Source organism: Micromonospora sp. RTBAU3-60 (assembly GCF_054963695.1).
On record NZ_JBUEGB010000025.1, the window covers coordinates 1 to 105591 of the forward strand.

The following is a 105591-nucleotide window of genomic DNA, read 5'->3' on the forward strand; positions in this document are numbered from 1 at the left end:
ACCCCGCCCGCACCTACGCCCGGTGGGCCGCCGATCACCGGGCCGACTTCGGCGGCTGATCAACGAGGCAGGGGCGGCATCCGCCGCCCCTGCCGTGTGGACGGAAAGGACGGCACGGTGGCACAGGTGCTGGGACGACGGGAGTTGGGGCGAGCCCTGCTGGCCCGTCAGATGCTGCTGGAACGTGCCGACGCGACCGCCGAGGAGGCGGTCACCCGGCTGGTCGGCATGCAGGCGCAGACGCCGTACGCGCCCTACTTCGGGCTCTGGAGCAGACTGCGGAAGTTCGCCACCGCCGACCTGGCCGACGCGCTGACCGAGCGCCGCCTGGTGCGGTCGCAGTCTCCCGCTGGTACGTATGGACACACGCCCTGCCGACGCGCCGACGTCTCGGGTCGCCAAAGGTCACTGCTCCCGTGCAAGTCGAAGCGGACCGCACCGCTCCTGCCCCTGAACGCGCCGGTCAGCCAAGATCACGTGCGCACATCTGCCGCAGGGCGAGCGTTGTTTTCTCGGTGGGAGGCAGGCCGGCACTACTCGGCGTTGGACCACGAGCGGCTGGACAGGACGAGGCGATAACTGTCCGGATCTTCGATCGTGATACCCCACCGATCCCAGTACGCGCCCTGCGAGACGCGCTTGCCGCCAGCTTGTTCAAGGCGGGCGACGAGCGCGTCGTCGATCGGTTCGGACAGGTAGAGCACAAGGAGATCTTCAGTCGTCGGCGTCGGCTGCACGGAGAGGCTTGACCCCCCGACCAGTTCCAGATGCCACGACGCCTCGCGCCAGCCCAGCATCAGCAGGTCGTGCTTCCCGTGGTTGCCCGCAGCCCGGTAGAGCACCTCCAGTCCCAGCCCATGCACATAGAAACGTTCGGCCGCCGCAAGGTCCCGGGTGGGCCGGGCGAGGCGAATACTTGCCTTCGGGTCGATCATTCAGATAGCTCCGTCCACACGATTGACGATCAGCCTGCAAGCTGAACCTTGCTTGAAGTCAACGTGATTTAGCGAGGAATCCCGGTCCTTCAGGACTTTGGGAAATCCGTGAAGTGGGGTGTAAGGCCGTTTCAGGTGGCGAGTTCGAGTCGGGTGAGGTGGCTGGTTCTGGTCTGGCCGAGTGGTGTTCCGGTGAGCCAGGCGTCGATGCGGACGATGTTGACGGCGGCAGCGGCGAAGAGGTAACCGAGGTGGGTTTTGTCCATGCCGGTGTAGCGGGTGTGCCGGATGCCGGTGCGCCGCACCGTCTGGGAGATCGTGGCCTCGATCCCGGTATCGCTGCTGCCACGGTTCGGTGGCCTGTTCACGGCGCCTGGTTTCGAGGACCTGCTGCTGATCTGCGGGGAGCAGGGTGAGACTGCGGCCCCATTTGCCGTTGACGGCGGTCGTGCATTTGCTGCGGGCTGGGCAGGAGGCGCAGTCCCGCGGGGCGAAGTGGACGCGGGTCACGGGCGTCCCGTTGCTTTTGCGCTGGGCGGACCAGCTGGCGCTGGCCTTGCCGTGTGGGCAGATCGCGGTCTTGGCCTGCCAGTCGACGCGGAAGGCGTTTTGGGGGAAGTGTTCGCCCTGGTGGGTGTCCAACCCAGCGGGGTGCCGCTACCCGCCACCGATGAAGTGGAGCGGTCCACGCGGATTGCAGCCGAGTAGTGCGGCGCCGGGACGGTGCGACCGTCGGCCTCCAGCCCGCTTCCCCGTGCAGCGATAATACTGTACCGTTCGATACAGAAATGATGACCGATGGAGAGGAGGACTCAGGTGGCGCATCTGGCCGGCAAGGTCGCCCTGGTGACCGGAGGAAGCCGGGGCATCGGAGCAGCGATCGCCGCCCGCCTGGCACAGGACGGAGCCGACGTGGCGCTGACCTACCTGAGCGCCGGGGAGAAGGCCAAGGCTGTCGTCGCCGCGATCGAGGAGGACGGCCGCCGGGCACTCGCCGTCCAAGCCGACAGTGGGGACGGCGCGGCGGTCGTGGCGGCGGTCGAGCGCGTGGTCGCCGAGTTCGGCCGGCTCGACATCCTGGTCAACAACGCCGGCGTCTTCCCGTACGCGTCGATCGAGGAAGTGTCGACCGAGGAGGTCGACCGGACCCTGGCGGTGCATGTGCGCGGTGTCTACCTGGCCACCCAGGCGGCGGTGCGGCGGATGGGCGACGGCGGCCGGGTCATCAGCATCGGTAGCTGCTTCGCCGAGCGTGTCCCGTACGCGGGGGTCAGCCTGTACGCCATGAGCAAGAGTGCGCTGGTCGGCATGACCCGGGGCCTGGCCCGCGACCTCGGCCCGCGTGGCATCACCGTCAACGTGGTGCACCCGGGCTCGACCGACACGGACATGAACCCGGCCAGCGGCGACGGCGCCGACCACGAACGCAGCTTCATCGCCCTGGGGCACTACGCCGAGCCTGCGGACGTCGCGGCCACGGTGAGCCACCTCGCCGGCCCGGGCGGCCGGTACATCACGGGCGCGTCGATCGCCGTAGACGGCGGATTTGCCGCCTGAGTCCGTCGTTCACGGCCGCCGGCCACGGGGTGCCGAACCGGCACTCGTGCGCGGCGGCCTCCCACTCCGAAGGGAACACCCCGTGGCCTGGATCATTCTCATCGCCGCCGGCCTGCTCGAGGTGGTGTGGGCGACCGCGCTCAAACACACCGAGGGGTTCACCCGCTTCTGGCCTTCGGCGCTGGCCGTCTCCACCGCCGTGCTGAGTTTCGTGCTGCTGTCGTGGGCCATGAAGAACCTGCCCATCGGGACCGCGTACGCGGTGTGGGTGGGCATCGGTGCCGTCGGCGTGACCATCGCCGGAATCGTCGCCCTGGGCGAAAGCGCCTCACCGCAGCGGTTCGCTTTCCTCGCCCTGATCCTCGTCGGGATCATCGGACTCAAGGCCGTGGAGGGTTGACGCTCACGGGACCGGAGCCGATGCCTGCCGGCCTTGATCGGCAGAGTCCTCTGCAGCAGCCGAACAGGAACGACCCGCGGTTCGCCGGATCGGGAAATCCTGTCAGAGTGAAGCGAATACCCGGGTTCACCGGTGCACGGCCAAGTAATTCGGAGCCAGGAAAGGAACGCAAACAGTGGGAACGCGAGGACGGCCACGTACCTTCGACCGAACCGCTGCCCTCGACCGGGCCATGCAGGTTTTCTGGGAACGCGGATACGAAGGTACCTCCCTCACGGACCTGACCACGGCCATGGGCATCGCGTCCCCCAGCCTGTATGCCGCATTCGGAAACAAGGAGGCGCTGTTCCGGGAGGCAGTCGCCCACTACAACGCCACCCACGGCGCCGTGCCGCAACGCACGCTCGAGCAGGCACCGACCGCCCGTGCAGCAATCGAAGCGCTACTCCAGCACAACGCGTACGCCTACGTGGAGCCCGGGCATCCGACCGGCTGCCTCGTCTTGCTGGCGGCGACAACCGGGGCGGCGGAGAACGACCACATCCGGCAGTTCATGGCCGCATGCCGGACAGAGGACCTGGCCACCCTGCAGCAGCGCATCGAGCGCGGCGTGGCCGAGGGCGACGTACCACCCGATACGGATTCCGCCGCCCTGGCCCGTTTCATCACAGCGGTACTCCAAGGCATGTCCGCACAGGCCCGCGACGGGGCCGACCAAACCGCGCTGAGCGACGTCGTCACACACGCGATGGCCGCGTGGGACGCCGTGACAGGTAGACCGGTCTGCGCCGCCGACAGCTGAGCTACGCCGACACCGGGCACAGTCAGCGTGTAGAAGCCACGCCGCCCCCCGGCGCGGATTGCGCCGCAGGGTGACCGCGCGGGCGCATATGACCTGGTGAGCGGTTCGGTGTCGGTGTGGCTCCCTACACTCCCCGGCCATGGCGACGGTGAGTTTCGTGGATGAGACAACGGCAGGTGATCGCACCGAGGCGTGGCACCTGGAGATCTTCGAGGAGCGGCTGGCGTTGCGGGAGGTGATCCGCCGCCGCGTCTTTCAGGAGGTTGCCGAGCACAACGCCCGGCAGTCGGAGGTCTTCCGCGGGCTCGTGCAGCCGGGCGACACCGAGCGGACGCTGAACGGCTGGCGGATGTCGAAGCCGCGGCGGGTGGACGCCGAGGAACAGTTCCGCCGTGCCATCGAGGCGTTCGGCCGCAACGGGTTCGTGGTGCTTGTCGACGACGGTCAGGTCGAGGACCTCGACGCGCAGGTCGAGCTGCGTAACGGCACCGAGATCTCCTTCCTCAAGCTCGTGCCGCTGGTCGGTGGCTGATGCCCATCGCCTCCGGGGACACCCAGTACTTGGAGATCCTGGCGTCCCGACTCATGTCACGGCAGTCACCGGAGCAGCGGCGGGCTGCCGCTACCGACCTCCGCCGGTTCCTCGAACACATGGGCGGGTTGTGGACCTGCTGGGATTGCGAAGACTTCGCCGCCCTGCTGAAGTTCGCCCTGCAGTCAGGTGTCCCGGTGCCAGCGGCGACGGTGGCGACCGCCCGGCGCAGCGTCCTGACCGGGTACCACACCGGGGAACTGAACGCCGTGACGGTCCCGTTGGAGAGGCCGGTGCTGAATCCCGGCGAGGCGTGGGCCGACGCCGTGCTGGACGCGCTGCCCGCCGCCGGTGAGGGCTGGTCGGAGTTGCTGGCGCACGCGCTGACCGCCACCGCCGGCAAGCCGACCGCCCGCTGGACGACGCGGGGGCGCACCCTGCTCGCCGAGGTGGGCGCCGCAGCGTACCGGGCGAGGGTGCTCGGGTGGCTGGCGATGGTGGGCCGGCCGCGAACCCTACCGGTTGAGGGCGGTTACTGGGGGTACGACGTCGGGCAGGCGTATGACCCGTTCAACGCGACAGCGCTGCGCGGGCTGATCTGGCTGCTGCCCTCGGCCGCCGATGGAAACGACGCGGACGTGGCCCGGGCGCTCGCCGCGTTGGTGGAGACGTCGCTACGTAAGGTCGCCGGGCTCGGGCCACGCAACCCGAAGATCGCCAACGCGGCTGTACACGCGCTCGCCGAACTCGACGGGGAGCATGCGCTGGCTCAGCTCGCCCGACTGGCCAGCCGGGTCACATACAAGGGGACGCTCAACCAGCTCAACGCCGCCCTGGACCGGCGCGCGGCGGCGCTCGGGCTCTCCCGGGACGAGGTCGAGGAGCTGGCTGTGCCCACGTACGGGCTCAGCGAGGTAGGCCTGCGGGTGGAGCCCGTCGGCGAGGCGACCGCAGAGCTGACCGTCACCGGCCCCACCGTGCAGCTGGCCTGGCGGACGGCCGCCGGCCGGACGGTGAAAGCAGCGCCGGCCGCGACTCGACGGGACCACCCCGACGAGGTACGCGACCTGAAGACGACCGCCAAAGACGTGGAGAAGATGCTGGCCGCGCAGGCCGAGCGGCTCGACCGGCAGTTCCTCGCCCAACGCACCTGGTCCTACGGGTCCTGGCGGCTCCGGTACCTCGACCACCCGCTGGTCGGCACGTTGGCCCGCCGGCTCATCTGGCTGGTCGACGGGACAGCCTGCTGCTGGGCCGACGGCGCGCTACGCACCGTCGACGACACTCCCGTCTGCCCCGCCGACGACGCGGTGGTCACGCTGTGGCATCCGATCGGCCGGCAGGTCGACGAGGTGGTGGCCTGGCGGGTGTGGTTGGAGCGGCACGCGGTGGTGCAGCCGTTCAAGCAGGCACATCGGGAGGTTTACCTGCTCACGGCCGCCGAGGAGCAGACCGGGGTGTACTCCAACCGGTTCGCCGCGCACGTGCTGCGCCAACACCAGTTCCACGCCCTGGCGGCGGTCCGCGGCTGGCGGAACAAGCTGCGGCTGATGGTCGACGACAGCTACCCGCCCGCCACTCGGGAGCTGCCCGGATGGGGGCTGCGCGCCGAGTTCTGGGTGGAAGGCATCGGCGACGAGACCACCGGCACCGGCTCCTACCTGCGCCTGAGCACCGACCAGGTGCGCTTCTATCCCATCCAGGCACCGGAGAACAGCACCCAGGCCGGCGAGGGCCGCTACACGCAGTGGGTGCAGGTGGGTGAACGGCCCGTCGACCCGCTGCCGCTGGACCGGATACCGCCGCTGGTGTTCAGCGAGGTGATGCGCGACGTCGACCTGTTCGTCGGTGTGGCCAGCGTCGGCAACGACCCCACCTGGCAGGACGGCGGACCGGCCGGCAGGTACCGGGAATACTGGCAGTCCTACAGCTTCGGGGAGCTGTCCGCCACCGCCGAGACCCGCCGCGATCTGCTGGCCCGGCTGGTACCCCGCCTCGCCGTGGCCGACCGCTGCGCCCTCGACGGCCGCTTCCTGACCGTCCGAGGCGACCTGCGCACCTACAAGATCCACCTCGGTTCGGGGAACATCCTGATGACGCCGAACGACCAGTACCTGTGCATCGTCCCGACGCAGACCATCGACACCACCGGCGGGCAGGTATTCCTGCCGTTCGAAGGCGACCGGATGCTCGGGGTGATCCTCAGCAAAGCGCTGCTTTTGGCCAAGGACAGCGCGATTACCGATCCGACCATCGTCTCCCAGATCCGGCGTTGACCACCGGCACTCGAGGAATGGCGGACCCGCCCGGAAACCGCAGCCCGATGTGATCAGTCGGGCGGCGGCGGTCATCGCAGCTCAGCTCGCTCGTCGGCGGCGGGGCCGAGGTCGCCGGGGGTGGCGTCGGCGCAGGCGTGCCAGTCGATGTGGTGGTCGTGACCGCTAGCGCTCAGGCAGGTGGCGATGAGGCCCTCGGCGGTGTCGAAGCCGTCCTACCATCTGGTGGCGGTGACCTCGATCGTCAGGGCAGAGTGAGGCGGACGTGCAGCTGCATGGCAGTCCGGGCAGGTCGAGGGCGTGCAGGACCCGGTCGGCGGCGTCCGGGGGCGATGTTGTGGTCACCGGCCACGTCGCGCGGCGTCTGCCATACCTGCCGGCGCAGCCCCGCGTTCCCCTTTGCTGTCGAAGTCGGTCAGCCACACGCCCTACGCCCCACCCCTACGGTGGCCTGAGCTGGTCAGCTTGGCGCGCACAGCCGCGGCACCGGCGTACCCGAGCGCCTGAGCAGTCCGGAAGCACAAAAGCGCCAGGTGATGGAGCTGCGTCATCTCACGTCGGACTTGCCGACGCTCGCGGACGGGGTCGTCGCCGCCGGTTTGCCGCTCGGAGGCAAGCCAGGCACGGCTCTTGACGAGACCTACGGCAACCTTCGAGTCGCCGCAAAGGCTGACCAACTTGATTAGGAATCGTCGGTGATCATAGGTTAACCGTGTAGACCGTGGCGTTTGGCCTTTCGGGCTGGTTCGGGGGAGATTCCGGTGAGGTGGGCCGGTCGTGATCGCGGGTTCTCCTGGATCGATGTCGAGACGTTGAGCCGGTGAGCGGGAAGCTGCCGCTGGCTGAGGGCGAGGCCTCCCGTACCGCTTGCGCCCGCGCTTTGCTGCGATCAGGGGTGGACGAGGAGAGCGGTGAGGTCCTGTCGCAGGCGGTGCTGGCGCAACGGGTCGGCTGGTGTGCCGATCTGGTGGCGGGGATGGTCTCTGGGTTGTTGGCGGAGCGTTGGAACGCGGGCGATGTGGAGGTGCTCGCCTCCGGCGTGGACGCCGGTGGTCGGAAGCTTCCGTCGAACGCGTGGATGGCGCTGCGGCGTCTGGGCTGGATCGTCACCACACCGGAGGGTGTGAAGGTCAATGACCGGATCGTGCGGATGGCGCAGGAGCAGGCCGGGCGGGCACTTCGCTCGGCGTCCTGGCGTGCTGAATTGACCGCCGCAGTGCTGGCGACGTGGCCAGCCGATCCGCGTCAGCGCACCGCGCACGAGTGGGAGCAGATACGCCAGGCGGTTCCAGGCGGGGAGCATCTACCATCTGGCGTCATCAAGTCCCGCACCCGGCAGGCTGCCAGGTTCCTTGCCGTCAACGGCCGTCTGCCGGTGGATGTGTTCGAACTGGAGAGTGTCCCACGGGTCGCGCGGATGCTGCTGCTGGCCGCGTGTGACCGGCAGCAGGCCACCATCGAACGCAGCGACACCGACCCTCGGAGGGCATTGCTGCGGTTGCAGTTGCCCACCCGCCCGGACCCGCGATCGTATCGGGATTGGACGTGGGTGGCCTGTCCGATCATCCTGCCGCCCACGGTCCCCGCGGGCGCGGTGCTGCACCTGCCCACCCTCCGCGTGACCGGCGGGCAGGTGCGCGCCGATCTCGCGTACACGCACGCCGTGCCGAAGGCCCGGCGCACCGGTCACACGGTGGCGCTCGGGGTGGACTGGGGGCTGAACACTCTCCTCAGCGCCGGGGCCCTGCGACTGCACGAGGGCGGGCGGATCACGGCGTTGGGGGCGGGTGGCCAGTTCCGAGCCGCCGGGATTCTGGCCAAGCAGCACCGCCTGCGGCGCCTTTCAGAGCGGCTGCACGCCAAGGCCGACCGGTACGTGCGGCTGATCGGCGGCCGCTCCGACGCGCACCTGAGCGCGAAACATGAGGTGCTGGGCGCCGAGATCCGCCACGTGTCCCAGCGCCGCTCCAATCTGAACGCCGCCCTCGCGTGGGCCGCCGCCAGATGGGCCGTGGACCAGGCCATCGCCGCCCGGGCGACCGTCATCTACGTCGAAGACCTGCGGTCGTTGGAAGCACGGGGCATGGGCGCCACCCTCAACACGCGCCTGTCCCAGCAGGTGCGCGGGCAGATCGTCGACCGGATGCGGCACCTCGCCGCCGAGGCGGGTATCGCCGTGGTCACCGTCCCCGCCCGGAACACCTCCAAGCACTGCCCGCAATGCTTGACACCGCTGCGGCATCGCAAAGCCCCCGACCGCCCCACGGTGGTGGGCTGGAAGTGGGCCGTCTGCCCCCACCAGTCCTGCCGCTGGCAGGGCGACCGCGACCACGGGGCATGGCGGCGCATCGCCGCCCGCGGCCTGACCCATCAGGCCAAGACCGTCATCGACAAGACCAGCGGGCACATGGTCATCCGCGCCGTGGTCGACAAACTCGAAGCCGCAGCCGTCGTCACCCCGACCACGAAGACCAGCCGCGAGGACCGGTCGAAGACCGGCCCCACCCGGCACAAGCCACCACGTCCCGCGCCCAGGCGACGCAGGGCACCCTCCCCCACCCGACCTCACGGCCCGGCGGGAAAGCGTCCGGAGGGACACGCACCAACGGACCGGAGGCTGCCCCGCGCAGCCCACCGACACCAGGGCGTGAACACGACCAGCACACCCACCACCGGCCACCAGCCGCGAGGAGCCGCCCGGGGCGCAGGATTCCACTTCCACGCCCAGGCCTCCCCACCCCGGTGGGAAACGATCCCGGAAACTCAATCCGACTCAGGATCACTAAGCTGATCAGGGACGCTCAGCAACCGGTCATCCGGTAGCTCGGCAAGCGCATCCCGAGCGCGCTCGCTTAGTGTGCTGACCCACGGGCCTTCGTACTCTTCGTCCTCATCGGCACCATCGGGCCAGACGTGTCGTTCCCCGACGAGGTCGACGTCCCCGGCTGCCTCGAGGGCAAACCGCAGCACCTTACCGAGGACTACAGACGGGTCGATCCAGTTGGTGCCGACGACATCCGCCACTGGCGGATGCCCCTTTCGCAACAGCGGGCCGCCGCCCACATCGGCCATCAGCTTCGCAACAGCTTCCTCGTCTGGGGCGCGGAAGTAGTCGTAAAAATGAACCACAGATGCCTTCCGATCGGCTGCTACGCCCAAGGTCGCCCTGAGCAGCGAGGCCCATCATGACGCACAGTTGCGACGCAATCCTGAGCGAACATCGGCGTTCTGCGGGTCACGGTCCAGCCGCCGAAAGCCGCCCAGCACAGCTACCAGTACCGCGAGCGCCACCATCGTCCGTGGCGGCAACCCTGGCTCGGTTGCCCACAGCAGTCCGTTCGGCACATTCGCGCTACCAGCCCATCGCCTTGTGCCCGCCGCCCTACGCGTGGCCGCCGGTGGTGACTGTGCCGATGGTCAACCGTGGCTCGCCCTCCAGAATCGCCCCGACACGCTTCGCCTGGTCGTCGAGTTCCTGACGCTCGGCAGCGGTGAGCGCGGTGAACGGTTCGACCGTGATGTGCAGCGTGCGTCCGGAGCGGCGGTAGTGCCAGATCCCGGCGACGGTGCCGTCGATGAGCAGTACGGGAAAGTTGCCGGCCTGGCCGCCGGAGAGCGCGCGTTGCGCGGCAGGTCCGGGGAAGAGCCGCTCGCGGGGGTGGCAGCCGACGGTGTAGGCGTCGAAGTAGGGCAGTAGCCGCACCCCGTGCGGTGGCTCGGGTGCTGGCGCGGTGTCGCCGGCCGGGACCCAGGCGACGGTGCCGGCGACGTCGAGCTGCTGCAGTTCGGCGGTGAGGGAGTCGAACAGCTGGGTTGCCCAGCGGCGAGGTGTGGACAGCCACTGCGCGAACTGCTGCGGTGTGGCCGGCCCGTACGCGTGCAGGTAGCGTCGGACCAGGCCGGCGAGGGCGTCGGGTGCCGGGGTGGGCTGGAATCCTGGGAGCCACCGTTGCGGGCTGGTGTAGGTCGCTTTTCGTCCACGGTTCGGGCCGAAACAGAGTGCCCCGCGGTGTGCGGCAAGGTGCATCGCCTGCCGCCAGCGCGGCCACATGCCGCCGAACCCGGGCACGACCGGGTCGGCGGCCCAAGAGCCGGTGCGGGCGACAACCGCTTCGGTGAGCTCGTCGATGGTCAGTTCCGCGTCGGCCAGTGCTTCCGCGATCGCCGAGACGACCTCGTCGGTCTGGTCTCTGGTCAGCCGCGCGTTGGCGGGCAGGCTGTTCGAGGACGGTGGCAACGCGCCGAGCGCGCCGGTCCACAGCGGTAGATCACGCGTCGGCAGCAGGTGCACGGTGCCGCGCGGCCCGAACGTCTTGACCAGGCTCCGTTCCTTCCACAGCGCGTCTCGAACGTCGTTGCGGGTGATGCCGGCTACCCGCAACCCGATGGACACCTCGGCGGCGGAGAGCACTTGAGCGTGCGCGCCGCACATGGCCGCCACGGCGTCGGCTGGCCGGCCGCGTACCGGAGCGGACAGTCCGTGCCGGTCGAGCCGGCGGCCCCATACGTCGGGCCAGGACAGCCGCGGCAGCATCGTCGAAAGGTTGGTCATGAGCACGTCTCCCCGGCGTCGTGGTTCGGGTGGGCGTTCCCAGGCTCGGATGACCTCGGAACGTGGCGTCTCGCCGCCCGGATCGGGCGGTCCGGGCGACGAGACGGCCGGCCTGGCTGGGTGCGGTCAGCGGAGCTTACGGAAGAACTCGCGCACGTCGCCGACGAGGAGGTCGGGTGCTTCCAGGGCGGCGAAGTGCCCGCCGCGGTCGAACTCGGTCCAATGCACCACGTTGTGGTCGCGTTCGGCGAGGGGCCGGATGGTGATGTCGTTGGGGAACACCGCCACCCCGGTCGGTACCGTGGAGCGTGGCTTGGCCTGGCCCCAGGTGTGGGCGTCTTCGTAGTAGATGCGGGCGGCGGATCCGGCTGTGCCGGTCAGCCAGTAGACCGAGACGTCGGTGAGGATGAGGTCGCGGTCGACGGCGTCCTCGGGCAGGGCGGCGTTCGGATCGGTCCATTCCTTGAACTTCTCGACGATCCAGGCGAGCTGGCCGACGGGGGAGTCGGTGAGGGCGTAGGAGATGGTCTGTGGCCGGGTTGACTGGACGATGGCGTACCCGGCCATGTCGCGGCCCCAGGTCGTCATGAGTGCGAGGCGGGCCTGGTCGGCTTCGGTGAGGCCGGCCAGCTCGGCTGGATCACCGGAGGGGAAGGTGCCCAGGTTGTTGACGTGCACGCCGACCACATGGTCGGGGTCGGTGCGGCCGAGTTCGGGGGAGACGATTGCTCCGGTGTCGCCGCCTTGGGTGCCGTAGCGGTGGTAGCCGAGGCGGTTCATCAGTTCGGCCCAGGCGTGCGCTACCCGGTTGGTGTTCCAGCCCGGGGCGGCGAGCGGGTTGGAGAAGCCGAAGCCGGGCAGTGATGGGGCCACGACGTGGAAGGCGTCGGCGGGGTCGCCACCGTGCCGGGCGGGATCGGTCAGCGGGCCGATGATCTTCATGAACTCCACGACCGAGCCGGGCCAGCCGTGGGTGAGGATGAGCGGCAGCGCGTCCGGCTCGGGCGAACGCACGTGCAGGAAATGCACCGTCTGCTCGTCGATGGCGGTGGTGAACTGGGGAAATTCGTTTAGCCGTGTCTCGTGGGCGCGCCAGTCGTACTTGGTCTGCCAGTAGTCGGCCAGGTCTTTCAGGTAGTCCAGCGGCACCCCGGCCTCCCAGCCGGCGCCGGGCACCTCGCCCGGCCAACGGGTGTGGGCGAGCCGCTGACGCAGGTCGTCCAGGTCGTCCTGCGGGATGTTGATCTGGAACGGGGTGATCTCTTCGCTCATGGCAGTCACGCTACGGGGCAGCTAGGACAGCTTTCGCCCTAGGCGGGTGGCAAACTTCTGGGCATGTTGGAAACCTCCGCCCGACTGCTGCGGCTTCTCGGACTGCTGCAAACCCCGCGTGACTGGACTGGCGCAGAGCTTGGGCAGCGTCTTGAGGTCGACGTGCGGACCGTGCGGCGTGACATCCAGAAACTGCGCGACCTCGGCTACCCGGTGCACGCCACCCCCGGCGCGGCCGGCTACCGGCTCGGCGCCGGAACGAAGCTCCCGCCGCTGCTGCTCGACGACGAGGAGGCCGTCGCCGTCGCCATCGGGCTGCGTACCGCCGCCAGCGGCACGGTCACCGGCATCGAGGAAACGTCCCTACGCGCGCTGGCCAAGCTCGAGCAGGTACTGCCGTCGCGGGTACGGCACCGGGTCAACCTGTTGCAGTCGGTCACCGTCACGGTCCCCGCCGCCGGCCCCACCGTGGACCCTGACGTGCTGACCGTCCTCGCCGCCGTCTGCCGCGACCACCAGCGGCTCCGCTTCGACTACCGCAGCCACGACGGCACCACCTCGGTACGCGACACCGAACCTCACCGGCTGGTCCACACCGGCAGGCGCTGGTACCTGGTCGGCTGGGACACCGACCGGCGCGACTGGCGCACCTACCGGGTCGACCGGATCCGTCCCCGCATCCCGACCGGCCCTCGCTTCACACCCCGACAGGCACCCGACGTCGACATCGCCGGCTACCTCACGCACGGTGTCTCCACCGCCCCCTACCGCTACCAGGCCCGGATCACCCTGTACGTGCCTGCCGAGACGGCCGCCGAACGGATCCCGCCCACCGTCGGCGTCATCGAGGCCGTCGACCCGCACACCTGCCTCCTGCACACCGGGTCGAACTCGCTCGACGAGATCGCCGTCTACGTCGCATCGTTCGGCTTCCGCTTCCGGGTCGACCAGCCACCCGAACTCGTCACACACATCCGGCGCCTCACCGCCCGACTCACCGAGGCCGTGACCAACGACCCGGTACACGACGACGAGTTTCGCCCTGACGGCTCGACCGAGACGTCAACGGCGGCGCGAACCTCGACCACGTAGTCAGGCCGCCACAGCAGCTTCGCGGCGGCCGGAGGCGCGGATCGGGCCGGACAGGTCGCCGCGCGTGACGGCCGCGGCCACGACGCGTTCGGCGCGACGGCGGCGCATCCGCAGGACCGGCGCGGTCACGCCCTGCTCGGCGGCCAGGCGCTCGATCAACGCGTCGCCGAAGCGGGTCGCGCTGATCAGCTCGGCGGCTTCGACGGTGATCAGGCCGACGGCGGCCGCCCGGCCGAGCAGAAGGTCCGGGTGCCCGTAGGGCATCCTCGGCGAGCGTGAACCGCTGGACAGTTCCAGCGGCAGTTCCTCGCCATCGTCGGCCTTGATGACTGCGGTGCCGGCGCGCCATGCCGCCCAGCACGGCCGCAGCCACAGGCGGGGCGGGGCGAGGTCCGCCGTGCGCAGCGTCTGGAGGAACCCGGCCAGTACTTCGGAGTCCACGTCGTCGGCGTGCCGCGGGTGGCCGCGGCTGATCTTCGCCGCGAGGTGTGTCAGCGCGGGCAGAGCCACGCCGATCGCGCCGACGACCCAGGCGGGCCCCGTTCGCGGGCATGGTGAGCCAACTACGGCCCCAGCTCGTCGGTGGTGTCGCTGTCGTAGCGCTCGCACACCAGCAGCTTGCGCAGCTCGTCCAGCGGCATCGTCTTATCCGGCAGTCCCCGGCACCGTCCAGACCCACCATCGGGCCGCACGGCCAGGCCGTACCTCGCCAGCCACGCCCTGCCCCCGTGAACGCACACCTCATACTGCCACTTCCGGTCGGAGGGCCATGACCCGTCGCCGCCGCCCACGCGGCGCATGTCCACCTGCCGCGCCGCGTCCGCAATAGCCGGGCGTGCTGGACACGGCCGCTGGCCTCGGCGTAGTGAGCTTCGTCGCTGCCATGGACGATCGGTCAAGAGGCGCAGGGTTCGCGGCAGGTGAGTGGAAAGACGTGGGCGTCTGCAGCGTTACCCGCACAGCACGACTTCCCATAGCAGTACGGAGGCGACGATGGCGGTCGCTCCGGTCGCAGATACCTCCTCATGGTGAGGCCGCATAGCGGGAACAGGCCGGCCATCGACATCCCGCTCACTACGTAGCGCAGGGTTTGGAGATCCTCCTGGTCGCTTCCGTAAGGCCGGTCCCAAGTTGGCATGATCCGCGCTCTCAGCAGGGGCGGTCGTTGACATTGCGACTGCATTGCCAACCAGGTTACGGTAGTTCGCGATGCAGTCGTATTGCAAAGAAGGTGACCCCCGATGCGTGTAATCCCGCTGTCCGCGGCGTCCGCCGACATGGCCGATCTGGTGGGCGGCAAGGCGGCCGGCCTGGGCGAGTTGATCCGCGGGGGCGAGCGTGTGCCGCCGGGGTTCTGCGTCACCACCGAGGCGTACCGGTCGGGCGTCATCCCCAAGGCGGAGATCGTCGACGCGTACCAGCGGCTCGGTGCGGGCCCGGTGGCGGTGCGGTCCAGCGCGACGGCCGAGGACCTGCCGGACGCGAGCTTCGCCGGACAGCAGGACACCGTTCTCAACGTCACCGGCACCGCTGAACTGATCGCCGCGATCGAGAAGTGCTGGGACTCGCTGCACGGGGCCCGCGCGGTCGCCTACCGCGACGCCCACCACATCGATCACGATGCGGTCCGGATGGCCGTCGTCGTGCAACGGATGGTCGCTGCCGAGGTGTCGGGGGTGCTGTTCACCGCGAACCCACTGACCGGCTGCCGCACGGAGATGATGGTCGACGCCGCGCCGGGTCCTGGCACGGCGGTGGTGGACGGCGGCACTGTCGTGGACCATTACATCCTCGACGGGTCGGACCAGGATGGTGGCACCGGCTGTCTGGCAACGGCCCAGCTGGCCGAGCTGCGAGGCGTCGGCGAGCGCCTACAGCGGCACTTCGGCTGCCCGCAGGATGTGGAGTGGGCGATCGGCGAGGACGGGCAGCTGTGGCTGCTGCAGTCGCGGCCGATCACCACACTCTTCCCCCTCCCGCCGGGCACCGACAAGCCTCTTCCGCGCGTCTACCTGGAATTCGGCCACGTCCAGGGCATGCTCCAGCCCGTCACGCCGATGGGCATGTCAACGCTGAAGTCGCTGGTCGCGGCGATGCTCGCCGCGCTCGGCATCAGGGCCGAGATCGTCGACATCGGTGGGCGGCTCTACGGCGACCTGACCGATCTGGCGCGCAGCAGGTCCGCCCGCAAGCGGCTGGTCAAGCTCATGGCTGTCGACTTCGGACCTCGTGCCCAGGCGGTCATGCAGCAGGTCCTGGCGGACCCGCGGTTCGCCCCGAGTAAGGAGCGCCCGGAACGCCGGCGTAGATCCGACGCCGCATCGCTGGGGACGGCCGTGCGGCTGGTGGCCGGTGGCGTGCGGGCACTGGCCCGACCCGACGCGGCGCGGACGCGGATGTTCGACGCCATCGAGCAGCTGAAGCTCCGGTCAGCTGCGCCCGACGGCCTGCGTACCGCTGCGGAACGGCTGTGCTTCGTGCAGGCCCAGCAGTCGGCGAGCAGCCCGAATGACATCGTCTCACCCATCGTGGCCGGGATGCTCGCGGCCGCGCTGCCGGCTCACCTGCTCAAGGGCGTCGCCCGCGAGGACGAGATCCACGCCGTCCTGGGCGGGATGCCCTACAACGTCACCATCGAGATGGATCTCGCGCTGTGGCGGCTCGCCCAGCGGGCCGGCGACCACCGACAGTTGCTACTGCACATGCCGCCAGACGAGCTGGCCGCGCGGTACCGACAGGGGACGCTCCCGGACATCGGACTGGCGGCGTTCCTCGACACCTACGGCCACCGCGGTGTCGCCGAGGTCGACCTCGGAGTGCCGCGCTGGGACGAAGACCCTGCACCGGTCTTCACCATGATCGCCAACTACCTACGGGTCACCGATCCGGAGCAGGCACCCGACCGGCGTTTCGCACGCGCGGCCGCTACGGCGGAAGCCACCCTCCACGAGCTCCTCTTCCGGGCCCGCCGCCGCAGGCTGGTGCGGGGCCGCCTCGCTGGGTTCCTGCTGCGCCGCGCCCGGGCGTTGGGGGGCCTGCGGGAGGCGGGCAAGTTCGCCGGCCTGTACCGGCTGCGGGAGATGCGGCGGCAACTGCTCTCCGTGGGCGTCGACCTGACCAACACCGGACTGCTCGACCAGCCCGGCGACATTATGTTCCTGACCCTCGACGAGGTGCACAACGCCGTGCACCAGAACATCGACCACCGGCAGACAGTCGCCTCCCGCAAAGCCATCCACCAGCGGGAATTGCGCCGCCCGACCGTACCAGTGGCGCTGCTGTCGGACGGCACCGACCTGGAGGCGGTCCTGCCGGCACCGGCCGCCGCGGATGGCGCGCTGACGGGCGTAGGGGCCGCCGCGGGCCGGGCCACCGGCCCCGCCCGGGTCGTCCACGACCCGGCCACTGCCCACATCGAACCCGGCGACGTCCTGGTCACCGCCACCACGGACCCGGGATGGACCCCACTGTTCCTCACCGCCGCAGCGCTGGTCACCGAAACCGGTGCGGTCATGGCCCACGGCCCCACCGTGGCCCGCGAGTACGGCATCCCCGCGGTCATCTGCGTTCCCGACGCGACCCGGAAGATCTCCACCGGGCAGATCATCACCGTGGACGCTGCGGCCGGAACCGTGACGATCCACTGACCGACGCGGGTGCCGACGTAGTGGCTCGGCGGCCGGAGCGCGGTGACGCGACCGGCCACCCAGCCGCACGTCCGCCCGATCGATCTCCTCTGCCCACTTCTTCAGGTCATTCCGTGCCGAACCGATGGTGCGCCGTCCTTCTCAAGATCCTGTCGCTTCTTCGGTCGGTGGATTGCGTCGTCGGGTTGGTGTTGTGTCCGTTGGGAGTTGGTCCGGGCTGCTGATCCTTGTGCCGCTCGGAGGAATCGGGTTCCCCAGTCTTGGAGGTGGTCGGTGAATTCCGGTGGGCTGAGCACCTCGAATTCAGCGCCGATATTGCCCAGTGCTTGAGTGGGCCAGTCCAGGCTGGTGGATACCATGGTGAGACGGCAGTGTTGGCTGTCGATGGGTTCGATCGTGCCCCATTGCCCGGCGACCCGGCGGACGTGTTCGGCGGATGCGTGGACCAGGGCCTGCACGGTGTGTGCTGGAGGGACGCCGGTGGAGGTGCGCACGAACTGGGCGGCGTCGCCGGCGGGAAGGGGACGTGGCCGGAACCTCGTTCCGGTGCTACGTGGGTCGGTCAGTCGGTCGAGGCGGAAGCTGCGCCAGTCGTGTCGGGTCAGGTCGTAGGCGGCCAGGTACCAGCGGCCGCCGAGCGCGACCAGGCGGTGCGGTTCGACTTCTCGTTCGGTGTCGGGGCCGCCGCGTGCGGTGTAGCGGAATCGCAGCCGTTCCTCGTCCCGACAGGCTTGGGCGATCACCGTGAGCACTTCGGCGGGCACGACCGGTCTCGCGGCCGTGGGCGAGATGGTCATCGCGCGTAACGCGTTGACCTGGGCACGGAGGCGCGGCGGGAGAACCTGTACCACTTTGGTCAGCGCGCGCACCGCCGCGTCTTCGATTCCGGCGATTCCGCTCTGGGTGGCGTTGCCCATGCCGACCGCCAGCGCGACGCCTTCCTCGTCGTCGAGCAGCAGCGGCGGCAGGACCGCACCGGGCGCCAACTGGTAACCGCCGTCGGTGCCTCGGGAGGCGTGCACCGGGTAGCCGAGTTCCCGTAGCCGGTCAACATCGCGGCGCAGGGTGCGTTCCGAGATTCCCAGGCGGTCGGCCAGATCGGTGCCGGACCAGTGGCGGTGAGTCTGCAGCAACGACAGCAGCCGCAGCGTTCGGGAACTGGTGTTGGCCATGTCGCGATCCTCGCACGGCTTCCGGTCAAAAAGTGACCGGAAGCCGGTCTAGGGTCATTCACATGATCACTCGCGAGATACAGCTGACCACCCAGATCGCCGGCGCACCCCGCCGGGAGCACTTCACCGTCGTCGAGACCGAGATCGACGGCGAGGTCGTCGTCCGCACCGACTACCTGGGGCTTGCCGCCACATACCTCGAGCTCATGCGCTCCGACTGCCAGCTGCCAATCCCGGCCTGGCAGCCGGGCCAGCGCATCGGCGTCATGGCCATCGGCACGGTGCTGCGGTCGGCCAGCCCGGATCTGCGAGAGGGCGACCTGGTCCAGTCGATGAGCGGCTGGAGTACGCATTCCGCCGGGCCGGCCGCCTCGTATGTCAAGCTGGACCGCGACGCGTACCCGGATCCGAGCTACCACCTCGGCCAGGGACCGACCGCCTACTACGGCATGGCAGACGTGGCCAAGGTCGGCCCTGGCGATGTCGTGTTCGTCTCCGGCGCGGCCGGCGGCGTCGGCTCCCTGGCCGCCCAGATCGCCCGCAATCTGGGCGCCTCGAAGGTCATCGGCAGCGCGGGCAGCCAAGCCAAGGCGGATTACCTGGTCCGCGAGCTCGGTATCGACGCCGCATTCGACTACCACCAGGATCCGGTCGCAGCACTGAAGGAACTGGCACCCGAGGGAATCACGGTCTTCTTCGACACCGTCGGCGGCACGCTCTACGAGGCCGCGCTCGAGGTCGCCGTGCCGGAAGCGCGGTTCGCGTTGTGCGGATCGCTGTCCACCCAACTGGGTGCGGCGGCCCAGCGATTCCCCGAACCCGACCAGGCTGCCGCCGCAGCCAAGGGGATCGAGCTGCTGCCATTCTCCTGCTACCACACGCCCCACCAGATCGCCGCATGGCACACCCACTTCAAAGCGTGGCTCGACCAGGAAAGGTTCGTCTTCCCGCAGACGGTCGTCGAGGCCGGCATCGACGCCGTGCACGATGCCTTCCTGTCGCTGTTGCGAGGCGGCTACCGCGGCAACGTTTCGGTGCGGCTGCCATGACGCCGCTGTCGCGTCGCGCCCTCAACCGGGCACTGCTGCAGCGCCAATTCCTCCTGGAACGCACCGACCAGGCGCCGCTTGACGTGATCCGGCGTCTGGTCGCCCTGCAGGCACAGGAACCGAACTGGCCCTACGTCGGGCTGTGGAGCCGGATCCGCGGGTTCACCCACGCCGACCTGACCACCCTGTTGACCGACGGGCAGGTCGTGCGCTCCGGTCTCCTGCGCAGCACCCAGCACATCGCCGCAGCCGACGATTTCCGTCGGCTGCGGCCTCTGCTGCAACCCGTCCTCGACCGCACCGCGAACTCGCCGTACTTCCGGCGCAACAGAAACCGGCTACCTGTCGAGGCGCTGATGGCCGACGGACGTGCGCTGCTGGACGCCGGACCGTTCGCCCGTAAAGAACTCGCCCAACGCCTCGCCGCCCGCCACCCGGGCCGCGACGGCCGGATCCTCGCCGGCGAATTCGAACTACGCACCCCGCTCATCCACGATCCCACCACCGCGTCCTGGGGCAGCTGGGGCAATCGATCTTCCATCACCGTCACCGCCCTTGCGGCCGACGCTATCGAACCCGCGGCGATCCAGGAGCTGATCCGCCGCTACCTCGCCGCCTTCGGACCCGCCACGGTGGCCGACGTCCAGGCATGGAGCGGGCTGACCCGGCTCAACCAAGTCGTCGAGGACATGAGCATCGAACTACGCCACTACACCGGATCCGACGGACAGACCCTGCTCGACCTGCCCGACACGCAGCTACCCGACCCGCACATCCCAGCGCCCGTGCGACTGCTACCCGCGTACGACAACGCCCTGCTGGGCCACGCCGACCGCACCCGCATCATCAGCGACGAAGACCGCAAGCAGGTCATGCCTGGCCGGGCCCTGGTACGCCCCACCATTCTCATCGATGGCTTCGCCCGTGGGACCTGGTCGTTCACCGGAGACGACATACGACTCGTACCATTTCGGCCTCTCACGGCCACCGAACGGCAAGCCGTCAACGACGAAGCGAACCGGATGCTGCCCTTCCTCAAGCACCGACGAGCGTCATAGCCCGCGCCCGATCAGCCGACGCCCGCGAGCCATGATCCAGTGCGCACATCTGGTAACCGCGGATCGAGTGCGCCAGCCGAGTTCACCGGTGCCACCGACCGGCAGGGCGGCGAGCGTGAGGAAATCCCGACGAGCGCGCGTTGGCTGGATGGGCATTCGGGTGCGTCGCTGCCCGCTGCCGGACGTCGCCATCGTGGGAGCGGACCGGACCGGAGAGGTCGCCTCGTGTGAGGGCGGCGGCCACGACGCGTTCGGCTCTCCTTCTACGCATCCGCAGGATCGACGCGGTCACGCCTATCTCGGCGGCCAAGTGCTCGATCAGTGCGTCGCCGAACCGGGTCGCGCTGATCAGCTCGGCGGCTTCGGCGGTGATCAGGCCGGCGGCGGCCGCCCGGCCGAGCAGCAGGTCCGGGTGCCCGTAGGGCATCCTCGGCGAGCGTGAACCGCTGGACAGTTCCAGCGGCAGTTCCTCGCCATCGTCGGCCTTGATGACTGCGGTGCCTGCGCGCCATGCCGCCCAGCACAGCCGCAGCCACAGGCGGGGTGGGGCGAGGTCCGCCGTGCGCAGGGCCTGGAGGAACCCGGCCAGGACTTCGGAGTCCACGTCGTCGGCGTGCCGGGCATGGCCGCGGCTGATTTTTGCCGCGAGGTGTGTCAGCGCGGGCAGGGCCACGCCGATCGCGCCGACGACCCAGGCTGGTCCGCGTTCGCGGGCGTGGTGGGCCAGTTGCCGCCACAGCTCGTCGGTGGTGTCGCTGTCGTAGCGCTCGCACACCAGCAGTGTGCGTAGCTCGTCCAGCGGCATCGCCGTGTCCGGCAGACCGGGCACGGGACGCGCGTTGAACACCAGCGGCGCGGGTTCGCAGGTCAGCAGCTCGAATGCCTTCTCGGCAGTGGTCAGGGCCGTGTCGGCCGTCCTCGCTCGGGTGGTCGTTGGCATGGTGATGTCTCCCTTCGAGGGAGCGCTTCGCGATGTGCGATGGCTCCGAGACCTCGATTGGGACAGCTCGACCTGACACCACGAGCGTTTGTCAGACCGGGACAGGTCGTGCCCGGTGGTGTCAGGTTCGCCGGTGCGCCGACTGCCCGCGCCCGCCGACGTGGCTGTCAGGCGCCGGGGTTGACTGGTTCTGTCAGGTCGGGGCGGGTTCGGTGGGCCTGTCAGCGGCGTACTGGGGACCGTCAGTACGTCCGCCGGTCCGGGGGCCACCGTGCCTATGACCGATAGAAACCATCACCGCGCACCCGTTCCCGTGGGGGACGTGGTGCCCGGCGACCCGCCCGTGCCCATCACCGTCTGGCCGGTGCCCGCCCCGCAGCCGGGCGAGACCATGTCCACCGCGATGGGTTTCCGACTCGTCTACAACCTCACCCACCCGTCCGACCTGATCATCGATCTGACCGAGGGGCCGCAGCTCGCCGGCGCCATCCTCGCCGCCCACCGCTATGGCGACCTGGAGGCGGCGCGTTCGATGGGCTGGGGGAGCGAGGCGGCGATGCTGATCGTCACCGGCTGGCCACTCGCCCCCGACGCCGGCGCACCAGTCGAGTTCTTCGCTCGGGGTCGGGCGAAGCTCCTGCCCGGCGGCTGCCTGGCGGTGCTGCTGGCGCACAGCGACCCGGTCCTTCCGGGCGACGTCGTCATCGCGGCCAAGCAGGCAGGTCTGTCCTACCTGCAGCACATCGTGGCGGCCGACCAGCCACCCACGCGCGGACAGCGGACACAGCTGGACATCCACACCGATGTCTTGGTTTTTGCCCGGGCGACGGTTCCCGAGGGTTCAGGGAAACTGATGGGTTCTCGACGTGAACCCAAGGGTTCGTCTGTGCAGTCACGCTATCGCGGATCCGGGGGTTCGCGGTGAACCTGGCTGAGGGTCTGGCGACTCTGTTGCGTCAGGAAGGTGGTCACCGCCCGGCGGAAGTCGTGCGGATTCTCGACCCACGGCAAGTGACCGGAGCCGGCGAGGCTCACGCGTTGGCAGTTGGTCAGCGCTTGGTGCAGCGAGTCGACGGCCCAGCGGGGGCGGATGTCCTCGGTGCCGTCGATGATCAGCACGGGCAGGTCGAGCGCTCGGCACTGCACGGCCATTTCGGGGTCGCTGAGTTCTTGCTTGACCTCGGCGTTGATGGCCTGGTTGCAGTCGTAGTTGATGCCCAGCCATGGGGTGGCCATGCGTTGGGCGTGCCGCAGTGCGGTGCCGTGGTCGGCGAAGTCGGCCGACCACTGCAGGACCGCCCGTTCGTGGTCCTCTGCGGGGGTGCGGGTGCGGGCGCCGAGTGCCTCCCACCGGTCCAGATGATGCCCGAGCCGCAGCCTCAGATTCCGCTTGTAGTGCGGGTGCCAGCCGCGCTCGGGGTCGATGCCGGTCCCGGACACGTAGATCAGATGGCTAACCCGTTCGGGGTGTTCGATGGTGTACCGCAACGCCAGGTGCGCACCCCACGAGTGGCCCAGCAGGGCCATTCGCGGTCCGGCCAGTTGGTCGCGTACCGCGTCGAGGTCGGCGACGAAGCGGGCGACGCTGTATGGTCCGCGCCGCTGCGAGCGTCCACAGCCGCGCTGGTCCCATCGGATGGTGCGGGCGCGATCGTCGAGCAGCCGGGCGACCGGGTCGAGGTAGTCCCACAGGCCCGGGCCGCCGTGACAGAGCACCAGCGGCGGCCCGGTGCCGGACTGTTCGGCCCACAGGTGGCAGTTGTCGTCGCTGCGCACGTCCAGGTTCATGGGCGACAGTATGGCGGCTTGTGTGGGGCCGTTTTGCTGAGCGAGACGGCCGGGTCAGTTGCTGGTTGGCTGTGCGTGCCGGCCGGCGTGGGCCACCGGATCGTCGGTCTGCTCGGTTGGCGTGCTCAGCAGTTGTCGCGCCGCGGCCGCGTAGCGGATCGCGGTGCTCTCGCAGATGCCGAAGACCTTGGCCAGGTGCAGCGGGTCGGCGCCGCTGACGAGGGCTTCGTCGAGGTGACGGTCGATGCGCAGCCGTTCGAGGGGCGCCGGCAGCCCGCGCAGGATTCGGTTGAGCCAGGGGTAGCTGACTGGGCCGAGCCGCACAACGCTCTCTTTGCTGATCAGCAAGTGCGGGTCGGCGGTGTTGGGCCAACGGCGGCGCCGGTAGTCGTCGGTCAACGCGGCGTGGGTGAGGTCGTCGAGAGAGCGGGTGTGGCCAGCGACGGTGAGCCGCTGGTTGGCGAGGTCCACGTCGGACAACTGCATGGTGATGATGTCGCCGTGTCGGGCGGCGTGGACGGCGGCCAAGGCGACCGCGACGCCGATGTGTGGCGCTGCGGCCGCCAACCACGGGTTATCCAGCGCCGGACGGGTGCGCAAGTCGACACGGCGCCGATAGTCACGAGGCCGGGGGTCGAACAGCGGCGGCTGGATCCAGGTGACGACGGGCCGGCCCACCGCTGGCGACAGCGGATCGGGCGGGCCTGCGGCGCGGCGCTGCCGGCGTGCCTGGCCGACCAGGTCGCGGGGTGCAGGCATCTCGGCAAGAAACAGTTGGTGATGGCGGACCCGGCGGGCGTAGGGCAACAGCACGACGTGGGTGCCGGGCCGGCCGTCCAGCGGGACTCGCGGGATGTCCCCCAGTCGGGAGGCGACGGCGATGCCTGAGCCGATGCCGATCACGTCCGTGTGGCTGACCTGCCAGCAACCGGCTCGCGACCAGCGACGCGGCCGCTACGTACGGGAGTCGTCCACGCACCCGGGCAAGATGCTGCCCCACCTCGCCGCGCACGCCATCGCCGCCTACACCGCGCCAGGGGATCTGGTGCTCGACCCGATGTGCGGGTCGGGCACCACCCTCGTCGAGGCCATGCACCTCGGGCGGCACGCGCTCGGCGTGGACATCGAACCGCGGTTCACCACCTTGGCGGCCGCGAACGTCGCCCTCGCCGCGTCTCAGGGTGCCACCGGCATGGCCACGGTCATCACCGGCGACGCGACCCGGCTGCTCGATCTCGCCCCCGCGTCCGCAGTCGGCGAGGTCGGACTCGTGCTCACCTCACCGCCGTACGGGCGGTCCACCCACGGACTTGTCCGCATGACCGGTACCGGAGTGAGGAAGCGGGCCCACCTGTACGGCGACCGCGCGCGCGGCAACCTCGCCTACGCCGGGTGGTCCGGTCTGCTCGACGGGTTCGCCGCGATCCTGTCCGCCAGCTACCGGCTGCTGCGCCCCGGCGGCACGGTGGTCATCACCTGCCGGCCGGTACGCCGCAGCCCGGACGACTTCATCGACCTGCCCGGTGAGCTCCTGACGGTCGCGCGGCAGGTCGGGCTGATACCGGTGCAGCGGTGCGCGGCGATGCTCGCCGCCGTCCGCGACGGCCAGATCGTGCACCGCGCCTCGATGTTCGGGCTTATGGCGGTACGCAAGTCCAGGGCCGAGGGCCTCCCTGTGCACCTCGTCGCGCATGAGGATGTCCTGGTCCTGCGGCGTGGCCGAACTCCCGCATCACGCCCGCCGACGGCTGACAGCAGGTGAGCTGGGCTGTCAGGTTCTGCCAGACGGCCGGACCTGACAGCCCCAGCTCCACCGGCAGCGACGCGGTTAGCCTGAGGGCTCTTCTCCTTTTCTATGTGCTGATCTGACACGTCCGCGACGGCATCGCGCCCACCCTCCCGGTCGGCCGCCGTCCGCCAGCCTCAGACCCTCAGCACTCATCACCCGCCCCTCGCCTCAGCTGCGACCGGGGCAGGACACCACCATCCCTGCAGGCGGCCACCACCCGATGGCCGACTTCCTTCGAGTCCCAAGGAGGACCGATGCTTTGTCCCGCCTGGTATCTGACAGGCGGTGATCCCCTCGCCGACCACAACGCAACCCCGCCCGATCTCCTCAGCAGTGTCACCCCAGTCGTCGGCGGAGACAGCGGCTCCGGCCGAGCCCACGACCTGGCCACGTTTCGGCTCGCGTCGTGCGCCGGGCTGGTCACCGGCATCCACTCGGCTGCCGCCGGCAATCGGGCGGCACAGCAGCAGAAGGCCGTTGAATGCTGACCGGCCGCCGCTTCCTGCTCGCCTTCATGCCGGAGCAGGCTGCCTACGCCGAGACGGTGGGCGCGATCTGCCGGGCGGTGTGGAACACCGCGTTGGAGCAGCGCCGTGAGTACCGCCGACGCGGAGCCTGGATCAACTACAGCGAACAGGCCCGGCAGATGGCCGAGGCGAAGAAGGACCCGGACTGCGGGTGGCTGGCCGACGCCCCGTCGCACACGTTACAGCAGACCCTGCGCGACCTGGAACGCGCGTGCAAAACGCACGGGACGTGGAAGGTGCGGTGGCGGTCCAAGACACGCACCGCGCCGTCGTTCCGGTTCCCCGACCCAGAGCAGATCGCTGTGCGGCGGCTGAGCCGGCGGTGGGGTGAGGTGCGGCTGCCGAAGTTCGGGCCGGTGCGTTTTCGGTGGACCCGTCCGCTCGGCGGTGTCATCCGCAACGCCACAGTCTCCCGCGACGGTGGCCGCTGGTACATCTCGTTCTGTGTCGAGGACGGCGTTGCCGAGGCCGCGCCGAACGGTAAACCGCCGATCGGCGTCGACCGGGGTGTGGCCGTCGCGGTGGCCACATCTGACGGTGGTCTGGATGATCGGGCTTTCGTCACCCGGGGCGAGGCGGTCCGGCTGAAGCGGTTGCAGCAGCGCCTGTCTCGGTCACTACGGGTTCATGGCCGTAACCGCGGGTCGAAGCGCCGCGACAAGGTACGCGCTGAGATCGGCCGGCTCAACGCCCGCATACGGCATCGGCGGGTCGACTTTGCCGCGCAGGAAGCCGTGCGGCTCGTGCGTGGCCATGGGCTGGTCGCCGTCGAGCGCCTGCGGATCAAGGACATGACCGCCAGCGCACGGGGCACTGTCGAACAGCCCGGCCGGAATGTGAAGGCCAAGGCCGGCCTAAATCGAGCCATCCTGTCCAAGGGTTGGGGCGGGTTCCTGCTCAAGCTGGAACATGCCGCCCGCTACCACGGTGCGAAGATCGAGAAGGTCAACCCCGCGTACACGTCGCAGACCTGCAACGCCTGCAAGCATGTCGCACCGGAATCCCGCAAGAGCCAAGCGGTCTTCCGGTGCGTTGCCTGCGGGCACCAGGACCACGCCGACGTGAACGCGGCCAAGAACATACTCGCCGCCGGGCTGGCGGTAACAGGGCGTGGAGACCTCGGGGCTACCCGGTCCGCGAAGCGCCAACCATCCGCAAGGCTCACGGCGTGAACACGCCTCGGCCACGGGAATCCCTCCGCCTGCAGGTGTGGGGAGGAAGTCAACTGCCGGTCCGGCTGCGAAGACGCCCTCGCCACATGGGGGCTTGAACCGCTGCCGCAACGATGGACCATCTCCTCCGAAGGCTGGCGGATTCCGGGGCGCCACGAGTACGAGATCTGGCTGCGCGGCCACACCGCCTCAGCCGGCGCTACCGCAGCCACCGAAGCCCTCGTCCGCGCCGACCTGACCCGGGCGCTCGCCCGCATCGACCACCACCCAATCACAGTGACCACCAGCCTCGAGGGTGTCGGTATCGACCTGTACCTGGACCTCGACGGCGACTGAACACCTCAGGCGCGCCGATCCGGTGATCGGTGCGCCTGTTCCCGCAGGGGCCGCGTCGCGCTGCGCCCAGCCGACGCGGACAGGCGCGGCGCCTACCCGCTCGCCTGCGGCCAATTGTCGACCTCAACCAGCAGTGGAGATCATCATGTCGTTTCCAGACAACAAGCTGACCGTGCGATCCCCAGCCGACCTGGTAACCGCGGTGCCGTACCTCCTCGGTTTCCGGCCCAGCGACGGCAGCCTCGTCGTTCTTGCCAGCAGGGACCGCCGCGTCGTCTTCGCCGCCCGGGCCGACCTGCCCGCCCCCGGCGCCCCCGCAAGTCACCTGTTCGACCTCGCCGCCAACCTGGTCCCGGTCGTGCGGCGGCAGCAGCCGATCACTCACATCATGCTCATCGGCTACGGCGACCCCGACCACGTCGACCCGGCACTAGGCAGCGTCGGCGACGCGTTCACCGCCAGCGGCATGACCATCCGGCAACTGCTACGCGTCAGCGGCACCCGGGTCTACAACCTCACCTGCGACAACCCCGACTGCTGCCCACCCCAAGGAACCCCGCTCGACCCGACCTCACTCGTCGCCGTGCAAGCCACCGCCGCCGGGCTGGTCGCGCTACCGGACCGGGCCGCCGTGGCCGCCCGGTTCGCACCCGTCGACGGCGCCGCCCGTGACGACATACGCCGCGCAACCCGGGAGGCGATCGCCCGCCTGAAGGCGGTGAGCGCCGCCGGCAACGCCGCCGTGGACGAGGCCGGCCCGCAAGCAGTCCGCGACGCGCTGCGACAGCACGACGGCGGCAGGCGCCTCACCGACGACGAGGTCGCCTGGCTCACCGTGCTCCTGAAGCGGCCATCGGTGCGGGACCTTGCCGCGGACCTCACGCAGCCGCACGACCGGCACGTCACGTTCTGGGCCGACGTCACCCGCCGCGCCCATGAACCGCTTGTGCCGGCACCGGCCACCCTGCTCGCGCTCACCGCGTGGCGCTGCGGTGACGGCGCCCTGGCCGCCATGGCAGCGCACCGTGCCCTGCAGGTGGATCCCGCGTACCAGCTCGCCGACCTGCTGCTGCAGTCGCTGCACGCCGGACTCCCGCCATCGGTGTTCGAGCAGGCAATCGCCGGGACCCGAACCAACCCCTCAACCCGGTAGCCGAAAACCCCTCAACAACAGGAGAACCCAGTGGATCCCACTCGCAGCATGCTGCTCGCCCTCGCCAGACTCGCCGAAGAAGCCCGGCTGCGCTGGAACGCCGAACGCGCCGCCGTGCGGGCTCGCGGCGAAACACCGACCCGCAGCGAGGCATACGCCTACCACGTACAGGCGAACCTGTGCCTGATCACGGCGATCGGCGCGGCGGACCTTCCGGCGAACTTCCGCATCTACGACCTCACGCTGTCCCGCGACCCGCTTGCCGCGGCCGAGCAGCTGCGTCAGGTCGCCGTCGCCCATGACCACAGCGGCGCGATCGAAGCCGCACACGAGGCAGCACGCCTGGCCTACAAGTCGGCGTTCGCGCAGCCGGTCACCGTGCAGGAACAGCAGTACGTCGACTTGCTCGCCGGCCTTCCCGCCGCGCGACGCGACAAGATCGTCGACCTGGCCGAGCAACGCGCCCGCCAGCCCGAGGCATGAGAACCGGTCCTCCGGCGTTCGCGCCGGCCCTCATCAGGAGCCTCGCCGCGCAGGACCCACTCGGCGCACCTCATGTCGGCCGGCTCGGCCGTTCACTCCTATGGAAGGAAACGATGAGCATCTACACCCTCACACCTAGACCCGGCTTCGAGCGCTACACCGTCCAGGTCGGCTGGAACCCGCACCGCACCTTCTTCGCGACCGTCGTCGACTTCGCCTGGGACCCGGTCACCGACCCCGACAACAAACCCGACACGATTCGGATTGGCCTGGTCGAGACGATTCTCGACCCGACCGAGGTGCTCCTGGCCGTCGAACCCTACGCCGTCATTCCGGGGGACCTGGCCGCCACACTCCGCGCGGACCAAGCCGCGCACCCGGTGCGCTAACACGAACAGCCGAGGCCCGCCGTCGCACCGACGCCCAAGAGGCCGAATCGCACTCTCCGGCAGCATCTTCCGATTCACCGGCCGTCGCCCGGCCATCTGGCGCGAATCCCGCGCATAAGCCGCCTCCTGGACCAGCGGCCACGTACCGACGAGCCGTACCGGCCCGCCTACCGGCCGGGCGAATCCAGCGCCGGGCGGTACCCCGCCGAAGCAGGCGCCACTTGGAGGATCGACGGCTCCACACCGCCGGCGCATCCCCTGATTGAGCCACGCCAACGCTGCCTCCCCATGGAGGCAGCCACAGCAGTGCCGCGAAGCGAGCGGCACTAACACGAAGAACGGCCCGCCACAAGGCGGGCCGTCGTCGCATCTGGACCCGGGACGCCTCGCCTAGGAAACGTATGCGTCCCGGGTTCTCCAACGAGATGGAGGACCCCAGTGTCCCTGCAACTGATCATGATCGCCACCGCCTTGGTGGCGTTCACCCTCGGCGGCCTCACCATGTGGCCATTCATCCGCCGACTCCGCAACCACCTCACCGAGGCCATCTGGCAGCTGGAACACGACCCGGTCACCGGCATGCTCAACCGCGCCGGCCTGGCCGCCGCGCACGCCACCCTCGCCCAGGCCGACAACGCTGGGCCCATCATCGTCGTCCTGATCGACCTCGACGACTTCAAACCCGTCAACGACACCCATGGCCACGACAGGGGAGACGACGTCCTGGTCGCGATTGGTGACCGTATCGCCGACGTCGCCGCCCTTCACGGCGGCACCGCCGGGCGGCTCTCCGGCGACGAGTACGCCGCACTGCTGCCCGTCCGCACCCACGACCTGGACCGCATCGCCGACACCTTCGTCGCCCTGATCTCCCAGCCCGTCAAACTCACCGCGGACGGCAAACCCGTCACGGTCACCGTCACCGCCAGCGTCGGCCTGGCACTCGCCGACGCTACAGACCCGTTCGAAGAGGTGGCCCTCCGCCGTGCCGACATCGCGATGTATCACGCCAAACACCGCGGCCGGAACCGCCACGCCGTCTACGAGCCGGGTATGGCGATGCCGGCCGCCGACAGCCGTCGAGGGCCTCGCCTCCGCGACCGCCAACTGAACGACGAGGCGATGGCATGACGGCCGCACGCGAGGAGATGGCCTGCCAGATCTGCCTGGCTCCACTGAACACCTTCGGTACGCCGCCCACCTACGTGCACCCGATCCAACTCGCCACCGACGGACACGAGCCAGCGCCCGTCCCGGTCAGCCAGCTCGACACCGTGCACCGCACCTGCGACTTCTGCGGGGACTCCCGTCCGGCGTGGACGCTCGTCGGCGGCGAAGTCGCCGCCATCGCCATCGGCGAAGCCGGGGGACTGGTGCAAAACTTCGGCGATGCATGGGCGGCGTGCGCGACGTGCCAGACCTACATCGACGACGGCAGAAACGACAAGGTCATCGACCGGGCAGTGCAGACGCTCGGCCTCGGGAACCATCCAGAGGCGCGAGAACGCATCCAGCAACTGCACCTGGCGTTCCTGAACGCCCGGGTCCCCGGACGAACGCTCATCACCACGACCGCCTGGCCTGCCACCGCCATCACCGCACGGGAGCTGCCGAAGGTACGCGACCGGCTCGCCCGCTTCTACCGAGGCGGCGATCACCTCCCACTCGCGCTGGCGGACACCGACGCACGTCAACAGATCGCCGCCGGCCTGGACCGATCACGCCTGTTCTGGATCGACAGCGACTTCACCGACCTGGCCGAGTACGCCGCAGAGAAACTTCCCGACGTCACCCTCAGCCGCGACCTCATGCCCTCGACCGACGGACTGGTCGTATGGTCGCGACCGGTGACGACTCGGCAGATCGCCGCCGCCTCCTGGACCACCACCAGCGGTGGCTGGCAACTCGTCACCTACCGCACCATTGGCGGAGGCCTGGGCGGCACACCGCTCCAGCGGCTACGTGAACAGGTCGGTTGGCTCGCGCCGATGAGCGCCGTCGAGGTACACGAGCGGCAGGTGCTGCCCGGCGAAAATCCAGTGGCAGGTCTCATCGCAACCTGGCTGCTGGTCGTACAGCAGGCCGCCGAGATAACAACAGCAGGAGTCGACAAGGCCACCACCAAGTCCTACGTCCGCAACAACCGGCGCGCGCCCGAGGTTCGGATCGTGAGTATCCGTGCCAAGACCAGCACCAGGGCCACACCGCCCAATGCACCATCAGGGTTGAACGACCCAGGAGCCCTTCAAGCCAGCCGGTTCTGGGTATCCGGCCACTGGCGCAACCAGCCGTACGGACCCGGTCGAGCCCTGCGCCGCCTCGTCTACATCAACCCCTTCCTCAGAGGCCCCGGCGACGCGCCGATCAGACTCAGCACCACCGTACGCATGCTCAGCAGTCACAAGCCGACGTCTGCGGACCAGGACTAGCGTTCGGTGATCAGGTCGTGGCAGGGCCTCGTCCCCTGCCACGACCGATAAGCCGGGTGCCCTTCTGACGTCTGTAGCTGTCGATGAGCCAACGATGGCTGAGGCTGACCTCTTGCTTTGCACCGAAGAGGTCACTGGTTCGATCCCAGTATCGCCCACGCAGGTCAAAGGCCACTTCCCTGGCTCGGGAGGTGGCCTTTCTGCTTCCGTACGGCAGCTTTGTACAGCAGCCCCGTCATCGCGCGAGGGATTCGCCGAGGCGCTTGACGATCGGGGCGGAGCAGCGCGCACGCCGGTGAACCATGACGGACCGAGAGTCCAGGGTACGACGTGAGAAGGAGCAGGCTGGCCTAGGTTGATCTTTGCCCTAGGGGTCAAGAAGTCGCCGGGTTGACATCCGTAGGAGCATCGGGATGGATATGTCTCCTCGGGGTGGATGCCGTTCTCTCCTATGATTCGCTCATGCCCTCCGATCTGATGGACATTGCTTCACGAAAGCTTCGACGCGCATACACGCTTGCCGGTTCGCTAGGAAACGACGTCGCACAATGGCAGGGAAATAACGTTGCCATTGGTGTCGAGGTCGACGATGCAACGAAGACCCTGTCCTTTCGGTTGGTCCGACTGCCACAGATACCCGACGAGTGGACAGACCAGGTTGCCGACATCATGCAGAACGCTCGGAACTCGCTGGATCATGTAGCCTACGCTCTGGCCCATGTTGCCAATTGCTACATGCCTCTCGATGAAGGCGATGCGCGAAAGATCCAGTTTCCTTGGGCTAAGTCTGCAAGTTCCTTCATGGGGTCAGCCAAAAGTATTAGCAAATACTTCCGTCCTGAGGACTGGCGACGCATCGAGCAATTGCAGATCCACAATGCGGCCGACTCGGCGGTTTGGGGTGAAAGCCACGCGTTCCCGTTCCCCCACGGTGTCCCGCTCTTCCTTGGGATGTTATTCAGGCTTGCCAACATAGATAAGCATCGCAATCCTCTGCCTTTGAGGCTCGGAGTGGTGGAAACGTCTGGTCCTCCGGTTGAAGTCGAGGGCTGCCGGACATCGGGTGGCAGTATTCATGACCCCTTAATCGAAGGGGAGGTCTTCGCGAAGTGGCGATTCGAAGGTTCTCCACCGACCAGGGCTGAACCGCAACTACTGCAACGCTATTTGCCAATCAATCTCATGCTGCCACAAACCTATTTCAGTTGGCCGGAAGCGCTGGAAGGTCTCGCTTTTCCAGTGCTTGACTTGCGAAGGCTGTTAGAGGGCTGCTTGTTGGCGGCCGAAACAGTGCTCTATATCTTTGAGCCGGCACTTAGGCAAGGAGATGCACCACGGCCCGTACTGACGGCGGCAACCGAACGGGGCTGGATTTGACGACGAGAGTAAGGGCCACCAGAGCCTTCCCGATTGATAGATGTAGCTATGAGACTACGCTGTGTCACTGTCGCCAGGTCGGCGCGCAATGCGAAGGGAGCCGGTGGTGGGCTGGAAGCAGTGGCTGATCGCAGTGGGTCTGATCCTCTTCGTCGGATGGGGCGTCACTTTCTGGATCATGCAGCGTCGCGCAGGTAGTCACAAGCTCCACTACTCGGATGGCTGCACCAAGCCCCTTGTTGAGAAGGCATTTCGCGCTGACGGGTCTCGCAAGAACATCCTTCCTCGGCCGGGGGACGGGGAGGTTGACGACCTGGAGCACCTCCTCGAACACCGGAAAGAGCGTGGGTGACCAACGCGGAACCTGGTAGGTCGATGGCACGAGCCAAGCCAGCCGGGCAACGAATCCGTTTTTGCGGATGTGCCGTCGCCTCGCGGCTTAGGGGTTCAAGCGTCAGCCCCACCTGAACGCGTGCCCGATACAGCGGTCAACACCGGCCAGCGAAGGTCCATTGCAGAGCTTGGCCGTGTTGCCCGTGCTTCCATGACCAGCCGACCCCACGCCCGGGGCCGCGACTTAACCCGATTCCCAAGCTGAGGTTGTGGGAGGCCGTGCCGGACGAGCGAATAGACCCGTCCGGCACGGCTGGATCAGCGGCGCCCGAAATAGATCCCTACGGCAGTGGCAGCCGCTGCGCCGATGCCGGCAACGGCTGTGAACGCCAGATCGGGAGCGCCGCTCGCGGCCAGGACGACGCAGGCGACAACCGCTCCGCCCGCAATGCCGGCGGACGTCAGCGCGATGCGGTCGCGGGCCGAGACGTCGGGCCTTTCCCGCTTGGCGACGTCCCGGTCGGACCCTCGTCGGCCGGGAGGGCCAGCGGCCAGGTTTTCCTGCACCTCGCGGCGCGTCCGGCCATCAGACGGCTGCACACGCTGGCGCCGACGCTGGTGGGGGAGGGCAAGGGTGGCCTTCCCCTTCTGGGGAGTCCGTCCACCCCTCCTGTTCGTTACCCTCATTAGGCCTGCACCTTCTCCAGTTGATTGCAGGTTAGGGGGCGGCACCCGCGCCAACGGTTTGTGCCGCCCCTGCCCCCAACGGACCTTCGGCCCGTCCCTTGAGTAACGAGGGCGGGCCGAAACGGTCGTGTGCTCTCTCCCTCACTCCAAGATCGGCAGTCGCACAAACTTGTGCGACTTTTTTTGCGCCTCTATGACCCTTTGCACCCGTTATCAGCCACCCCAAATCGTCTCTCTTCGGGCGGGTGCAATTTGCATAACGGAGGCATGCAAATCAACATATCTCGATTAGTCGCCCGGAGCGGAACCGCATGACAAATGCGCCGTACTGGCAAAGTCGCTGGTGGGCCCGCTAAAAGCATCGAGACTGATCGACGACCGCCTAACAGGCAGACCGATGGTCGCGTGACGCACGTCACAAACGAGTCGCACAGGACTATTTTGGGAAGATCCATCACTCATCCGTTCACGGGTTGACGGCGTCTCGTCTGACAGCAGTCCCGACAGCAACGAGTTGGAACTACGGCAGCCGTCGGCGGTGGAGTGCGGACGAGCGCCCGAGGTGGCGGACGTCGCCGCACAGCGAGGGACGGTGCGCCCAGAACTTACAAACGAGGGGTCGACCTGGGCCGTCTCCGGGCCGTCTGGGCCGTCGCTGGGCCGTCAAGCGCCGACCAAAGATGACCGAGGACGACCAACACCACCCGAAGAAACAGCAGGTCAGCCGCCATGTGATAGCGGCTGACCTGGTGGGCGACGGACGAGTCGACCTGTACGCCGGATACTGCTGGTGTGAACGAGGATCTTGCGAAGGTCGCCCTAAATCTCTGGCGGGCCGATGCGCTCGTTCCGTTCGACTGGCTCCAGGACGTCGACCTGAACGCGGTCCCGATCAACCACCCGGCTCAGAAGCAGGCGTTGATGGACCTCCTGACCAGGGCCCCGGCAAAGTCGTTAGGTGATGCCGAGTAGTGCCAGCGGGCGGGTGCTGTCGCGGGCGTGATGCCGGTTCGCGGCGGCGATGTTGGTGATGCCGGCGGTGCGGAGTGCGCCGATGGCGGCGTTGCGGAGGGCGGCCATGACTTGTGGTCCGGTGCCGGTGCGGATCTGGGATCGGTCTTCGTCGTAGGTGACGTCCCGCACCCAGTGGACCTTGTTCTCGATCGACCAGTGACCACGGATCCATCCGGCCAGTTGGGCGGGGCTGGCCTGGTGGACGCGCAGGTCGGTGATCGCGTAGACGGTCTCGGTGGTGAACCGTTTCGGCTGGTCGAGGCGGGCTGCGGATCTCGCGGCGGCCGTGGGCGGCGGTCGGTGTCGCGGGTGGCGTTCGGGACGGCTCGCCAGGGCAGGCCGGCGAGTTGGGAGTGCAGGCTGGGCTGGTTGCCTTTGACGGTCAGGATCCAGTGCGCGCCGTGTTCGGCCAGGTAGGCGACGTGGTCGCGTTGGCAGTGCAGGGCGTCGACGGTGATCACGGTGTCGCCCAGGTCGCCGATCTGGTCCAGCAGCGGTGCGAAGCGGGTGATCTCGTTGGTCTTGCCATCGACGTCGGTGCTGGCCAGGACCACTCCGGTGGCCTGGTCGCAGGCGGCCAGGACGTGCCGGGCCGGAGCGCTGGTGGTGCGGGAGCCGCGCAGGGCCTTGGTCGACCGTGATCGCTCGCCTGCCCGCTGACGGTGCGGTTATGGCCCGGCTGGCGAGCCAGCCGCTGACGGCCGCGGTGAGCAGGTCCGGGTCCAGGGCCTGCAACAACCGGCGGAATCATCGCCTCCGACGGACGCCGGTCCGGGGCGATGCCCAACGCGAGCGCGGTCGCAGCCGGGACGTCGGCGACCCACTCGGCGATCGCGGTATAGGAGCGGTAGCCGGCCACCACAGCACAGACCGCCGCGGTCACCACGACTGTCAGCCGGTGCCGGACACCCCGGCAGGCGCGGGGATCCTGCAGGTCGGCCAGCCCTGCGGGCAGTCCAGCAGCGGTTCGGGCACGGTGACAGCCGGTGCGGTGGACACAGACGAGATCAGCGATGATGGCAGCGCGGGCATGACTCACTTCCGACGATCAACAAGGCGTAGAGAACCTCGATGATCATCTTAACGGTCATGCCCGCCCTGCTACCACCAGCAACGGCGCGTCTACACCAAGCGGATCAAGCCGGACACCCTCACGACATTGCCGGGGCCCTGACCTCCTGACCCGTCTGGAGGAGACGGACGCGGCGGGGGCTTCGCTTGACGAGATCGAGGCGGCGAAGGCAGAGGTAAGCCAAGACATGGGCTGGTAACGGTCAGATGAGACTGTGCGGAGCTGTCGACAGCAACGCTGACAGCAACTGATCCGGACTGGGGCGACCGTTGGCCGCCGGCCCCGGACGGTCGTCCGAGGTCGCGGACGAGGGCGGACCTCACCTGACGGAGCGCCCAGAACTTACAAGCGAGGGGTCGCAGGTTCGAAACCTGCCGCGCCCACACTCTGACCAGCAACGAAAACGGGCCGCCGGATCACCGGCGGCCCGTTCCGTCTCAGTCGTCGTCTCAGTCGGCGTTCCAGAGGAGCCCGCTCCGATCTCCCCGCCGCTCTCGTTGGCCACGAGGCGTTCTAGATCTCGTCGCAAAAGCTCCGTGTACCCGATCCCTTCGTATTCCACTGTCTCGCTTCATGGCGATTCAGGAAACTGGGGCTAATCCTCACGTGGGATTGCGGACTAGATCGCGGAACTCCGTGAAGCCCAGGGATCCCAGCCAGTGCAATGTATCAAGGGCCGCTTCGACGCCGGCGGGATCAGGACCATCCAGCGCCTGTCGCAGTATCTTCCGAATTTCGTCTCGTGCCACGTGGATACCCCAGCCGTCCCTGTTCAATTCCAGATACTTGCGCAAGGCGCGAACTGCACGTAGTGGATACTCGTTCGCAATATCTGCCAATCCGGAGTATGTCACGGATTCTGGATCGGGCGATGCGCCTAGGTTCAGAACGAACTCAAACTGCTCGATGCGCCAGTGTCTATCGAGCTTCTGAGAGTCGGCCCACCAAGCGAACGCCGCAGCTTCGCTCCTTCGAGCTTCCGGCTCGCCGGACTCCAGCCGCGTCTTCCTCCACTCCCAGAGTCCCTTAGCCCGTTCGATTGTCGTCGCGTCGAGTCCGGCCGCATCGCGAAGGATTCGACCGAGGTACTCGACTGCCCACTTCCGTGTTTCTGGTGAAGCCCTGTCGAAGAACCCACCTAGCAAATTGTCATGGTCCTGAAATTCGAGAAGGCTGCGCAGGTAGTAGATGATGAGGTGCTCGCCAAGCTTCTTGGCTGATATCGCATTTCTCCCCCCGATCCATCTCGAATCCCCGTAGTCATGATTCACTCGTTGGACGGCAGTCGCATACTGCTGCCGCAGGATTCTCAACGACGAGTTATACGGGGCGCAATAGATCATGTAGGCGGTCCATGCTACGTCCTTTAGGATCGACACATTACCGTTAGTGGGAAATATTGATGAAGCTTCCCTTTTTGCCCATTCCTCATCTATCAACGCAAGCCAAGGGAACCTCTGTCCGTAGACCGAGCGGACAGCCGTCGACTGATCCACCTGAGGATCTAGGTGGCGCTTCAAGACATCGAGAACCTCTGGCATGCGGCGGAAGCCGACTTCGCCAGCATAATCCGCATCCTTGGTTGGAACCAATTCGTGCACCCATAGTGCGTACGCCACTAGGGCCCGCATCGCTCGGCCGCGCGTGGTGTTCAACGAAAGTGTCACCGGGTCCATGTTGGATCCGCCGTAGCGGGACTCGTACTCAGGGGTTGGCTCAGGATCCTCACAAAGGATGGAAAGCACATGCCAGCATTCGGTCCGAAGTTCTGCGGGAACTCTCACCTCTTTTCGCTGGAGCCCTTCCTCCAAGATGCCGGCGACCTCCTTCTTTACCCAGGTCCACCGTCCATAGTTTTCATCACCGCCTTCCTCTTCGTCGGGGCTGACGGTTAATTCTGCTACAGTCGCCAAGAACTGTATGAGCGGCTCCCAGGCTACGTTTCGTCCTTTGCGCAAGCCCTTTGCAATTCCGATGAGAGCCCATTGTGCATAAATGGGTCTAAGCCCAATTAGCCTCGGAGCGAGGCGGGACACGCGCTCTGGCTCTAGCTCAGCGAAATTCGACATCTCCCGGGCCAAGCCCTCGGGGGAGGGGCCATCCCATTGGTTCCGCTTCCCCTCGAAAGACTGTAGGAGACGCACGATCTCGTCATCCGTGAGGCTGCGTAGCGTCTCTACGTCGGCCGGGCTCTGTGTTCCCCAGCTCATCGTAACCTCAAAACTCGTGATGAACTCTGCCGGTCCGAATTCCGCCACCAACTCTAGATAGCGACGCTTCCAATCTTTAGGAAGGTATTTCTCGATGAGATGCAGCCTTCTGATCCGCCAAGCCGCGCCGTAGCGCAGAACTTCGGCCTCAGTCATTGATTCGCCGCGCTCCAGGTACCGCTGCTGAATTGCGACGAGGTCAGGCCCTTCTTCGATCCACGACAAGATAGTTGTCTTATCGGCTTGGTCGAGGAGATCGAACCGGCTAGTCATAAGGGCCCGATATTCATGACTGGGCTCACCGGAGAAGAACGCCACCCGATCGACTAGGACCTGAGCGAGTTCGTTCGCTCCGGGCGCAGGCTCTGCCGCCAGTGTAAACGCTGCCACCCGGTGGATAACTCTGCTCCGGCCCCGTAAGAGGCTGGCAAGAAGCGCCTCGTCCGATATGGCACCCAATTCGCGCACGGACTTGGTAGCGTCCCGCAGCGTCGACGTGGCGGCTTGGAGAATGCTTCGATCGTTCCGATCGTCTGATTCCAACCGGGGGCGCCATACCTGGGAGTAATCCTCTCCGGTCTCGGCCTCGGCCGGATACGCGTAGGCCGCTGATTCGTCCAGCAGATCCACTAAGTAGTCAATAAGCCTCGCTGGCGCGGAGGCAACGAGGGCGTTTGCCGTGCGATCCAGTAGGTTTGCGTAGTCCCACTGGGAAATCTTTTCGCTCGCCGGGTCGTGAATCAGGCCAGGGTCGCCGGCTTGGCGAACGGGCGGGCGAAAGATTTCGCGAGCGAACTCGATTGCGAGATCCGTGCTTCCCTCTGCGGCAAGCTTTTCTACTAGCTCGACCAGCTTCTCCGGCAGGGAGAAGTAGAGGCGGGATCGAGTGCGAAGCCATTCCAGCTCTTTCTCGATCAGTGGGCGACCTATTGGCAGAGGGAGTTGTAGGGCGATATCGGTGAGGTCTTCATGAATACGCTCGTTGTCGGTCTCGATGTTTAGAGCGACACCTACAACTTCGTCCGGCGCCTGCGTGGCAACTCTTGCCAAGAACTCTGAGGGTGGCCATGAAGCTGCCCGGATGCCTTCTTCGGTGATCTCAAGGCCGGGGGGATTATTGAACAGCCCGTTCTCTGTAAGTGGTCCTATCCAGTCGGAAGAGTTCAGGCGCTTGAAGAAGTAGTCGTAGTTGGCGCGCCTCTTCCTAATTTCGTTTATGGCGCGCTCGACAAGTTCAGGCTTGATCGCCACGGCTGGCCTCCTCAATGATCTTGTCGACCACGTCGAAATCGGCAAAGGTGCGCGGCTTAAGTCGGTCAAGCATGAACCGCTCCAAAGCGTCTAGGTACGCATAAAACTCTTCCTCATTAGGGGTCTTGTGATAGTGGCATACGCTTATGAAGTAGTCGCGTGTGATGTCCCATTGGTTCACCGCGATACTCGCGAGTGGTTCCGGGAGGTCTCGACCGGATGCGTCCATGCGACGTAGCGCGGCGGCGATGTCGTTGAGTCGCTTCGGCCTGTTCGCGGCCTTCCACGAGAAGAACTCTCCGATCGCTTTCAACGCCGCTCGCAGCGGGGGGTCGATCTCGCCCGTCCATTCGCCATTCTTGTTGCACTTGCTTCCGGCGAGGGCGGTCGCCCACTTTTGTTCTGGTTTCTGTAGTTTGTCAGTGAGCCGCTCTTGCTTCCCGGAGCTCACGAAGCCCAGGCTTTCGGGGACCAAGTTGATCATTTCACGTAAGGTGTGTGAAGCCTGCACGAAACGCTCGGTGTTGTCTTGCTGCTGAAGTACGACCAGCGACCCTATGTACATATTCCTCAAGCGGGCCTCCAGTTGTTCGAGCGCCTCCACAAGTGCTAGCTGCTGGCCAGTGAGGCGCAGACCCGGCCGTTCCAGGGTCATGGCTTCTGGTTCAGGCGTGTCCGCCTCGCTGCTACCCATGCCTGTTGGATGCCTCATCCGTTCGTACGGGCTCGACCTATCGGCCATAGCATGCCGCATCGATGGCGCTGGCGCTGCTCAGCGCGCCCGGCGGGGCCAGGTGATCGAGCGCCCAGATACCGCAGCCCGCCGGGGCAGACCGCGGGTCGGGCCGATGTGGGTCGAGGTTCAATGGAGCAGCAAGACGAGTAGCCACGCAAGCGGCCAGGGGGCGTACCCGGCGGTATGCGAGCAGGCGGTTCAGGGCCGTTCCTCCTGGTGCGGGGCGCCTCTTAGTTCCGCTGCAACGTCTCAATTCCCGTCTCGTTCACCAACGTCCACGGAAGGTTGACAGCGATGGTGGTCGACGATCTTTCCTGGCTGCGGCCGGGCGCGTACCTCAGCGGACTGAGCGTCATCGAACTTACAAGCGAGGGGTCGAGACTCGGAGACGTCCCCGGCTTACCGAGGAAGCGGGTTGGCGACGTAGACGCCCTTGCCCTGCCGGCCGTCGATCAGCTCTTCCGCCTTGAGCAGCAGCATGGCGGCGCGGATGACGGTGTTGCTGACCTTGTAGTGCTCGCAGAGGGCGGCGAACGAGGGCAGCTTGTCGCCCGGCTTCAACTGACCGGAGCTGACCTGCTCGCGAATATCCCGGGCGACCTGTAGGTACGCAGCTTGGCAGCGCGCCACGGGCGGGCCACGTGCAGGCCGTGCGCAGCTGCCGGGCCTTGCGATCGAGGGTGACGCAGACGAGGTCGTGCACCAGCGCGGTGACCGCCTGGGATGGCAGGTCGAGTCGCCGACAGGATCGCGCGGCACCGACGCGGCTGTCAGACTCGACGCACCTTCACCTCAGGTTCCCGCTGTCCGGCGTCGTCGGGTTGTTTCTGCGCGATCATCGGCGGCAGACGAGGATGCCTCCGTGTCCGGAGATAACGAAGGTGCCCTCTCGGTCGATCGCTTCGGTTACGCGTTCGCGTACGCGATGGAGGGTTGCTTCGATGGGCACGCCAGTTTGGTGTGCCCATGCTCCGTATGAAGCGAGGTGATCGAGGACTGGTTGGGGTTCGGTGACGGTGATGGTGCCGCGTAGGTCGATGAGGTGGATGTCGCTGACGTGGGGCCGTAGGCGGTCTTGGGCGTCGTCGAGGGGGAATCGGCTGCTGAGTGAGATGCGTCGCGGACCGTTGGGGGTGCCGAGGACGTCCGCTGCGGCGGCGGCCCAGAGGTCGTCGAGTTCGTGTTTGTCGTCGTTGGCGTTGGTGGAGACGACGAGAATGCCGCGTGGTCGCAGGACGCGGGTGAGTTCGGCCAGGCCGGCTTGCGTGTCGGTGACGTGGTAGAGCATGTGCATTGCGAGCACGGCGTCGACTGATTCGTTCTGCAGTGGTAGGGCGGCGGCGTCGGCGACCGCTACGGGTGGGGGTGTCTGTCGGAGGATGCCGGCGGCTATGTCGATCCCGATGGTGGTGAGGTCGGGGCGTTTGGTTCGTAGGCGTCGTAGGTAGCGGCCATTGCCGCAGCCCACGTCGGCGACGGTACCGGTGACGGTGGCCAGGTTCTCTAGGACGATGGCGGGCAGGTCGTAGGCCGGTGTCTGGTAGCGGTAGAGCGCCTGTCGGGCGGACAGGTGCTGCCCGCAGGCGTAGGCGGCGTTGGTGAGTATGGTGCGGTCGGTCGTCGGTTCGCTGCTCATACGGTCGCCCCATATCTTGCGGCTCTGGCCTGCGTGGAGGTGAAGGTCGTCAGACTCTCCCGCACCCGGGTGGCCTGTGGCGAACCGGCAAACCGGGGATGGGTCAACCCCGTGGCGATGGCGTGGCTGCGCCGGACGAGGCTGGCCGTGCGTTGGCTCGGCGGGGTGGCGAGGACGGGTGCCAGTTCCGACTCGGCGCCGTCGAGGTCGTTGGCGGCGATGTGGGCCGTCGTCAGGTCGAGTCGTGCGGCGAGGACATCTCCCACGGAGCGGTCCGCTGGTGCGCTTGCCTGGTAGAGGGCCAGCGCGCGTCGGGACTCCTCGGTTGCGCGCTGGAGCAGGGTGGGTTGGTTCAGGGTGAGCAGTGTCGTGCCTGCGTAAGCGGCCTGTTTGGCTTCGGGGAAGGTGAACAGCCCGCCGAGGTGATCTTCGGAGGCGAGGTTGTTCCGGGCATTGCTGGCAGCGTCGAGCGCGGCCAGGGCGTTCGAAAGACGGTGTCGGCGGGCTTCGGCGCGGGCAAGCAGGCTGAACAGTCGGACCGTGATGGTTCCTTCGCGGGTGTATCGTGTGCCGTCCTCGGCGGCGGCGATGGCCTCGTCAACGCGTCCGTCCCAGTAGGCGATGAGGCTCTGCAGCGCTCGTACCCACGCCTGCATGCCAGGGTGTCCCGCGAGTTCGGCGCAGAGCCAGGCGGCGCGGGCGTGGGTGTCGGCGGAGGTGTAGTCGCCGAGGTCGAGACAGAGGTGGGCGGACAGCCCGGATAGTTGGCTACCGGCCAGGTGCAGGTCCCTCAGCTGGTGTGGGTACTTGTTCCGCAGGATGACGTCGGCCACGCTGCGGCGCAGGTCTCGTATTTCGTCGAACAGTTCCGCGAGGGGCCTCGATATGAAGGAACGGACGAGGCGACGGATGTCCGCCGAGATCTGGTCGATGGCGATGGGCTCGACAGCTGAGGCGGAGACGAGCCGGGTGAACCGGGCTGCGGATTGGGCGTCCCGCGCAACCGCGTCCTCCAACATGGCGGCGGTGGGGGGCCCATGCCAGATGACGATGGATCTCACCGGGCTGGGTTCAGCGGATTCCCGGTCATCGTGGTCTTGTGGCTCGAATACGACAAGGGAATTCACCTGCGGCGGGTGCGGTTCGGCTGCAGCCGAAAGGATCGCCTGTTCGCGCGGCTCCGCGCCTTGGCTGCGGCCGTCTGTCTCAGCGGTTTCCCCGGAGGTGGTCTTCAATTGCGCGTGACGCCACTGCATGGGCGATTCGGTCGTCTGCACCAGCGCGCCGGAGGCAGCCGGCACCGGTGTGTGATCCGCTGCTGGCTGCGGCGGAAATGCCATGAGCGCAGTGCCTCTCGCGCGCTGGTACTCGCGTTCCAGGGCCAAGATGCGGTCGTAGCCGGCAGTGAGGATCCCGTCGGTGTGCAGGATCTCGTCGCAGCGTTGCCAAAAGGTCCGGTCCGGTCGCTGGTGGCCCGTCTCGGCGTTCGCGATCGTGCTGCGCCCGTACAGGGTGAGGGGTGCCAGTGTGTGCTGGGTGTGGCCGGCGGCCTTTCGCAGCGCGGCGAGCTGTTGGCCGAGTCTGCGCCGCGCCTCACGGATGTCGTGAGGGCCTACCGTGTCGACCACTTCCTGCCTCCCTAATCCCACAGCCCGCCGGCCCCTGATTGTGTTGCTGCTGGAGGTCTTGCGTGAACCCTGACACGGCCGTGCAGGGATGCGCGACCACCTGAGGCCCGCACCAGCTGAACTCTCCGGGAGCGTGCTGCTGCAGTGAACACGCAGGTCAAAGCGGGGCGGGTGGGCGAGTGGGCTCCTGGTGGGCCAGCCGGAAGCGATGTCAGTGTTTTGTCGGACTTCTACGGCAGGCTGTCGGCAGCGCTGCGCGGGGACCTTCCCGCTTCCAGTGACCGCCGGCTGGTGCTGGCTGGCACGGCAATCCCGAACAGATGCGCGGCTCCCAACAGCTGGCGCAGGACGATCTGGTTGTGGCGTTGGTCGGTCTCCGGCCGGTGGTGGCCGGCTGCGCCAGTGGTCAGGAACCACCAGGCGGCCCATACCCGGTGCCAGCCGAGCGCCCACTGTGCTGCGGATAGGCCGCCTCGGTCGGTTGCCGCGTCGGGGTGGCCGCCGGCGCTGATGTAGGCGTGGATGAGCTGGGTGAGCTTGGCGGGTTTGGTAGGTGTGCGGGTGCCGAACCAGGTGGCCAGGTCGAGGAGTCCTGGGCCGGTGAACGCTTTTGCCCAGTCGACGAGGTGGCGTCCGGTTCGGCTGGCGTGCAGTGAGGTGGGATGGAACTCGCCGTGGCACAGCCCGAAGGGCGGCCGTTCGGCCCCTTCCGCTCTCCTTCGCGCGACGTTGGCCAGCTTCTCCAGCAGTTCCTCGACAAGGTCGGTGTTGAGGAAGCGTGCCTGCTGTCGAAGAGCGGCGAGCGCGTCGATTGCCTGTTCTGGCAGGTGCGCCAGCGTTGCCTGGTCGAACGTCGGCAGCATGCTCAGAGGCGGGAGGGCGTGGACCTGGGCTGCGGCGGCTGCGGCTTCGGCCGCTGTCGGGGGTCGCAGCGGGTCGCCGAGGTCGTCCATCAGCATGCCCAGCGTCCCACGGCGTAGCGCGTAGCCGTGCAGCACGGGTACGGCGGCGCCTTGCTCGCCGAGGGCTCGCAACACGGCGGCTTCACCGGTGAACGGTGCTACGGCCGCCTTGTACACGATGCTGCTACCGTCGGCGAGGAACAGACGCTCGACGGCGGACAGCTCCCACGCCTGGATGACCTGCCGCCCGGTCTGGACGTGCCCGGCGTCGGCGAGCAGGTCACGCCGCAGCTGGTCGACGGTGCCCTGGTCGAGTCCGGGTGTGCTCACCGTGTGCTCCCTTGGGTGCTGGTGTCGATCCGTTCGAGCCGGGTCAGCGTGACGTCGAGGCGCGCCGACATGCTGGCCGGCACCCGAGAGTGCGCGGCCTGCTGGAATGCCCGGAAGTGCGGCAGCAGCGCGCGCAGCGCCGGCCGTCGGGCGAAGAAGTCGGGCACGTTGCCGCTGGCCTGGGCCCGCCGTAGTAACGACCCCAGTGCGACGATCTTGTCCGCGGTGGACACGATCAGCACCGGCAGGTCGTCAACCCGCACGGGCGGGTCCGGCTCGTCGAGCGCCCGATGCTCGACCTGCAGAGCGGCTATGATCCGCGGCACCTCCGACCCGTAACCGGCGGCGAGCAACTCGTAGATGTCCGGGGTCGCCGGGGCGAAGTCCGGGACGTCGTGCAGCAACGCCGCCGCGACCAGGGTGGGCGGCGTGTCGGGGAGATGCTCACCGATCGCCACCGCGACCCGAACCGCGTGCGCCAGGGCAGGACGGCCGTCGATGGTGTGCCCCTTGCACCACCGTCCGGCGTCCCGCAGCGCGTGGTCGATGATGATGGGGCGGGGAGGAGATAAGACCGTCATACCCTGATACCTCCTGATTGCCGTAGCATCGGCGCCATGCCTGGGCCGCTACCGCAGTGGTGTGAGCAGACGTGCGTCGTGTGCCCCGCCCAGCAGCTCGGGCCGGGCCAGTTCGACGTGGTCGACCGGCCCGGACCCGAGTTCGCCTACCACCCGGACATCGGCTGGCGGGTCACCGCAGACGGCGTCGCCGTCTGCGTCCACCCGTACCGGGTCGGGCTTCCACCCGGCCGGTACGCCTCACACGGTGAACCGGTCCCCGTCGAGGCACCGCGACCGGCACCGACCGCGGCAGCGCTTCAACTACCTGCCGACCTGGTGGACCTGGAAGGCTGGCTCGTCGCCGTTCTCCGGGACGCGCCCCCGGACGGGATCTTCACCGCCGTCGCCCGCGCCGAACGGCTGGCCGGTGAACGGTTTGACCCGAAGCAGGTGGTGGCGGCCATGCGGCGGGTGCTGTCGGTGGAGCTGGCTAACCGCTAACCCCAACCGGCACGGCCGGGGCCGGGCCTGGCTGGTGGAAGTCGAAGTCGTGGCTGCGGCCGTCGCGCCCGAGACCCGCCGCCTGGTAGTGGGCGTTGAGCTGGTCCAGCCGCCGGGTCACCTCGGCGGAGTCCAGCCAGTACCGCAGCGGCTGCTCACCCCAGCCGGCAGCGGCGTAGTAGGCGTCGGTGACGCAGCCGCGGGTGTAGGTGAACTCCTCCAACTCCGTCGCGTGCGGGAACACCACCCCCAGGTCGGCCTGCATCCGGGACATCAGGGTGAACTGGGCCAGCACCGCGTGGACCATCTCGTCCACCGGCACCGGCACCAGCAGCTCCGCGGCCTCCTCGTCGCCGCCGGACAGCTCGAACACCGCCGCCTTCAGCGCCAGCACCCGCAGCGCCTCCACCAGCAGCGGCCCCGCGTCCCGCTCCAAAGACCAGCGGCTGATCGCCGGATACCCGGTGAACGTCGCCCAACAGCTGGAGTACTTCATCGACGAGCTGCGCAACCGATCGAAGGCCGGATGCCGCCGCATACCCTCGAGGATCTCGGCGGCCCGACGACCGACCGCCGCGGCCTCGGGCATGGATGAGTTGGCCATGGCACTTCCCTTCTACGGGACAGTGGACATTTGAAGGCATCGCGAGCGGGACTCGCGCTGCCCCTCACCGCCGCTCCATATCCGGAACGAACGATGACACTCCCATCACAGCCATCGATCTGAGTTGTCGATAAGGCTTGTTCATGGTCTCCGACAATTCGCCGACAACGCCTTGCTGCCCCATCGGCGGCCCCGGTTGATCACCGCGCAGGTCGGATCTCATCGAAGCCTGCAGTCGACGTCGAGCTGGCCCGCCGAACACGATCCGCCCTGGCGCCTACTCCGGCCACCCTTCCCCCCTGCCTGGCGGCTGGACTCATCACCAGCCGCAGAACCTGTCAACGGATTGTCGGACCATCTGCCCGACCTAGCCGACATCGGTCGCCCTCGCCTTAGGTGACAGAAGCAGAAATCAGCGGCCCCATACGGCCTTCGAAAAGCAAGAGAAGGCAACCCCTTGGACGCAAAATTGAAGGGCTCACGGGATGTTTGATCAGGATGAGCTGACCCGCTACGGATACCGACAGGAGTTAAGCCGGCAGCTGCGATTCCGGGACCTGATCGCCTACGGGCTGGTGTACATGGTGCCGATAGCGCCGATGGCGATCTTCGGCAGCGTGTACGCCGGCTCCGGCGGGATGGTCGCCCTCGCCTATGCGATCGGCGTCGTGGCGTTGGTATTCACCGCGTTCTCGTACGCGCAGATGGTGCGGGCGTTCCCCATGTCGGGCAGCGTCTACAACTACGCCGGCCGGGGCATCAGCCCGCCGGTCGGGTTCCTCGCCGGGTGGGTGATCCTCCTCGACTACGTGCTCGTACCCGGGTTGCTGTATTTGGTGGCGTCGGTGGCCGTGCACGCCACCGTGCCAGCGGTGCCGGTGTGGGCGTGGCTGTTGGGGTTCGTCGCGGTCAACACGGTCGTCAACTCGGTCGGGATCCGCATGACCGCGGTGGTCACCCGGATCATGCTGGTCGGTGAGCTGATCGTCCTGACCGTCTTCATCGCCGTCGCCGGCTGGGCCGTGGCATCGGGGAAGGGCCGGTTCAGCTGGGCGGCTTTCTACAACCCGGACACGTTCACCTGGTCGGTCGTCGCGGGGGCCGTGTCGATCGCGGTGCTGTCCTTCCTCGGGTTCGACGGCATCTCGATGCTCGCCGAAGAAGCCAAGGGTGGTGCCCGGCAGATCGGCCGCGCCATGGCCGCCGTCCTCGTGCTGGCGGGGGTGTTGTTCATCGCGCAGACGTGGCTCGCGGCGATGCTCGTCCCCAACCCGTCCGGGCTGCTGACCAACGGGGACCCGAACGGCACCGCGTTCTACGACGCCGCCCAGGTCGCCGGCGGAGGTTGGCTGGCGACGGTGTGTGCGGTGGCGACAGCGGTGGCGTGGGGGTTGCCGAACTCGATGGTCGCCCAGGTCGCCACCTCGCGGCTGTTGTACGCGATGGCCCGGGACCGGCAGCTGCCCGCGTTCCTGGCGAAGGTGTCGATCCGCCGCAGCGTGCCGATCAACGCCACCCTGCTCACCGGCGTCGTCTCCCTCGCCCTCGGCCTGTACATGGCGGCCCGGGCGGATGGGATCACCGTGTTGTCGTCGTTGATCAACTTCGGGGCGATGGTCGCCTTTCTGGTCCTGCACGTCTCCGTGGTCGTGCACCACCTCATCCGAGCCCGGAGCGGGAACTGGTGGGCTCATCTGGTGATGCCCGCGGTCGGCTTCGTGATCTTGGCCTACGTGGTGGTCAACGCGAACATCGCCGCCCAGCGCTTGGGCCTGGCATGGCTCGCCCTCGGCGTGGTCGTCCTCGCCGGCCTGTACCTGTCGGGACGCCGGCCGGTCCTGTCCGGCTTGGCACGCGCGCAGCCGCAGCAGCGTGACGTGGAGCGGGTGTGATGGCCATGGACAAGGTCACCTACCGCCCGGCGCGAGACGAGCTGGCCTACACCTTCGGTGGGCGGATGCCGGTCGCGCACCTGCGCTCCGGGGATGTGCTGGAGGTTTTCACGGAGGACTGCTTCGGCGGGCTCGTGCGGGGGCCGGCGGATCTGCCGTCGCAGGTGTGCCGCATGCCCTACCTCAACCCCGTGTCCGGACCCTTCTTCGTCGAGGACGCCGAGCCCGGCGACACCCTCGCCATCCACCTCGCCTCGATCACACCCGCCCGGGACTGGGGTGTGTCCTCGACGTTCCCGCACTTCGGCGCCCTCACCTCGACCTCCCACACCGCCAGCCTCCAGCCACCGCTTGAGGAGCGGGTGTGGGTGTACGGCGTCGACCGGCAGGCCGGGACCGTGCGGTTCCAGGCCACCGAAACCGACCACACCGTGGACCTGCCCCTGGAGCCGATGATCGGCACCATCGGAGTCGCCCCCGGCGGCTTCGAAGCCCGCTCCACCATCGTCCCCGACCGCCACGGCGGGAACCTCGACACACCCCAACTCCGGATCGGCACCACCCTGTATCTCGGCGTCAAGGTGCACGGGGCGATGCTCGCCCTCGGCGACGGCCACGCCCGCCAAGGCGAAGGCGAAGCCTGCGGCGTCGGCGTCGAGATCGCCACCACCACAACCCTCACCATCGAAGTCATCAAGGGCGTGCCGACCATGTGGCCGCGCCTGGAAACCGACACGTCGATCATGTCGATCGGCTGTGCCCGCCCCCTAGAGGACGCTTACCGCATCGCGCAGCACGACATGGTCGGCTGGGTGCAGGCCCTGATCGGGCTGGAGACGCTCGACGCGTACCAGCTTGTCTCCCAGGCCGGGCGGGCGCCGATCGGCAACGTGTGCGACCCGAACTACACGGTCCTCGCCGCGGTCGACAAGGCGCTACTGCCATCGCCGGAGCCCGCCTACGGCGGGGTGCACAGCCGGCTGCGGCAGCTCGTCCCAGGGCTGGGGTAGGGGCGGCGCCATGACCGTTCCTCGACTGCCGCTGCGCGATGAGCTGTTCCTGCTCGGCCACAACGACGACACCGGCCAGCCACACCTCCACCGGCAAGCATTGGCGCTCGGGCTCGCCGGCGCCATCCTGATCGACATCTTCCTCGCCGGACGGATCGCCCTCGACCCAAACGACGACCGCCCCGCCGGCGAACGGTGGCTGCGCCTACACACCGACCAACCAGTCGGCGACCTGATCACCGACACCGCCATCGCCGCCATCCGCCATGGGCGCACCGCCCCACCGGTGAAGGCGTTCCTGCGTGACTTCGCCGACGACCTGTACGAGCGCACCCGCGCAGGTCTCGTCGCCGCCGGGATCCTCCGCCACAGCACACGCCGGCGCCTCGGCGGCCTCGCCCGCACCGATATCTACACGACGACTGACAGCAAGTGGGCGATCGTCGCCCGGGCCCGCCTGCGGTACCTCGCGCAAGGCCGCGAGCAACCCGACAACCACACCGCCGCCCTCGCCGGCCTCGTCGCCACCCTCGGCCTGACCAGCCACCTCTACCTCGACGGCGACACGGCCACCCTCACACAACGGCTGAAGGCAATCGCCGCGCAGCACCACCGGTCCGTGCGGGACATCACCGCCGCCGTCGACGCCGCGGTCGGCGACCTCGCCACCGCCACCTACCGATGACCCAACCCGAGGTACCCATCCGATGGAGACTGCCGTGCGTATCCGCGCCGCCCGCTGGACAGACAAGGACCTGGTCGCCGCGCTGATCGCCGACGCCCTGCACTCCAGCCCGCTCGCCGCGTGGCTGGTGCCCGACCCGCAACAGCGGCACCAGGTGCTGACCGACGTGGTTGGGATCTGGGTGGAGCACGCGATGTTCTTCGGCGACATCCACCTCACCGACGACGATGCCGCCGCCACCGTCGGCTTCCACCGCTACCGGCCCATCCCACCACCGGCCAACTACCGCATCCGCCTCACCGACACCGCCGGGAGCCACGCCGACCGGTTCGACCTGCTGGACAGCCTGCTGTCGCTGAAACAGCCCACCGAACCGCACTACCACCTCGCGTTCCTCGCCGTGCGTCCTGATGCTCAGAAGGCCGGTCACGGCACCGCGCTGCTTACCCATCACCGCAGCCGACTCGACAGCATTGGCCTACCGTCCTGGGCTGCCGTCCCTGCAGAAAGGGAGCACCTGTTCGCGCGCTACGGCTACACACCGCGACCACCGATCACCCTGCCCAACGGCCCGACCTTGCGTCCGGTACGTCGCAACGCTCACCGCAGCAGCAGCGGCCTGCCGATCAACACCAGCCGCCCGGTCGACAACCGCTGGCAGGGCTTTCATGCGTAGCCCCGCCGCCCTCGTCACCAAACGGACCGATCCGGTGACACCAACGGCGGCTGACCACACTCGTCCCCAACCGATACCGCGGATCATGGCCTTCCCTCGTAGATACCCTCCGGAACTCATCGACGCCGTCGTCCAGCGTGTCGCGGATGCCCGCGCTATCAAGGCATACGGCGCCGTCACCACGGTCGCCCGTCAAATGGGCCTCGACCCACGCCTGGTCCAGAAATGGGTAACCAAAGCCACCGCCCCAGTCCCACTCCACCCGAGCAGGTCGGCCGCCGACTCGCGAGATATGTACCTGCCGCCGGGACTGCTGCACTGCAGGTTCTGCCACCAACCGATGGCCTACACGCAACTGCACGACTCTGGAAAGGGCTACCAGTGCCAGCAGGACTGCCGGCCGCGGCCGGTTGATGCCGCAGCCATCGCCCACACGGTCGGTCGGGCCATCCTGCGACACGCGGCTCGGGTCATCCCTGCCACCGGCGCGCCAGCGCTGCCACACCTGGCCGCCGCCCACGCCCACCGGGTCCTCGCCCGCATCACCGTCGGCGCCACTCCCGGCGACATCGCCCTCACCTGGCGAGCCACCCCTGTTACCGGACCCAGCCAGCTCGAGGCCGAACGTGGACAGCGCATCGCCGCAGCCCGCAACCTCGCCCACACCGAGCCGCTGCGCGCCCGGCAGCTCCTGCACGACAGCCTCACCGGCGTCGACCCCGCCACCGCGCCCGCCGACCCCCTACACGCCGAAGCCGCCAACCTCCTGGCCGAAATACAACTCCGCCTCGGCCACCCCGCCGACGCCATCGCCTGGGCCACCTACGCCCACCACAGCACGGTCCACCTCCACGGGCCCGGCCACCCGCGGAGCGTTCACGCCCTCCACCTCCAGGCCGTCGTGCATCGGCACGCCGGACACCACCAACGCGCCTACCACCTCTATCGGCAACTCGGCGAACACTTCGCCGCTACCGCCGGGCCGCACGCCCATCGAACCCTCGCCACCAACGCCGCCACCGCTCTCGTCCTGCACGCACTCGGCCACTGCCAGGCGGCGCGCGCCCTGCTCGCCGACACCATCGCCACCCACCGGCGCGAACACCCCGGCCATCCCGCCACGGCCCGCATGACACAACACCTGACACAAATATGGCAGGACTGCGCCGCCAAGGGGCACAAGCACCAGGACGCCTGACTACCCGCCCCGTCAACTCCAGGAGATCCCGACCGTGTCCGCACACGCAAGCAAGATCGTTGCCCTCAACGTCACGGCATCGTCACCATCTCCTGGCCCATGACCAGCTGAGCTCCGCTCTCAACCCTGCTCGCCGGACCAGGTGACAACAACCCGCTATCCCACCCGCAAGGAGAGTGATGTCGGCACCCCCGCACAACGCGGGACTCCATTGCGCCGAGCGAACACCGCAACAATTCAACCAGCACGACGCCCCATGGGCGAAGTAGGGCTTGTACAGCCGACAGATTCCCACCACAAGGACTGCGATGACACCGCGAGTTGACGCCGCTGCCACCCTCCGTCACACCATGGTGGCCACACTGCGTGACGAGGGTCTGATCACCACCGACAGCGTGGCCGCCGCTTACCCCTCTGCGATCTCGCTGTCCACTCGCCTCTGCACCACCTCGCTGACCTTGTCCAAGCGCACCGTAACCGGCATCGATCCCGGTGGCGGCGTATCGAGTCGGGCCGAAAGGCGTAGCTCACCCTGGCGCACCTGGGCAACGGTGACACCTGCACCCGGCTCACCACCGGGTTCGCCGTCGGTGTTGCCACCGCTGGGCGCTACATGCGGGAAGCGATGTGCTGCTCGCCAAGACCGCCGAGGAATGCGGGTGGCGTGCCATGTGTGGTAGTCGGTGAGGGGCACCCGGTCGACCAGGGCGAGGGCGACTTCCGGGCCGTCCAGCTCCGCGACCGCGACGGGCGGTTTGAGCGCGACGATCGGTGACGGGTCGAGCCGGGCCAGCTGGTCGTACAGCGCGACCACCTGCGATCATCCAGTGTCCGGCGCCGTGGGGGCGTCGGTGTGGACGGCGTTGATCGCGGCGAGTGTCTGGTAGCGGCCGGGTCGGTTGATCGCGAGGGCACTCGCGGACCAGGTCGTGGCCCTCGTCGATCAGCGCGCGGTCCCAGCCGGCGCGGTCCTGCTCATCGAGCGGGACCAGCTGCCCATTACGCACGCGGGCCTCACGCCGGGCTTCGGTGAGTACCAGCAGCCAGAGCAGACTGCACGTCCGGCTCCTCGGGGACCAGTTGTCGCAGGATCGGCGTCAGCCGGATTGCCTCGCCGGTGAGCTCAGCTCGAATCGGGTCGCTATCGCCGGTGGCTGCTCACCTTGAAGATCCGGGGACAGGGCATCGCCCTACACTCGACCGCATGTCGAGTCCAGCCGAGGGAGCTGAGCGCTCAGTGGCGCCGAGCGATGAACCCGAAGTGATCGTCGTCCAATTGAACGACGATCGAGCAATCATGATCGGTGCCCCTTCCGGGACGACGCGTTCGCGCTGGGGACGCAGGTTCGCTGACATCACTACCGGGGAACTAGCGTCTCTCCTGCGAACGCTGGACCCTGCGATGAAGTCCTTCATTGAGTCTCGGCGCCTGACCGGCGGTCTGGTCGAACTCGACCAGGCCTCTCGCGCGATGTGGTCGACCGCCGAGCTGATCACCGAGGAAGGGGGTTGGATCCAGGCCACCCTTCGCAGCCGAGGCCAGGTTGCACGTCTGATGCGGATCCGCCCCGCCACGGGTGTCGTCGCCATGTCAGGTGGGGCAGCTATCCTGGGTGCCATTGCGGCTCAAGCTCAGGCAGCCGAGATGGCCCGCGACATCAAAGCCATCCGGCAGCGGGTGGACGACATCTCCAAACATCTGCGGGACGAGCGGATCGGTGACGTCAGCAGTGCTGTGGAGCAGGTCGAAGAGCTGGTCGTGATACTTCGGCAGCACGGCAGGGACGGAGTCGAGGCGGGCGCTATCCCGATCCTCCAAAACGAACTGCGTAAAGCGGTGAAGAAGTGCATGGAGCACCTCCACACGGCCCTCACGAGGTTGGAGCACACCAAGGAGCACGGGTCCCCACGACAGGCTGCGAAGAGCCTGAGTAAGGAAGCTGTGGAGGACGTGATGCTGTACGTCGACCTGCTGGGACAGCTCTATGCGGCCACTGTCCAATTGGGACTCGCCCAGGTCGCGCTCTACTACCACGAGGGGAAGGCCGACGTCGCCAGGACCCAGGCCAAATTGATCGCCAGCTCCGCAGGCCGCGTCCGTACTGAGATCGAAGACGTACTCAGCCGGGTCGACCAACTTGATGAGAGCATCCGTGCCCTGTTTCAGCCAGAGCGCTGGAAGAGGCTACCTCCGGCGGCAGCAGCAGCCCCAGCAATCGCTTACGCAGCGCGCAAGCTGGCAGGAGCGAAGACGATTCGCGTTCCTGGAGTCCCGATCCCGATCCCCCCGACTGCAGTCGCCGCTGTTGCTAGTTTGCTTCCGTCCGTTGTTGTAAGCGCCAATGTCTGGGTTCAGTCCAGCGCGGAGAAGGAGCTGGACAAACGCTTGATGCAGCTCAAGCAAGCCAGCGGCAGAAGCTTCCAATCCCTGGAGCAGGCGACCGAAAGCCTCGAAGTGCTCCGGACCTTGCCCGAAGAGCTCGCCGGGCCTGGCGAGCCTGTTCACTGACGGCCGTCGAGCGGCGAGGATCATCATACTTTGATGAAGGTTTAGTATCCCTTGCGATACCGAACGAACGTGCCCTGGTCCGGCCAGTACGGATAGGGGCACTCGATTCGAGTACTTGGCTCGATCGTTTCCTTGGGACGAGCCAGATCCAGGCTGACGCGTCGCCTGCCCGGGAACGCATGAAGGCCCCTATACGCGGTCGGAACGACCGACGGGTTGAGAGCTCTCAGTGAGATCTGCCCACCCGGCTCGTGGTCGGGGGCGCCAGCTCCGCGCCTGCGTCACCCGCCGCACCGCCGAAGGCCGCATCAAACGCGAGGTCGTGCGCAACCTCAAGCACTACATATCCCGGCAACTGAACCCTGACCAACCCACGCCCAGCCACACACAACAGCACCACTTGATAGCCATAGAAGTATCTCATTGTCAGCTGCGCACGCTGGAGCAGCATGCCCCAATCTGTGAAGGACGCCCGCATGCCCATCCGCCCGGCCATGCCAGGAGGTCCGGTAGCAGACTGGCGGCTCGGCCGGGAACGGGCCGTGTCGAAGCCCAGTGTCGAAGCCTTGTTGGGGGAGCGACGCGGCGAGCAGGTCAACTTAGCGGACGTAGCGCCAAGCGGTGGTGACGCCGATGCCGAACCCGGCGGCGAGGCGGGCATAGGTGTCGCCGTTGCGCAGCTGAGCAAGGGCGAGTAGCGCTTGTCGACCGGGGTCGAGACCATTTCAGCTCAATCACGGCCGGTCCAGCCTCGGCTACCTCAACCCCGTCGCCTACGAACCACCGGCCACAGGCCGATACCCGCCAGCAAGGTGGCGTGAGATCACCGTGACCGCACCGACCTTGTCCGTCGAAACGGGTCAAGCCTACGGAGGCAGCGGCGACTGAGTTGTGCGATAGGACCAGCGTGATCCGGACGAGGTCATGCCCATCGGCAGCAGCTGCTGCCGATGGACATATCGGGAGTAGGTCCGACCGTTAGTGCTGTTCCTCGAAACCGGCTTGGTCGAACTTCAGGGCGTTGCTGTTCTCCGAGATCGTGCGGACTTGAAACTCCGAGAAGCCATGAAGGGCTTCGGCCTCAATCTCGACGCGGACCTTCAGGTTGACCCCGGGCGAGGCGGTCAGGTGCTGGATCACCTCGTCCATCAGCTTCTTGAAGTCCAGTGCGTAGTGAGTGGAGTCGAGGGTCTTGCTTCCGAAGAAGTAGTCGACCTTGCGCGGCTTCGGTACTGACGCAGGGCCAGTCCCGGCCCTGGGCCCCGGCTCGGAGCCAGGATCAGCCGTTGGGCCCGGCTCGGGGCCAGGCTCGGGCTCAGGCCCAGGTTCGGGTGCCGTCTCTCGCTGCCGCTGCGCGAGCGCAACCTCGGGCTTGACCAGGAGCATCGCATCGGTGACCTGACCGAAGTCCCCCTCTGAGGGCAGCTTGAGTCCCTCGTAGCGATCCCCGTCGAAGGAGAGGGCAGTGGCGAAGCCCTCCTGCTGCCACAACAGTGGCTGGTCCGCTATGCCACGGGCGAGCACTGACCTGTCCCGCAGCCGTGGCATGTAGGGGTACGTCGTGTACTGGCGCCACAGATCGCCGACCTTGACGTGACCGTTCTCCCACAGCTTCGGAAGGCGGTTGAGCCAGAGTGAGATGGCCGCAGCCGCTTGCTGGGTCGCCAGCGCTCCATCGGCACCGAGCCGTTTCGATACCCGCTCCGCCAGCGACGTCGACTGGCCCTCTGCCTTGGTGGCCGTGATGACGAACCGTGATCCGGGGTCGGGGGCCTCTGGTACGAGTGCCCAGTGGTAGGCGCCCAGCAGCCGAGAGTTGACGGTGTCCTGCGCCTGCCGCTTCTTGTCCGTCGCCTGGTTCTTCTGGTTTTGGGTCAGATCGAGCTCGTCGGCGTTGTCCAGCACGTGCGACCACCCGAGGTAGTCCCGTACTGCCGATTCGAGTTCCTCCATGCGGTTCACGTCGGCCGCGAGGAAGACCAGCATGTTGCGGTTCACCCGGTGGGCGGTGCCACGGTGGTCGGTCGCGGACCGCGCGAACTTCATGGCGCTGGACTCCTGGTCTCCCTTCTTGTGGGTGACCTTGGGATGCAGGATGACCAGCCGTGCCTCATCGGTGTCGGGGATGTCGCCGTTGTCGTCGGGGCAGATGTGCACACCGGCGAAGTCACCGCGCCGCTGTGCCTGGTCGGCGAGCCGCCGGCGCACCTCGGCCCAGACCTCTTCGACGTGCAGCCGCTCGGCCTGGTCCTTTGCCCGGCGGGTGATATTGGCCTGCAGGTCGTACCAGTACTTCCCCGACCCCGAGTAGAAGTAGGTCGCTCGGTCGCCGAGCGCGGCGAGCGCGGAGTGGAAGTTGCCCGGGATGTCACCGGGGATCGCCGTGCCGAGAAAGACGCGCTGACGTTCCAGCCCCTTATGCGCCGAGCCGATGGTCGGAGCGGCGCCGAAGAAGATGGCGCGGGCCAGCCGCTTGGTGACCCGCCGCGTCTGGAGCAGCGGCTTCTCGTTGTCGATCTTGGTTGGCTCCGAGTTTGGACCGTCGACGTCAGCGTCGATGATCGCCTTCCACGAGTCCTGCAGATACTGCGTGAGCTCTGAGTTGACCGCGGACGTCGCCAGCGGGATCGACCCAGGCATGATCAGCGGACCGTTGTCTTCCCCAACCCACAGCGCGTGAATGACGGTGTTCATCAGGCGGAGCACACCGCGCGTCCGTTGGAAGCGCTCGAGGCTCGACCAGTCCTCGTAGAGCCGGTCGAACAGCTCTGGGTGGATCGGATAGGTCCGCTTGATCCGGTCCTCGTACGTACCGTCCCGCGCTTCGCGGGGGAACTCGTCGCTGTGTTTGCGGTAAAACTCCACGAACGCTCGTGCCGTGGCACCGATCGAGGCCAGCGCGGCGGCGTCCGGGGCGACGAAGAGCCGTTGCCGGACAATGTGGTAGGCCTCGTCGGAGGAAGCGGGGCGCCACTGGTCGGCGACGCGCCGGACGACGTTCTGGAGCCGCTGCAGCGCTTCGAGGCCGCGGCGTCCGCCGACCTCCTCGGCGTTGCCGGCGACGACCTCGTTGGGGTCCTTCCCGGTCTCGGACGCGGGGATCGAGATCGCCAGCAGCACTCCGCTGGTTGCCTTGGCCGCCTCAGTCAAGGACTGGGCAAAGGTGAACTGGGTGTCGAAGGTGCCACCAGTGATGCCGGCGGCAGTCGCCTCCTCTGGATGGTCCGGCAACTGCCGGGCATAGGCCACCCACTCGTCAATCAGGATTACCGCCGGCGAGTACGCCGCGAGCAGGTCGTGCAGCGCCCGGCCGGGGTTGGTGCCCGCCCGGTCGGCGTCGGCGACGATCGCGTACGCCTCAGCGCCGCCGAGCTGCCAGGCGAGCTCGCCCCACACCGTTCTCACCAGGGTGCCGTCCGGCTTGGTCTCGCCCGTGGGGGCGAAGTGATTGCCGACGATGGCGACCCGGCGGGCGTCCTTGATTGTGTCGTAGCCCAGCGGCCCTAGCAGATCCTGAGTGTCCTGGGGAAAAGACCCGAGCGGCGTGCCGCCAGCCAGGTGCCACAGCGCCAGCATCGAGTGGGTCTTGCCGCCACCGAAGTTGGTCTGCAGGTTGATGACCGGCGACGCATTGTCTTCCCCGCTCATCCTCCGGACCGCACGGTCGACCAGGTCGCGTAGACCCTCCGTCAGGTAGGTACGAGAGAAGAACTGCACCGGGTCGGCGTAGTCGTTGCCAGCCTGCCCCTGGGCGACCTTGAACAGGTCGGCGGCGAACTCCGAGGCCTGGAAGTTGCCCGTCGCCACGTCGTCGTGCGGTCGCAGCACCTCGCGCCACGGCCGGAGCCCCGTCGAATCGGCCGTCTCAGCCGCCGCTTTGAGCGTGCGGCGGTCGTCCTTTTCCGCCGTAACCCGGCGCAGGTTCAGCCGAATCTTGGCGACATCTGCAGCCGCGGCGGAGGCGCCGATGCCCGACAAGAGCCGTTCCGCGGTATCCAGCGCCCGGTAGGCGTCGTCGTTGCTGAACGAGTCACCGTGCGCCCAGCCGTTGCGCACGTCGCGCAGCTCGCTCGCGTACGACTGCTGGAGCTTCGAGAGCTGGCCATCGAACGGGAACCAGCCAGGCTTGACCTGGTGGGGGATGTTCTCGGTCAGCATGCGCAGCTGGAGCTGCGGATCAGTCGCGGAGTAGACCTTGCCCGAGATTCCGTTCTTGGCGTCCTTGAGGGCGACCAGTTGCGTCCAGTCATGCCCTGGCGGCAGGTGGGGGGACAGGACTCTCGCGATGAACTCGTTCAGCGCCGGTGACAGCGCATCGAACATCTGGCCGATGCGGTCGCGGTTCGAGATCGCCATGTCAGTTGAGCTCCCACTCCTTGACCAGAATTCCCGTGAGCTCGGCCTGCCGTCGCTTGAGCACGTCCGGCGTCCAGACCGGCTCCATGATCACACTGGTCGTCAAGGCAAAGCCAGTGATGCCGGCCGCGGGACCGAAGTACTTCTCCTTCTTCTTCGCGAAGTCGTAGTTCTGCGCCTGGCTGTTCTTGTTCCTGTTGAGCAGCAGCAGGTTCCCGAGACGATGAGTCCAGAAGGTGCGCTCCTCCTCGGTGAAGTCCGTGACCCACTGGCTGTCGCTGCGCGGCTTCTGCGGCAGCACATGCTCCACACTGATGATCTTGTGCTTGTAAGAGACGCCGGGAGCATTCGCCAGCAACTCGTCGACCCTCAACAGCACGTACTTCCGTACCGGCTGCACCTTGTAGAGCTCCCCGTTGAGGCGTTCTCGAGTCTCCTGCCGCTCATCGGGGGTCAGGTCGAAGGCCTCCGCATCGACACCAGCGCCAGCGTCGAGCTGCTTGAGCAGTTCGATGTATCGGATCACCCGAGGGGTGGTGTAGACGCGCCGCAACAGCATGCTGGCGGCGATCCGCTCCAGCCGGCGCAGGAACGCGTCGAGAAACACCGGGTCATCACCGTAGTGTTTCAGCGCCCACAATGCCGGTGGGCGCCAGTCGTTGTTGTCCAGCTGGACCAGGCGCCGCAGCCAATTGTTGACCTTGGACCAAGCGGCGTCGTGCTCGTCGTAGTCCTGATTCAACAGGTGCGCATACGCTGTGGCGTATGGGATGAGCATGTCATCGACAAAGCTCGCTGCTTTACCGTTCTTGATGTACTCATTGAGCACCTGCTGGGGAAACTCGATCAGCAACTCGCGCTGGCCGCGGGCCTTAGCCACGATCATCCTGAGGTGCAGGAACAGGTCTGCGAAGGTAGCACGTCCGAGGTTCTGCTCAGCGGTCTCCCATGCCTTCGCATACTCCTGCTGCTCGACGGCGTCCATGGAACCGATCACGTCGGACTTGAAGATGTCCGACGGTTCGAGGTCGAGACCCCGGGCGTTCATCACGCTGAAGATGCGGTGTGCGCTGGCCAGATCTGGCGTGCTTACCACTACGAGGAAGGTCCGATTGCGAGCGAGAGCCGCCAGGGCATTGCGTTTCTCGTCGGTCCAGGACGACAGTCGTTCTCGGAGCACTCTGGCGTTGTCCCTGATGGCCTTGTGGCTGTCGTTCGCCAGCGCCTGGTCGGTGAGATCCAGAAGCTCGTCCATCCGCCCTGGGCTCTGCACGTACTTGGTGAAGAAACCAGAGTCTTGATCGCGCAGCAGCAGGCGAGGTTTTGCCTTGATGCCGTCGAGGGCCACCCCTGGTTCCAAGACCATGGCGTGCAGGACGACGGCAACCTCGTTACTCTCGGCCAGATCCCGTAGGACCGCGAACAGGATGCTGAGCGTCGTCAGACGCTGCTGACCGTCGATGACCTGGGCATGGGGTGCATTCTCATCCGGCTTGACCAAGACGAGTGAACCGAGAAAGTACGGCTCGGCCGCATCCCGGCCGAGTGCGTCCTCAAGGTCATCGAGGAGTTGTAGGGCTTGCTCGGTGCCCCAGGCGTAGGGCCGCTGGTAGTGCGGGATCACGAAGTCGAAGTCAGCCGAGAAGATCTTCTTCAGCGGATGCTCGTGCGCCTTCAATGGCATCAGTCATCCTCCTCAGAGAAGTCGAACTCGCCCTGCTCGTGGGGCGTCGGGGCGGCCTGGGAGGCGTCGACGACGTCGCTCCACGATTGAGCAACGGCGTTGAAGCTGAGTGCGTCCTTGGTCCAGCCGTTCTTCTCCGCGATGGAGAACAGCAGGAAGGCCAGTTCTTTGACCAGGTCGGAGTCGACGGCGCCATCCGGACGGCTTCGCGCGGTCGCCAGGAACGCGCCAGCCACCGGAACCCCCTCAGTCTCGAGAATCCGGATCGTGTGGTGCAGAACCTCCCACGTCGAGGTGTGGTCGTCGGCGAGGACGTCGTAGTCGGCCGGGGTGTCGACGGGCTTGATCAGTGTGACCTTACCGGCACGACTGATCAGGATTGCGTCCCGGTCCATCCGCTCCACGGACGTGTTCCGAGCACGGGCCAGGTTGTCGGCATCGCCGAACTTGCCGGTGTTGTACCCGTGCTGGCGATACCAGGCGATCGCGAACCGCGTCGTGCCGTCGAAGTCGCCCTCCTGCTCGCTCAGCACCTGATCGAGGATCTCATTGATCCGCGCGAGCGCCGACCTCACCGTCATCTGCGAGCCATCTGGCTCCAAGACCTTCGAATAGCGGCTGAATACTGCCATCCCCGGCCCGATCGCCGCTTGCGGGAGATCTACCGGGGCGATCGCACCCTGCTGCAGCTTTCGGAGCGCATCCGGGAGTTCCGACTGCAGGGCAGAGATCAGACCTCGTCGGTCCGTGGTGGGGGCATCCTGCGGCCGAGGACGGAGCGCCAGCACGATCGACGACGCCAGGGCGTTCATTCCGCTTGCCATCATCCGGTTTCCGAGCTCACTGCGATTCGGCCACGTCGCAGTGATCGCCCATCCAGCGCTGATCATTCCTTCCAGGAGGGTCTCCCAGCCGGAGGAAGTCGTACCCTCCTCTGAGGAGTCCGCCTGCTTGAACGCATACCAGACAGTGATCGGGTAGTCGGGATTTGCGCTCTTCCTCGCGTTCGCGAAGACATTCCGGAAGCCGTCCTCGAAGAACTGCTTGGCGCCTTCCGCTCCGTTGTGCCGGTAGGGATTGGCCACTAGCTCTTCGGCCTTGGGCACCAGCATCGTGCTGAGCAGTTGCGGATGGATCAAACGGAGTGAGCGCCGGAGCCACACGTAGAAGAAGTCGGATAGGTCTGAGTAGCCGATATTGTCATAGTAGGGGGGATCAGTACTGATGAGGGCGCCAGCAGCGGTGAGTCCAGCAGCGTCTGCCTGACGCGCTTTACCAATGGCTTTTGGCGATAGGCGTTCGAGTGCCTTTCCGATCCAGGTCCACTGATCCCCCATGTTGCCAGAGGAGGCAGAAAGGGGATTTGCCTCGCAGAAGTCCCAGACCATCGGTATGGCCTGGCGCGAAAATAGGTGCCCAATGCCCTCATTCTTGACGTCTGACCGCCACGCACAGAGGGCGTTGTGGTAATCCGTCGCCTTAGAGACGCCAAACGCGAGGAGCGTGGCTACGCTGTCGGCGTAGGCTTCGGCACCGCTGCCGCCGGCCTCTAGCCTCTCGCCTTCGGCAATACCCGCCGCACGCGCGTCCCGTAGAGCTAGTTCACGAGCCTCGGCTACAAGCTCACTGAAGGTAACCAGCGCGGCCAGTTGACGGCTGGTGAAGAGGTCACTGAACTCAGTGAGGCCGTACGTAGGCGCCTTGATATCACGAGGATAGAAGCCCAGGCTTCCTTCGATTGAATCCCGCGGCGCCTTGACGTCCGCAGCCGAGAGGTGTTCTTGAGTGGGCGGTAGATAGATCCGTTGCCGATTGCCCTCGGCCACGACGGCCATGAGCTGAACACCGAGTCGCTTCGCGCGTCCTTCGGTGCGAATGTAGCTCAATGGCATGGCGGCGTTGCAGCTGACACATACCGCTCCCCGGCGTCCCACTGTTCCATCGTCTTCGGCAGTAGGCGCATGCGTCTTATCGTGCCCGATGCCGAACTCCACTCGCAGCCCGGAGGGATGCGCCGCATCAGCAACGACGGTCGGCACGATGTAAGCTTCCTTGCCCTTCTTCTTGCCTAGCCACCACGACCGTACAAGCGGTGTCTCAACGCGGCAGGCAGGGTTGGGGCACGTCACAGTCCGAGCCCAAATCCATGCGATTACGGTCGCCTGGGAACCGTGTGGCAGGGTGGCCTTCGGGTAAAGGTGGCCGATTCGCTTGTCTGCCTCGTCACGCATCCAGGCTCCGTATGCCCGAACGTCTGCGGCAAGGCCCTCAGCATCCTTCCAGGCGCGAATCTGGGACTCGGCCAAGCCGGGGAAAACCGGTGGCCTGTCCCGGAATTTCGGTGGGATCTCGATAAGCGCCTTGTTGATCAGAACCGCCACCGGGTTGAGATCGGATGCGTGCGCCGCGAGACCCAGCCGCTGCGCTTCCAGTGGGATGGTGCCGCCGCCGGCGAACGGGTCGAGGATCGGCGGGGGGTTCCCGTCGCAGGACTTCATGATTTCCGCGCGAGCCTCGGCAAGCAGGCTGTCGTCGCGGACGTTCTCCCACTTGACAAGGCGCTCGATGATCTTGTGCAATCGCTCGCGCTCAGCGCGCTGTGCCTCCTCGCCGCGGAACTCGTCGGGATGCGAGGCCGGGTCGTCGACGAGTTGGGCAAACAGGACCGCCCGTGCCGCCGCCAACGGCCGCCGAGCCCACCAGAGGTGCAGGGTGGAGGGGTGGCCGTGGCGGAGCGACTTCTCCCGCGCAGACTCGCGGTTGATCGTCTCCAGCGGGAGCGCGACCTCGATCAGCTTGCGCTTCATCAACTTCCTCTAGCTCTGTAGATCAGAAGGGTGCGGTGCCTGCGGCCCAGGTCTTTGACCAGTTGGCGCGGATGCCGGTCGCGGCGAGGCCGCCGAAATCGACGCCAGCGAACGGGTCGGCGACGTACCGTACCTGGTCGTGCTCGGGGCCGGCCTTGCTCACGGTGACCAGGGCGAGCCGGTAGTGGGGGACGGCATTCTTGCCGGTGACGACCTCGTTGTGGGTAACGTAGAAGTCGTCGGCGCCCTCGATGCGCGCCTTGACCTCGATACGGATCGAGGGGCCGCCGCCGGCGGGGATGGACAGGATGTCGTAGCCGGGGTTGTTGAAGACCTGCTCCCGCGGCTCCCGACCGAGCGCCCACTCGGTGGCGAGCACCAACTCGACGCCACGCCGTTCGACGGCCTTGGTCTCCTTGGCATGGATCGGGGCGTCGGCGGGGATCTCAGCATCGACCATCGACAACGGCAGCACGAGCGCGGCGGTCATGATGCGCGGCGGCTTGGTGACCAACTGGGCCTGCTGGTCGAGCAACGCCAGTCGGGCGTCCCGGCGAGTCTGGAGCTCCTGTGCCTTGCGCATTAGGCTGTCGGAGCTCTCCTTCGGCTTGAAGCCGGCCTGCTCCTTCTCCTGAGCTGCAATCGCCTCGCCGATCAGCCGATTCGACTCGTACGCCAACCGCTGGTCGACCCGCGTCCGGGCGCGCTCGATCTCGGCGAGCCGGCGCGGTGAGACCTCGGCGAGGTAATCCTTGAGCTGGTGACCGATGATCCAGGTCCTGGCCTTGGCCTCGGCGTCACCGAGCCAGGCCAGCTTCTTGGCCGCAGCCACGGCGGGGGTTTGCGGGGCGGCCACGCAGTCGAGGTAGGGCGCCGGGCCGGCGGGCGTGACGTGGCCAGTGGCGTTGACGTAGGCGTAGCCGAACCTCCGGGCGATCGACTCCCCGGTGCCGTCGACAACCTCCTCCACCACGCCGACCAACAGAGTCGGCTCCTCGACCTCAGGCGATACCAGGACGGTGCCCCGCTCGAGGGTGGGTCGGAGCTGAGTAATGGTGAGCTCGGCTACGGCGTCGTGGAGCGGATGCCCGGGGGCGAGCAGGTCGGCGCGCGGCTTGTCGGCCACGTCGATGCGGTCGAGCTCGAACGTGACCCGCTCGTAGCGAGTGGCTACGGGGCCGTGCTTGGTAACGGCGCGGACCGCCGCGGGCACGTGGCTGATCTCGTAGCGGCCACGCTCACGCCTGGCGAGCCGACCGCCGAGACGCTGGAAAGCGAGACGGAAGGCCCACTCGATGTAGTGCGGCTGCAGTCGGCGAGCGCGGGCTTCCTCCATGAGCCGCTGCATCTGAGCCAGGTCGGCGTCGGACATGGCGTCGTGGGTGAGTGCGCGTTCTTCGAGAAGCTCCTTGAGACCGTGGGCGACCGAGGCGTCGATGACCTGTTCCATCTTGGCCCGGGTCTCGGGGAGGTCGCCGTATCGGATGGCCTCGATCAACAATTCTCGTAGCGGCGTCTCGTCGAAGGCCGCGCCCAGGACGTCGAAGACCTTGCCGCCGTAGGCCTTGCGCTGCTCCTCGACCTTCTGCAGCAGCCGGGTGAACACCTCGCCCTCGCGGGTGTTGGCGGCGACGAGGTTCCAGAGGCGGCACACCTCGGTCTGGCCAATGCGGTGGACGCGACCGAATCGCTGCTCGATGCGGTTGGGGTTCCACGGGAGGTCGTAGTTGACCATCAGGTGGGCGGCCTGGAGGTTGAGGCCTTCGCCGGCTGCATCGGTGGCGAGTAGCACCTGGCAGGCAGGGTTTTTGGTGAACTCCTCGGTGATGGCCCGCCGATCGGCGCGCCGGACACCGCCGTGGATGGCCTGCACCGTGTCCGGCTTGCCGAAGAGCGAGCGGATCTTGCGGGCCAGGTATTCGAGGGTGTCGCGGTGCTCGGTGAAGATGATCAGCTTGCGGGGCTTCTCGGCGCCGGGGTGGATGAGATCGTTGTCTTCGAGGATCTTGCGCAGTTCGACCCACTTGCGGTCGGTGTCGAGGTTGCGGACCCGGCGGGCGACGTGGATGAGCTTGTCGAGGTCGGCCAGTTCGGCGTTGAGTTCCTCGATGGTGCGGGCCGCGGTGGCGGCGTCGAGCAGCTCCTCCTCGATCTGTTCGACCTCTTCGGCGCTGTGCTCGTCGTTGTCCCAGTCGCGTGGGTTGATCGGGGCGGGCACGTCGCCGACACCGCGGCCGTGGATGAGGTCGTCACGGCGGCGCTTGAGTCGTTCGGCGCGCCGGACGAGCGACTGGTAGATCGCCTCGGGACTGGAGGCCAGGCGCCGCTGGAGCACCGTGAGCGCGAAGCCCACGGTGTTGCGGCGTTTGTCGTCCAGCCGCGCGGCTCGGTTCATCCCCTCGCGTACGTACTCGGTGACCCGCTCGTAGAGGTCCTGCTCGCCTGCGGTGAGCTCATAGGGCACGGTTTGGGCGATGCGTTCCGGGAAGAGCGGTTTGCCCTCGAAGGTGAGCAGATCCTCCTTGACCATGCGGCGCATGAGCCCGCCGGTGTCCGGATTGTGCACGCCGGCCTTGAACTTGCCCTCGAAGCCGTCGCGCTCGAGCAGGGTGAGAAAGAGCTGGAAGTCCTCCTCCTTGCCAGCGTGTGGGGTGGCGGTCATCAGCAGCAGGTGGCGAGTGCGGTCGCGCAGCTTCTCGCCGAGTTGAAAGCGTCGGGTCTTGTTCAGCTTGCCGCCAAAGTAGTTTGCGCCCATCCGGTGGGCCTCGTCCACGACGACCAGGTCGAATTCGGCATCGTCGAGGTGGGCGGTCAGGTCCTCGTTGCGGGCGAGCTGGTCCATCCGTGCGATGAGCAGCGGGTACTGCTCGAAGACGCTCGACCCGAGCGCGGCGTCGACCATGGCCGTGGTGAGGATGTCGAAGCGCAGTCCGAACTTGAAGAAGAGCTCGTCCTGCCACTGGTCGACCAGTCCACCGGGGGCCACGACCAGGCAGCGCTTCACGTCGTCGCGGAGCAGGAGCTCCTTGATGTAGAGGCCGGCCATGATCGTCTTGCCGGCGCCGGGGTCGTCGGCCAGCAGGAACCGCAGCGGTATGCGGTCGAGCATCTCGCCGTAGACGGCTCGGATCTGGTGGGGCAGCGGCTGCACATCGCTGGTGGCCACCGCCAGCATCGGGTCGAAGAGCCCGGCCAGAGAGATCCGTTGCGCCTCGGCGACCAGCCGAAACTCCTCGGCGGTGGCGTCGAATGGTCGGCTGCCCGCATCGGAGAGGCTGAGTTTGGCTTCGTCTGCTCGGAAGAGCACCTGCTGACGCAGACCTCCGTCAAGGGTCTTGTAGGTAAGCTCCACAGCTTCGCGGCCGTGCCACTGGGCAGCGAGGACCGAGACCGTCTCGCCAGGCACGACCCCGGCCACCCGGACGCCGGACGCGAGATCCTCGAGCCTCACCAGCTACCTCCTGATTGACAGCCCGCAGAGCGTACCGACGAGCACCGACACTACTGACGAGCGCAAGATCGGCACAGACCGCATAAGCAGGTGGCTGCAATCGTCGTGCGTCAGCTTCCCGACAGATGTCCGAGGGGGGCCCGTTCGTGTAAGGAGTGCACTACGATACCGTCCTTAAACCCCTCGATTTCTGCGGTGGGCATGAACAAGACGGAGCGGGAAGAGATTCGTCGCCTCACGGCGGACTTCAGGCAGTGGCGCCACCGTGCCGAGGACGCACAGGCCTGGCACCAGGCTGTCCAGGCCGGGGCCAGCAGTGACGAACGGGTCATGCGCTCACGGAGTGTCATGGTGGGCCGGGCCGGCCAGGCCGCCTGGCGTGTGCTCGCACTCCGCCCGAGTGACGCTGGGATCGTCAGGCACCTGTGGGAGCGGGCCATGCTCCCCGTGCTGACGCCCGGCGACCGCGCACTGCTGCACTTGGTCACCAAAGATGCACCCAACGCTATCGCCGACCTGGCCCCCATGCTCGGACTGCGTCGCTTCTTCACCGGGTCCGCGAAGAAGCAATCGGCGGTCGCGGCAGGCGAGCTCCTGCGTCGCCACCACGCGGCGATCGTCGGCAACGACGGGCCTCGTCGGTTGGAACGGCTCGGCGCCTTCACCGCGCCCGTCGACCCCCGACGGCTCGGGTTCGAGGCCATGCTCGACCCGGCCCTCCGCTTCGACCTCGTCTCCGGGCAAACCGGCCCGGCACCCGAGATCCTGGACCGGTCGGTCATCGACGGACTGCCGGAGGCACTGGACGCCATAGCCAAGGTCGTCGCCAGCGAATCCTCGTACCGAACGGCCGCGCACGACGCGGGTGACAAAGTCAGACGCGCTGAGGTCCAACGGATCCTGCAGGAAATGCCCGCGGAGGCGCTGAAAACGGCAACCCGCGATCGACTCCGGCTGGGGCCACTCGCCGAGGCGCGGATCAGCACCGTGCAGGAGGTACTGAACAGGGGCCTGTCCCTCCAGACGCTTCCCGGCGTTGGGGAGACCTCAGCACGGCGCATGCTCGGAGCAGCGCAATCCATATGGCAGACAACGTACGACGAGATGCCGGTCCGCATCGACATCAACCACCGCCACCCGGAGACCACCCAGCTGCTGCGCTGCCTCGCCGAATGGGACTCATGCCGGCAGACCCGAGGAGCGGCCGCCGACCTCGAACGTGCATCCGAACTCGCACCGCTGCGAGCAGCGATCCACCGCGAAACCAGCCACCTCCTCGTCATTCCGGCCAGGCAACTCGCCGCCGCAGGACTCACCGAGAGCATCCAGATCGTCAAACGGCGAGCCGAACTGCTCGGCATGTCGTCCGCATCCGGCCGGAAAAACGTCAGCGCGGACCCGTGGGACGACTTCCTCGCCCGACCCGCCGACTACTTCGCCATGCTCGCCGAGCTGGGGTTCGTCACCGAAGACGAGAACGCGGTGCACGGCGATCTCCCCGAAGAGATCATCCAGGCGGTACGCGACCAGGCGCTCAACGGCGAACACCTGACGGCGTCGCTGCGCGGCTACCAGAGCTTCGGAGCCCGCTTCGCCCTCGTGCAACGCAAGGTCATCATCGGGGACGAGATGGGACTCGGCAAAACCGTCGAGGCGATCGCGGTCCTCGCGCACCTGCACAGCAGAGGCAAGACCCATTTCCTGGTGGTCTGTCCGGCCGCAGTGGTGACCAACTGGGTCCGTGAGGTCGCAGCCAAGTCCAAGCTGCGAGCATGCCGAGTCCACGGACCGGAACGCGAACGCGCAGCCCGAACGTGGATGCGCGATGGCGGCGTCGCCATCACCACCTACGAGACACTGGCGTGGTGGGAACGCGCACTGCGGGACCTCCGCGACTTGGCCTGCGTCGTCGTTGACGAAGCCCACTACATCAAGAACCCTCAAGCGCAGCGGACGGTCCGGACCAAGCGACTCGTCGCGAGATCGGAACGCGCAATTCTGCTCACCGGCACACCTCTGGAGAACAAGGTCGACGAGTTCCGCAACCTGGCCTCCTACGTACGCCCGGATCTCACCGTGGACGCCAGCGACCTGTCGCCGCGGACGTTCCGCCGGCAGATCGCGCCGGCGTACCTGCGCCGCAATCAGGAGGACGTGCTGACCGAACTTCCGGAGCTCATCGAGGTCGAGGAATGGCTACCCCTCTCCGGAGCAGACAGCTCGCGGTATCGGGGCGCGGTCGAGCGCGGGAACTTCATGGAGATGCGCCAAGCGGCGATGCTCGAAGGATCTCAGTCCACCAAGATGCAGCGCCTGATCGAGGTCGTCCGCGAAGCGGAAGAGAACGAGCGCCGGGTCATCGTGTTCTCCCACTTCAGGGAGGTCCTCGGCCTCGTCGCCCGGTCGTTGCCCGGCCCGGTGTTCGGGCCACTCACCGGCTCTGTACCAGCCGGCCAACGCCAGCAGATGGTGGACCAGTTCTCGTCCGCCAGGCACGGGGCCGTCCTCGTGGCCCAGATCGTCGCCGGCGGCGTCGGGCTCAACATCCAGTCCGCGTCTGTCGTCGTCATTTGTGAACCGCAGCTCAAGCCGACAACCGAGGCGCAGGCCATCGCCCGCGCACACCGCATGGGACAGGTGCAGTCCGTGCAGGTCCACCGGCTCCTGTCCGAGGACGGCGTCGACCAACGAATCACCGAACTGCTGGCGAGAAAGAAGCGAATCTTCGACGACTTCGCTCGGGTCAGCGACATGGCGGACTCGAGCCCGGAGGCCGTGGATCTGTCTGAGGCGGAGCTCGTCCGAGAGGTCTTGGCCGCCGAGCGTCAGCGCCTTTTCGACCGAGCATCTGCCAAGACCGTCGGAGTTGAGTGACCGGAACTCCCGCCGGTAGCTCAGGCCCTTCCGGCCGCTGCTTAGGCCGCTGCGTGGGCGCCTCTGTCAGGAATCGGGTGCCGCAGAGCTTGGCCGACGACAACACAGGCGCCGATACCGAATGTCGGTGTCCTGTCGGATCTACGAGAAAGAGCAGCTGTGACCGACGCTACGACAGATCAGATCATCAACGACGAGCGGCGAGCCTTCGGTCCTCGGTTCGTGCAGTCGCGGCGTGATGCGGAGGAAGCGGCGCGGCGGTTCATCAACGAGCATCTTGGCTTCATGTCCACCGAGCACATCATCGAGCTCGGTCGGCTGTTCAACCAGCATGAGAAGGCAGGGCGGACTCGATTCGACCGCTTCACACCAGGCTTCACCGGCGCGATCATGGCCAAACTCGGCCGCAACCCGAGGCGATTCAACCAGACGCTCATACCGCTCTGGCGCGGATCGATCGAAGACGCACTGAAGGTGCTGGGCCAGATGTTCCGGGACCGCTCGATCCTGCCCGGTGCCGGATCGTCACTGCCGAGCTTCCTGCTCTACCTCCGCGACCCGGAGCGGTTCGGCATATGCATCAACGCCACCATGGACGGACTGGCCACCGAAACAGACGAGTCGTACCGCGCGGACAGCCTGGACAGCTATGAGGCATTCTGCGCCGATCTACGAGCGTGGCGAGACAAGCACGGCGTAACGCCACAGGAGGCCGACGCGATCCTCACGGAGATGATGCGCAGGGCTCGCCCGGACAACCTGCTGTCGCTACTGGACGCCACTGGTGAGGCCAGCGACGGAATGCAGGTTAGTAGCTCAACCGAGGCGAAGATGACGACGGAGCAGGTCGCCACGGCCTGCTACCTACCGGTAGAACAGGTCGACGAGTGGGTCTCGGCGCTCACCACCGGAATGCGCCAAGCCGTCTTCCACGGTCCACCTGGCACCGGAAAGACCTACATTGCCCGGCTCCTGGCCCGCCATCTGGCCACCTCGTCACAACACATCGAACTTGCCCAGTTCCATCCGGCCTACTCGTACGAAGATTTCGTCGAAGGCCTGCGCCCGGAGGTCGGTGTCGAGGGCGCGCTGAGCTATCGGGTGCGCCCAGGGGTCTTCTCTCAGCTGTGCGAGCGCGCGCAGCAGGCGCCGGACCAGACGTTCGTGCTGGTCATCGACGAGATGAACCGCGCGGACTTGGCAGCGGTCTTCGGAGAGCTGATGTTCCTCCTGGAGTATCGGGGTGACTCACCGGTCACCCTGCCATACTCGCAGCGACGGATGTCCGTCCCGCAGAACCTGTTCGTGCTCGGAACGATGAACACCGCAGATCGAAGCCTGGCCTTGCTGGACTTCGCACTTCGTCGTAGATTCCACGCCTTCCCGGTCCTGCCGAGCGAGGATGTGCTGAGCCGCTGGGCCGACGCGCGTCCGACCGCCAACAGAGAACTAGCGCTCGGGTTGTTCCGGTTGATCCGAGATCGCGTTGGGCTGGACGTACCCGTCAGCCCTGGCCACTCGTACTGGATGACGGAGGGCTTTGACGCGGCAAAGGCGGAACGGATCTGGTCGTACCAGCTCCGGCCGTACCTGGCGGAGCACTGGTTCGATCGGCCTCGCGAGCTTGAGCAACTCGACGCCGATGTCCGGGCGCTCATCGCGGAGCGCGCCTGAATTGATCGAGCTCACCGAGTACGAGACGCGCACCGTCCAGCTCAGCCAGGACGAAGCATACGAACTGACGAGCCTGACCCGGGGGAGTGCGGACAAGACCCAGCAGCCCCGCGTCGTCGAGCGGCTCGCGCTCACCGGACAAGCAGGCGTGTACGACATCCAGCCAGGGCCGTATGTGGGTAGGTTCCGCCTACGCACCGGCCGCGTCGTCGACATCTCGAGCAGATTCTCGTTCCGCGACTTGGCCGCTCTGCTCGGCTTGGGTGGCAAGGCGACCTTGCTACGCCACGACGTGACTTCGGCCCAGGGCGGCTCTGGTCTGATGGACCTCATCGCGCTGGCGTTCGTCCGCGAGGCTGAGCGGATAGCGGGACAAGGCCTGGCCAAGGGCTACAGGCAAACGACGTTGGCCAGGCCCCCGTATGCCGGAGTCCCAGCTGTCACCGCACATCTGAACGCCCACGCCGGCCGTGCTGATCGTCTCGTCACGACGGCCAAACGCCTCACCGCGGACATCGCGCTCAACCAGCTCATCGCTTCCGCGCACGGGAAACTTTGCCAGCTCACCTACCAGGACAAGCAACTCGAAGTCCGGCTACGTCAGCTCACGCCTGTTTTTCGGAACGTCAATGGAAGAGAGGAGGTGGCCCGTCAGCTACCGAGGCCGCCGGCGCGGTATACGGAGATCCATGACTTATCGAGGCTCGTCCTCGATCATCGGACCGCACTGCCTGCTGGTAGCGGGCTCGGGGGAGTCGGCGTGCTGTTCAACATGACGAAAATCTGGGAGAACTATGTCGGCCGGTGGCTCAGAAGCCACCAGCCGGAAGCCGTGGTGCACAGCCAGTACCCCATCCCGCTGGTGGATATTGGTCCGGCAAGGCGGGCCCGGGCGGACTTCGTCGTGGAGCGTGACGGGCGGCCCGTCGCCGTCTACGACGCGAAGTATCGGCCCTGGAGAGAGTGGCCGAATACCGGGGAGCTGTACCAGCTCTTCACCTACGCCAGCCGGCTGTACGTTGACCGCGCTGCGCTTGTATACCCGGGGGCAGCGGCGCTTAGCAGGCAGATGACGATGGGGAACGTCCTGGTGGAGGCTATCGCCGTTCCCCTCGAAGAATTGGCTGTTCAAGATGGCTGACCTATCGAGGCTCTGCGCATGGGCGAGGATGGCCGGATGACGGGCCAACGCTGCGGCCGGGTGCAGGACCGCCACCGGGCGTCGGGCCGTCCCGCACAGAGCGGATCGACGGCAGGCAAGACCGCGAGCACCTCGGTGAACGGTGCGATCCGGATAGGACCATGTGCCAGAGGCCCGGCAGCGAGCACGTGTAAGGGATGAGGTATTGATGTCTAGAATCCGGCCATCCGCCACCGTCGCCCTCATCGCTGCGCTTGCCGCAGCCGCTTGCAGTTCGGCCAGGTCGACTGGCGCGGATCCACCATCGATATCAACCCCGAGCAGCAACCACACCGCAGTCACCGAGGCATCCTCAGCAGCGCCGCCCGGGCAAGAGCCGAGCCCGACGCCTACGACGCTGGTCAACGATCCGTCGCTGTTCGCGTCGTTTAGGTCGTCAATCTGTGGCGGCATCAAGGAGCCATGTCCGCCCTCATGGGTGGAGCCGAAAGTGGTCGCTCAAGTCGACGACGAGCTGAACGTCTATCTACCAGTGGCCAGCGACGCGTCCGGTAAAGAGTCAGGCGACTGGATGTGTCGCAACGCTCGCGTGTGGGCGCGCGACGAGCTTGCAGACGTGACTGTTATCGTGGTCTATGCGAAGGACGGAGCAGTAGTCGACGAGGGCACGATCGACGGTGGCTGTTGACGCATCGTCTGCCTGGAACTGGTATGCCGGTTGAGCTGACGACCGACCCGTGCGGCAGGGGACGGCGATTGGGCAGCCACCGCGCCGCGGCCTTCGGGCCTTTGCCGGGCCGGCCCTGCAAACAGGGACACCACAGGGCTGAGTCGGGCTGCGGGTACTGGGTGAAGCGCAACCAGCGATGTGCTCAGAGCTCTCCCGGGTCTCCTGTCATACAGGCTGATTATCGTCGCCATCATGGATTTTCCGCCGGTCTCGGGCACCCAGCGAGCTGCCGAGGATGACGCCCACCATGCTCTGTCCTTCGCCATAGGCCTCGAGGGTGCCACTTCTCAGCGGGTCGCCGCGGTGGCTGCCGTGCTCCTGAAGGCGTGGGACGCTTTCGACTCCGCCACAAAGGCCCTGAAGGCGAAGAGACTCCTGGTGAAGGCGGGCGCTCGCTGGGTGCCAGCGGAGTACGCGGACGGCCAGGAGTAGGCGGCCAGGGTAAGTGCCCGGTGAGTGCAGCACTTGACCACACTCACCGAGCAGTTAACCCGGAAACCGGCTCTGAGCTGGGAAAACACTACACGCACTTACGCGCTACTCGAACACTTGGCACTCGCACTTACCTCCTCCTCCTCTGGAGGTAAGTGCGTGAAGTACCCGGCCAGGGGGGAGGAGCCCTCCCTGGCCGCACTGTCTCCGGCTAGTCGTACCCTGGTCGCTTCAAGCCTGACCGCCCGAAGAGGACAGAACATGACCGAACAACCCATCGTGATCTCCGTGGCAAAGCCGCTCTGGGCGGCCTGGTCGATGGGCGAGGGGCTGGCAAAGGTCCGGGGCCAGCGCCTTACCCAGGCATCCACGTCCGAACTCCTGGCAGCGCTGTCGCTCCATGAGGCCACCTTCCAGAAGGTGGCGGGGCGCGCGCCGCAGGTGGTCTACGGGCTCTGGATGGAGGACCGGTACTCCAACCCCTTGCCAATCACCTCAAGCGGAGTGGTGGCAGGGAATGACTACTACGTATGCGAGGAGACACCGGAGGAAGCACAGGGCTTCGCTGAATACCTCCGTGACCACGCAGTGAACGCCGTCAGAGAGGAACTGGCCCGGCGCTGACCCCTCCCTGGCTGCCTGAGATGGCGCAGTCCTGCATACCCCCGCCCGTATGGTGGCGGCATGACCGCCACCACGCTCCCGGACCCGGAGCCGGACGCACGCTGGATCACGCCCACCACCATGGATGCGCTCCTAGAGGGGCTGGAGCTGTGCGGCGTGCCGCTGGAGGCAAGCCTGGCTGAGGCCCGCCGACTCCTGGACCTGTCCGCCGTCTGGGCCCCGGACCTCCTCCTGGGCAGGACCCTCCGCCAACGCTAGGGGGCCGCTGGTAGGACCGGACCCATCAAAGTCTCTACAAGATCCGGGGCGGTTCAGATGAGCCGTCGCGTGAGTGGTTGGACTGGGCCGCGCACCAGCTTTGGCCGGATGTTGTTGGACGGCGCTCTGGATGAGGATGTAGAAGCCGTCCGGCGTCATTCACGATGAGCATGTAATCCGGGCCCGTGGGCCTTCGTGCGCGTCGTCAGCGTGAGCACGAACGCGGTCTGACGGTGCGCGGCAGCGGATCTACGGCGGCGGGCTGGGCGGCGGTCGTGCTCACGGTGACGCCGCCTGAAGGCCGCCCCGCTCCGTCGAATGTGGGCGGTTACGGCTGGTCCGGGCAACGCGGGTTGGCCCCTGGGCTGGCCGGGTTGTGGTAGGCAAGGCTCCTACTCGTGGCAGGAGCAGCGTGCCGTGATCGTCGTGGCCGAGCCGGATCAGGTCGAGACCGACCTGGCCGCCGGCGTGCTGACCTGTCCCCGGTGCGGTGGTGTGCTGCGTCCGTGGGCGTACGCGGCCAGCCGGCGAGTCCGCCAGCTTGATGGCTCCACCCGCGCTGTGCGGCCCCGCCGGGCCCGCTGCACCACCTGCCGTGCTACCCAGGTCCTGCTGCCCAGCTCGCTGCTGCCCCGCCGCGCGGACGCCGTCGAGGTTATCGGTGCCGCGCTGCTGGCCAAGGCCGCTGGGCGTGGCTGGCGGCGCATCGCCGCCGAGCTCGGCCGGCCGCCCTCGACCGTGCGCCGCTGGCTGCGCGCGGCCCGCGGAGCGCATCTTGGCTGGCTGTACCGGCAAGGCATCAGCCACGCCGCGCTGCTGGACCCCGAGATCCTTTCCGTCGGGTTCGACCCGCAGCCGACCGCGCTGGGTGACGCGCTGGTCGCGCTCGCCGCCGCGGTGGCCGCCTGGCGGCGCCGGTTCGCGCGACACGCCGGAGTGTGGGCGCTCATCGGCGTGTTCACCCGAGGCAGGCTCCTCGCACCAACATGATCAACAAGCCTTGGCCGGGGGACCAGTCTGCCTACCACCAGGCGCACATTCATCGATAGATATCGCCGTCAGTGTGAGGATGACGGCGTCACCATGAACACCAATACCGCCTCGTTCATGCTCATCCTGAGTGACGCCCTCATCCTCATCTTGAGCGCCGCGCAACAGATGTTGAATTCGGTGAGGCGGGTGTGCGCCGCATGGCCGAGCACGGGATCGGGCTGCGTGCTGACTGATAGTGCGCTGCTGTTCTCGACGTTGGCGGGACACTTCTGCCCTTCGGCGGTGTCGTGAGCCCGATGGGCGATGGCGCCAACCCTCGGGACTGCCCCGGGAACCTCAGATCCGCAGCGCGCGCGAGGCTTCGGCACCGCTGGATTTGATGGCGACTGTCATACCCAGGCCTTGTACTCGTCGGTGAAGCATGGCCACGGGCGGGTATCCGTGGGTACATCGCCGGTGAGCATCAGGGCCACCTGGCGGCACCAGGCGCGTAGGTCGATGAACTCCAGCATGAGACTGGCAATGGCCTCCGGGTTCAGCGACGTGAACCGGAGCTGGCTGCCGCTGGTGGCCGCGACGCGTAGTAGTGGTTTGCTCCAGTTCGCCGAGCCGTTGATCGGCTGATTCCACTCCGCTTGCACACCAGCATCGGCGAGCCGGTTGATGATCACGTCAGGGGACATGCAGACGAAGAAGAACATCGCGTCGGCGATGAGGCTGGCGGCAACCTCCGGTGCCACAGGATAGATAGCCCATGGCGGTCGAGTGGGCCAGCGGGCGGCCGAGTCGACGCTCGTCATCGTCAGAGCGTGTTCGGGGGACCGTGCGCCGATCTTGCGTCGGGATCGGTCGAGCTCGGTCGAGAAGCGGTCGCCGAAGGTGTCTTCGCGGTAGTGGTGGGCGGCGGTGTATTGGCTTGCAGCGACGACGGCCCGGCCGGGCGAGACGACACCGGCCTGGATACCGGTGCGTTCGTGAGCGAGCCCAAGCACTTCACGTAGGCCGCGTAGATTCGTGACGAAAGGGATTTGCGTGCGCACGGGGGCGAAGCCGCTGGGCAGCACCGTAGCCTCGTCGGCCAGGACCATCGACGTGTCGATCAGAAGCTGGTCTTGCCTCTTGATTCGGCGATTGCTGTTGGTCTTGACCTCGTGGAGCAGGATGCTGCCGTCGTTGTGGAAGACGCTCAGGTCGCCGACTCGTAACGCGGCGGTGAGGTCGTGGTGCAGCACAAACTGGCCGTTGTCGCGCCAGGCCGTTTGGATGAACTCGCGCTCTTTGGCCAGGCCCTCCTTGCCCTGCATCAGGCCGGGGGAGGCGTTACGGGACAGAGCTACGATGACGCGGCGGTCATACCCGAACGCCCGCCAGGCAAGGGCGTCACCGATCGACTTGAGCTGTCGCCAGATCCGCTCGAAGACCTCGTCTTCCAGCAGCCACGAATCAAGGTCCGACGGGTCGAGCCCTGTGCCGAGGTTAGGCGCACCGCGCGGCACTTTCCCGCCGGGCTTCTTGAGTCGCTTGACGACGCGGCTGATCTCGCTGCGGCGCCGTTCGGCTTCTAGCACCAACCGGAACAGCCGCTCTTGGAACTCGTAAAGGTCCACTGCCCGCTGACAGCGCCGCAGGTCTCCGATCAACTCGATCATCGTGCGTAGCGTCTGCTGATGATGAGGGTGGGTCAGGATAACGTCGATCTGATTGCCGAGAGACCGGCCCATCAACGAGTTTCGCATCTGGTTTCCAGGTAGAGGTCGGAGGGCGCATCATCGGTGCCTACGGGCGCCTTCCGCAAGTGGAATCGCGGGTTGTGGATCAAGCAGACACCGCAAGGTCGCATCAGGTCGACCGGTGACCGTTGGGGAGCCCTGGTCTTCCCGTCCGCGGAGCAGAGGCGGTGGAGTTCGTGGCCATGTCGTCGTAGCCGGCGTCGCAAGGGGAGCACCCGGCGGCTACAGCAGACCCGATGTCGTCGCGGATAGGCAGGACGGCGTCGATGCCCTGTCCGGCGGGGTCGTCGAGGGCCCAGTCTTCGTGGCCCTGGCCCGGGAAGTAGGGACGAAGATCGCCACAGCCCATGGTAATGACGACGCTGGAGGCTTCGGAGCCCTTTGACTTCGGGATGGTGAAGTAGACGGTGAACACGGCGCGGCGGGCAGCCACCGCCAACGCGACGGCCATCTGCGTTTTGCGGGACCCCTGGCGGTCCGAGCAGAGCAGGTCCGCAGTTGCCTGGTCGAACGCCAATGTGGCTGGCCGGTGGTGGGATGCGGTCAGGTCAGGCTGTTGAGGAGTTGGCCGGCCACGGTGTCGCCTCGACCGTGGAGGCGGGCGAGGATTTGCCGTCCGTTGTCTGCGGTGGGGCCGGTGCCGTGCAGAGGGTTAGGGGTGCGGGTGGAGATGGTGACCAGGAACTCGGTGACCGCGGTATCCAATCGCTCACTGGTGGGGGCAGAGGAGCGTTCGCGATCGGCGAGCCAGCTGACGGCGTCGTGGACGAACACTGTCGCAGCCGGCTCCCGGAAGAAGCGGACGGCTGCGTAGGCGAAGTCGTCGTGGCCCATGTGCGCGCCGAACCACGTCGACCACGCCGGCACGGCTGCGCGGATGGCGGCTGTCTGCTGTTCGCTGACCGGCGAGTGCCCCCACTCGCCGAGGCCGGCGACGGCGAGCGCCAGGACGCCCCTGCCGGAGTGGCCCTGCCAGGTGCTGGCGGTGGTGGCGAAGTCGAGCATGTCTGCGACTAGGGTGGGGAAGGCTGCTGGCCACGGGTCCTTCGCGCAGGCAGTTTTCCAGACCTGGCTGAGGTAGTTGTCCACCCAGGAGGAGGCGGTGGCGCCGAGGGTGAGGATCGGCTCCCAGATCGTCCGGGCCTGTGTGGCGTTGGCGCTGATCGTGATGTCAGCGAGTAGCTCAAGAGCGCTACGTTCCTCGTCGTTGGGGTAGCGGGGAGAACGATTGGCGGCCTTGGTCGGGGTCAGCCCGGAGGCGAGGAACGTCGCGAGGTCGGCGGCGAACTCGACCGCCCGGGCTCGCGTGAGCGTATCCGCCGCAGCAGCAAGGGCTGTGAAGTGCGGGCGGGAGGCGACGAGGTAGCCGAGGTCGAGGGTGCGCAGTATGCGGGAGCGGTCGTCGCGGGCGTCGGGGAATCTGGTCGCGAGGGTAGTGGCGATCCAGTCTGCCAGCCGGGGCACCTCGGCGGGCAGGCTGCCGTTGGCGAAGGCGTCGAATGCGGCCTCGGCGGCCGCCTCCAGCTCCGGGAGGCCGTCGATCGGGCCGTGACCGGGCTCGTCGTCCTCTTGGTCCACGTCGAGTCCATCGGCTTCCTCCGGGTCGATGTCGGTGTCGAAGTCGAGGTCGTCGGCTTCTTCAAAGTATGGGTCGATGTCGTAGTGACACATCGACAGCCGCGCGCGGTGCAATGTCAGGTGCTCGAGCCGGCGCAGGTCGTCGGCGAGGCGGGGGTGTGCGGCGGCGAGTCGCATCACGGCGGTGAGGGTGAGGCGGCGGGGAACGAGCAGCAGCCGTGCGATGGCCGCGCGCACGGTGACGTCGTCGGGGGTCTCGGCCCACAGGGCGGTGAGCGCTTCGGCGCAGAAGACGTCCCGTTCATCGTCGGAGGGGCTGTCTGGGTCTGCGTGGGACCGCGTGGCGGTCGGGCCGGTGAGGGGGCGCAGCAGCACGGCCCTGCACCACGCCTCGCGGTCGGGGTGGTTCCGCAGCCAGTCGCGAGCGCACAGCACCAGCCACGCCGCGTACCCGCACCGCAGGTCCTCCACACCGCTGATCGAGCTCGGCGACTCAGCGTCCGGGACGAGAGCGTCGAGTTGGGGCTGGACGGTGGCCCACTGCTCCTCGAGCTCGGTGTCGCTGGGGCGGACATGGTCGGTGATGTTGCGGCGCATGGTGTGGGCGAACACCATCCAGGCGCGATCGCGGTCGAGGTGGTCCCGCATCTCGCGGGCTTCTTCCTCAAGGGCCGCCGGCGGGGTGTATACGAGGTAGGTCCTTCCGTCCGTGGCGCGGACAGCGTGGTAGTTCGCGATGTCGGTCGCGGCGAGCATCACCCGCCACCGGTGCGCGTCTGTCGCGGCCCAGTGCTCTCGGGCGGCGGTGAGCTGCTCGGTGAGCCGGCCGGTGACGAATGCGCCCAGGTGCACCAGTTCCAGGAGCGGGATCTTGCGATGGTCCATGGTGTGCCACTTGCGGGCCCGCATCGCCCGGGTGGGATCCATGACGAGCGGGAGCACACTGAAAGAGCGCATCGCCACGCTCATCCGGTCGTGGTCGAGCAGGTCGGCGCTGGTGACCAGGGGCGCAAGCGGGCCTTCCAGCAGTGCAGGAGTGTGGCGGGCGATATCGGCGAGCAGCCCCCACGTCGCGACCGATCGGCTGCCGGTGAGCTGGACGAGGAGCGTGGTGATGTCGCGGCCGTCGTCGAGAGCCTGGTAAAGGTGGGCCTCCAGGGCCATCATCGCCGCCGCCAGGATGTCCGGCACCTGGTGGCCACCGTGGCTCCAGGCCAGGACGGTGGCGTCACCGACCAGCGCGACGGGCGCGCCGTCGATTAGCAGCTCGAACGCCGGCCGCTCCTGCGTGGGTTCCTGGCCGCCTGACACCGGGGCGTTGCGGGTGCGTCTCCAATGGGTGGTCGCGTGCTCGACGAGGGCGAGCACCACGTCGACGCCCTGCGGTTCGGCGTTGATGAGCATCGCGCGGAACGGCCCGCACTCGGGGATCGGATCGAAGGAGCGCGGGGCGCTGGCGATGCCGAGGCCGTCACGCAGCCGGTGGTGGAAGTGATGGCGGTGATGGCGGTCGGAGTCGACGGCTGCCCGCAGCACCAGGTCCCGGGCCATCTGGGCGGACGCCGGCAGCAACGGCATCACGGTGTCGACGTCCAGCAAGGCTGCACGGAGTCCCGTCTGGCCGCGACGCTGGCGGCCACTGACCTGGACGCTGTGCTCGAGCTGGCTGTCAACATGGGGCAGCAGCGTGTCGAGGAAGGTGGCGACGGCGGCGGGTTCGACCGCGCCGGCGGCGATGACGCACCGCCACAGCACCGGCTCGACCGTGTCGTCGAAAAAGCCTCCGCCGTCGGTGTGCGCGAGGATGTGCCGTCCGACCGCCAGGCCGATCACAGCAGCCTGATCGCGGGCCGGCCACGTGTCGGGGGCGCGTCGCAGCCACAGGTCGGCGATCGCGGCGACCTCCGGGGCGGCCGAGGCGACCGCGGTCTCATGCTCCGCCGCCAGGACGCGCAGGACCGGAAGCCACAGCGGCCACACCGGCAGCCGCGACTGCGCGCCGGCGTACACCGCCACGTCCGGCATGTCGGCGAGCACAGTGATCCAACTGGAGTCTGGCACGGTCGCGGAGAACCGGAACCTGCGCAGCAGCCGTGCCAGCAGAGCGCTGTCGGCGGCGAGGCGCGACCACAGCTCGCCCAGAAGCCGGTCGGCGTCGTGGGCGTAGAACACCGCGTCGAGATACAAGTCCGCCACGAGCGGCTGGTCGGCGGCGTCCAGCGCAGACCGGTCGGCCTCCCACCGGTCGACACCGTGCTCGCCGAGCACGCCGGCGGCGTACAGGCGGATCGCTCGGTGCCACGACGGGAGCGCCGCCTTCTCCGCGATCACGCCGATGACGTCGTCGCGGGAGCGCAGGTAATGCAACAGCGCCCAGTCGTCGAACAGGTCGTGGGCGAAGGAGACCCGGCCGTCGACCTCGGAGAGGATCCCGTCAACGCGCAGCTGGTCGACGAGCCCAACGGCGTCGACCGGGAGGTCGTCCAGGGGAGTGTGGGCCCGCAGACGGTCGGCCTGCTCGACGGCGATCCGCCGCAGCAACGTCTGGCGGGTGGCGCCGTTCGGGCCCGCGCCGGCCAGCCGCTGCCACCACAAGCCAGCGATCGACGGCTCGTCACGGATAGCGGCAACCGTAGCCCCGGGCATCCGCAGCACCAGGTCGAGGACCTTCGGGCGACGCAGGACGCCACGGAGCCCACCGGCGACGACCACCGCGGCCAGGTCCGGGTGCCCGCGCAACACCAGATTGACGTCGGCGTCAGACAGGTCCCCCATCACGAGCGGGGCGGTCTGCGGGCCGTTGGCCTGCACCAAGTGCTCCGACACTCGGGGGAACTCCGATTGCTGCGAGGTGATCAACAACCGGATCCGGCCGCCGGTGGCGGCCGAGAGGCGTGCCAGGGCGGCCGTCGCGGCGAACGGCTCGTCGGTGTAGACCCGGTCGAGGCCGTCGACGACGACGCGGACCTCTCCGGGGGCAAGCGCCAGGACCTCCTCCAGGCCCCGGGTCAGCCCGAGTCGCGCGCCGACGCCGGCCTCGAGGTCCGCGGCCGACAGCCAAACCGCCCGGTGCGTGCCCGGGGCGGTCAGCCACTTCTTGGCCGCCACGGTCTTGCCGCACCCCGACGGCCCCGACAGCACGTTGACCGCCCCAGCGTCGGCGAGTACGGCGGTCACGTCGTCACGGACCAGGACCACGTCGTCGCCGAGCCGGTCCCGGACCCGGGCCGTCATGTTGGTGGTGTGCACGGTGAGAAGGCTCCAGTCGGGAGCGACATCCGGGCGCAGCTGGAACGCGAACTGCCCGCCCAGCCGGTCAGCCAGAAGCTGCCAGGTGACTGCCCCGCCTTTGGGGCCGCAGGTCGGCGACCACCTCAAGCAGCGCTGTCCACAGGTCCGCGACCCTTCCGGCCTGCTGCGGCACGAGCGCGGCGCGGCACCACCGGATCGCGTCCGCGATCGCCTGGGAGGTAGGGGTGAGGAAGTCCAGACGCAGAGGCAGAAGCAAGGCCAGCAGCCGGGCGGGAGAGGAGTCCACGTTGACCCCGTGCTGCTCGGCGAGCTCCGTCGGACACTTCGCCGACTCCCACAGCGAGCGCTTCGCCTCGTTGAACGCGCCGGGCACGCCGATCCGCGAGGCGATGCCAGCCTGGTCGGCGGCGGCCTCCCCGATCAGCTCCCCGAGCTCGACCCAGGTGCCCTGCGCCGCAGACCCTGACACCAGACCGACCCGGTCTGCAGCGCGCCGGAACCTGTCGGTAAGGATGTCGCGCCAGGCGGCCTCCACGAACTCCGTGTGCAGCCTGGCTCCGGTCAGCATGTCGAACGACTTCACCGACGCCGACCACCGCGGCCCACCGGCCGCGTCACCGGTGACGACCATGTCGTCGAGGAAGAACCCCGACGCACTGCCCTGGAACCGCACCTCCACCGGGACCGCGACCCCGACGCCCAGCGGCATCTCGCCAGCGGCCATCCCAGCGGCGAGCCACGCACCAACATGGTCTTCGAAAGTGAAGCCGCCACCGCCCGTGATGAACGCCGTCGCCGCCGACCGCCCGTCCGACGCCTCGCTGCTCGACATCGCCTGAGGCTACCGGCCCACACCCCACCCGGCCGCGCGACTGCCGGAGACGAGCCACCCACTCAGGACCCACCGTCGTGTCGAGCGCCCGCCTTGCCGTCGGCGTCGCGGTGATCATGTACGCCCCGCATGGGTGAACACCTGCATGCCATAACCGGCAGCTCAGGAGGGCTTCACGCGGCTCGCAGCAGTCGTCTGAGCAGTCGCCAGGTGGGCCGGCCGAACGGCGCCCATCGGTGCCCACCTCTGCAGATCCCCCGTACGCACCTCTGCACTCTATGCCGTACCCCGGCACCTGCCGGGGTACGCATAGAGTGCAGAGCCAAGTACACGCTGACGGACTGGGTGTGTCTCGCCAAGCGGCCCGGCGCGGCTGCCTTCACACCGGCGAAGCGAGCCGGGATCAGCCCGAGTCAGTGGAGTCAGCCGGCGTGGGTGTATAGACCAGGGCGGCAGCGACGTCACGTTGAGGGGTGCTGCTTGGTGTCGGCCAGTTCGGTTCCTCGGCTTGTAGGGGTGACCGGCTGTACTCTCAGTGCTTCGTGCAGTGTTCAGGGCTGCGCAAACCGCAGCCCGCTGAAGCAGTCAGAGAGGCAATCGTTCTTCCTAGGAGTGAGGGACGTGGATCGACAGGACGACCTGCTGGCGAGGCTCGCATCGCCGGACCGGTTTCCCGACAGGGTCAATGCCTTCGTGGCGCCAGTGGCGAACCATGTGGACGCCGTCTCCAAGGACCCTCTTGTCCTTCAAATCGCGGAGTCCGTGTACGAGGCGTTCGGCGACCTCGACGCCGATGGCGGTCTGACCCGCAGCGAGCTTGCCGCTGTCTGCAGTAAAACGATCTCCGCGAACGCGTTCGACGCAAGATTTGACTTGTTTGTGTCGATGGGCCTGCTTCGTCGCAACCGGGAAAAGCCGCATCAGCGCCGATATGTGTTGAACCCGACCAGCGTCGCAGCGCTACTTGTGTTTGAGCGGTTGCGAGAGGTCGGCGGCGTTCAGGAGATCATGGCGCTCCTGGACCGTACTCGACAGGAGCTGATGGCGGGAAAGATTCGGCGAGAGACACTCCTGGAGCGTCTGACCAGGGCCAGGCGAGGCTTGTCTATCTTTGCTGGCCACCTCCAGCATCTCGTGCGCGCGCGGCCGTGGGAGGAGTTGCTTGCCGAGCGGAGCCATCACCGGTCGACGGACCAGTTGCTGTCGGAGGCGAAGATGCTGGTAACCGTCGTGGCTGAGAATTTTCCTGATCTGGCTGGGCTCGGCTCGCGGCTCATCGGCGAAGCACTTCGGTACTCTGCCGCGGTCAATGAATTCTGTGATCGACTGCTGGAGCAGGCCGCAGCCCGGCGAGACTTCTCAATGCTATTGCCAGAGCAGTACCTGAGTGCCGCCCTGAACTCCACTCTGGAGGAGCTGGCCACGCCGTTCGCGCGGACCATCTTCGACCCCGCCACTCTGGTAGTGACACCCGAGCAGGTTATCCAGGCTGTCGAGCAACACCGACCCCGTCCGGCCCGTCAGCGCCCGCCGCGTCCACCCGCGATGCCACCCGGGCCTGACCCAATCGACCAGGCGCGTGATCGCGTGATCGCGGAGCGCGCAAGGGTTGCTGCAGAGGTAGAGCTTCATTTGCAAGGCGGAAGCGACGTGGACCTCACAAGCCGCATTCGAGGCGCGTCCTGGCGAGGCGCCGCACGTATTGTGGCAGACGCCCTGAGCGCTCATGCCGACCCGTCGATCCCCGTCCGGGTGGAACTGTCAGAAGCGCTTATTGTGGACTCCATCGGGCCGGTCAGCCACGTTACCCCGATAGCCCTGCACCGCCTTGCCGGATCGCACGTCGCAGTTGAGATCCACGCTGACTCCGAAACGCAAGGGGCACCCCGTGTCTGACCCGCTTTCATTGGCACGCATGCGAGCGCTTCGCACGGTGGAGGTGCCGGTGGACGGCAGTCAGTTCTCCGCGCTGCACAGCGCCGCTGAGCATGCTGCCCGGAGGATTATCGACGTCGTCGGGGATGGCGGTGTGCGCGTTCTCCTGCTGAGCTGGGACCAGGACTACGACCCTGGCAGCGTGTTCGGGGCCGATGCCGACAGCCTGCGCCGCGCGGCGCCAACCGTCCTCCTCACCTTGGCTGCCTGCATCGGTTGCTGCTGGCCAAATCCAAGCGAGTCCCTGTACCCCGGGCAGGCCGCGCCCGAGGACGACATCTTGGCCGCCCTCGACCACTTTACGGTCGGTCTGCCCACCACATCGGCGTCACAGAACGCCGCGCGACGGGTGTGGAAAGGAGCGCTTCGACATCTTCGGGCTTGCGGCCTGATCGCAGCAGATCTTGGAGATGGTACCGTCCGCCTAGGCCCAGAGGTCGCTACGTGGACGGACGCCGATATCAGTAAGCTACGCGGTCGCTACGATGAGCTTCCGCGGGGACGCGATCAATCGTGACGACGCCGGCCCTCAGCGCACTGCCGCCAAACCGCAGAGCCGACGTCGTCGTCGCCGTCTACGCCCTGGAACGAGCGACCGAGCCGCTGCCGATGTCTGCCTTCCGCGCGCTCGCGGAGCCCGCCCTTCGGGACGTCGTTGAGAAGGTGCTTGCCGCGGCCGGACGCGTCTTGGTCAAGGCCGGTAGCGGCTTCCTGTCTGGCTACGACGACCAGATTGCGGCTCAACTCGCGGACGAGGGTTGCGGAGTTCTGCGGCGGGAGGATCGCGCCGTCCTTGCGCTGGTCTTCCTTTTCGCCGTCGTTATTCCACGTGCGGAGGGCAAGATACCTCCCGAGTCACCGTGGACGCAGGCGCGCCCAGTGCCGCGCGAACGACTGGGTGATACCAGGATCCCTGGCACGACGATCAGGTCGTCACTCCGACGCCTTCAGGACGCCGGGATCGTGCGCACGGCCCACGGCGGGCTTGTGCCCGGGCCACAGTTTTACCGCCTCACTCCCGCAACGTCGACGGCATTGTTCGACGAGCTGATATTGCTGGCCGAGCCCGACGGCGCGCTGGCCGACTCCATACGTCGACGCCGACGTGCTCGCACAGGCGCCCGAGACGGCGCGAACGAGTGACAACGAGGAGACCAGGAAAGTGCCTGAACGCGGGATTGTAGGGTTTCGCCAGCTCCTGGCCGTCCAAACCTTTGACATAGCTCGGCTAACTACCCACCCTGTAGAAATTATTCCTGGTAAGTTTGTTGCAGTTTCGGGCGTCGGACCCAAGGGCGACTCGAACGGATCAGGGAAAACTAGCTTCCTCGCGGCCGTATCGATACTCCTTGCTGACCCGCAGTGGCGCCTCGATACCAACGGCGGAAAATACGCTAGTGGAGTACTCTTCAAGCCCGACGCCGCGGGAATCGATCCATTACTGAAGGTCACCGCAGCCCCATATGGGTACATAGTCGGCGTCTTCACGGAACCAACGGAGCCAGCGAACTCGGCGCTGACGGTATGGGTCCGTATAGCGTCCGACGCGCCGTACGCGCAAGCACGGTGGGTTGACGGGATCTACGTCGCCGATGCTACAACCGACGACGAGCGCGTCCTTCAAGCGGATACACTGTGGCAAGCCATGCCAGCGGATAGCACGATTTCAGCTAGACGAATGGCAGAGGAACTCTATGGAGAGGCACCCCGCTGCCTAACCTATCTCGACACGTCGCTACGGCCAAGCATCCCGTCCCTTCTCAGTCAGCAAATGACCGAGATGCAGCCCGCCGAGATCGGAAGCTCGCTCATCGCATTAGCAGGTCTGACCACCAAGCTCGACGAGGAAGAACGGCAACGCGGCGAAGTCCTGGAGCAACGCAGGAACCTGACCGAAACAGAGCGAGACGCGGACCGGGCGTGGAAGGAGGAGGAAGCAGAGCTTGACGCAGTCACTGCCCGTGAGTCCGCCCGCTCCGCGCTCAAGAATGCTGAATTCCAGTGGCGGCTCTATTTGGCGAAGCAGTACCTACGTGTTCTCGATCAAGACCGCGTCCTTGCGTCCCAACTGCCCGAACGCGAGGAGATTTACAAATCAGCGAAGGCTACGGCTGCCGAGGCTGCGGGCAAGCTGGGAGAGCTTCGCTCTGCAACTAATCTTGCCGAGGACGAACGTAAGGCGAAGCTCGACTACGATTCCGCTGACAGAAATCACAGACAACTTACGAACACACGAACCAGCCTTGCGACTCGAAAGAGCTCGTTGATCGACGAACGCAACCTACTCCTTCCGCAGGCCGAACGATGGAACGGCACGCCGTTGGCCGATGCGCAGCAGGAGCTGACAGAGGCAACCGAGGCAAAATCGGGTGCGGCCTCCGAGCTGAGCACAGCGAAGGAAAATGTACTAGCTGCTGAAGCGGCGCTGCAACGAGCACGCATAGGGCGTGCAGGCGACGCAGGACTACTCGCAGAACGGCTCGTAGCGAGAGGCGTAACGGCGTTTCCGCTAACTGACGTTCTCGACGTTGACGACATGGCTCGTGAAGAGTGGGAGCCAAGACTCTGGCCTTGGCGTGATGCTGTCATCGTGCCACCAATAAACCCTGCGGACTTCCACGAGATCTTTGCAAATGAGCCTGGCGCACAGCTCATCGGCGCCGACCCATTTGAGCATGGCAGCGAGCGGCTGACAATAACCGGCCTCCATTACCCGGCTGGTCTTCACGAATTCATAACCACCCTTCAGGCCAGACTTACATTCAATCCATCTCCTCCACGGGTGAACGAAGAGACTCTCCGTTCCACTACGCTGGGTGGATTTGTCGAACCCTTCATTGGTAGAGAAGCACAAATACGTCGCGCCAGCGCCCGGCTGAAGGAGGCCAAGAACCGGAAGGAGCAAGCAGAAGCCAAGGTGCGAACAGTCGACGCCCGTTGGGTTCTGGCCAATATCCAGCACAGGGCGGCGCAAGCAAAGAAGCGCCTTACGGAGATCGCCGGTCAGGAAGCCGATCTCGACCGACAGATCGCGGCTCTTGACCCGAAGATCGCTGAGGCCCTTGCCAAGAAGGAGGAGGAATGGGAACGATACGAAGCAGCACGAGATCGGTTTGTGGGCCACAGTAATCTCGTGGCCCTTGCGGAAGCGGCGTTGGAGAAGGCTCGCGCGCATGAGGCTGACGGCCTCAAGAGACTGGAGGATCTCCGCAGTACGCGAGAAAGGCTGGCGGTTGAGATATGGCGCCGCGAGTGGGGCGGCGACGAGGAACAGGCGAAGGCCCTGCTCGAAGAAACGCCCGGAGCGCCCAAAGCCCGACTGCAAACCCTTCTCCGCCGAGCGAGCGAGCTGCTCAATGACGCGATGAGGACCTTCCTCGCTGGCCGGGATGACATCCCGGATGACATATCCGACGCGGCACAGCAGCGAGAAAAATTCGCTGAGCAGCTACCGACGGAACCGCCCGCCGTTACCTTTGCCGCAATTGCCAGCCCTCTCTCCACCCGCTTGAGTGGGCACGCCGACCGCGACGCCGTCACGCGGTCCCGCATCGAGAAGCTTCGAGCTACTCGCCAAGAGGCGTTGGAGGAACTCCGTATCGAAGTCGGAAACGGCGGCGAGAGGCTAAAGACCGTCCAAGGAATGATAGAGCACCACATTGAGGGTGTCCTACGCAGTGTCAGCCAGGCTCTAAACCGCCTGAGTTTGTACGGCGCAGAACTTGAAGTTGTCAGCATGCGGCCGGAAGGTGCCGCCGGCTGGCGATGGGAGGTAACGCCGAAATGGCGGCGGTCCCGCAGCGGAGGAATGGTTCCTTATCAAGAAGTAGCCAACGGAGCTCAGGTTAAGGTCTTTGCGATTCAACTCGTCCTTGCTGCACTGCTCGCCGACACGGATACGTTCGGCCGCGTCCTGATACTCGACGAACTGGGCAACAGCCTCGGTGACGTCAACCGCAAAGAAGTCCTGACAAACCTTCACTCGGTCGCTGAACAGCAGCAAGTCACGATCCTCGGAACCTGTCAGGACTCTGTTCTCCCGGACGCCGCTGATCACTTCGGCGAACTCATCTGGTTCACGCATGCGACTACGAGCGACTCATACAATCAACCAACTCGAATGTGGGGCCACGACCAAAACGGCAATCGAGTTGAACTCACCGCCGAATGGCTCAAGGCGGGCCGAGCTCATGTCTGACAACCAATCACCGAACGCCATCAACGTTCCGCTCCTCATCGGCGAGGCGTACGGTCGAGTCGAAGTCCCACTGCCTGGTCTACCAGATGGTGTCGCGGCAGTGACTGTGCCAAGACCTGGACCCGCCGGCGACCGAGTCCCACGCGACCGCAAGCGCCGCGTAAGAGTCACCGAAGTAGATCTCGTCGCACGGGAATCTGTAGATGCGTACTACCCGCCATCCACACTCGCTCCCCAGCAGTTGATATGGGTCCTTGAGACAGGATCAAGCCGGCGCTGGGCCACCATCGAAGCGAGGTTCGACCAGCGAGCCTGGCCCGTGGCCGTTGACCTGATTCGCGCAGGCGGTGTCGTCGTACGCTGCGACGTCGACGTGCTCAGGTTCACGCCCCGTAGCTGGCGACTCACACATGCTTGGGCGTCCCAGGCAGATGACCTCCTGCAGGAACTGCGCGGACGCATCCCGCCAGACGCCGCTCGCACACAACTGCTCAACGTTATGAACGGTGTGCCGGAACTAGCCCACGAGCAGGCGCTGCTAGCCGCCATCGAGGCCGGAACCCCGCTTCGTGCGCCCTCCGGGTCGCGCACTCAAGCTGGCGCGTGGCCGGTCTACGAGGCCGCCATCCGGGCCGCCAGTGTTTGGTGGCCCGTCCAGAATAGTGGTCAACGCCGCCTCACAATGAGGGAACTCGCCGGAAAAGCCCTCGGTGGATCGAAGAAGTGGACGCCGGCACGCCAGCAGGCATTTGAGAACCTCGTAGGCATGCCGTTCGACCAAGCCCTCGACAAGGCGGACTATGAGATCCGAGTCCAAGGCCCGCTGCGGTGGTCCGTCGGACCTGTAATCGCCGATGCCTCTAAGGGGCAATGGATCGGCCTTCCCGCTGAGGGGGTGCGGCTGGTCGGCCGGATTGAGCGTAGCGCTCGTGGGGTCCTAGTTGTCGAGAACTCCGATACCTTTCAGCAAGTCTGTCTCCGCCGGGACGTAACCGACACCTGGCTCTGTGTCTGGGGCAAGGGATCGGTCGCCGACGGCACCGTTGCTTTCCTCCGGTGCATAAGCGATCTGCCCATCGCCGTTTGGTGCGATCTTGACGCCTATGGCATCAGAATCGTTCACAGCCTTTCCTGCCGCCTTGAACGCGATCTCACGCCGGTCGGCATGAGCGTTGACCTATATGCGAATGCAACGAAGTACCAACCAGACGATCCAGAAGAATCACAACGCGTCGCTAAGAAGATGGCCATCGAGGGTCCGGAAGCACTGCGCGACCTCGCGAACCTCATCGCCGAATCTGGCGGGCTTGGCTGCGAACAGGAGACGCTCTACGACGAGGTCCTCGACCAGCTCGCCGATCAACTCCATGAGCTCGAACGCTAACCCGCCGGCTGGAAGTCAGGTCAGTCCGCGGACGACATCGGACTGATCAAGCTCACGGTCAACGAAGTCCGCGGCCTTATCAACGCCTGCATCATCCGCCCGATCAGCGACCTCACCCACCGTTTGCACTGGTCAGGCTGGCGACGGCGGCATCAAGCCCAAGCCCGACGATCCCACTACACATGCCACCTCAACCTCGAGCATCAGCACTGATTCACGGACGGCGGCTGCCCGTATTAGGTAAGCGCCTGCTCGATTTCGTGGTCGCGGCCGCTGCGGAACGTCGCGACGTCGCCGTGGATGTCGTTGAGCATGAACAGCTCCCACTGGCGGCAGCCGAGGCAGAGCTGGGTCTTCGCGACTGGTGCGAGCCGGATCGTTCGGGTCGAGGCGAGGTTGTTGACATAGACCTGGTTGGGTGTAACCGGCTCCGCCACCAGGCGTTCGTAGGGCTCCCACTCCGGGTGGCTGCCCCGCAGCCGCCGACCGATCAAACGGAACACGCTACCGGTGTACTCGCACCTGTCCACGAGGTCGAACTGCAGCTGCGCGAGCCAGCTGACGGACTCCAGCGCGGCGACGACGACCGGCTCGATGGCCGCGATCTCCTCCTCGAGCTCGTGGGCGGCACGAACGCCATAGGCATGGCCCGAGCTGTTCCGGGCGCGCTGAATACGGAGGAGAAGCTCGTGTGGCCCGCCGTCGCCGAGCAAGCCGTCGAGCTCGCCGAGCTCCGGCACTGGGCCCTGCTGAACGATTTCGCGGATCAGCGTGGTCCAGGTGCCGAAAGTCGCACCGCGACTGAACCGGTCGCGAAGCCGGACGCTGAGGACGCCGCCGTTGCGCTCCGCCAGTATCGCGAGCGCTAGGACGCCCAGCGTCCGCGCGATGCTCTCGCCGAGCTTGAGCAGGGCTTCCTTGCGCTGCGGCAGAGACGTGGCGATCCGATACTGCCGAGCAAGGGTGGCAATAGGGAAGGGATAGGCCCACTCGGCGCTCCAGACCGGGTCGGAGAGCGGCTGGACGAGCTCCGAGGCAAGCCTCGCCTGGGACATCGTGGCGGCGAGGTTCCGCCGCAGCCGGGGGAAGTCGCCACGCAGGTCGTCGAAGACGTTGGGCATGAGCGTCGAGACGACGCGGGAGAGGTCGGCGCGCGTCCGCTGCAGATCATCGAGCCAGTCGTCGACGTGTGGGTCGTCGATCAGTGGCAGAGGAACGGGAATGTCCCGAAGCCGCCCGTGGGCGGCAACGTCTGCGTTCTGCGCGGAATCCAGCCACTCCTGAATCGCCCGCGCCGCGCCCCTGATCGGGCGGAGAACCGTGAGCGGGGTCACGGCGTCGCCGAACGACGCTGGCAGGACCCGCCAAAGTCCCGGGCGGCCGACAATGTCACCGTCGGCGCACGGCGTCAGCCCCAAGCGCGGCCGCCGCTCCGAGTCGCCGAGCCTCGGTAGGTCCGTCGCCGACGACGCGGTCCTGAGATCTTGCACGGTGAGCAGCGGGCTGTCCGCATCGGGACGCCGTGCCGAGGGAACGAATTCCACCACCTCGCCGAGCGGAACATTTTCAACGCCTAGCGGAATAGCAAAGAAATGATACGGCCGGATCTCGTAGCCAATTTTGATCGTGTCAGGGTCGATCCAGGCATCTGGCGTCCGCGGCTGGATCTCTTTGGCGAGGAAGAGATTCACGTCCCGGTTCAGCGGGAGCTCGTGGAAGGTCCGGCGATTGGGGTCGGCTCCCGGCTTTGCGTCGTCACCGCGCCGTGGACGGTCGACAGCGAAGCGCCGATAACCCAGCTCGGCAGCGGGTATCACGATCGCCGGGCCGCTGCTCGGGGTGCGGCCGTCGATCGCCGCCCGGTAGATGGCGATGATATCGGCTATCTGCTCGGCGGTGATGTACTTACGCTTGTCGTCCAGCTTGCCGCGTGTGGTGGCAAAACGCTGACGGCAGTCGAGCAACACGACGTTGCCCTGCCGCGGGTTCTCCTTGCGGTTCGACAGTATCCAGATGTAGGTGCCTATGCTGGTGTTGGGGAAGAGCTGATCGGGCAAAGCGACGACGGTCTCCAGCAGGTCCCGCTCTATTACCCATCTGCGGATCTCAGACTCGCCCGAGCCCGCAGCGCCCTCGAATAAGGGCCTCGACGCGAAAACGACGGCCGCTCTGGCACCGCCCTGCTCGGCCGGTCGCATGTGGGCGACCAGGTGCTGGAGGAACAGCAGAGAGGCGTCGGAGCTCCGGGGAAGTCCGGCACCGAATCGGCCGGCAGCTCCCTGCGCCGCTTCCTGCTTGATCTGCTTCGCCACCTTGGTCCATTCCACCCCGAAAGGCGGATGAGCCATCAGGTAGTCGAACGTTTCCCCAGCGTGGCGATCATCAGTGAGGGTGTTGCCGAGCGCCACACCGGCCGCGTCGATACCCCGCATCGCGAGGTTCATGCGGGCCAAGGCGTAGCTGTGCGCGTTGATGTCCTGGCCAAAGACGTCGAGCTGCGCACCGCCGCGCAGTACGTCGCTCGCCGCGGTGAATGTTCCACCGGCTCCGCAGACCGGATCGTACAGTCGGACCCTCGCCACCTGGCGGGAAAGCCTCTCGGTGTCCGGCGCGAACAGCAGACCGGCCAGGAGCCCCGCGACGTCGGGTGGTGTAGAAAACTCCCCCGCCATTTGGGATGACAGGTCCGTACCGTGCCGGACCAGATCCGAGAAGACGTCACCCATCTCTTCGTCCGTCACAGCGGCGCGGGTGAGATCGACGGCCGCGAACCGCGCCGCGAGGCCCCGGAGCAGACGCGCGTCGTCGAGCCGCCGGACGACATGCTCGAATTCAAAGCGAAAGACCGCCATGTCGTCGACGAGGTCCGTGACGTCCGCCAGGAAGGAGTCCGCCCCTTGGACGTCGGCGAGGATGCTCGGTTGCCGGGGGTGGGCGAGGCATTCGAGCCGTCGCAGGAAGGTGAAGGGCAGAAGAACCTCGTGGTACTCGGCCTGCTTGAAGTCGCCTCGAAGCAGATCGGCCGCAGACCACAGCAACGATGTCAAGTCTGTCGTCACGCGTTCACTACCCCGCACACCGAGCCGATGCCCACATCAGAAGTTGTATCAGATGGTCCGGGCGGCATCTTGGGACCGCTGTCCACATCAGCCGCGCCAGTCGGGCGCGATGCCGCACTGACGCAGACGCGTTGCAGCAGGGGCCGCGCCCACAAACTCCCGTTGCGCGCCGGCCATCGAAGAGCCTGACCGCTGCTGACGGCCCGCCTGGAACCACCCGCCGATCCGCCCTGGTCTACCCTGCTGATCAGCGGCCAAGCAGGCGAGGCTTCTGCGCCTCGAACTCCTCACGGGAGAGCAGACATCCCCGAACACGCCGATCCCGACTATGCCTGGGTGCGGGTCCGGCTGGCCGCCGAGTGGGACCTCGTCGGCAGTCGCGTGCCGGCGCTGCGCAGCGGATCCGCTGGTCTGTTCACCGAGCGGTTCGTCCCCGAGTTCACCATGCTGTCCATCGACGGCCGGATGCTGCTGAACACCACGGTCTGGGGTAACGGCACCATCAACACGATCGCGATCCGCCCCGACCGGCTTCCGGACAAGACCAGGTAGGTCCGGACGGCAACATGCGTCGTGACGTACACGCACCCCGTAATCCGACGCGCACCTCTAGCCGCGATCAGGTCACTACGAGGGTGGCGGCTGTCTCGACAAACGTAGGCGTAGCGCCGAGGAGCGCCAGATCTGCAAGCCACCCGTCGACCAGGTGATGGGAGGATGTCGACCGGATCCCTGATGGCCCGTAGTCGCGGACGTCCGGCACGATGACCGTCATGGACGTCGAGGAACTGATCGCGCGCCATCCGCGGGTCTTCCACACGATGTCGGCGACCGCCTGGCCATCGGTGCAACGACACGGCCTCCTGTCCACGCAGCAACTGATCGATTTGTACGACCTCGACGCCGCCGAGCGTGACCGACTCCTGAGCGCCCCTCGCAAGCAGTCCACCGTTCTGCGCGCGCCCGGCCTGCCGCCTGCCGTGATCCGCGATCAGAAGCCGATGAAATTCGTCGCGGAAAAGATTGATCCAAACTCCTCGCTGACCGAGTACCTCGCGGCCATCAACTCCCGGGTCTTCTTCTGGGCCAGCGCTGAGCGGCTGGACCGGCTGCGTCAAGCGAATGAGTACCGCACCGAGGACCAGGTGGTCCTGCACGTCGACACCCGCGCCCTCGTCGAGCGACACAGCCCACGAATCGAACTCTGCCGGCTCAACTCCGGGGCCGTGACGCAGGAGAACCACCCCATGCGGGGGCATCGATCCTGGCTGCCGATCGCCGACTACCCCTACGCCGAGTACCGCCGCCGGTACGGCCGCGATGGCGCCTTGGTCGAGGTCACCGTGTTGGACGCCGTCCCTGACATCCTCGACCTGACCGACAAGATCGAAGGCACCATCGACTGAGACCCACACCCATCGCGGTCACAAGACGGCATTGCGCTCCCAGCCGGCAGGCAGACGCTCGTACACCTGCTCGGGATCAGCCTTCACCAACCACGTGCTCGGCTAACGCGCGATCAAGGCGATGCGCCGCGGTAAGTAGCCGGACTCGAGCAACTGCACTTGGGCCATGCAGGCGTTGAAGCGGTCGAGGAGCTCTGATAACCGCTCGTGCTCTTGGGTCGTCGCTTTTTGGTCAGCGGGAGCGTGGGCAGGACGACCCAACGCGAGTGAGAGCCTCCATCCGGCGGCCATGAAGTCGCAAAGCCGTTCGACACGCGCTTTTTGCTTGTCGTGACGGCGCGTCAGCCACTGTTGCGTTACCACGACGAGTATGCCGATAATGCCAGAAATCGCAGCGCCGACGATAATCGCAGCAGCCTGACTCATACCACCGACCTCCGTCGCTCGGCTCTGGGTCGATGGTATGCGGGTTGAGCCACCGTCTGGTCGGGTGAATCTAGGACGACCGGCCACACCCGTCGCCGATGGCCCTACGGCCTTTCTCGCGCGACCGCCTTGACAGGCTCGCCCACGCCCTGCGCTACTACGCGTGCGAGCTAAAAGCCACCAATCGATGACCTTCCGTCGACAGCTCTGTCGGAGTTCCGACGTATAGACGGACGTGTTCTACGCCCTATCCTGGAGGGCTTTGCCTCGGGCCGATGGCCCGGCGGATCAGCACTGCCGTACGTCGACTGACATGGAGACGAGATGCTGTTGACCCAACCGGATGTGCTCAAACTCGTCCAGCAGGCCGCCGGCCGGTGGGCAGACCAACTGATCGACTTCGGCCCACGGAACACGCTGCTCTATTTCAAGGAGCGGCAGACCACCACGCTGGATCTCGCCGAGGCTGCAGCGGACGGGATCGGCGACTTGCTCCGGGGGAAGAAGGTTCGTCTGCGGACGCTGTTTCCAGACCAGGACCGCCACAACAAGGCCTGCAACACCGCCCGCAGCCTGCGCCGCAAATTGGTCGAGTTGGAGGAGGAGCAGGGCATCCAGGCCGGCTGGGTCGCCCGCGGCCTGCTCTGCATGGTCGGTACGTACACCCGCGGGTCGGTGCCGATGCAACCGCTGCGCGCGCCGCTGATCCTGCAGCAGCTTGCTCTGGACAGCCGGACGGCGACCGAGAACGACTTCACGCTTGAGCTCTCGGAGTCACCTGAGATCAACCCCGTGCTCCTGTACGCGCTGGAACGGCAGTACGGCGTGGAGGCGGACATCAGCGCCCTTGGCGAAAAGCTGGGTGCCATGCTGACCGAGATCGCCGACCCCGACCAGCAGCTCAGGACCGCCTACGACCTGATCGCCGAAGCGGTCGCACCCAGTGGCCTTTCCCTCCAGCTCGAGCAGGCGATGATCGGCGGCGTCTTCAGCTTCGACAAGCTGCCCATGGTCAAGGACCTGCGCACCTCTGCCGAGCTGCTGGCGTCGCACCCGGTAGTCGGTGCGATGGCCGGCGACCGGAGCGCACAGCAACACTTGCGTACCGAGACGGCGCAAGGACCCAGCTCCAGCGCCGATCGGATCGACCCGGCGAAGGAGTTCCTCGTTCACGACGCGGACTCGTCCCAGCAGTCGGCCATCGATGCGGTGTTGTCCGGCCGGCATGTGGTCATCGAGGGCCCGCCCGGCACGGGTAAGAGCCAGACGATCGCGAACATCATCGCGTACATGGCTGCGATGGGCCGCAGCGTGCTGTTCGTCTCCGAGAAGCGGGCAGCGATCGAAGCGGTGATGAACCGCCTCGGCGACGTCGGGCTCGACAACCTCGTGTTCGACCTGCACGACCGCAAGATCAGCAAGCGGCAGGTCGCCCAGCGTATCGCCGCAGTCCTCGCTCAAGCCGGCGCCGAGCCGCCGGTGGACACAAGCGACCTGCATCGACGCCTGAACAGCCGGCGGACCGCGGCACAGCGGCACCCGGCCGAGATGCACGAGGTGCGGCAGCCCTGGGATATGAGCGCGTTCCAGGTGATCGAGCAGTTGCTCGCCCTGCCCTCCTATGACGTCAGCGGGTACAACCTGCGTGGATCCGAGCTGCGGAACCTTGACCGGTCGGCGGTCGAGGCCGCGCGGGAGGACCTACGGACGTTCGTGGATCGTGGCGGCCTGAGGATCTGGCGCGGGGAATCGCCGTGGGCGAAGGCGGCGATCCACACCTCGGACGACGTCGGCAAGGTGCTGGTCCATCTCGACGAGCTAACGGCCGGTGCCCTGCAGGGCGCGCAGCGGCAGATCCGGGAGTTGGTCGACGGGGCCGGGCTGGACGTGCCCGACGATCTCGCCGCCTGGACGGACCTGTTCGACCTACTCAGCGAGGTTGAGCGCACCATCGCCAGCTACGGCGAGCAGGCCTTCGGCCCGGACCTGGACGACTTCGTCTACGCAACAGCGCCAGGGCGTTCCCGGCCACGTCGACCGGAAGCGCTCGGATTCTTCCGTCGGTTCCAGTTGCGCCGCAGGCTGCGGCGGACCTGTCCGGCCGCACCACGCAAGCGATCCGAGATGTATCGAGGCCTGGTCGCCGCAGTGGACCAGCGCGAACGGTGGCGGAAGCTCAGCCGCCAGGACAGCGCACCCACCGCTCTCGCAGGTGCCGATCTTTGCATGTCGTCCTTCGTCCAGGTGCGTAACCATCTTGCGGCGGTGGCTGCGTGCGCGCGCATCGACGGCCTCGACCGGGGACCGGCCACCGCCGCGGCCAGCACCCTCGCCGAGTTGAACGCCGACCGCCACACGCTGTTCCTGATGCCCGACCTGAACAAGCAGCAGCAACTCTTCCGCTCGCTGGGACTGGGCCACATGCTCGATGACCTGGCCGCACGACGCGTCTCGAGCGACGAGGCGGCCGACACCCTGCTGCGCGCCTGGCTTCAGGTGGTCCTCGACGAGATGCGCATGCGTTTCCCGTACCTCGGTCAGTTCGTGGGACAGCAACATGCCGCGGTCGTCGAGGACTTCCGTGCCGCGGACACCCGGCACATCGAGATGGCGGCCCGACACGTGCGCCGCAACGTGGCAGTGAACCTGCGTAGGACCCGGGACGCCTATCCCGACCAGAACAGCCTCGTCCGGCGGGAGGCGGCCAAGAAGAGCCGACATCTGCCGCTGCGCAAGCTGCTCAGCAGCGCACGAGAAGTACTCCTCGCCGCATTTCCGTGCTGGGCCATGTCACCCCTCGTCGTCAGCCGCATCCTGCCGGCTGAGCGGCTGTTCGACGTGGTCATCTTCGACGAGGCGAGCCAGATCGAGCCGCACGACGCGGTCGCATCGATCATGCGCGGCACTCAACTCGTCGTGGCCGGCGACCCCAAACAGCTTCCGCCCACGCCGTTCTTCCGGCGGCTCGTCCAACAGACCACCAACAGCGAGGACGACGACATCGACGACGAGAGCCTCGAAGACTACGAATCCGTTCTCGACGTCCTCAGCGGTCTCATCTCCGACCGGCACCGCCTGACCTGGCACTACCGCAGCCGGGATGAGCGACTCATCGCGTTCTCGAACATCGAGATTTACGACCGATCCCTCGTGACGTTCCCAGGCGTGAAGGTGGGCAGCCCGCTACGCCTGGAAACGGTCGACGGCCGCGTCGCCCCCGGCCAGAGCGGCTCCTCACCGGAGGAGGTCAACCGGGCGGTCGACCTCATCCTCGAGCACGCCGAGCGGCAACCCCACGAGAGCCTGGGCGTCATCACCATGGGCCAGAAGCACGCCCTGCGGATCGAAGCGGCGCTGCGCAGCCGGCGCCGCGAGCACGAGCACCTCGACGACTTCTTCTCACAGGACCGGGCCGCGAGCCAGCGGTTCTTCATCAAGAGCCTGGAGAACGTCCAAGGCGACGAGCGGGACGCCATCATTCTGAGCATCGGCTACGCCAAGACCCGGGACGGTCGGCTTCCGCTGCGGTTCGGACCGCTCAACCAGGAGGGCGGTGAGCGGCGCCTGAACGTTGCGGTCACCCGAGCGCGGAGTCGGATGACGGTGGTCAGTGCCTTCTCGCACCACGACATGGACCCGAACCAGACCGCAGCGACGAGGAACCGCGGCCCCGAGCTGCTCCGCCGCTACCTCGAGTTCGTGGCGCTCGGCGGTGACCTTGGGGGACGGCAGCACACCGGGGTCGAGCTCAACGGCCTTGAACGCAGCGTGCTGGAGGCCATCCTGCAGCAGGGCATCAACGCGGTGCCGCAGTGGGGGGTGTCCGGCTACCGGATCGACCTGGCACTCGCCCACCCGGACCAGCCCGGCCGGATGGTGCTCGCCGTCGAGACCGACGGCCACTCGTACCACCAGGGGCACAGCGCCCGAGACCGGGACCGGCTACGCCAGCAGCACCTGGAGCGGCTTGGGTGGGAGTTCCACCGGATCTGGTCGACCGACTGGTACGTGGACCCAGCAGGCCAGACGGCCCGACTCGTCGCTCGCTGGAAGCAGGCGGTCGACCGCGCCGACCACGCTCCCAATACCCGACCCACGCCAGCAGCATCGCGGCACATCAGTCAGCCACCGTCGCCGACGGCGTCCCGCCGCGGCCTGCGTCCCCAGGTACCGATCGGCCTGCGGATCACCGAGTACACCCGGGAACAACTGGTGCAGATCTGTACCTGGCTATTGAGCGACCAGCTGCAGCGAGATAGGGACGAGCGCCTACAGGAGGCCATGACCGAGCTCGGGTTCCGCAAGCGGGGGTCGGTCATCATCCAGCGTCTGACCGAAGCACTCGACATCGCGCAGCAGCGCGCCGACCGGGAGGTGTATTGATGGTTGCCCTCGACCTGCTCACGTTGGAACGGGTCGCTCGCCTGATCTGTGACGTCGACGGGCCGTACGAACGGACCGGGTCGCAGGTCGAGCGATTCCTGCACCGGGTCCGCTGGCCCGGCGATCCGCAGTACGACGGTTCACCGCGGATCCCCTGGCTTACGGAAGTCCTGAACTCCCATGCCGACGACGCCGCCGCACTCGACCGGCTGCTCTGCCGGATCTGCGACCCGCTGGAGTACGACGGCGGCGCCGAGGCCGCAGAGCCGATCGCGCAGGAGCTGAACCGCATTCTGGCTCCCGAGCAGCTCACCATCACGTACGTCGGCGGGCGCCCGGTGCTCGGCCAGCTCAGCCCGGCCGGCGAGATTCCCCTGTACGGACCACCGCCGGACCTTCACGAGCGCGTGCGACGACTTACCGCGGACAGCAAGGCAGTGGACATCCTCATGGCGCGCGCCGACGAGGCGTCAATCTGCCAGAACAACGGTGCGTACGCGCTGGCAATCATCGGCATCGGCAGCTTCGTGGAAGGACTACTGCACGCCGTGGTAACTGATCGCGACGAGACGGTGCGAAGCAGCGGACTGGTCGGCCGGGGCGGCCGGCGGGTCCCGGCCGAACGCGCCGGACTTCATCTCCTACTCGACTATGCGCACCGCCAGAAGTGGGTTCAGACCGACGCCAAGGACTTCATGGAAAAGGTCCGGGACTACCGCAATTTCGTCCACCCTCGGCACCAGATCGAGTACGGGCTCGTACCCGACCTGGACACCGTCCGGATGTGCTGGGCGCCTGTGCACGCACTCCTCAACGACCTGGAATCTGCGCCCTAGCCTGTAGATCTATCGTCCCAACCAACCTCGAACGGTTGACCCCCTCTTTGTCCGAGGTGCCGGCCTCCGCCCCGTCTTTACTTCTGCGACCAACACGGAGCTGTTGAGGGAGTAGCGGACGGAGGCCACCGCCACATCGACCGAGTCGGCGCCGATTTCGGTTGATACCGCTCGCCTGCAACCCCAGGACGGTGAAAATGCTCGGCTTCAGGTCGGTCTTCACGACCCGTCAGCAACGGAACCACCTACTGCCCCTCGTACGGGAACAACTCGACCGGTGGATCGCCGATCCGAAGGGCTGGGACCCGTCTGCGCTTCACGAGAACCGCTGGACGACCATCGGCGACAACGTACGGGCCCTGCTGCTGCAACACGAAGGGCAGGACGGCTCAGCGTCGACTCGCGTGCGGATCGTCGAGACGAAACCGGACGGCCGGTGGATCACGCAGCTGACCACACACGTACCCAACGCCAAGGAACGTGCGGCATGGGCCTGGATTGACATCGAATCTCCTGACCCTGACGGCGAGGAGTCGCGCAGCCGACGCCGCCGCGCCGGAACCCCTCGCTTTGTCGCACCCATTCTCGACGTCATCGATGCCTGGGATGGTGCCGCGCGTCTGACGACCCGTCCCGTGATCATTCGGGGCGACGAGGTCGACGAGGTTCATCAAGCGTTGCTCGACACGGAACGACGCGGGGCCGTCTTCGTCGCCGGCGGCGACGATGAGTTGCCGCTGGGTCCGTGGGTGGACCTGATCGCAAAGTTGACTCGGTTCACCAAGGGAATGGCATCGTGCTACGTGCTCGACGGCGAGGCCACACGGCTGTTGAACGACCGGATCGGCGATACCCACGCTGTCGCACCGGGCCGGCTGCGTACCTATCGCTCACAGGTCCAGCCGGACTCGGCTGTCGATGCACTGCGCCACAGAGTATTGGGCACCGAACGGATTCTCGACGACCGCGAACACGACCGGCTCGCTCGGATCCTGGCATCCAACGCCCAACTTCAGGCGCTCGAACAGCCCCTGCAGGCTTCGGTGGCGCGGGTACACCGGATGCTCGAACGCATCGCCGACGACATGTTGGTGAACCGACTCAGCGATGCCAGCCTCAAGCCGGCGCCGCTGGTTCCCTCGCAACCTCGGGCGACGGCCGTCGAGGCCCGGAGAGGTGAACGCCGGCAGGACGACATCGGCGCGCAGCAGATCATGCTGCTCGACTACCTGAAGGTGAAGATCGGCCTCGACGATCTAACCGTTGACGGGGTCGACGAAATCGCGCATTGGGTCGAGGCCGGCAGAGCATCTCAGGAGGCTCAGGAGGATATCGCGTCTCGACTGGCACAACTTCAGACCGAACTTGATGAGACGCAGACGGCGTACCGAGACGTCATCCGGCAGTTGGAGGACGAGCAACTCGAAAACCGGGAAGCAGTTGATCTTCTCACCCGGTCGGAGGAGACCGTACGGACGCTACGTCACCGGCTGGCCTCAACGGGCCAGGCAGATGTGGCCTGGACGACTCAGCCATCGGAGGAGGACGTCTCCCGACCGGACAGCTTCGGCGAGTTGCTCCGATGGCTGCCGAAGCTCGTGCACGTCGAGTTCACCGGCGACCCTGACCATGCCGCGGACCTCGACAGCAAAGACACCCTCGGCTCCTGGGCCTCCAAGACGTGGGACGCGTTGCTGGTACTTCAGGACTATGCGACTGCCAAAGCAGACGGACGCTGGGACCGCGACGTGCACGGCTTCCTTGAGCACACCCCGGACGGCTGCCACGAGTGGCCAACCCGACGCCACGCCCGCGACGAGAGCGAGGAAGTGCGCACCAACCCGGCCTTCTGGAGGAGGCGCGTTTTGCCCGTGCCAACCACCGTCGATCCGACTGGCAAGACCTTCATGGGAGCCCACTTCAAGATCGCTCAGTTCGCGATGATCAGTCCTCGCATGCACTACTACGACGACACGGCGCAGAGCGGCCACATCTATGTCGGATACATCGGCCGGCACCTGCCAACCGGGCAGACCAACTGACGGCAATGGCGGCGGCCCGGTTTCGATCAGGGGTAGCACTATCGGACGACCGACCGCCGGATCAGCTCGTCGGCGTCCTCGTCAGCTGCCGCCGCCCACTTCTCGCCGTCACCGAACGGCTGGTAGGCCAGCTTTGCCGGCCGGCCCCGGAACGCCTGGGTGACACCGTCGATGACGGAGATCTGCCACTCGCCCCGGGCCTTGCCAGGCCGGGCTGTCATCCATGGGCCGATTGGGATCCACGAGTCGGTGCCGGGCCTGTACAGGCCGACCGAGTTCTCCTCGAGAGCAGCACTACTGATCCACTCAGCACTCGGCAGCACCGGACCGGTGCCGGTCACTCGGAACGCCGAAACGGTGTACCTCTTGGCATTTAAACGCAGGGATTGAGCGATCATCACCGTGCGGTCAGGGATGTGACGCAGGGCTGTGGCGAACTGCTCCAGCAGCGGGTCGACCTCGTCCAGCATGCGGGTCACCTCGTCGTTGGGGCGCTCCGAGCGGTGACTGACCACGTTGCGGCCGGTCTTCACGACGGCGAGCGCGTCCAAGTCGAGACTACGGACGACCTGCCCCGCATACGAATCCTGCGCCAAGCGCGAGCCGAGCGCCTTCAGCAGCTCAACCCACCTGCCCAGCATCATGTGGGGCGCTAGTACCGGCCGAGGCACCCGGGCGTCCGGGTCGCCGTCCAGGAACTCGCCGAGCCCGACCGCACCGACGAATCGGAGAGCGTCCTCCAACGCCGCATGGCCGGCCCGCACCCGCAGGTTGGCCACCGTCTCCGACTCGTAACGCTGCAGGCCGAGCGCCACCGGCAGTGGCAGATGCTGCAGATCGCCGCGGCTTTGCCGGCGTAGATCGGCCACGACCTCCTCGACAACGGTGGCGAGTTTCTCGGCAGCGTCCGCCTTGGTCACGTACTTTACGGCGCCCCCCACGTTGATCGCTTCGATCGCCTGGTCGAAGCTTCCCTCGCCGGAGAGCACCACCACCGGCACCCGGTGACCCTCCTCCCGCATGCGCCTCAGCAACCACAACCCACCCCACGGTTCGGGCGGCATCTGCAGATCAGTGACCACGACGTCGTAGTGCCCGGTGCCGAGCCTGGTCAGGGCGCTCTCGCCGTCGTGAACGATCTCGACCCCGACGGCAATCGGCTCGAGGTGCCCGGCCATCGTCCGGGCAACGTTCTCCTGGTCATCCACAAGCAACACCCTGACCGCGCGGCGGCGACCCACCCCCGCCCGCGGCATCAAAGCCGGATCCCGGTCGGGCGCCTTGGAATCCGTCACCTCCTCGCGCGGCAGGTCGATGATCCAGCGCTGGCCGTCGGCCGCGGGGTCGTCGGAGATCGTGGCGCCCAGTCGGCGCAGGTCCATCCGGACCAGCCACAACCCCATACCCGAGCCGTGCTCCTTGGTGGTGGTCACCGTCTCGTCCCGCCAGAACATCTCGCGGATCTCGTCCGGCAGCCCCGGGCCGTCGTCGTGCACGACGAGGAACACGTGACCCGGCTCGGTGTACCAATCGACGATGATCCGGCCGCCATCCGGCATCGCCTCGACGGCATTCTTGATGAGGTTGTCCAGCACCCCCCGCAGCAGCGACGGCGACAGGGCGACCTCACACTGGCCGGACTCGGCCGGCGCGATCAGACGCACGTTCGCCCTGTCCTTGAACTCCAGGACCTTAGCGGCGCAGTACTCGTCGAGCCAACTGCCGAACTGGACCGTCTCCTCGTCGGCATCCGCCAGCGCTCGGTTGGTGCGGTCCAGGTGATCGGCCAGATGAACGGCGGCCTCGTGGTGCCGAGCGGCATCGGCGAGCCGGTGGAAGCGGGTCACCCGGTCGCCGGCCAGCGCCGCCTTCTGCGCGACGTCCTCCATGCCGATCAACTCGTTCTTGAGCCGGTGCAGGACGTTCGCCAAGATCTCGACCCCGTCCTGGTCCTGGGAGCCGTGAACCGCGAGCCTGCCGGCCGCCGTGAAGGACCGGTCGGCAGGGGCGGGGGAGTAGATGGCACTCAGCGTCTGCGTGTCCGGTCCGGCGAAGACTCCGAGGCCCGGCGCCATCTCGCCGAGCAGATCGATCAGAGTGCAGACGCGGTCGGCCGCGCCCGAGGCCGTGGTGGCGCATTCAACCCGGACCCCGTCGGAGAGCCGCCGGAACCGAACCGATCCAGCGGACGTGTCAGAGAATTCCCGAAGCAGTTCACCGATGGCGGCGGCGTCGACCGCGTAGAGGATTGACGCCGACTCCGGGCCCGACACCGGCCAGGAGCCGGAGAGTTCGTCCACCGTCCTCTGCTTCCGGGCGGCGCCGACCCGTAGCGCGCTGGCCACCGCCAGAAGGAGGTCCCACTGGGGAGCCTTCCGAACCACGACGTTGCCTTCCGGGTCGAGATTTCGCACCCACGCCGCCAGGTCCCGTAGGGCCTGCTCCAGCTTCGGCCGCGGCTGTGCCCTTACGGCGTTGCCGTAGGCGGTCATCAGATGGTCGAAGACTTCGTCGTCCAGCGGGCCGGTTAGCGAGTCAGCCTCCTTCGCCCAGGTGAGGAAGTCGTTGAGGTCGCCGTCCGAGGCGGCCAGCAGACCCAGCCCCAGCACACCGTCCTCAATACAGCGCTGGAGATCACGGCCGCGCAGCACCGGCAGACGCCGGGCCAGGCACCGCAGGAGCAGCATGCTCTCCTCCCGCCCTGCGGCGGCCCGGACGGCGGCCTGGAAGTCCGGTCCCAGGGTGAAGAGTCGGTACAACCGCCCTGCGGCCAGCCTGGCGGCCTCCTTTTTCCCCGGCGTCGGAGGGCCGGTCCGAACGAGTTCGAGATCGCCGATACGGACGGTGAGGGTCGCGGTGAACCGGGAATCGTGCGCCGGGCCGGCGGAGGTATAGGTGGAGGAGGTCTCGCCACCGAAGGTGGCGCAGAGGCGCTGCAGCCGGCTGAGCTCGTCGAGCCCCTGAGCAAGGGTCTCCCGCAGTATCCAGCCTCGCACCGTTTCCGGCAGGCCGGCTTCGCCGAAGCGCCAGGCGACCGAGGCAATCGCCTGAAAGGCTTCTGCCTTCATGCGGGGCTTGCACTCGGTTTCGCCGCGGCCGCGGAGCACGGCCGATTCCGGCACGAGCCGATCGAACATGTCGACGTAACAGCGCTCCGGCAGCGAATGGATCGCGCCATCCTCGGGTCCGGGCTTGAGTGTGCGGCCCAGCAGTTTGCGCGTGAACTCTGCGGCCGACACCGCCCTGATGACGTAGGACCCGTGGTTGGCCAGTAGTTCGTAGTCGTTCTGCCGGGCCTGGCGGACCAACGACTGGTTTTCGTAAGCCCATGACTTGTGAGTG

At 67.0% G+C, this 105591-nt stretch carries 81 protein-coding genes and 5 pseudogenes; 48 read left to right on the top strand and 38 right to left on the bottom strand.

All coding sequences use genetic code 11. The features are described 5' to 3' along the window. Positions 1–117: 117 nt before the first annotated feature. A complete protein-coding gene (locus ACY34I_RS23085) occupies positions 118–579 on the top strand; it encodes a DNA glycosylase AlkZ-like family protein (RefSeq protein WP_462757144.1) in 462 nt (153 codons plus the stop codon). Here the strand turns inward: ACY34I_RS23085 and ACY34I_RS23090 are convergent. Continuing rightward, positions 534–935 carry a VOC family protein gene (locus ACY34I_RS23090; RefSeq protein ID WP_462757145.1) on the bottom strand — a complete coding sequence of 134 codons (402 nt, stop codon included), beginning with the start codon at positions 933–935 and terminating at the stop codon, positions 534–536. The two genes, ACY34I_RS23085 and ACY34I_RS23090, sit on opposite strands and share 46 nt — an antisense overlap. A gap of 131 nt (positions 936–1066) precedes the next feature. After that, positions 1067–1577: pseudogene (locus ACY34I_RS23095) on the bottom strand (transposase). A gap of 156 nt (positions 1578–1733) precedes the next feature. Between ACY34I_RS23095 and ACY34I_RS23100 the strand changes: the two are divergent. From ACY34I_RS23100 to ACY34I_RS23125, 6 genes are all read left to right on the top strand, one after another. Further along, positions 1734–2492, top strand: a complete 759-nt coding sequence (locus tag ACY34I_RS23100; RefSeq protein WP_462757146.1) for an SDR family NAD(P)-dependent oxidoreductase — start codon at positions 1734–1736, stop codon at positions 2490–2492. A gap of 82 nt (positions 2493–2574) precedes the next feature. Next, complete coding sequence (gene sugE, locus ACY34I_RS23105; protein ID WP_148804842.1) at positions 2575–2892, top strand: quaternary ammonium compound efflux SMR transporter SugE; 318 nt, start codon at positions 2575–2577, stop codon at positions 2890–2892. A gap of 232 nt (positions 2893–3124) precedes the next feature. After that, the gene (locus ACY34I_RS23110; RefSeq protein ID WP_462757147.1) at positions 3125–3694 is read left to right on the top strand and encodes a TetR/AcrR family transcriptional regulator; all 570 of its coding nucleotides are present in this window, start codon (positions 3125–3127) and stop codon (positions 3692–3694) included. 139 nt (positions 3695–3833) lie between these two features. Further along, positions 3834–4226, top strand: coding sequence for a hypothetical protein (locus ACY34I_RS23115; protein ID WP_462757148.1), 393 nt, complete (start codon positions 3834–3836; stop codon positions 4224–4226). Next, on the top strand, positions 4226–6502 hold the full coding sequence (locus tag ACY34I_RS23120; protein ID WP_462757149.1) for a DUF4132 domain-containing protein: 2277 nt from the start codon (positions 4226–4228) through the stop codon (positions 6500–6502). The genes ACY34I_RS23115 and ACY34I_RS23120 overlap by 1 nt, the downstream gene beginning before the upstream one ends. Before the next feature lie 820 nt (positions 6503–7322). Further along, complete coding sequence (locus ACY34I_RS23125) at positions 7323–9293, top strand: zinc ribbon domain-containing protein (RefSeq protein ID WP_462757150.1); 1971 nt, start codon at positions 7323–7325, stop codon at positions 9291–9293. Here ACY34I_RS23125 and ACY34I_RS23130 read toward each other — a convergent pair. The 3 genes from ACY34I_RS23130 to ACY34I_RS23140 form a co-directional block, all read right to left on the bottom strand. Then, complete coding sequence (locus ACY34I_RS23130) at positions 9266–9631, bottom strand: hypothetical protein (RefSeq protein ID WP_462757151.1); 366 nt, start codon at positions 9629–9631, stop codon at positions 9266–9268. The genes ACY34I_RS23125 and ACY34I_RS23130 overlap by 28 nt on opposite strands. A 253-nt stretch (positions 9632–9884) precedes the next feature. Continuing rightward, positions 9885–11054: a winged helix DNA-binding domain-containing protein gene (locus ACY34I_RS23135; RefSeq protein WP_462757152.1), complete on the bottom strand. Its 1170-nt coding sequence runs from the start codon at positions 11052–11054 to the stop codon at positions 9885–9887. A gap of 126 nt (positions 11055–11180) precedes the next feature. After that, complete coding sequence (locus ACY34I_RS23140) at positions 11181–12326, bottom strand: epoxide hydrolase family protein (RefSeq protein WP_462757153.1); 1146 nt, start codon at positions 12324–12326, stop codon at positions 11181–11183. Positions 12327–12389: 63 nt separating this feature from the next. Here ACY34I_RS23140 and ACY34I_RS23145 point away from each other — a divergent pair, with 63 nt between their 5' ends. Beyond that, positions 12390–13418, top strand: a complete 1029-nt coding sequence (locus tag ACY34I_RS23145) for a helix-turn-helix transcriptional regulator (RefSeq protein WP_462757154.1) — start codon at positions 12390–12392, stop codon at positions 13416–13418. Here the strand turns inward: ACY34I_RS23145 and ACY34I_RS23150 are convergent, their stop codons facing one another. Next, positions 13419–13928, bottom strand: a complete 510-nt coding sequence (locus ACY34I_RS23150; protein ID WP_462757155.1) for a hypothetical protein — start codon at positions 13926–13928, stop codon at positions 13419–13421. A 53-nt stretch (positions 13929–13981) separates the two neighbouring features. Beyond that, complete coding sequence (locus tag ACY34I_RS23155) at positions 13982–14110, bottom strand: hypothetical protein (protein WP_462757156.1); 129 nt, start codon at positions 14108–14110, stop codon at positions 13982–13984. A gap of 549 nt (positions 14111–14659) precedes the next feature. Between ACY34I_RS23155 and ACY34I_RS23160 the strand changes: the two genes are divergently transcribed. After that, positions 14660–17065: a PEP/pyruvate-binding domain-containing protein gene (locus tag ACY34I_RS23160; RefSeq protein WP_462757157.1), complete on the top strand. Its 2406-nt coding sequence runs from the start codon at positions 14660–14662 to the stop codon at positions 17063–17065. 101 nt (positions 17066–17166) lie between these two features. On the opposite strand, the gene ACY34I_RS23165 is transcribed toward ACY34I_RS23160, so the two are convergent. Continuing rightward, the gene (locus ACY34I_RS23165; protein WP_462757158.1) at positions 17167–18237 is read right to left on the bottom strand and encodes a helix-turn-helix transcriptional regulator; all 1071 of its coding nucleotides are present in this window, start codon (positions 18235–18237) and stop codon (positions 17167–17169) included. A 32-nt stretch (positions 18238–18269) separates the two neighbouring features. Here ACY34I_RS23165 and ACY34I_RS23170 point away from each other — a divergent pair, with 32 nt between their 5' ends. Both ACY34I_RS23170 and ACY34I_RS23175 read left to right on the top strand, forming a co-directional pair. Beyond that, the gene (locus ACY34I_RS23170; protein WP_462757159.1) at positions 18270–19286 is read left to right on the top strand and encodes a zinc-binding dehydrogenase; all 1017 of its coding nucleotides are present in this window, start codon (positions 18270–18272) and stop codon (positions 19284–19286) included. Then, positions 19283–20344, top strand: a complete 1062-nt coding sequence (locus ACY34I_RS23175; protein ID WP_462757160.1) for a winged helix DNA-binding domain-containing protein — start codon at positions 19283–19285, stop codon at positions 20342–20344. The genes ACY34I_RS23170 and ACY34I_RS23175 overlap by 4 nt, the downstream gene beginning before the upstream one ends. Positions 20345–20426: 82 nt before the next feature. Here the strand turns inward: ACY34I_RS23175 and ACY34I_RS23180 are convergent, their stop codons facing one another. After that, positions 20427–21284 carry a hypothetical protein gene (locus ACY34I_RS23180; RefSeq protein WP_462757161.1) on the bottom strand — a complete coding sequence of 286 codons (858 nt, stop codon included), beginning with the start codon at positions 21282–21284 and terminating at the stop codon, positions 20427–20429. 322 nt (positions 21285–21606) lie between these two features. On the opposite strand from ACY34I_RS23180, the gene ACY34I_RS23185 reads away from it, so the two are divergent. Further along, positions 21607–22209, top strand: a complete 603-nt coding sequence (locus ACY34I_RS23185) for a hypothetical protein (protein ID WP_462757162.1) — start codon at positions 21607–21609, stop codon at positions 22207–22209. Here ACY34I_RS23185 and ACY34I_RS23190 read toward each other — a convergent pair. Together ACY34I_RS23190 and ACY34I_RS23195 are read right to left on the bottom strand one after the other, a co-directional pair. Beyond that, positions 22182–23072 carry an alpha/beta fold hydrolase gene (locus ACY34I_RS23190; protein WP_462757163.1) on the bottom strand — a complete coding sequence of 297 codons (891 nt, stop codon included), beginning with the start codon at positions 23070–23072 and terminating at the stop codon, positions 22182–22184. The two genes, ACY34I_RS23185 and ACY34I_RS23190, sit on opposite strands and share 28 nt — an antisense overlap. A 54-nt stretch (positions 23073–23126) precedes the next feature. Beyond that, entirely contained in the window at positions 23127–23975 is an 849-nt protein-coding gene (locus ACY34I_RS23195; protein ID WP_462757164.1) for a hypothetical protein, read from the bottom strand. Here ACY34I_RS23195 and ACY34I_RS23200 point away from each other — a divergent pair. After that, complete coding sequence (locus ACY34I_RS23200) at positions 23965–24834, top strand: TRM11 family SAM-dependent methyltransferase (protein WP_462757165.1); 870 nt, start codon at positions 23965–23967, stop codon at positions 24832–24834. The two genes, ACY34I_RS23195 and ACY34I_RS23200, sit on opposite strands and share 11 nt — an antisense overlap. 508 nt (positions 24835–25342) lie before the next feature. Beyond that, complete coding sequence (locus ACY34I_RS23205) at positions 25343–26560, top strand: RNA-guided endonuclease InsQ/TnpB family protein (protein WP_462757166.1); 1218 nt, start codon at positions 25343–25345, stop codon at positions 26558–26560. 189 nt (positions 26561–26749) lie between these two features. On the opposite strand, the gene ACY34I_RS23210 is transcribed toward ACY34I_RS23205, so the two are convergent. After that, positions 26750–27010: a hypothetical protein gene (locus tag ACY34I_RS23210; protein WP_462757167.1), complete on the bottom strand. Its 261-nt coding sequence runs from the start codon at positions 27008–27010 to the stop codon at positions 26750–26752. A 31-nt stretch (positions 27011–27041) separates the two neighbouring features. On the opposite strand from ACY34I_RS23210, the gene ACY34I_RS23215 reads away from it, so the two are divergent. From ACY34I_RS23215 to ACY34I_RS23245, 7 genes are all read left to right on the top strand, one after another. Continuing rightward, positions 27042–28049, top strand: a complete 1008-nt coding sequence (locus ACY34I_RS23215; RefSeq protein ID WP_462757168.1) for a DUF4192 domain-containing protein — start codon at positions 27042–27044, stop codon at positions 28047–28049. A 48-nt stretch (positions 28050–28097) separates the two neighbouring features. After that, positions 28098–28532 (top strand): hypothetical protein, encoded by a 435-nt coding sequence (locus ACY34I_RS23220; RefSeq protein WP_462757169.1) that lies wholly within the window; start codon positions 28098–28100, stop codon positions 28530–28532. Between the two features lie 113 nt (positions 28533–28645). After that, complete coding sequence (locus ACY34I_RS23225) at positions 28646–28921, top strand: hypothetical protein (RefSeq protein WP_462757170.1); 276 nt, start codon at positions 28646–28648, stop codon at positions 28919–28921. A 438-nt stretch (positions 28922–29359) separates the two neighbouring features. Beyond that, positions 29360–30052, top strand: a complete 693-nt coding sequence (locus tag ACY34I_RS23230) for a GGDEF domain-containing protein (RefSeq protein ID WP_462757171.1) — start codon at positions 29360–29362, stop codon at positions 30050–30052. A gap of 143 nt (positions 30053–30195) precedes the next feature. Then, the gene (locus tag ACY34I_RS23235) at positions 30196–31350 is read left to right on the top strand and encodes a hypothetical protein (protein WP_462757172.1); all 1155 of its coding nucleotides are present in this window, start codon (positions 30196–30198) and stop codon (positions 31348–31350) included. A gap of 462 nt (positions 31351–31812) precedes the next feature. Next, positions 31813–32727, top strand: a complete 915-nt coding sequence (locus tag ACY34I_RS23240) for a hypothetical protein (protein WP_462757173.1) — start codon at positions 31813–31815, stop codon at positions 32725–32727. Between the two features lie 106 nt (positions 32728–32833). Further along, positions 32834–33079 (top strand): hypothetical protein, encoded by a 246-nt coding sequence (locus ACY34I_RS23245; protein ID WP_462757174.1) that lies wholly within the window; start codon positions 32834–32836, stop codon positions 33077–33079. A 299-nt stretch (positions 33080–33378) separates the two neighbouring features. Here the strand turns inward: ACY34I_RS23245 and ACY34I_RS23250 are convergent, their stop codons facing one another. Then, positions 33379–33627 carry a hypothetical protein gene (locus ACY34I_RS23250; protein ID WP_462757175.1) on the bottom strand — a complete coding sequence of 83 codons (249 nt, stop codon included), beginning with the start codon at positions 33625–33627 and terminating at the stop codon, positions 33379–33381. Between the two features lie 912 nt (positions 33628–34539). Here ACY34I_RS23250 and ACY34I_RS23255 point away from each other — a divergent pair. Continuing rightward, positions 34540–34719 (top strand): hypothetical protein, encoded by a 180-nt coding sequence (locus ACY34I_RS23255; RefSeq protein WP_462757176.1) that lies wholly within the window; start codon positions 34540–34542, stop codon positions 34717–34719. Here ACY34I_RS23255 and ACY34I_RS23260 read toward each other — a convergent pair. The 10 genes and pseudogenes from ACY34I_RS23260 to ACY34I_RS23305 all read right to left on the bottom strand — a co-directional run bounded on the left by ACY34I_RS23260 (position 34702) and on the right by ACY34I_RS23305 (position 45107). Further along, on the bottom strand, positions 34702–34890 hold the full coding sequence (locus ACY34I_RS23260) for a hypothetical protein (protein ID WP_462757177.1): 189 nt from the start codon (positions 34888–34890) through the stop codon (positions 34702–34704). The two genes, ACY34I_RS23255 and ACY34I_RS23260, sit on opposite strands and share 18 nt — an antisense overlap. 254 nt (positions 34891–35144) lie before the next feature. Further along, a pseudogene (locus tag ACY34I_RS23265) lies at positions 35145–35384 on the bottom strand (transposase); the annotation flags it as partial. Positions 35385–35566: 182 nt separating this feature from the next. Beyond that, positions 35567–35800: pseudogene (locus ACY34I_RS23270) on the bottom strand (transposase family protein); the annotation flags it as partial. A gap of 635 nt (positions 35801–36435) precedes the next feature. Then, positions 36436–39294 carry a hypothetical protein gene (locus tag ACY34I_RS23275; RefSeq protein ID WP_462757178.1) on the bottom strand — a complete coding sequence of 953 codons (2859 nt, stop codon included), beginning with the start codon at positions 39292–39294 and terminating at the stop codon, positions 36436–36438. After that, a complete protein-coding gene (locus ACY34I_RS23280; protein ID WP_462757179.1) occupies positions 39278–39988 on the bottom strand; it encodes a hypothetical protein in 711 nt (236 codons plus the stop codon). Before ACY34I_RS23280 ends, ACY34I_RS23275 begins: the two co-directional genes overlap by 17 nt. Before the next feature lie 441 nt (positions 39989–40429). Next, positions 40430–40660, bottom strand: coding sequence for a winged helix-turn-helix domain-containing protein (locus ACY34I_RS23285; RefSeq protein ID WP_462757180.1), 231 nt, complete (start codon positions 40658–40660; stop codon positions 40430–40432). A gap of 205 nt (positions 40661–40865) precedes the next feature. After that, positions 40866–41666, bottom strand: a complete 801-nt coding sequence (locus tag ACY34I_RS23290) for a class I SAM-dependent methyltransferase (protein ID WP_462757181.1) — start codon at positions 41664–41666, stop codon at positions 40866–40868. After that, positions 41663–43294: a helix-turn-helix domain-containing protein gene (locus tag ACY34I_RS23295; protein WP_462757182.1), complete on the bottom strand. Its 1632-nt coding sequence runs from the start codon at positions 43292–43294 to the stop codon at positions 41663–41665. The genes ACY34I_RS23290 and ACY34I_RS23295 overlap by 4 nt, the downstream gene beginning before the upstream one ends. Positions 43295–43524: 230 nt before the next feature. Next, positions 43525–44526 (bottom strand): phosphotransferase family protein, encoded by a 1002-nt coding sequence (locus ACY34I_RS23300; protein WP_462757183.1) that lies wholly within the window; start codon positions 44524–44526, stop codon positions 43525–43527. Beyond that, a complete protein-coding gene (locus ACY34I_RS23305) occupies positions 44523–45107 on the bottom strand; it encodes an HD domain-containing protein (RefSeq protein WP_462757184.1) in 585 nt (194 codons plus the stop codon). Before ACY34I_RS23305 ends, ACY34I_RS23300 begins: the two co-directional genes overlap by 4 nt. 36 nt (positions 45108–45143) lie before the next feature. On the opposite strand from ACY34I_RS23305, the gene ACY34I_RS23310 reads away from it, so the two are divergent. Next, positions 45144–45590: a hypothetical protein gene (locus ACY34I_RS23310; RefSeq protein ID WP_462757185.1), complete on the top strand. Its 447-nt coding sequence runs from the start codon at positions 45144–45146 to the stop codon at positions 45588–45590. Here ACY34I_RS23310 and ACY34I_RS23315 read toward each other — a convergent pair. Then, positions 45580–46194 carry a hypothetical protein gene (locus tag ACY34I_RS23315; protein ID WP_462757186.1) on the bottom strand — a complete coding sequence of 205 codons (615 nt, stop codon included), beginning with the start codon at positions 46192–46194 and terminating at the stop codon, positions 45580–45582. The genes ACY34I_RS23310 and ACY34I_RS23315 overlap by 11 nt on opposite strands. A gap of 485 nt (positions 46195–46679) precedes the next feature. Here ACY34I_RS23315 and ACY34I_RS23320 point away from each other — a divergent pair, with 485 nt between their 5' ends. The 5 genes from ACY34I_RS23320 to ACY34I_RS23340 all read left to right on the top strand — a co-directional run bounded on the left by ACY34I_RS23320 (position 46680) and on the right by ACY34I_RS23340 (position 51655). After that, positions 46680–48086, top strand: coding sequence for an APC family permease (locus ACY34I_RS23320; RefSeq protein WP_462757187.1), 1407 nt, complete (start codon positions 46680–46682; stop codon positions 48084–48086). Beyond that, positions 48086–49096 carry an acetamidase/formamidase family protein gene (locus ACY34I_RS23325; protein ID WP_462757188.1) on the top strand — a complete coding sequence of 337 codons (1011 nt, stop codon included), beginning with the start codon at positions 48086–48088 and terminating at the stop codon, positions 49094–49096. The genes ACY34I_RS23320 and ACY34I_RS23325 overlap by 1 nt, the downstream gene beginning before the upstream one ends. Before the next feature lie 10 nt (positions 49097–49106). Next, complete coding sequence (locus ACY34I_RS23330) at positions 49107–49781, top strand: GOLPH3/VPS74 family protein (RefSeq protein WP_462757189.1); 675 nt, start codon at positions 49107–49109, stop codon at positions 49779–49781. A 34-nt stretch (positions 49782–49815) separates the two neighbouring features. Further along, positions 49816–50457, top strand: coding sequence for a GNAT family N-acetyltransferase (locus ACY34I_RS23335; protein ID WP_462757190.1), 642 nt, complete (start codon positions 49816–49818; stop codon positions 50455–50457). A 340-nt stretch (positions 50458–50797) separates the two neighbouring features. Further along, positions 50798–51655 carry a hypothetical protein gene (locus tag ACY34I_RS23340; protein ID WP_462757191.1) on the top strand — a complete coding sequence of 286 codons (858 nt, stop codon included), beginning with the start codon at positions 50798–50800 and terminating at the stop codon, positions 51653–51655. 406 nt (positions 51656–52061) lie between these two features. Here ACY34I_RS23340 and ACY34I_RS23345 read toward each other — a convergent pair whose 3' ends face one another. Together ACY34I_RS23345 and ACY34I_RS23350 are read right to left on the bottom strand one after the other, a co-directional pair. Then, the gene (locus ACY34I_RS23345) at positions 52062–52469 is read right to left on the bottom strand and encodes a hypothetical protein (RefSeq protein WP_462757192.1); all 408 of its coding nucleotides are present in this window, start codon (positions 52467–52469) and stop codon (positions 52062–52064) included. 160 nt (positions 52470–52629) lie between these two features. Beyond that, positions 52630–52707 (bottom strand): annotated as a pseudogene (locus tag ACY34I_RS23350) (hypothetical protein); the annotation flags it as partial. A 152-nt stretch (positions 52708–52859) separates the two neighbouring features. Between ACY34I_RS23350 and ACY34I_RS23355 the strand changes: the two are divergent. Continuing rightward, positions 52860–54164: a hypothetical protein gene (locus ACY34I_RS23355; protein WP_462757193.1), complete on the top strand. Its 1305-nt coding sequence runs from the start codon at positions 52860–52862 to the stop codon at positions 54162–54164. Positions 54165–54766: 602 nt separating this feature from the next. Here ACY34I_RS23355 and ACY34I_RS23360 read toward each other — a convergent pair. The 5 genes and pseudogenes from ACY34I_RS23360 to ACY34I_RS23380 all read right to left on the bottom strand — a co-directional run. Continuing rightward, positions 54767–54883: pseudogene (locus tag ACY34I_RS23360) on the bottom strand (helix-turn-helix domain-containing protein); the annotation flags it as partial. 259 nt (positions 54884–55142) lie between these two features. Beyond that, positions 55143–58520, bottom strand: a complete 3378-nt coding sequence (locus tag ACY34I_RS23365; protein ID WP_462757194.1) for a Swt1 family HEPN domain-containing protein — start codon at positions 58518–58520, stop codon at positions 55143–55145. Between the two features lies 1 nt (position 58521). Beyond that, positions 58522–60204 (bottom strand): DUF262 domain-containing protein, encoded by a 1683-nt coding sequence (locus ACY34I_RS23370; protein WP_462757195.1) that lies wholly within the window; start codon positions 60202–60204, stop codon positions 58522–58524. Next, entirely contained in the window at positions 60204–63011 is a 2808-nt protein-coding gene (locus ACY34I_RS23375; protein WP_462757196.1) for a DUF1156 domain-containing protein, read from the bottom strand. Before ACY34I_RS23375 ends, ACY34I_RS23370 begins: the two co-directional genes overlap by 1 nt. A gap of 22 nt (positions 63012–63033) precedes the next feature. Further along, positions 63034–66462: a helicase-related protein gene (locus tag ACY34I_RS23380; RefSeq protein WP_462757197.1), complete on the bottom strand. Its 3429-nt coding sequence runs from the start codon at positions 66460–66462 to the stop codon at positions 63034–63036. Between the two features lie 201 nt (positions 66463–66663). On the opposite strand from ACY34I_RS23380, the gene ACY34I_RS23385 reads away from it, so the two are divergent. The 9 genes from ACY34I_RS23385 (at position 66664) to ACY34I_RS23425 (ending at position 75479) form a co-directional block, all read left to right on the top strand. After that, positions 66664–69336 carry a DEAD/DEAH box helicase gene (locus ACY34I_RS23385; protein WP_462757223.1) on the top strand — a complete coding sequence of 891 codons (2673 nt, stop codon included), beginning with the start codon at positions 66664–66666 and terminating at the stop codon, positions 69334–69336. Positions 69337–69495: 159 nt separating this feature from the next. After that, positions 69496–71010, top strand: coding sequence for an McrB family protein (locus tag ACY34I_RS23390; RefSeq protein WP_462757198.1), 1515 nt, complete (start codon positions 69496–69498; stop codon positions 71008–71010). 1 nt (position 71011) lies between these two features. Beyond that, positions 71012–72151 (top strand): 5-methylcytosine restriction system specificity protein McrC, encoded by a 1140-nt coding sequence (locus tag ACY34I_RS23395; protein WP_462757199.1) that lies wholly within the window; start codon positions 71012–71014, stop codon positions 72149–72151. Between the two features lie 490 nt (positions 72152–72641). Beyond that, the gene (locus ACY34I_RS23400) at positions 72642–72839 is read left to right on the top strand and encodes a hypothetical protein (RefSeq protein WP_462757200.1); all 198 of its coding nucleotides are present in this window, start codon (positions 72642–72644) and stop codon (positions 72837–72839) included. Positions 72840–73073: 234 nt separating this feature from the next. After that, positions 73074–73313 (top strand): hypothetical protein, encoded by a 240-nt coding sequence (locus tag ACY34I_RS23405; RefSeq protein ID WP_462757201.1) that lies wholly within the window; start codon positions 73074–73076, stop codon positions 73311–73313. Positions 73314–73574: 261 nt separating this feature from the next. Then, entirely contained in the window at positions 73575–73937 is a 363-nt protein-coding gene (locus ACY34I_RS23410) for a hypothetical protein (protein ID WP_462757202.1), read from the top strand. A gap of 60 nt (positions 73938–73997) precedes the next feature. Continuing rightward, positions 73998–74195, top strand: a complete 198-nt coding sequence (locus ACY34I_RS23415; protein ID WP_462757203.1) for a hypothetical protein — start codon at positions 73998–74000, stop codon at positions 74193–74195. A gap of 417 nt (positions 74196–74612) precedes the next feature. Continuing rightward, entirely contained in the window at positions 74613–75185 is a 573-nt protein-coding gene (locus tag ACY34I_RS23420) for a DUF6431 domain-containing protein (protein WP_462757204.1), read from the top strand. A 93-nt stretch (positions 75186–75278) separates the two neighbouring features. After that, complete coding sequence (locus ACY34I_RS23425; RefSeq protein WP_462757205.1) at positions 75279–75479, top strand: hypothetical protein; 201 nt, start codon at positions 75279–75281, stop codon at positions 75477–75479. 98 nt (positions 75480–75577) lie between these two features. Here the strand turns inward: ACY34I_RS23425 and ACY34I_RS23430 are convergent, their stop codons facing one another. The 4 genes from ACY34I_RS23430 to ACY34I_RS23445 all read right to left on the bottom strand — a co-directional run bounded on the left by ACY34I_RS23430 (position 75578) and on the right by ACY34I_RS23445 (position 82580). After that, positions 75578–76924, bottom strand: a complete 1347-nt coding sequence (locus ACY34I_RS23430; protein WP_462757206.1) for a hypothetical protein — start codon at positions 76922–76924, stop codon at positions 75578–75580. 103 nt (positions 76925–77027) lie between these two features. Next, the gene (locus tag ACY34I_RS23435) at positions 77028–77369 is read right to left on the bottom strand and encodes a hypothetical protein (RefSeq protein WP_462757207.1); all 342 of its coding nucleotides are present in this window, start codon (positions 77367–77369) and stop codon (positions 77028–77030) included. 92 nt (positions 77370–77461) lie between these two features. Next, positions 77462–81745, bottom strand: a complete 4284-nt coding sequence (locus ACY34I_RS23440) for a hypothetical protein (protein WP_462757208.1) — start codon at positions 81743–81745, stop codon at positions 77462–77464. Positions 81746–81812: 67 nt separating this feature from the next. Beyond that, positions 81813–82580 carry a hypothetical protein gene (locus ACY34I_RS23445; protein ID WP_462757209.1) on the bottom strand — a complete coding sequence of 256 codons (768 nt, stop codon included), beginning with the start codon at positions 82578–82580 and terminating at the stop codon, positions 81813–81815. A 621-nt stretch (positions 82581–83201) separates the two neighbouring features. Between ACY34I_RS23445 and ACY34I_RS23450 the strand changes: the two genes are divergently transcribed. The 5 genes from ACY34I_RS23450 to ACY34I_RS23470 are packed head-to-tail and all read left to right on the top strand — an operon-like array spanning position 83202 to position 90097. Then, on the top strand, positions 83202–84476 hold the full coding sequence (locus ACY34I_RS23450; protein WP_462757210.1) for a hypothetical protein: 1275 nt from the start codon (positions 83202–83204) through the stop codon (positions 84474–84476). After that, complete coding sequence (locus tag ACY34I_RS23455; RefSeq protein ID WP_462757211.1) at positions 84469–85032, top strand: hypothetical protein; 564 nt, start codon at positions 84469–84471, stop codon at positions 85030–85032. Before ACY34I_RS23450 ends, ACY34I_RS23455 begins: the two co-directional genes overlap by 8 nt. Further along, positions 85029–85658, top strand: coding sequence for a hypothetical protein (locus tag ACY34I_RS23460; RefSeq protein WP_462757212.1), 630 nt, complete (start codon positions 85029–85031; stop codon positions 85656–85658). The genes ACY34I_RS23455 and ACY34I_RS23460 overlap by 4 nt, the downstream gene beginning before the upstream one ends. After that, positions 85621–88713: a coiled-coil domain-containing protein gene (locus ACY34I_RS23465; RefSeq protein ID WP_462757213.1), complete on the top strand. Its 3093-nt coding sequence runs from the start codon at positions 85621–85623 to the stop codon at positions 88711–88713. Before ACY34I_RS23460 ends, ACY34I_RS23465 begins: the two co-directional genes overlap by 38 nt. Next, positions 88706–90097 carry a Wadjet anti-phage system protein JetD domain-containing protein gene (locus ACY34I_RS23470; protein WP_462757214.1) on the top strand — a complete coding sequence of 464 codons (1392 nt, stop codon included), beginning with the start codon at positions 88706–88708 and terminating at the stop codon, positions 90095–90097. The genes ACY34I_RS23465 and ACY34I_RS23470 overlap by 8 nt, the downstream gene beginning before the upstream one ends. A gap of 236 nt (positions 90098–90333) precedes the next feature. Here the strand turns inward: ACY34I_RS23470 and ACY34I_RS23475 are convergent, their stop codons facing one another. Then, a complete protein-coding gene (locus tag ACY34I_RS23475; protein WP_462757215.1) occupies positions 90334–93156 on the bottom strand; it encodes a type I restriction-modification system subunit M in 2823 nt (940 codons plus the stop codon). 336 nt (positions 93157–93492) lie between these two features. On the opposite strand from ACY34I_RS23475, the gene ACY34I_RS23480 reads away from it, so the two are divergent. Both ACY34I_RS23480 and ACY34I_RS23485 read left to right on the top strand, forming a co-directional pair. After that, positions 93493–93708, top strand: coding sequence for a hypothetical protein (locus ACY34I_RS23480; RefSeq protein ID WP_462757216.1), 216 nt, complete (start codon positions 93493–93495; stop codon positions 93706–93708). A 221-nt stretch (positions 93709–93929) separates the two neighbouring features. Then, positions 93930–94562 (top strand): DUF7002 family protein, encoded by a 633-nt coding sequence (locus tag ACY34I_RS23485; RefSeq protein WP_462757217.1) that lies wholly within the window; start codon positions 93930–93932, stop codon positions 94560–94562. 102 nt (positions 94563–94664) lie between these two features. Here the strand turns inward: ACY34I_RS23485 and ACY34I_RS23490 are convergent, their stop codons facing one another. Beyond that, positions 94665–94988, bottom strand: a complete 324-nt coding sequence (locus ACY34I_RS23490) for a hypothetical protein (protein WP_462757218.1) — start codon at positions 94986–94988, stop codon at positions 94665–94667. 324 nt (positions 94989–95312) lie between these two features. Between ACY34I_RS23490 and ACY34I_RS23495 the strand changes: the two genes are divergently transcribed. The 3 genes from ACY34I_RS23495 (at position 95313) to ACY34I_RS23505 (ending at position 102249) form a co-directional block, all read left to right on the top strand. Then, the gene (locus ACY34I_RS23495) at positions 95313–99371 is read left to right on the top strand and encodes an AAA domain-containing protein (protein WP_462757219.1); all 4059 of its coding nucleotides are present in this window, start codon (positions 95313–95315) and stop codon (positions 99369–99371) included. Beyond that, the gene (locus ACY34I_RS23500; protein ID WP_462757220.1) at positions 99371–100207 is read left to right on the top strand and encodes a hypothetical protein; all 837 of its coding nucleotides are present in this window, start codon (positions 99371–99373) and stop codon (positions 100205–100207) included. Before ACY34I_RS23495 ends, ACY34I_RS23500 begins: the two co-directional genes overlap by 1 nt. Positions 100208–100404: 197 nt before the next feature. Then, a complete protein-coding gene (locus tag ACY34I_RS23505) occupies positions 100405–102249 on the top strand; it encodes a hypothetical protein (protein WP_462757221.1) in 1845 nt (614 codons plus the stop codon). 38 nt (positions 102250–102287) lie between these two features. On the opposite strand, the gene ACY34I_RS23510 is transcribed toward ACY34I_RS23505, so the two are convergent. Further along, the gene (locus ACY34I_RS23510; RefSeq protein ID WP_462757222.1) at positions 102288–105557 is read right to left on the bottom strand and encodes a response regulator; all 3270 of its coding nucleotides are present in this window, start codon (positions 105555–105557) and stop codon (positions 102288–102290) included. Positions 105558–105591: the final 34 nt, after the last annotated feature.

Coding starts and splice junctions, on each gene's coding strand:
- ACY34I_RS23090 (WP_462757145.1), bottom strand. CDS start 935: ATGATCGACCCGAAGGCAAGTATTCGCCTCGCCCGGCCCACCCGGGAC.
- ACY34I_RS23100 (WP_462757146.1), top strand. CDS start 1,734: ATGGAGAGGAGGACTCAGGTGGCGCATCTGGCCGGCAAGGTCGCCCTG.
- ACY34I_RS23110 (WP_462757147.1), top strand. CDS start 3,125: ATGCAGGTTTTCTGGGAACGCGGATACGAAGGTACCTCCCTCACGGAC.
- ACY34I_RS23115 (WP_462757148.1), top strand. CDS start 3,834: ATGGCGACGGTGAGTTTCGTGGATGAGACAACGGCAGGTGATCGCACC.
- ACY34I_RS23120 (WP_462757149.1), top strand. CDS start 4,226: ATGCCCATCGCCTCCGGGGACACCCAGTACTTGGAGATCCTGGCGTCC.
- ACY34I_RS23135 (WP_462757152.1), bottom strand. CDS start 11,054: ATGACCAACCTTTCGACGATGCTGCCGCGGCTGTCCTGGCCCGACGTA.
- ACY34I_RS23140 (WP_462757153.1), bottom strand. CDS start 12,326: ATGAGCGAAGAGATCACCCCGTTCCAGATCAACATCCCGCAGGACGAC.
- ACY34I_RS23145 (WP_462757154.1), top strand. CDS start 12,390: ATGTTGGAAACCTCCGCCCGACTGCTGCGGCTTCTCGGACTGCTGCAA.
- ACY34I_RS23160 (WP_462757157.1), top strand. CDS start 14,660: ATGCGTGTAATCCCGCTGTCCGCGGCGTCCGCCGACATGGCCGATCTG.
- ACY34I_RS23165 (WP_462757158.1), bottom strand. CDS start 18,237: ATGGCCAACACCAGTTCCCGAACGCTGCGGCTGCTGTCGTTGCTGCAG.
- ACY34I_RS23175 (WP_462757160.1), top strand. CDS start 19,283: ATGACGCCGCTGTCGCGTCGCGCCCTCAACCGGGCACTGCTGCAGCGC.
- ACY34I_RS23180 (WP_462757161.1), bottom strand. CDS start 21,284: ATGCCAACGACCACCCGAGCGAGGACGGCCGACACGGCCCTGACCACT.
- ACY34I_RS23190 (WP_462757163.1), bottom strand. CDS start 23,072: ATGAACCTGGACGTGCGCAGCGACGACAACTGCCACCTGTGGGCCGAA.
- ACY34I_RS23200 (WP_462757165.1), top strand. CDS start 23,965: ATGCCGATCACGTCCGTGTGGCTGACCTGCCAGCAACCGGCTCGCGAC.
- ACY34I_RS23205 (WP_462757166.1), top strand. CDS start 25,343: ATGCTGACCGGCCGCCGCTTCCTGCTCGCCTTCATGCCGGAGCAGGCT.
- ACY34I_RS23215 (WP_462757168.1), top strand. CDS start 27,042: ATGTCGTTTCCAGACAACAAGCTGACCGTGCGATCCCCAGCCGACCTG.
- ACY34I_RS23220 (WP_462757169.1), top strand. CDS start 28,098: ATGCTGCTCGCCCTCGCCAGACTCGCCGAAGAAGCCCGGCTGCGCTGG.
- ACY34I_RS23225 (WP_462757170.1), top strand. CDS start 28,646: ATGAGCATCTACACCCTCACACCTAGACCCGGCTTCGAGCGCTACACC.
- ACY34I_RS23240 (WP_462757173.1), top strand. CDS start 31,813: ATGCCCTCCGATCTGATGGACATTGCTTCACGAAAGCTTCGACGCGCA.
- ACY34I_RS23280 (WP_462757179.1), bottom strand. CDS start 39,988: ATGGGTAGCAGCGAGGCGGACACGCCTGAACCAGAAGCCATGACCCTG.
- ACY34I_RS23290 (WP_462757181.1), bottom strand. CDS start 41,666: ATGAGCAGCGAACCGACGACCGACCGCACCATACTCACCAACGCCGCC.
- ACY34I_RS23305 (WP_462757184.1), bottom strand. CDS start 45,107: ATGACGGTCTTATCTCCTCCCCGCCCCATCATCATCGACCACGCGCTG.
- ACY34I_RS23310 (WP_462757185.1), top strand. CDS start 45,144: ATGCCTGGGCCGCTACCGCAGTGGTGTGAGCAGACGTGCGTCGTGTGC.
- ACY34I_RS23315 (WP_462757186.1), bottom strand. CDS start 46,194: ATGGCCAACTCATCCATGCCCGAGGCCGCGGCGGTCGGTCGTCGGGCC.
- ACY34I_RS23320 (WP_462757187.1), top strand. CDS start 46,680: ATGTTTGATCAGGATGAGCTGACCCGCTACGGATACCGACAGGAGTTA.
- ACY34I_RS23325 (WP_462757188.1), top strand. CDS start 48,086: ATGGCCATGGACAAGGTCACCTACCGCCCGGCGCGAGACGAGCTGGCC.
- ACY34I_RS23330 (WP_462757189.1), top strand. CDS start 49,107: ATGACCGTTCCTCGACTGCCGCTGCGCGATGAGCTGTTCCTGCTCGGC.
- ACY34I_RS23340 (WP_462757191.1), top strand. CDS start 50,798: ATGGCCTACACGCAACTGCACGACTCTGGAAAGGGCTACCAGTGCCAG.
- ACY34I_RS23355 (WP_462757193.1), top strand. CDS start 52,860: ATGTCGAGTCCAGCCGAGGGAGCTGAGCGCTCAGTGGCGCCGAGCGAT.
- ACY34I_RS23365 (WP_462757194.1), bottom strand. CDS start 58,520: ATGGCGATCTCGAACCGCGACCGCATCGGCCAGATGTTCGATGCGCTG.
- ACY34I_RS23370 (WP_462757195.1), bottom strand. CDS start 60,204: ATGCCATTGAAGGCGCACGAGCATCCGCTGAAGAAGATCTTCTCGGCT.
- ACY34I_RS23375 (WP_462757196.1), bottom strand. CDS start 63,011: ATGAAGCGCAAGCTGATCGAGGTCGCGCTCCCGCTGGAGACGATCAAC.
- ACY34I_RS23385 (WP_462757223.1), top strand. CDS start 66,664: ATGAACAAGACGGAGCGGGAAGAGATTCGTCGCCTCACGGCGGACTTC.
- ACY34I_RS23405 (WP_462757201.1), top strand. CDS start 73,074: ATGGATTTTCCGCCGGTCTCGGGCACCCAGCGAGCTGCCGAGGATGAC.
- ACY34I_RS23410 (WP_462757202.1), top strand. CDS start 73,575: ATGACCGAACAACCCATCGTGATCTCCGTGGCAAAGCCGCTCTGGGCG.
- ACY34I_RS23415 (WP_462757203.1), top strand. CDS start 73,998: ATGACCGCCACCACGCTCCCGGACCCGGAGCCGGACGCACGCTGGATC.
- ACY34I_RS23425 (WP_462757205.1), top strand. CDS start 75,279: ATGAACACCAATACCGCCTCGTTCATGCTCATCCTGAGTGACGCCCTC.
- ACY34I_RS23430 (WP_462757206.1), bottom strand. CDS start 76,924: ATGCGAAACTCGTTGATGGGCCGGTCTCTCGGCAATCAGATCGACGTT.
- ACY34I_RS23435 (WP_462757207.1), bottom strand. CDS start 77,369: ATGGCCGTCGCGTTGGCGGTGGCTGCCCGCCGCGCCGTGTTCACCGTC.
- ACY34I_RS23445 (WP_462757209.1), bottom strand. CDS start 82,580: ATGTCGAGCAGCGAGGCGTCGGACGGGCGGTCGGCGGCGACGGCGTTC.
- ACY34I_RS23470 (WP_462757214.1), top strand. CDS start 88,706: ATGTCTGACAACCAATCACCGAACGCCATCAACGTTCCGCTCCTCATC.
- ACY34I_RS23485 (WP_462757217.1), top strand. CDS start 93,930: ATGGACGTCGAGGAACTGATCGCGCGCCATCCGCGGGTCTTCCACACG.
- ACY34I_RS23490 (WP_462757218.1), bottom strand. CDS start 94,988: ATGAGTCAGGCTGCTGCGATTATCGTCGGCGCTGCGATTTCTGGCATT.
- ACY34I_RS23495 (WP_462757219.1), top strand. CDS start 95,313: ATGCTGTTGACCCAACCGGATGTGCTCAAACTCGTCCAGCAGGCCGCC.
- ACY34I_RS23500 (WP_462757220.1), top strand. CDS start 99,371: ATGGTTGCCCTCGACCTGCTCACGTTGGAACGGGTCGCTCGCCTGATC.
- ACY34I_RS23505 (WP_462757221.1), top strand. CDS start 100,405: ATGCTCGGCTTCAGGTCGGTCTTCACGACCCGTCAGCAACGGAACCAC.